This window comes from Pseudomonas sp. QTF5, from assembly GCF_000512695.2.
In the GTDB taxonomy this organism is placed as follows: Bacteria; Pseudomonadota; Gammaproteobacteria; order Pseudomonadales; family Pseudomonadaceae; genus Aquipseudomonas.
Genome location: NZ_AZRW02000010.1, coordinates 1 through 113376, shown reverse-complemented (window position 1 = coordinate 113376; position 113376 = coordinate 1). Strand labels below are relative to the sequence as shown.

At 57.6% G+C, this 113376-nt stretch carries 106 protein-coding genes, 1 tRNA gene and 5 pseudogenes (1 of these 112 only partly in view); 61 read left to right on the top strand and 51 right to left on the bottom strand.

The window, feature by feature from the left end; genetic code table 11:
- Positions 1-708: the 5' portion of an enoyl-CoA hydratase/isomerase family protein gene (locus tag IC37_RS10825; RefSeq protein ID WP_030132671.1), read on the bottom strand. It extends 405 nt beyond the left edge of the window; 708 of the gene's 1113 nt are visible here — the first part of the coding sequence; the start codon lies at positions 706-708; its stop codon lies off the left edge, out of view.
- A 132-nt stretch (positions 709-840) separates the two neighbouring features.
- Between IC37_RS10825 and ung the strand changes: the two genes are divergently transcribed.
- The gene (ung, locus tag IC37_RS10820; RefSeq protein WP_030132670.1) at positions 841-1533 is read left to right on the top strand and encodes a uracil-DNA glycosylase; all 693 of its coding nucleotides are present in this window, start codon (positions 841-843) and stop codon (positions 1531-1533) included.
- A 119-nt stretch (positions 1534-1652) separates the two neighbouring features.
- Here the strand turns inward: ung and IC37_RS10815 are convergent, their stop codons facing one another.
- From IC37_RS10815 to IC37_RS10795, 5 genes are read right to left on the bottom strand one after another with little or no spacing between them, the layout of a single operon-like run.
- Positions 1653-2693 carry an AbrB family transcriptional regulator gene (locus IC37_RS10815; RefSeq protein ID WP_030132669.1) on the bottom strand — a complete coding sequence of 347 codons (1041 nt, stop codon included), beginning with the start codon at positions 2691-2693 and terminating at the stop codon, positions 1653-1655.
- The gene (locus IC37_RS10810) at positions 2686-4200 is read right to left on the bottom strand and encodes a tripartite tricarboxylate transporter permease (RefSeq protein WP_030132668.1); all 1515 of its coding nucleotides are present in this window, start codon (positions 4198-4200) and stop codon (positions 2686-2688) included. Before IC37_RS10810 ends, IC37_RS10815 begins: the two co-directional genes overlap by 8 nt.
- A gap of 1 nt (position 4201) precedes the next feature.
- Positions 4202-4660, bottom strand: a complete 459-nt coding sequence (locus IC37_RS10805) for a tripartite tricarboxylate transporter TctB family protein (protein WP_030132667.1) — start codon at positions 4658-4660, stop codon at positions 4202-4204.
- Between the two features lie 58 nt (positions 4661-4718).
- Positions 4719-5696, bottom strand: a complete 978-nt coding sequence (locus IC37_RS10800; RefSeq protein ID WP_030132666.1) for a tripartite tricarboxylate transporter substrate binding protein — start codon at positions 5694-5696, stop codon at positions 4719-4721.
- Positions 5697-5739: 43 nt separating this feature from the next.
- Entirely contained in the window at positions 5740-7032 is a 1293-nt protein-coding gene (locus IC37_RS10795; protein WP_030132665.1) for an OprD family porin, read from the bottom strand.
- A 234-nt stretch (positions 7033-7266) separates the two neighbouring features.
- On the opposite strand from IC37_RS10795, the gene IC37_RS10790 reads away from it, so the two are divergent.
- Together IC37_RS10790 and IC37_RS10785 are read left to right on the top strand one after the other, a co-directional pair.
- Positions 7267-7938 (top strand): response regulator, encoded by a 672-nt coding sequence (locus tag IC37_RS10790; RefSeq protein WP_007898613.1) that lies wholly within the window; start codon positions 7267-7269, stop codon positions 7936-7938.
- Positions 7931-9316 carry a sensor histidine kinase gene (locus tag IC37_RS10785; RefSeq protein ID WP_030132664.1) on the top strand — a complete coding sequence of 462 codons (1386 nt, stop codon included), beginning with the start codon at positions 7931-7933 and terminating at the stop codon, positions 9314-9316. Before IC37_RS10790 ends, IC37_RS10785 begins: the two co-directional genes overlap by 8 nt.
- Positions 9317-9442: 126 nt before the next feature.
- Here IC37_RS10785 and IC37_RS10780 read toward each other — a convergent pair whose 3' ends face one another.
- The gene (locus IC37_RS10780) at positions 9443-10264 is read right to left on the bottom strand and encodes an HDOD domain-containing protein (RefSeq protein WP_030132663.1); all 822 of its coding nucleotides are present in this window, start codon (positions 10262-10264) and stop codon (positions 9443-9445) included.
- 35 nt (positions 10265-10299) lie between these two features.
- Positions 10300-11241 (bottom strand): folate-binding protein YgfZ, encoded by a 942-nt coding sequence (locus IC37_RS10775; protein ID WP_030132662.1) that lies wholly within the window; start codon positions 11239-11241, stop codon positions 10300-10302.
- A gap of 148 nt (positions 11242-11389) precedes the next feature.
- Here IC37_RS10775 and IC37_RS10770 point away from each other — a divergent pair, with 148 nt between their 5' ends.
- Both IC37_RS10770 and IC37_RS10765 read left to right on the top strand, forming a co-directional pair.
- Entirely contained in the window at positions 11390-11644 is a 255-nt protein-coding gene (locus IC37_RS10770; RefSeq protein WP_030132661.1) for a succinate dehydrogenase assembly factor 2, read from the top strand.
- Entirely contained in the window at positions 11628-12080 is a 453-nt protein-coding gene (locus IC37_RS10765; RefSeq protein ID WP_030132660.1) for a protein YgfX, read from the top strand. Before IC37_RS10770 ends, IC37_RS10765 begins: the two co-directional genes overlap by 17 nt.
- Here IC37_RS10765 and nadB read toward each other — a convergent pair.
- Complete coding sequence (nadB, locus tag IC37_RS10760; protein ID WP_030132659.1) at positions 12049-13665, bottom strand: L-aspartate oxidase; 1617 nt, start codon at positions 13663-13665, stop codon at positions 12049-12051. The two genes, IC37_RS10765 and nadB, sit on opposite strands and share 32 nt — an antisense overlap.
- Positions 13666-14219: 554 nt before the next feature.
- Between nadB and rpoE the strand changes: the two genes are divergently transcribed.
- From rpoE to IC37_RS10735, 4 genes are all read left to right on the top strand, one after another.
- Positions 14220-14801, top strand: a complete 582-nt coding sequence (rpoE, locus tag IC37_RS10755; RefSeq protein WP_003172477.1) for an RNA polymerase sigma factor RpoE — start codon at positions 14220-14222, stop codon at positions 14799-14801.
- A 31-nt stretch (positions 14802-14832) separates the two neighbouring features.
- The gene (locus tag IC37_RS10750; protein ID WP_030132658.1) at positions 14833-15420 is read left to right on the top strand and encodes a sigma-E factor negative regulatory protein; all 588 of its coding nucleotides are present in this window, start codon (positions 14833-14835) and stop codon (positions 15418-15420) included.
- Between the two features lie 8 nt (positions 15421-15428).
- Complete coding sequence (locus IC37_RS10745; protein WP_030132657.1) at positions 15429-16391, top strand: MucB/RseB C-terminal domain-containing protein; 963 nt, start codon at positions 15429-15431, stop codon at positions 16389-16391.
- Between the two features lie 247 nt (positions 16392-16638).
- Positions 16639-18069, top strand: coding sequence for a DegQ family serine endoprotease (locus tag IC37_RS10735; RefSeq protein WP_030132656.1), 1431 nt, complete (start codon positions 16639-16641; stop codon positions 18067-18069).
- 75 nt (positions 18070-18144) lie between these two features.
- On the opposite strand, the gene IC37_RS10730 is transcribed toward IC37_RS10735, so the two are convergent.
- Complete coding sequence (locus IC37_RS10730) at positions 18145-19578, bottom strand: M48 family metalloprotease (protein ID WP_030132655.1); 1434 nt, start codon at positions 19576-19578, stop codon at positions 18145-18147.
- A gap of 98 nt (positions 19579-19676) precedes the next feature.
- Between IC37_RS10730 and IC37_RS10725 the strand changes: the two genes are divergently transcribed.
- Entirely contained in the window at positions 19677-19916 is a 240-nt protein-coding gene (locus tag IC37_RS10725) for a sulfurtransferase TusA family protein (protein ID WP_030132654.1), read from the top strand.
- Between the two features lie 31 nt (positions 19917-19947).
- On the top strand, positions 19948-21018 hold the full coding sequence (locus IC37_RS10720; protein ID WP_030132653.1) for an AI-2E family transporter: 1071 nt from the start codon (positions 19948-19950) through the stop codon (positions 21016-21018).
- Between the two features lie 143 nt (positions 21019-21161).
- On the opposite strand, the gene IC37_RS10715 is transcribed toward IC37_RS10720, so the two are convergent.
- Together IC37_RS10715 and IC37_RS10710 are read right to left on the bottom strand one after the other, a co-directional pair.
- Positions 21162-21635 carry a peroxiredoxin gene (locus IC37_RS10715; protein ID WP_030132652.1) on the bottom strand — a complete coding sequence of 158 codons (474 nt, stop codon included), beginning with the start codon at positions 21633-21635 and terminating at the stop codon, positions 21162-21164.
- 10 nt (positions 21636-21645) lie between these two features.
- A complete protein-coding gene (locus IC37_RS10710) occupies positions 21646-22206 on the bottom strand; it encodes a glycine cleavage system protein R (protein WP_030132651.1) in 561 nt (186 codons plus the stop codon).
- Positions 22207-22531: 325 nt separating this feature from the next.
- Here IC37_RS10710 and dapA point away from each other — a divergent pair, with 325 nt between their 5' ends.
- The 5 genes from dapA (at position 22532) to IC37_RS10680 (ending at position 26221) form a co-directional block, all read left to right on the top strand.
- Positions 22532-23410: a 4-hydroxy-tetrahydrodipicolinate synthase gene (gene dapA / locus IC37_RS10700; RefSeq protein ID WP_030132650.1), complete on the top strand. Its 879-nt coding sequence runs from the start codon at positions 22532-22534 to the stop codon at positions 23408-23410.
- A 17-nt stretch (positions 23411-23427) separates the two neighbouring features.
- Positions 23428-24543: an outer membrane protein assembly factor BamC gene (bamC, locus tag IC37_RS10695; protein ID WP_030132649.1), complete on the top strand. Its 1116-nt coding sequence runs from the start codon at positions 23428-23430 to the stop codon at positions 24541-24543.
- A gap of 4 nt (positions 24544-24547) precedes the next feature.
- Positions 24548-25306, top strand: coding sequence for an MBL fold metallo-hydrolase (locus IC37_RS10690; protein ID WP_030132648.1), 759 nt, complete (start codon positions 24548-24550; stop codon positions 25304-25306).
- 28 nt (positions 25307-25334) lie between these two features.
- The gene (purC, locus tag IC37_RS10685; RefSeq protein WP_007898671.1) at positions 25335-26048 is read left to right on the top strand and encodes a phosphoribosylaminoimidazolesuccinocarboxamide synthase; all 714 of its coding nucleotides are present in this window, start codon (positions 25335-25337) and stop codon (positions 26046-26048) included.
- A gap of 83 nt (positions 26049-26131) precedes the next feature.
- A tRNA-Ser gene (locus IC37_RS10680) sits at positions 26132-26221 on the top strand.
- Positions 26222-26425: 204 nt separating this feature from the next.
- On the opposite strand, the gene IC37_RS10675 is transcribed toward IC37_RS10680, so the two are convergent.
- Positions 26426-27172, bottom strand: a complete 747-nt coding sequence (locus tag IC37_RS10675) for a hypothetical protein (RefSeq protein ID WP_030132647.1) — start codon at positions 27170-27172, stop codon at positions 26426-26428.
- A 435-nt stretch (positions 27173-27607) separates the two neighbouring features.
- Between IC37_RS10675 and IC37_RS10670 the strand changes: the two genes are divergently transcribed.
- The 3 genes and pseudogenes from IC37_RS10670 to IC37_RS10665 all read left to right on the top strand — a co-directional run.
- Entirely contained in the window at positions 27608-27799 is a 192-nt protein-coding gene (locus tag IC37_RS10670) for a DUF1508 domain-containing protein (RefSeq protein ID WP_030132646.1), read from the top strand.
- Between the two features lie 152 nt (positions 27800-27951).
- Positions 27952-28077 (top strand): hypothetical protein, encoded by a 126-nt coding sequence (locus tag IC37_RS30950; protein ID WP_371916323.1) that lies wholly within the window; start codon positions 27952-27954, stop codon positions 28075-28077.
- A pseudogene (locus IC37_RS10665) lies at positions 28053-28446 on the top strand (LysR substrate-binding domain-containing protein); the annotation flags it as partial. The gene IC37_RS30950 and the pseudogene IC37_RS10665, both read left to right, overlap by 25 nt.
- A gap of 39 nt (positions 28447-28485) precedes the next feature.
- Here the strand turns inward: IC37_RS10665 and IC37_RS10660 are convergent.
- The 3 genes from IC37_RS10660 to IC37_RS10650 form a co-directional block, all read right to left on the bottom strand.
- On the bottom strand, positions 28486-29421 hold the full coding sequence (locus tag IC37_RS10660) for a LysR family transcriptional regulator (protein ID WP_030132645.1): 936 nt from the start codon (positions 29419-29421) through the stop codon (positions 28486-28488).
- A 147-nt stretch (positions 29422-29568) separates the two neighbouring features.
- Positions 29569-30516, bottom strand: a complete 948-nt coding sequence (locus tag IC37_RS10655; RefSeq protein WP_030132644.1) for a DMT family transporter — start codon at positions 30514-30516, stop codon at positions 29569-29571.
- Between the two features lie 14 nt (positions 30517-30530).
- Complete coding sequence (locus IC37_RS10650; protein WP_030132643.1) at positions 30531-31715, bottom strand: cyanate transporter; 1185 nt, start codon at positions 31713-31715, stop codon at positions 30531-30533.
- 612 nt (positions 31716-32327) lie between these two features.
- Between IC37_RS10650 and IC37_RS10645 the strand changes: the two genes are divergently transcribed.
- The 8 genes from IC37_RS10645 (at position 32328) to IC37_RS10610 (ending at position 40840) form a co-directional block, all read left to right on the top strand.
- Positions 32328-33635 (top strand): glutamine synthetase family protein, encoded by a 1308-nt coding sequence (locus IC37_RS10645; RefSeq protein WP_371916322.1) that lies wholly within the window; start codon positions 32328-32330, stop codon positions 33633-33635.
- Between the two features lie 160 nt (positions 33636-33795).
- The gene (locus tag IC37_RS10640) at positions 33796-35445 is read left to right on the top strand and encodes a phosphoethanolamine transferase (RefSeq protein ID WP_030132641.1); all 1650 of its coding nucleotides are present in this window, start codon (positions 33796-33798) and stop codon (positions 35443-35445) included.
- Positions 35446-35518: 73 nt separating this feature from the next.
- Entirely contained in the window at positions 35519-36181 is a 663-nt protein-coding gene (locus IC37_RS10635; protein WP_030132640.1) for a class I SAM-dependent methyltransferase, read from the top strand.
- Between the two features lie 123 nt (positions 36182-36304).
- On the top strand, positions 36305-37438 hold the full coding sequence (gene rnd / locus IC37_RS10630; protein WP_030132639.1) for a ribonuclease D: 1134 nt from the start codon (positions 36305-36307) through the stop codon (positions 37436-37438).
- Positions 37435-37728 carry a YcgL domain-containing protein gene (locus IC37_RS10625; protein ID WP_007898694.1) on the top strand — a complete coding sequence of 98 codons (294 nt, stop codon included), beginning with the start codon at positions 37435-37437 and terminating at the stop codon, positions 37726-37728. The genes rnd and IC37_RS10625 overlap by 4 nt, the downstream gene beginning before the upstream one ends.
- Before the next feature lie 120 nt (positions 37729-37848).
- Positions 37849-38781 carry a D-2-hydroxyacid dehydrogenase gene (locus IC37_RS10620; protein WP_030132638.1) on the top strand — a complete coding sequence of 311 codons (933 nt, stop codon included), beginning with the start codon at positions 37849-37851 and terminating at the stop codon, positions 38779-38781.
- Between the two features lie 241 nt (positions 38782-39022).
- Entirely contained in the window at positions 39023-39472 is a 450-nt protein-coding gene (locus tag IC37_RS10615; protein ID WP_030132637.1) for a YcgN family cysteine cluster protein, read from the top strand.
- Between the two features lie 138 nt (positions 39473-39610).
- Positions 39611-40840 (top strand): hypothetical protein, encoded by a 1230-nt coding sequence (locus IC37_RS10610; RefSeq protein ID WP_030132636.1) that lies wholly within the window; start codon positions 39611-39613, stop codon positions 40838-40840.
- Between the two features lie 287 nt (positions 40841-41127).
- On the opposite strand, the gene IC37_RS10605 is transcribed toward IC37_RS10610, so the two are convergent.
- The 4 genes from IC37_RS10605 to IC37_RS10590 form a co-directional block, all read right to left on the bottom strand.
- On the bottom strand, positions 41128-41505 hold the full coding sequence (locus tag IC37_RS10605; protein WP_030132635.1) for a DUF2892 domain-containing protein: 378 nt from the start codon (positions 41503-41505) through the stop codon (positions 41128-41130).
- A gap of 87 nt (positions 41506-41592) precedes the next feature.
- Complete coding sequence (locus tag IC37_RS10600; protein WP_030132634.1) at positions 41593-42063, bottom strand: RNA methyltransferase; 471 nt, start codon at positions 42061-42063, stop codon at positions 41593-41595.
- Positions 42064-42165: 102 nt separating this feature from the next.
- A complete protein-coding gene (locus IC37_RS10595; RefSeq protein WP_030132633.1) occupies positions 42166-42540 on the bottom strand; it encodes a YajD family HNH nuclease in 375 nt (124 codons plus the stop codon).
- A gap of 94 nt (positions 42541-42634) precedes the next feature.
- Entirely contained in the window at positions 42635-43321 is a 687-nt protein-coding gene (locus tag IC37_RS10590; protein WP_030132632.1) for a spermidine synthase, read from the bottom strand.
- 95 nt (positions 43322-43416) lie between these two features.
- Here IC37_RS10590 and IC37_RS10585 point away from each other — a divergent pair, with 95 nt between their 5' ends.
- Positions 43417-43707 (top strand): hypothetical protein, encoded by a 291-nt coding sequence (locus IC37_RS10585; RefSeq protein WP_095920352.1) that lies wholly within the window; start codon positions 43417-43419, stop codon positions 43705-43707.
- 9 nt (positions 43708-43716) lie between these two features.
- On the opposite strand, the gene IC37_RS10580 is transcribed toward IC37_RS10585, so the two are convergent.
- Positions 43717-44190: a cyclic nucleotide-binding domain-containing protein gene (locus IC37_RS10580; protein WP_030132630.1), complete on the bottom strand. Its 474-nt coding sequence runs from the start codon at positions 44188-44190 to the stop codon at positions 43717-43719.
- 214 nt (positions 44191-44404) lie between these two features.
- Positions 44405-46459, bottom strand: a complete 2055-nt coding sequence (locus IC37_RS10575) for a S9 family peptidase (protein WP_030132629.1) — start codon at positions 46457-46459, stop codon at positions 44405-44407.
- Between the two features lie 1353 nt (positions 46460-47812).
- On the opposite strand from IC37_RS10575, the gene ltrA reads away from it, so the two are divergent.
- The 4 genes from ltrA (at position 47813) to IC37_RS10555 (ending at position 51468) form a co-directional block, all read left to right on the top strand.
- Positions 47813-49510 (top strand): group II intron reverse transcriptase/maturase, encoded by a 1698-nt coding sequence (ltrA, locus tag IC37_RS10570; protein WP_095920351.1) that lies wholly within the window; start codon positions 47813-47815, stop codon positions 49508-49510.
- A 95-nt stretch (positions 49511-49605) separates the two neighbouring features.
- Positions 49606-50103 carry a hypothetical protein gene (locus IC37_RS10565; protein ID WP_030132627.1) on the top strand — a complete coding sequence of 166 codons (498 nt, stop codon included), beginning with the start codon at positions 49606-49608 and terminating at the stop codon, positions 50101-50103.
- A 32-nt stretch (positions 50104-50135) separates the two neighbouring features.
- Positions 50136-50912 (top strand): class II glutamine amidotransferase, encoded by a 777-nt coding sequence (locus tag IC37_RS10560; protein WP_030132626.1) that lies wholly within the window; start codon positions 50136-50138, stop codon positions 50910-50912.
- A 13-nt stretch (positions 50913-50925) separates the two neighbouring features.
- Complete coding sequence (locus tag IC37_RS10555) at positions 50926-51468, top strand: DUF2937 family protein (protein WP_030132625.1); 543 nt, start codon at positions 50926-50928, stop codon at positions 51466-51468.
- A gap of 81 nt (positions 51469-51549) precedes the next feature.
- On the opposite strand, the gene IC37_RS10550 is transcribed toward IC37_RS10555, so the two are convergent.
- The 3 genes from IC37_RS10550 to IC37_RS10540 are packed head-to-tail and all read right to left on the bottom strand — an operon-like array spanning position 51550 to position 56799.
- Complete coding sequence (locus IC37_RS10550; protein WP_030132624.1) at positions 51550-53661, bottom strand: TonB-dependent receptor; 2112 nt, start codon at positions 53659-53661, stop codon at positions 51550-51552.
- A 14-nt stretch (positions 53662-53675) separates the two neighbouring features.
- Positions 53676-54887 (bottom strand): MFS transporter, encoded by a 1212-nt coding sequence (locus IC37_RS10545; RefSeq protein ID WP_030132623.1) that lies wholly within the window; start codon positions 54885-54887, stop codon positions 53676-53678.
- Positions 54877-56799, bottom strand: coding sequence for an IucA/IucC family siderophore biosynthesis protein (locus IC37_RS10540; protein ID WP_030132622.1), 1923 nt, complete (start codon positions 56797-56799; stop codon positions 54877-54879). Before IC37_RS10540 ends, IC37_RS10545 begins: the two co-directional genes overlap by 11 nt.
- 280 nt (positions 56800-57079) lie before the next feature.
- On the opposite strand from IC37_RS10540, the gene IC37_RS10535 reads away from it, so the two are divergent.
- The 3 genes from IC37_RS10535 to IC37_RS10525 are packed head-to-tail and all read left to right on the top strand — an operon-like array spanning position 57080 to position 59456.
- Positions 57080-57832: a 5-oxoprolinase subunit PxpA gene (locus tag IC37_RS10535; protein ID WP_030132621.1), complete on the top strand. Its 753-nt coding sequence runs from the start codon at positions 57080-57082 to the stop codon at positions 57830-57832.
- The gene (pxpB, locus tag IC37_RS10530; RefSeq protein WP_030132620.1) at positions 57829-58533 is read left to right on the top strand and encodes a 5-oxoprolinase subunit PxpB; all 705 of its coding nucleotides are present in this window, start codon (positions 57829-57831) and stop codon (positions 58531-58533) included. The genes IC37_RS10535 and pxpB overlap by 4 nt, the downstream gene beginning before the upstream one ends.
- Positions 58530-59456: a biotin-dependent carboxyltransferase family protein gene (locus IC37_RS10525; RefSeq protein WP_030132619.1), complete on the top strand. Its 927-nt coding sequence runs from the start codon at positions 58530-58532 to the stop codon at positions 59454-59456. The genes pxpB and IC37_RS10525 overlap by 4 nt, the downstream gene beginning before the upstream one ends.
- A gap of 123 nt (positions 59457-59579) precedes the next feature.
- Here IC37_RS10525 and IC37_RS10520 read toward each other — a convergent pair whose 3' ends face one another.
- The 3 genes from IC37_RS10520 to IC37_RS10510 all read right to left on the bottom strand — a co-directional run bounded on the left by IC37_RS10520 (position 59580) and on the right by IC37_RS10510 (position 62855).
- Entirely contained in the window at positions 59580-60758 is a 1179-nt protein-coding gene (locus tag IC37_RS10520) for a VWA domain-containing protein (RefSeq protein WP_030132618.1), read from the bottom strand.
- 33 nt (positions 60759-60791) lie between these two features.
- Positions 60792-61637: a MoxR family ATPase gene (locus IC37_RS10515; RefSeq protein ID WP_007898718.1), complete on the bottom strand. Its 846-nt coding sequence runs from the start codon at positions 61635-61637 to the stop codon at positions 60792-60794.
- Positions 61638-61781: 144 nt separating this feature from the next.
- The gene (locus IC37_RS10510; protein ID WP_030132617.1) at positions 61782-62855 is read right to left on the bottom strand and encodes a DUF748 domain-containing protein; all 1074 of its coding nucleotides are present in this window, start codon (positions 62853-62855) and stop codon (positions 61782-61784) included.
- A 126-nt stretch (positions 62856-62981) separates the two neighbouring features.
- Here IC37_RS10510 and cysK point away from each other — a divergent pair, with 126 nt between their 5' ends.
- The 4 genes from cysK to IC37_RS10495 all read left to right on the top strand — a co-directional run bounded on the left by cysK (position 62982) and on the right by IC37_RS10495 (position 66681).
- Entirely contained in the window at positions 62982-63956 is a 975-nt protein-coding gene (cysK, locus tag IC37_RS10505) for a cysteine synthase A (protein ID WP_030132616.1), read from the top strand.
- A 353-nt stretch (positions 63957-64309) separates the two neighbouring features.
- Entirely contained in the window at positions 64310-65248 is a 939-nt protein-coding gene (locus IC37_RS10500; protein WP_030132615.1) for an aspartyl/asparaginyl beta-hydroxylase domain-containing protein, read from the top strand.
- Positions 65249-65545: 297 nt separating this feature from the next.
- The gene (locus IC37_RS30080; RefSeq protein ID WP_177409388.1) at positions 65546-65710 is read left to right on the top strand and encodes a hypothetical protein; all 165 of its coding nucleotides are present in this window, start codon (positions 65546-65548) and stop codon (positions 65708-65710) included.
- 107 nt (positions 65711-65817) lie between these two features.
- A complete protein-coding gene (locus IC37_RS10495; RefSeq protein ID WP_030132614.1) occupies positions 65818-66681 on the top strand; it encodes a DMT family transporter in 864 nt (287 codons plus the stop codon).
- Positions 66682-66792: 111 nt separating this feature from the next.
- Here IC37_RS10495 and IC37_RS10490 read toward each other — a convergent pair whose 3' ends face one another.
- Positions 66793-67701, bottom strand: a complete 909-nt coding sequence (locus IC37_RS10490) for a DMT family transporter (RefSeq protein WP_030132613.1) — start codon at positions 67699-67701, stop codon at positions 66793-66795.
- Positions 67702-67829: 128 nt separating this feature from the next.
- Between IC37_RS10490 and aceK the strand changes: the two genes are divergently transcribed.
- The 7 genes from aceK (at position 67830) to IC37_RS10455 (ending at position 79015) form a co-directional block, all read left to right on the top strand.
- The gene (gene aceK / locus IC37_RS10485; RefSeq protein ID WP_030132612.1) at positions 67830-69551 is read left to right on the top strand and encodes a bifunctional isocitrate dehydrogenase kinase/phosphatase; all 1722 of its coding nucleotides are present in this window, start codon (positions 67830-67832) and stop codon (positions 69549-69551) included.
- A 224-nt stretch (positions 69552-69775) separates the two neighbouring features.
- The gene (gene hrpA, locus IC37_RS10480; protein WP_030132611.1) at positions 69776-73687 is read left to right on the top strand and encodes an ATP-dependent RNA helicase HrpA; all 3912 of its coding nucleotides are present in this window, start codon (positions 69776-69778) and stop codon (positions 73685-73687) included.
- 322 nt (positions 73688-74009) lie between these two features.
- A complete protein-coding gene (locus IC37_RS10475; protein ID WP_030132610.1) occupies positions 74010-75131 on the top strand; it encodes a beta-ketoacyl-ACP synthase III in 1122 nt (373 codons plus the stop codon).
- 190 nt (positions 75132-75321) lie between these two features.
- Entirely contained in the window at positions 75322-75936 is a 615-nt protein-coding gene (locus IC37_RS10470; RefSeq protein ID WP_030132609.1) for an RNA polymerase sigma factor, read from the top strand.
- The gene (locus IC37_RS10465; protein WP_030132608.1) at positions 75930-76166 is read left to right on the top strand and encodes an anti-sigma factor; all 237 of its coding nucleotides are present in this window, start codon (positions 75930-75932) and stop codon (positions 76164-76166) included. Before IC37_RS10470 ends, IC37_RS10465 begins: the two co-directional genes overlap by 7 nt.
- Before the next feature lie 231 nt (positions 76167-76397).
- Complete coding sequence (locus IC37_RS10460; protein ID WP_030132607.1) at positions 76398-77741, top strand: OprO/OprP family phosphate-selective porin; 1344 nt, start codon at positions 76398-76400, stop codon at positions 77739-77741.
- A gap of 149 nt (positions 77742-77890) precedes the next feature.
- On the top strand, positions 77891-79015 hold the full coding sequence (locus tag IC37_RS10455) for a GNAT family N-acetyltransferase (protein ID WP_030132606.1): 1125 nt from the start codon (positions 77891-77893) through the stop codon (positions 79013-79015).
- A 22-nt stretch (positions 79016-79037) separates the two neighbouring features.
- On the opposite strand, the gene aqpZ is transcribed toward IC37_RS10455, so the two are convergent.
- The 7 genes and pseudogenes from aqpZ to IC37_RS30465 all read right to left on the bottom strand — a co-directional run bounded on the left by aqpZ (position 79038) and on the right by IC37_RS30465 (position 84668).
- Entirely contained in the window at positions 79038-79736 is a 699-nt protein-coding gene (aqpZ, locus tag IC37_RS10450) for an aquaporin Z (protein WP_030132605.1), read from the bottom strand.
- Positions 79737-80015: 279 nt separating this feature from the next.
- Positions 80016-80205: pseudogene (locus tag IC37_RS30470) on the bottom strand (pyridoxamine 5'-phosphate oxidase family protein); the annotation flags it as partial.
- Between the two features lie 21 nt (positions 80206-80226).
- Entirely contained in the window at positions 80227-80913 is a 687-nt protein-coding gene (locus IC37_RS10440; RefSeq protein WP_081729437.1) for a thymidylate kinase, read from the bottom strand.
- Positions 80910-82046 carry a radical SAM protein gene (locus tag IC37_RS10435; protein ID WP_030132603.1) on the bottom strand — a complete coding sequence of 379 codons (1137 nt, stop codon included), beginning with the start codon at positions 82044-82046 and terminating at the stop codon, positions 80910-80912. Before IC37_RS10435 ends, IC37_RS10440 begins: the two co-directional genes overlap by 4 nt.
- A gap of 29 nt (positions 82047-82075) precedes the next feature.
- Complete coding sequence (locus IC37_RS10430; RefSeq protein WP_081729436.1) at positions 82076-82912, bottom strand: inositol monophosphatase family protein; 837 nt, start codon at positions 82910-82912, stop codon at positions 82076-82078.
- Positions 82909-83967: a hypothetical protein gene (locus tag IC37_RS10425; protein WP_030132602.1), complete on the bottom strand. Its 1059-nt coding sequence runs from the start codon at positions 83965-83967 to the stop codon at positions 82909-82911. Before IC37_RS10425 ends, IC37_RS10430 begins: the two co-directional genes overlap by 4 nt.
- Positions 83968-84056: 89 nt before the next feature.
- Complete coding sequence (locus IC37_RS30465; protein ID WP_256580706.1) at positions 84057-84668, bottom strand: MATE family efflux transporter; 612 nt, start codon at positions 84666-84668, stop codon at positions 84057-84059.
- Positions 84669-84834: 166 nt separating this feature from the next.
- On the opposite strand from IC37_RS30465, the gene IC37_RS30460 reads away from it, so the two are divergent.
- Positions 84835-85245 carry a hypothetical protein gene (locus tag IC37_RS30460; protein ID WP_256580707.1) on the top strand — a complete coding sequence of 137 codons (411 nt, stop codon included), beginning with the start codon at positions 84835-84837 and terminating at the stop codon, positions 85243-85245.
- A 188-nt stretch (positions 85246-85433) separates the two neighbouring features.
- On the opposite strand, the gene IC37_RS10415 is transcribed toward IC37_RS30460, so the two are convergent.
- The 3 genes from IC37_RS10415 to IC37_RS10405 form a co-directional block, all read right to left on the bottom strand.
- Positions 85434-86492 (bottom strand): hypothetical protein, encoded by a 1059-nt coding sequence (locus tag IC37_RS10415; protein ID WP_030132600.1) that lies wholly within the window; start codon positions 86490-86492, stop codon positions 85434-85436.
- Between the two features lie 314 nt (positions 86493-86806).
- A complete protein-coding gene (locus IC37_RS10410) occupies positions 86807-87412 on the bottom strand; it encodes a pyridoxamine 5'-phosphate oxidase family protein (RefSeq protein ID WP_030132599.1) in 606 nt (201 codons plus the stop codon).
- An 18-nt stretch (positions 87413-87430) separates the two neighbouring features.
- Positions 87431-87916, bottom strand: a complete 486-nt coding sequence (locus IC37_RS10405) for a GNAT family N-acetyltransferase (RefSeq protein WP_030132598.1) — start codon at positions 87914-87916, stop codon at positions 87431-87433.
- Positions 87917-88057: 141 nt separating this feature from the next.
- On the opposite strand from IC37_RS10405, the gene IC37_RS10400 reads away from it, so the two are divergent.
- The 3 genes from IC37_RS10400 (at position 88058) to IC37_RS10390 (ending at position 90148) form a co-directional block, all read left to right on the top strand.
- Positions 88058-88483, top strand: a complete 426-nt coding sequence (locus IC37_RS10400; protein WP_030132597.1) for a nuclear transport factor 2 family protein — start codon at positions 88058-88060, stop codon at positions 88481-88483.
- An 81-nt stretch (positions 88484-88564) separates the two neighbouring features.
- Positions 88565-88909 (top strand): YciI family protein, encoded by a 345-nt coding sequence (locus tag IC37_RS10395; protein ID WP_030132596.1) that lies wholly within the window; start codon positions 88565-88567, stop codon positions 88907-88909.
- A gap of 3 nt (positions 88910-88912) precedes the next feature.
- Positions 88913-90148 carry an RNA polymerase sigma factor gene (locus IC37_RS10390; protein ID WP_030132595.1) on the top strand — a complete coding sequence of 412 codons (1236 nt, stop codon included), beginning with the start codon at positions 88913-88915 and terminating at the stop codon, positions 90146-90148.
- Between the two features lie 134 nt (positions 90149-90282).
- On the opposite strand, the gene IC37_RS10385 is transcribed toward IC37_RS10390, so the two are convergent.
- Positions 90283-91137 (bottom strand): LysR family transcriptional regulator, encoded by an 855-nt coding sequence (locus tag IC37_RS10385; protein ID WP_030132594.1) that lies wholly within the window; start codon positions 91135-91137, stop codon positions 90283-90285.
- Positions 91138-91226: 89 nt separating this feature from the next.
- Between IC37_RS10385 and IC37_RS10380 the strand changes: the two genes are divergently transcribed.
- Positions 91227-91664, top strand: a complete 438-nt coding sequence (locus IC37_RS10380; RefSeq protein WP_030132593.1) for a multidrug/biocide efflux PACE transporter — start codon at positions 91227-91229, stop codon at positions 91662-91664.
- Between the two features lie 173 nt (positions 91665-91837).
- On the opposite strand, the gene IC37_RS10375 is transcribed toward IC37_RS10380, so the two are convergent.
- Positions 91838-92860 carry a transporter gene (locus tag IC37_RS10375; protein WP_030132592.1) on the bottom strand — a complete coding sequence of 341 codons (1023 nt, stop codon included), beginning with the start codon at positions 92858-92860 and terminating at the stop codon, positions 91838-91840.
- A 276-nt stretch (positions 92861-93136) separates the two neighbouring features.
- On the opposite strand from IC37_RS10375, the gene IC37_RS10370 reads away from it, so the two are divergent.
- A complete protein-coding gene (locus IC37_RS10370) occupies positions 93137-94762 on the top strand; it encodes a methyl-accepting chemotaxis protein (protein WP_030132591.1) in 1626 nt (541 codons plus the stop codon).
- 111 nt (positions 94763-94873) lie between these two features.
- On the top strand, positions 94874-95308 hold the full coding sequence (locus IC37_RS10365) for a hypothetical protein (protein WP_030132590.1): 435 nt from the start codon (positions 94874-94876) through the stop codon (positions 95306-95308).
- Here IC37_RS10365 and IC37_RS10360 read toward each other — a convergent pair.
- The 3 genes from IC37_RS10360 to IC37_RS10350 all read right to left on the bottom strand — a co-directional run bounded on the left by IC37_RS10360 (position 95305) and on the right by IC37_RS10350 (position 98288).
- On the bottom strand, positions 95305-96483 hold the full coding sequence (locus tag IC37_RS10360) for a GAF domain-containing sensor histidine kinase (protein WP_030132589.1): 1179 nt from the start codon (positions 96481-96483) through the stop codon (positions 95305-95307). The two genes, IC37_RS10365 and IC37_RS10360, sit on opposite strands and share 4 nt — an antisense overlap.
- Before the next feature lie 159 nt (positions 96484-96642).
- The gene (locus IC37_RS10355; protein ID WP_030132588.1) at positions 96643-96948 is read right to left on the bottom strand and encodes a PepSY domain-containing protein; all 306 of its coding nucleotides are present in this window, start codon (positions 96946-96948) and stop codon (positions 96643-96645) included.
- A gap of 212 nt (positions 96949-97160) precedes the next feature.
- Positions 97161-98288: a glycerophosphodiester phosphodiesterase gene (locus IC37_RS10350; RefSeq protein WP_030132587.1), complete on the bottom strand. Its 1128-nt coding sequence runs from the start codon at positions 98286-98288 to the stop codon at positions 97161-97163.
- A 236-nt stretch (positions 98289-98524) separates the two neighbouring features.
- On the opposite strand from IC37_RS10350, the gene IC37_RS10345 reads away from it, so the two are divergent.
- Positions 98525-98851 carry a DUF2025 family protein gene (locus IC37_RS10345; RefSeq protein WP_030132586.1) on the top strand — a complete coding sequence of 109 codons (327 nt, stop codon included), beginning with the start codon at positions 98525-98527 and terminating at the stop codon, positions 98849-98851.
- Between the two features lie 145 nt (positions 98852-98996).
- On the opposite strand, the pseudogene IC37_RS30455 reads toward IC37_RS10345, so the two are convergent.
- Both IC37_RS30455 and IC37_RS10335 read right to left on the bottom strand, forming a co-directional pair.
- Positions 98997-99131 (bottom strand): annotated as a pseudogene (locus tag IC37_RS30455) (antibiotic biosynthesis monooxygenase); the annotation flags it as partial.
- On the bottom strand, positions 99116-99823 hold the full coding sequence (locus IC37_RS10335; protein WP_030132585.1) for a CTP synthase: 708 nt from the start codon (positions 99821-99823) through the stop codon (positions 99116-99118). The pseudogene IC37_RS30455 and the gene IC37_RS10335, both read right to left, overlap by 16 nt.
- Positions 99824-99838: 15 nt before the next feature.
- Here IC37_RS10335 and IC37_RS10330 point away from each other — a divergent pair, with 15 nt between their 5' ends.
- A complete protein-coding gene (locus IC37_RS10330; protein WP_081729435.1) occupies positions 99839-100819 on the top strand; it encodes a LysR family transcriptional regulator in 981 nt (326 codons plus the stop codon).
- On the opposite strand, the gene IC37_RS10325 is transcribed toward IC37_RS10330, so the two are convergent.
- The gene (locus IC37_RS10325; RefSeq protein ID WP_030132583.1) at positions 100783-101328 is read right to left on the bottom strand and encodes a DUF1003 domain-containing protein; all 546 of its coding nucleotides are present in this window, start codon (positions 101326-101328) and stop codon (positions 100783-100785) included. The genes IC37_RS10330 and IC37_RS10325 overlap by 37 nt on opposite strands.
- A gap of 141 nt (positions 101329-101469) precedes the next feature.
- Positions 101470-102078: a TetR/AcrR family transcriptional regulator gene (locus IC37_RS10320; protein ID WP_030132582.1), complete on the bottom strand. Its 609-nt coding sequence runs from the start codon at positions 102076-102078 to the stop codon at positions 101470-101472.
- A gap of 214 nt (positions 102079-102292) precedes the next feature.
- Between IC37_RS10320 and IC37_RS10315 the strand changes: the two genes are divergently transcribed.
- Entirely contained in the window at positions 102293-103351 is a 1059-nt protein-coding gene (locus tag IC37_RS10315; protein WP_030132581.1) for an MBL fold metallo-hydrolase, read from the top strand.
- Positions 103352-103399: 48 nt separating this feature from the next.
- On the opposite strand, the gene IC37_RS10310 is transcribed toward IC37_RS10315, so the two are convergent.
- Positions 103400-103717: a helix-turn-helix transcriptional regulator gene (locus IC37_RS10310; RefSeq protein WP_030132580.1), complete on the bottom strand. Its 318-nt coding sequence runs from the start codon at positions 103715-103717 to the stop codon at positions 103400-103402.
- Positions 103718-104055: 338 nt separating this feature from the next.
- Between IC37_RS10310 and bglX the strand changes: the two genes are divergently transcribed.
- On the top strand, positions 104056-106284 hold the full coding sequence (gene bglX / locus IC37_RS10305) for a beta-glucosidase BglX (RefSeq protein ID WP_371916321.1): 2229 nt from the start codon (positions 104056-104058) through the stop codon (positions 106282-106284).
- 155 nt (positions 106285-106439) lie between these two features.
- On the opposite strand, the pseudogene IC37_RS10300 reads toward bglX, so the two are convergent.
- Positions 106440-107206, bottom strand: a pseudogene (locus tag IC37_RS10300) (helix-turn-helix transcriptional regulator).
- A 271-nt stretch (positions 107207-107477) separates the two neighbouring features.
- Between IC37_RS10300 and IC37_RS10295 the strand changes: the two are divergent.
- Together IC37_RS10295 and IC37_RS10290 are read left to right on the top strand one after the other, a co-directional pair.
- Positions 107478-108296, top strand: a complete 819-nt coding sequence (locus IC37_RS10295) for a sulfite exporter TauE/SafE family protein (protein ID WP_030132578.1) — start codon at positions 107478-107480, stop codon at positions 108294-108296.
- A 26-nt stretch (positions 108297-108322) separates the two neighbouring features.
- Positions 108323-109012 carry a hypothetical protein gene (locus tag IC37_RS10290; RefSeq protein WP_030132577.1) on the top strand — a complete coding sequence of 230 codons (690 nt, stop codon included), beginning with the start codon at positions 108323-108325 and terminating at the stop codon, positions 109010-109012.
- On the opposite strand, the gene IC37_RS10285 is transcribed toward IC37_RS10290, so the two are convergent.
- Positions 109013-110002, bottom strand: coding sequence for a hypothetical protein (locus IC37_RS10285; RefSeq protein ID WP_030132576.1), 990 nt, complete (start codon positions 110000-110002; stop codon positions 109013-109015).
- A 253-nt stretch (positions 110003-110255) separates the two neighbouring features.
- Between IC37_RS10285 and IC37_RS10280 the strand changes: the two genes are divergently transcribed.
- Together IC37_RS10280 and IC37_RS10275 are read left to right on the top strand one after the other, a co-directional pair.
- Positions 110256-111821 (top strand): McrB family protein, encoded by a 1566-nt coding sequence (locus IC37_RS10280; protein ID WP_030132575.1) that lies wholly within the window; start codon positions 110256-110258, stop codon positions 111819-111821.
- Positions 111818-113127 (top strand): annotated as a pseudogene (locus tag IC37_RS10275) (McrC family protein). The gene IC37_RS10280 and the pseudogene IC37_RS10275 overlap by 4 nt, the downstream one beginning before the upstream one ends.
- The last annotated feature ends 249 nt before the right edge of the window (positions 113128-113376 follow it).

The window sequence follows — 113376 nt, the reverse complement described above, 5'->3', positions numbered from 1 at the left end:
CCACTGCGCTTCGGGCAGCTGCGCGATCGCTTCCTGCTGCAAGGCCTTGAGCAGACTGTTGAGCTGCATGGCTGTCTGTTCCTGCCAGTTCAATTGCAGCAAACCTTCGATCAGCTCACGTTGTTGATCATCGCGCAGGAAGCGGTCGGCGAGGTCCAGATCGATCGCATCACGACCGTTCATCTGGGCGCCGGTGAGGCCGAGAAACAATCCGAGCTTGCCGGGCAACCGCGACAGAAACCAACTGGCGCCGACATCCGGGTACAAGCCGATGCCAATTTCCGGCATCGCCAATCGGCTGCTCGGCGTGACAATCCGAATGCTCGCCCCTTGCAGCAGCCCCATGCCACCGCCCAGCACGTACCCATGACCCCAGCAGATCAGGGGTTTCGGGTAGGTGTGCAGATTGAAGTCGAGGCGATATTCTGCCGCAAAGAAGTGCGCAGCCAAGGGCGGCACTTCGCCGGGATGGTCGCGACAGGCTTCTACCAGACTGCGCACTTCTCCGCCGGCGCAAAAAGCCTTGGGGCCATTGCCGCGCAGCAGCACGCAAACGATCTGTGGCTCCTTGGCCCAGGCGTCCAGTTGATCGCGCAGGGCGTTAATCATCGGCAAGGAGAGGGCGTTGAGGGACTTTTCGGCATCCAGGCTGGCGATGCCGATGCGTGCGCCGTCGGTGCCGGTGAGTTCTTCGAAGTGCAGATTCATCGTGACCTCGATCGGGAAATTGAGCGCTCAGTATGATCGCTCTATAGGAAAGTGCCGGATCTGCGTCAGATCAATTGACAAGCGTGATGGGCTTTCCTAGGGTTCGCCCCATTGTTTTTACCGGATGTAACCATGACTGCTGACGACCGTATCAAACTCGAACCGAGCTGGAAGGAGGCACTGCGTGCCGAATTCGACCAGCCCTACATGGCAGAGTTGCGCACATTCCTGCAACAGGAACGCGCGGCGGGCAAAGAGATCTATCCACCCGGACCGATGATTTTCAACGCGCTCAATTCCACGCCGCTGGACAAGGTCAAAGTGGTCATTCTAGGTCAAGACCCTTACCACGGCCCGGGTCAGGCCCATGGGTTGTGCTTCTCGGTGCAACCGGGCGTGCCGGCACCGCCATCGCTGGTGAACATCTATAAAGAGTTGAAGCGCGACCTGAACATCGACATTCCCAACCATGGCTACCTGCAGAGTTGGGCAGAGCAGGGCGTGTTGATGCTCAACACCACCATGACCGTGGAACGCGCGAATGCCAACGCCCATGCGGGCAAGGGCTGGCAATATTTTACCGACCGGATTATCGAAGTGGTCAGCGAGCACCAGCCACATCTGGTGTTCCTGCTATGGGGCGCGCATGCCCAGAGCAAGCAGAAACTCATCGACGCCACCAAACACCTGGTGCTGACCTCGGTCCACCCGTCGCCGCTGTCCGCCTATCGCGGCTTCCTCGGCTGCGGGCACTTCAGCCGGGCGAACAAGTTTCTGGAGCAGAATGGCGAGATGCCGATCGAGTGGCGATTGCCGTCGGTTTGATGCGTTGACCGGGAGAGCCCCTTCGCGAGCAAGCCCGCTCCCACATTAGACCGAGTTGTCCAGACATACACGGTCTAATGTGGGAGCGGGCTTGCTCGCGAAGAAGGCGACTCGGTCTATCAGACTGAATCCGGCCCCCGGTTCCAATACCGAAACAACGGCTCCGCCAGAAACAATACAAACAACAACCGCATCACCTGCATCGCCGTCACCAGCGGCACCGACAATTGCAGGGTTTCCGCCGTCAGGCTCATCTCGGCAATCCCGCCGGGCATCATGCCCAAGGTCAGCGAACGCAGATCCAGATGGGTCAGCGCGCTCAAACCCAATGCCGCCAAAGTTGCGATCAACATGGTCAACACCGTGCCGAGCAGGGTTCGTCCCATGAACGACGGTGCCCGGCGGAAGAACTGCCGATTGAAGTGACACCCCAACCCGCTGCCAATCAACCACTGGCCGATTTGGCTGCCTCCGTTGGGCAGTCCGATGTGCAGGTCCCAAGCAATGCTCACCGTCGCAGTCACCAGCAACGGTCCGAACAGCCAGGGATTGGGTTGTCGCAGCCGCTCCCAGATCCAGGCGGCAAGGGCGCCCGCCGGGAACAGAATGGCCAGCCACCACCAGTTGACGGTCGTTGGATGCAAGACCGGCGCACCGTCGCCCAACAAATACTTGAACGCTGCTGGCACACACAGCACCACCACCAGCACGCGCAAACTCTGCCCTGCCGCGACACGGCTGAGCACTGCGCCGTTGCGGGCGCCGAGGTTGACCATCTCCCCGGAGCCGCCGGGCATGCTGGAAAAGAATGCGGTGGCGCGATCTTCCCCGGTGCGCCGCATCAACCAGACCCCGACCAGCGCGGAAAGGCTGGTGACCAATGCACCGAAGAAGATCAGACCGAAGTGGCTCAACACCTGCTCCATCACCACCGGAGTGAAGTGCAGGCCGATGCCGATACCGACGATCCACTGGCCGCACTTGCGGCCGCCAGGGATTTCCGCCAATTGCCAAGGCGTCAAACAGCGCACCAGGATGATCGCCAGCAACGAGCCGACCATCCACGGCAATGGCCAGCCGATCTGGCTGGCGAGGTAACCGCCCAGCAGACCGACCAGCGGTGTTCCCCACCAGCTTTTGAAGGGGGCGCGATCAGACATCGGCGAGCGCGCGCCGGGCGACCGAACGTTTGCGCCAGATACGCAGAAGTGGCATCAGCAACATGATTGCAGTCAGCACCCAGCAACCGAACGTGATCGGGCTCGACCAGAGGATTTCCAGCGCACCGTTGGAAATCGACAGTGCGCGACGCAGGTTTTGCTCCATCAGACCGCCAAGGATGAAACCCAGCAGTACCGGCGACAACGGGAAGTCCAGCTTGCGCAGGATGTAGCCGAAGATACCGATGCCGATCATCAGGAACAGGTCGAACGTGGTGGCATGCACCGCGTAGACACCGATCCCGGTGATGATCGCGATCACCGGCACCAGCGCCCAGTTCGGCACGGCGAGGATGCGGGTAAAGATGCGGATCATCGGAATGTTGAGGATCACCAGCATCACGTTGGCGACGAACAACGACGCGATCAGGCCCCAGACAATGTCCGGTTGCTGCTGGAACAACAGCGGGCCCGGAGTGATGTTGTACAGCGACAGTGCGCCGATCATCACCGCCGTGGTACCCGAACCCGGAACGCCGAGGGTCAACATTGGCACCAGTGCACCGCAGGCGGCGCCACCGATGGCTGTTTCCGGAGCCGCGAGACCACGCATGTCGCCTTGTCCGAACGTGCCCTTGGCGCCGGCGATACGTTTCTCGGTCATGTAGGCCACAGCGCTGGCCAGCGTCGCGCCGGCACCCGGCAACACGCCCATGATGAAACCCAGCAAACCGCAACGGATGTTCACCACGAACACCGCCGAAGCTTCCTTGAAGTTGAACATCATGCGCCCGGTGGCTTTCACCGCTTCCTGGCCGCGGTGGGTTTTTTCCAGCAACAGGAGGATTTCGCTGATGGAGAACAGGCCCAACACCAGCACGACGAACTGAATGCCGTCCGTCAGGTGAATATTGTCCCCGGTGAAGCGGTATACGCCGCTATTGGCGTCGATCCCGACGCTCGACAGAAACAGACCGATCAGTGCCGCAATGAAGGTCTTGAGCGGTCGATCACCGGCCATGCCGCCGAGACAGACAATCGCAAACACCATCAGCACGAAATATTCCGCCGGCCCGAAGGCAATCGCCCATTTCGCCAGCAACGGAGCGAACAGCACCATGCCGCACGTTGCGATGAATGCACCGATGAACGAACTCCACGCCGACAGCGACAGCGCTACACCGGCCAGGCCTTTACGGGCCATCGGGTAACCGTCGAGGGTGGTCATGACGGTGGAGGCTTCGCCCGGAATGTTCAGGAGGATCGAGCTGATCCGGCCGCCGTATTCGCAACCCAGGTACACCGCCGCCAGCAGGATCAGCGCCGACTCCGGTGGCAGGCCGAGGGCGAATGCGATCGGAATCAGCAATGCCACGCCGTTGATCGGACCCAGCCCCGGCAATAGCCCGACGACGGTACCGATCAGGGTGCCGCACAGCGCGGTCACCAGGTTGTACGGGCTCAGCGCGACGCCGAAGCCCTGACCCAAATAGCCAAGAGTATCCATGTCAGTTCTCCAGAACGTCGAGCACGCCCAGCGGCAGTGGCACGTCCATCAACTTGTCGAACAGCAGATAAAGACCGATGGCCATCAGGCTGATGATCACCGTACTGGGCAGCCAGCGGCCGCCATACAGGCGTGCCATCGGGATCCCGATCAGAATGCTGGCAACGATGAAACCAAGGGGTTCGAAGGTCCCGGCGAACACCAGCAACAGCAGCACGCAGATGCCGATTTTGATCAGGGTTTCACGGTCCAGTTTCGGGTCATCGTCGCTGTGCACGATCGGCGCCGGTCGAAATACCATGTACAGCAAAGCCAGGCCCATCAGGCCGAGCATCAGCAGAGGGAAGGCCCGAGGCCCGACCGGTTCGTAGGAAAAAGCCGCTTGATACGGCCACGCCATCAGGGCCAGGCCGATACAGGCCAGCAACAGCACCGAAGCGAAAATGCGTTGTATGAGCATGAGGAACTCCTGGGCCACGACCCCGAGAACCGGGGTCGTGGCCGCTAGACAGAGGCGATCACTGAATCAGGCCGAACTCTTTGGCCAGCACTTTGTAGTCCGCGACCTGCTTCTTCACGTACGTGTCCAGCTCCGGACCGGTCATGGCGAACGGGAACAGTTCACGCTGATCGCGCAGCTTGGCGAAGTCCTCGGAGGCCAGCAGTTTGTCGAAGGCGTCTTTCCACCAGGCGTAGTCTTCGTCGCTGACTTTTGGCCCGAGGTAGAAACCGCGAACCACCGGCCAGACGATGTCGTAGCCTTGCTCTTTGGCCGTCGGAATGTCTTTCATTTCCGGCTCGTCCAGACGCTTCTCGGAGAACACCGCGAGCAGGCGCATGTCGCCACTCTGAATGTGTGGCATGGAGTCGGAGATGTCGGTGCTGCCGACCTGGATGTGGCCACCCAGCAGGGCAGTGGCGATTTCACCACCGCCTTCGAGGGCGACATAACGCAGGTCACGCGGGTTGATCCCGGCTGCCTTGGCGATCAGTGCGGTCTGCATCCAGTCCTGGCTGCCGACGGTGCCGCCGGAACCGATGACCACTTTGCTCGGATCTTTCTTCAGCGCCTGAACCAGATCGTCCAGGGTCTTGTAAGGCGAATCGCTTTTCACCGCGATGGCGCCATAGCTTGTGCCGACAGCTGCCAGCCAACGAACGTTGGTTTCATCGAAACGACCGAACTTGCCTTGCGCCAGGTTCAGCAGCGAACCGCTGGACCAAGCCACCAGCGTGCCAGCATCGGCCGGGCGTTGAGCGACCACCGCGTTGTACGCCACCGCGCCGACACCGCCGGGCATGTAGGTCACGCGCATCGGTTTGGTCAGCAGTTTTTCGTTGACCAGCGCGCTTTGCGCCAGTTTGCAGGTCAGGTCGAAACCGCCGCCTGGCGAGGCCGGGGCGATGCATTCCGGGCGTTTCGGTTCGGCCATCAATTGGCCGGCAAACAGCACACAGCTGGCGGCTAGAGCAACTTTACGCAGTGATAAGTTCATTTGAGTCTCCACGGGCATTCATTATTGTTATTGAACGTGATGTTTACCAAAGGGCAACGCTATAGCTCACCAGCAGACGCACTTCATCGGCATCGCGAGCGGAGTAGTTGGAACGGTAGGTGGCATTGCGCAGGCGTACAGCGACGTCTTTCAGGGCGCCGCTTTGTACGACGTATTTGATCTCGGTGTTGCGTTCCCACTCTTTGCCTTCGTCACCGTTCTTGAGCTTGATGTTGTCACCGCTCAGGTAACGGCTCATGAAGCTCAGGCCGGGAATGCCGAGTTTGGCGAAGTCATAGTCGTAGCGTGCCTGCCAGGAACGTTCTTCGGCACCGGCAAAGTCATTGATCTGCACGAAGTTGACCAGGTACGGATCGCTGCCATCGACGTAGGGGAAGGCACTGTCACCGGACATGTGCTGATAACCGGCGCTGAATTTATGCCCGCTCAAGGCATAGCTCACCAGCCCGTTCAGGGATTGGTTGTCGATCTTGCCGCCCCGTGCTGCGCCCTCGTCGTCACTGATGGCCAATCGCAGATCGCTGCCGAACGTGCCGGGGCCGAACGGTTGCGAGGCGACCACGCCTAGGAAATGCTGGTTATAGACTTCATCGAGCTGAGCGAAGTGGTAGCTACCGGTGATCTTGTCGGTGAACTTATAGTCCACGCCGCCAAAATCAAAGTGCTTACCTGCCACGGTGCCGGCGAAACGGCTGTTCTTGTTGTTGAGGGCGATGTCCTCGAAGTCGGTGCTGTCGCGGTCCTTGGCTTTCTCCAGACGCCCGCCGGTGAAGGTCAGGTTCCTGATCTCTTTGGAGGTCAGCAGACCGCCTTCAAAGGTCTGCGGCAAAATGCGCCCGTCGTTGGGCTTGAGGATCGGCAGTTCCGGAATCAGGCTGCCGATTTTCAGTTCCGTGGCGGAGATTTTCACTTTGCCGGTCAGGCCGAGCTTGGAATATTCATCCGCCGCGCGGCCGTCGTCATGGGTCGGCAACAGGCCAGTGCCGGTACGATCCGGACTCGAATCGAGTTTTACCCCGAGCATGCCCAACGCATCGACACCGAACCCCACGGTGCCGTCGGTGTAACCCGATTGCAGATTGAGCATGAACCCCTGGGCCCATTCGTCCCGCTTGGATTGCTGGGCGCTGGTGCCGTCGCGAAAGTCGCGGTTGAAATACATGTTGCGGGTTTCGAAGGTTGCCGTACTGTCTTCGAAGAAGGCAGCCTGGCTCAACGGCGAAAAGCCGGCGAGGGCGGCGGCACTGGCAATGGCGGTGTGGCTGAGGCGGGAAAAGCGCGCAGGCGGGCGAGCCTGAAGCTGCATGGACAGCATGGTGACGTACTCCGTTTATTGTTCTTATTGGCGAAAACGCTTCGAGGCGTTTTTCGTACTGCTATGGGCACTAGCAACGGCAGTCGAAACTGTCCGTGGCTGGACTCTAACCGGCCAACCTTTCGCTAACCTTTCAGCTGACTTTCACGGTTTTCGGGCTTCACAGCGACGGATGCGGCTGTAAACTCCGCGCCAAAGAATGGCGTCGACCATCCATGAATGAGGTAAAGATCCATGCGTGTTCTGCTCGTTGAAGACCATCTGCAGCTTGCCGAAAGTGTCGCTCAGGCGCTCAAGAGCACCGGGCTGACCGTGGATGTGTTGCACGACGGTGTGGCAGCCGACCTGGCTTTGAGCAGCGAGGAATACGCCGTGGCGATCCTCGATGTCGGCCTGCCGCGCATGGATGGCTTCGAAGTGCTGGCGCGCCTGCGAGCGCGGGGCAAGAACCTGCCGGTGCTGATGCTGACCGCCCGTAGCGACGTCAAGGATCGGGTTCACGGCCTGAACCTTGGGGCTGACGATTACCTGGCCAAACCCTTCGAGCTGACAGAGCTCGAAGCCCGAGTCAAAGCCTTGCTGCGTCGCAGTGTGCTCGGCGGTGAACGCCAGCAGCGTTGTGGCGTGCTGGCCTATGACCTGGACACCCGGCGCTTCACCCTCGGCGAAGAGTTGCTGACCCTGACCTCCCGCGAGCAGGCGGTGCTCGAAGCCCTGATCGCCCGTCCCGGTCGGGTGATGAGCAAGGAACAACTGGCCGCCCAGGTGTTCGGTCTGGACGAGGAGGCCAGTCCCGATGCCATCGAAATCTATGTCCACCGCTTGCGCAAGAAACTCGACGGCCAGCCGGTAGCCATCGTGACCTTCCGAGGCCTTGGCTATTTGCTGGAAAGCCGCGATGCATAAGCTCAGCAGCCTGCGCTGGCGGTTGCTGTGGAACCTCGCGCTGTTGTTGGTGGTGTTGATGCTCGCCAGTGGTTTGAGCGCGTACTGGAACGGTCGCGAGGCCGCCGACACCGCGTATGACCGGACCTTGCTGGCCTCGGCGCGGACCATCGCCGCCGGCCTGTCCCAGCGCGATGGCAGTCTCAGCGCCAACGTGCCTTACGTGGCCCTCGATACGTTTGCCTACGACAGCGCCGGGCGAATTTTTTACCTGGTCAACGACATCAATCAGAAGCTGATCTCGGGCTATGAAAACCTGCCGCCACCGCCACCGGGAACGCCGCGTACGGATGACTATCCGGCGCTGGCGCGTTTCTATAACGCCACTTATCAAGGGCAGAACGTGCGAGTGGTCAGCCTGCTCAAAGCGGTCAGCGAGCCGAACATGAACGGCATGGCGGAGATCCGCGTGGCGGAAACCGATGAAGCGCGGGTCCGCATGGCTCGCAGCCTGATGGCCGATACGTTGTTGCGTCTGGGCATGCTGGCGATCGGTGCGCTGCTGCTGGTGTGGTTTGCGGTCAGTGCGGCGCTGCGTCCGCTGGAACGCTTGCGCACGGCGGTGGAAGAGCGTCAGCCCGATGACTTGCGGCCCCTGCCGTTGGTGGAAGTGCAGCACGAGTTGGGGCCGCTGGTGCGTGCGCTCAATCACTTTACGGAGCGTTTACGCGGGCAGTTCGAGCGTCAGGCGCAATTCATTGCCGATGCGGCCCATGAATTGCGTACCCCGTTAGCGGCGCTCAAGGCACGACTCGAGCTGGGCTTGCGGTCGAGCGAACCCGAAACCTGGCGCAATACTTTGGAATCCGCCGCTCAGGGCACGGATCGGCTGACCCATCTGGCCAATCAATTGCTCTCGCTGGCACGGGTCGAGAATGGCGCCCGGGCAATTGCCGAGGGGGGGGCACAGTTGCTCGATCTCAGTCAGTTGGCCCGGGAACTGGGCATGGCCATGGCGCCGCTGGCCCATGCTCGTGGCGTTGCGCTAGCGCTGGAGGCCGACGAGCCGGTATGGCTGCGTGGCGAGCCGACGCTGTTGAACGAATTGTTGAGCAATCTGGTGGACAACGCGCTGGCTCACACGCCGCCGGGCGGCAATGTGATCCTGCGGGTCACGGCACCGGCGGTGCTGGAAGTCGAGGACGATGGCCCGGGAATTCCTCTTGAAGAGCGGGAACGGGTGTTCGAGCGTTTTTATCGGCGTAACCAGCAGGTGGCTGGATCGGGGTTGGGGTTGGCCATCGTCGGCGAGATCTGCCGCGCCCACCTGGCGCAGATCAGCCTGCACGATGGCGAGCAGGCGGGGTTGAAGGTGCGGGTGAGTTTTATTGCGGGGTAGTTTTTTGGTGTCTGGGCTGGCCCCTTCGCGAGCAAGCCCGCTCCCACATTCGATCGCATTTCTCCATGAAGAACTCGGCCAAGTGTGGGAGCGGGCTTGCTCGCGAAGGGGGCGCTGCGGTCTCGACTAATAAAACATCGATCGCGACTCTTCCAGATCCTTGCACATCGCCTTGTTCTCTGGATCGATCCCCAGTTTCTTGAAGGCCGGTACGCTGAAGGGGTCGATACGGGCCAGTGGATGATCGATATCCTTGTGGCAATACAGACTGGCCACTTGCACCAGATCGACATAATCGACCCGCTCCGATTGTCGCTTGAAATCCAGATACAGCCCGGGCAATTGCACCAGCATTTCCGGAAACTCCCAGACCCTGAGCAATTTATCGCCGAGCAGCGGATGAATGCGGTCGATCACATGGTTGAGGCTGACCGGGTCAGACAGCAATTCATAGTGATCTTCGGCGTAGGTCAGGATCGGCAGCACGCCGATCTGGTGCACGAGCCCGCCGAGCGCCGCCTGATCAGGCTTGAGCTGCGTATAACTGCGGCACAACGCGTAACTGACGCCGGCGATTTCCAGGCTTTTGCGCCAGACCTCGCGCATTTTCTGTTCCACCACTTCGGAACGGGCATTGAAGATCTGTTCCATCACCAGGCCAATGGCCAGGTTGCTGCTGTAATTGACACCCAGCCGGGTGATGGCCGTGTGCAGGTCAGTCACTTCCTGGGTCGCGCGCAGCAACGGGCTATTGACCACTTTGATCAGGCGCGCCGACAGCGCGGTATCGCGACCAATCACTTTGCTCAGTGTGCTGACACTGATTTCCGGGTCTTCAGCGGCCTTGCGAATCTGCAGGGCCACTTCCGGTAACGTTGGCAGAACCAGGTCATCGTTATCGATGGCCTCAACCAAATCCTGTTGGACCTTATCCGCCAGCTCGATCATTTCTTTTCTCTAGGGTATTGCGACAAGTGCTGCTGTTAACGCTGGATTTCGCGATCACGATCCAGTTGGTAAGGCAGGTCGAGCAGATGCAGGCCCGGACCTTCGAGTGCGCCAAGGTGCAGGTTGCCATCTTCTGCAGCTTCGGCTTGCAGCACCGCAAGGAGTTCAATGTTTTGCCCGGTGCGGGCGGCCAGCACCACTTCTCCGATCGAACTGCCGTGGGTCGGGGAGAACAGTTGGGTGCCGGGCTCCGGCAATTCGCTGGCTTCCAGCTGCAGGCGATACAGACGGCGTTTGAGTTTGCCAAGGTATTGCATGCGCGCGACGATTTCCTGGCCGGTGTAGCAACCTTTCTTGAAACTCACACCACCGACGGCTTGCAGATTGAGCATCTGCGGGATGAACAGCTCGCGGGTGCTCGGCATGACCTGACCGATCCCGGCGCGGATCTGGCCCAGCAGCCACTGGTTCAATTCACCTTCGGCCAACAGAACGGACAGCTTGCCCTTGATGGTGTCGGCTTGATCGGCGCGAACCCAGAGTTCAGCGCGATCCGGCGAGACGCGAAGGGCGATCAGGCCGTCATTGCGCACCACGCTGTCGGTTTCTACCGGTAGTTCCAGGCCCAGGCTGATCAGTGCCGCATCGCCATGCTCAAGGCCAAAGCGAACCCAGCTGGCACTTTCATCGGTCAGTTTCGATTTGGAGAACACCGCGTACTTTTTCAGGTCCGCCAGTTGCGGCTCCAGCAGTTCGCTGGCCATCGCCATGAGCACATCGTCGCCTTCCAGCAGTATGCGGAAACTCGACTGCATCCGGCCTTTCTGCGTGCAGCGCGCGCCAAGGCTGGCCTGGGTGTCGCTCAGATAATTGAGGTTGCAAGTCAATTGGCCTTGCAGGAATTTGCTGGCATCCGCGCCGCGTACCGCGAGAACGCCTTCGTGAGACAGGGTGCAGAAAAAAGCAGAATCGGCCATGGGTCATCGCAGGGTAAAGAGTCCGAAGGACATCATAAGGGGGCGCCCTTGAAATGGGTAGTTCACAAAGGTTCGTGGAGGGCGACCAAAGCCGACTGTTCGAGCAGGCCCGGGGCTGTATACTTGCCGCCTATTTGAGGAGCGCTCCATGGTCGAACAAGTTGAACTGAATCGCCTCTACTGGCACAGTCGCCGCGGCATGCTTGAGCTTGACGTGTTGCTGGTGCCGTTTGTGAAGGAGGTTTATCCGCACCTCAACCAGGTGGATCGTGATCTGTACGTCCGTCTGCTGACGTGTGAGGATCAGGACATGTTCGGCTGGTTCATGGAGCGCAACGAATCCGAAGATCCAGAGCTTCAGCGTATGGTTCGCATGATCCTGGATCGTGTCCAGCCCAAGTAACGCGTTCGAATGCCGCTGGCATGCCTCTCGGCAGTTGCTGGCGGCCTATCTTCTGGCCCAGCTGTTCGCGCTGGGTTCGTTGTTTCTTCTTTCCATACCGGTCTGGGCCAGTTTGCTCGGCGCTTTTTGCTGTCTGGCTCATGGCGTTTGGGCATTGCCGCGACAGATTTTGCTGACACACCCACAGGCGTTTCGCGGTTTGCGTCGCGATGCCGATGGCTGGCAGTTGTGGAATCAGGCGGTGGGTTGGCAGACCGTGCAACTGCGGCCGGACAGTCTGGCGTTGCCATTGATTGTGGTGCTGCGTTTTCGTCTGCGCGATGAGCGACGGGTCAGGTCGATCTGTGTGCCGCGCGATTCGCAGGCGGCGGATGTGCACCGACGCCTGCGGGTTCGGCTCAAGTTCAGTCGGCGTAGGTGGGCGGCACCAGAATAGTGTCCAGGGCGACCGGCAGCATGTTCGGGTAGTCGAGGGTGTAATGCAGGCCGCGACTTTCCTTGCGTTCCATGGCTGACTGGATCATCAACTCGGCCACCTGCGCCAGGTTACGCAACTCGATCAAATCCCGGCTGACCTTGTAGTTGCTGTAGAACTCGTCGATTTCGTCCAGCAACAGTTGCACCCGGTGCTGGGCTCGTTGCAAGCGCTTGTTGGTACGCACGATGCCGACATAGTCCCACATGAATCGCCGCAGTTCGTCCCAGTTGTGCGCAATGATCACGTCTTCGTCGGAATCGGTGACCTGGCTCGCATCCCAAACGGGCAGGGCGGTCGGAATCGACACGTCTGGCAACTGCTCAAGAATGTCTGCCGCCGCCGAACGGGCGTAAACGAAACATTCCAGCAGGGAGTTGCTGGCCATGCGGTTGGCGCCATGCAGGCCGGTGAAGCTGGTTTCACCAATCGCATACAGGCCCGGCACATCGGTGCGCCCCCGCTGATCGACCATCACGCCGCCGCAGGTGTAGTGCGCCGCCGGCACCACCGGGATCGGTTGTTTGGTGATGTCGATGGAGAATTCCAGGCAGCGTTCATAGACCGTCGGGAAGTGCGTCTTGATGAAATCTTCGGGCTTGTGGCTGATGTCCAGATAGACGCAGTCGATACCCAGGCGCTTCATCTCATGGTCGATGGCGCGGGCGACGATGTCCCGGGGTGCCAGCTCGGCCCTTGGGTCGAAGCGCTGCATGAAGCGTTCGCCATTGGGCAGTTTCAAATGCCCGCCTTCACCGCGCAGGGCTTCGGTGATCAGGAAACTCTTGGCTTGCGGATGATAAAGGCAAGTGGGGTGGAACTGGTTGAACTCCAGGTTCGCCACCCGGCAGCCCGAACGCCAGGCCATGGCGATGCCATCACCGCAGGCGCCGTCGGGGTTGCTGGTATAGAGGTAGACCTTTGCTGCGCCGCCCGATGCAAGGATCACGAAGCGCGCGCCATAGGTGTCGACTTCGCCGGTGCCGCGGTTGAGCACATAGGCGCCGAGGCAACGGTCGCCTTCAAGGCCAAGGCGCTTTTCGGTGATCAGGTCGACCGCGACCCGCTGCTCCAGCAGTTCGATATTGGGACGCTGCTTGGCTTGATCGAGCAGGGTTCTGAAGATCGCGGCGCCCGTCGCATCGGCGGCATGGATGATGCGCCGATGGCTGTGACCGCCTTCGCGGGTCAGATGAAACTCGAAACCACCGTCTTCGGTGCCTGACTGTTCATCGCGGGTAAAGGGCACGCCTTGGTCGATCAGCCATTGAATCGCCTCTCTGCTGTGCTCGACCGTAAAGCGCACAGCGTCTTCATGGCACAGGCCACCGCCGGCGTTGAGGGTGTCATCGACATGGGATTCGACCGTGTCGGTGTCATCCAGAACGGCAGCGACACCGCCCTGGGCCCAGAACGTCGAGCCATTGGCGAGGTCGCCTTTGCTCAATACGGCGATGCGCAAATGACCGGGCAAGGTCAGCGCAAGGCTCAAGCCGGCAGCACCGCTGCCAATTACCAGAACATCGTGTTGAAACTGTTGGCTCATTTCAGGATTCCGCTCAAAGCGACCCGGGACGGGGTTGGCGCAAGACAGCTGGATCGGCGAGTCAAGACAGCCACACAGCCCACTAGTATATAGAGGGGGGGAGCGGCACAATAGCCGGGCCCACATGGCATTGTGAAACTACTGTGGCGGAAAAGACCTCGCTTCGTCGGAAGTTTTTTTGAGGGCTTCGGCGACAAGGCGACTGTATCGTGGATTTAACAGTCTTTTTCGCTTCACGGTTGCACACTATCGGTTTCGGGCGGCTTAAATATGGAACTTTTGCCAAAGGCCCAAGATCAATAGAAGGTCGCCTGAAACAAGGGACAGTATCGGCTTCGGTGCGGGACTTGCGGTTGGGTCCTTAGCTGGCGAATCCGGTGACAAGATTATTCGCGCAGCCGGGTTATCTCGCGCTGCGCTTTTCGTGCGTGCCAAATCAGAGCCCGCAGGAAACTTGCTTGGAGGGGAGAACTTTTGCGAAAAGCCCGAGTCTATGTTTGCAAGTCTGGTCGTTCAGTAATGCAAGCCTCCTTCGAGCTTATCGAGGAGTGTTCATGCTAACCCAGGAAGAGGATCAGCAGTTGGTCGAGCGCGTTCAACGCGGCGACAAGCGAGCTTTCGATCTGCTAGTGCTGAAATACCAGCACAAAATTCTCGGGTTGATCGTGCGTTTCGTGCACGACACCCATGAAGCCCAGGATGTCGCACAGGAAGCCTTTATTAAGGCATACCGTGCACTTGGTAATTTTCGCGGAGACAGCGCGTTTTATACGTGGCTTTACCGCATCGCCATCAACACGGCGAAAAACTATCTGGTTTCACGCGGCCGCCGGCCGCCGGATAGCGATGTCAGTTCCGAGGATGCAGAGTTCTACGATGGCGATCATGGCCTCAAGGATCTCGAGTCGCCAGAGCGTGCTTTGCTGCGGGATGAGATCGAAGGCACCGTCCATCGAACCATTCAGCAACTGCCAGAAGATTTGCGTACGGCTTTAACTTTACGCGAATTCGATGGTCTGAGTTACGAGGACATTGCCAGCGTCATGCAATGTCCGGTGGGTACCGTGCGCTCCCGGATTTTCCGCGCTCGGGAGGCCATCGATAAAGCCCTGCAGCCGTTGTTGCAGGAAAACTAAAGACAGCGGCGACAGCCAAGAGAGGAACGCCATGAGTCGTGAAGCCCTGCAGGAATCGCTGTCCGCAGTGATGGATAACGAGGCGGACGAATTGGAATTGCGTCGGGTATTGAATGCCTTCGACGATGTTGAAACCCGCGAAACCTGGGCTCGTTACCAGATCGCACGGGCAGTCATGCACAAGGACCTGCTGCTCCCTCGTCTGGACATCGCGGCGGCAGTCTCTGCTGCGCTGGCTGACGAAGCCGTACCGGCAAAAGCCTCTCGCGGCCCATGGCGCAGCCTTGGTCGTCTGGCAGTCGCTGCTTCGGTGACGGTTGCCGTGCTGGCGGGTGTTCGTCTGTATAACCAGGACGAGATCGCCGGTGTCGAACTGGCTCAGCAATCCAATCAACCGGGTCTGACCGCTCCTCAGGTCAAGGGTCCCGCTGTATTGGCAGGCTACAATGAGAGTTCGCAAGCCACTGGCCCTATGGTCAACGGCGTATTGCAAGGTCAGCCAGGCTGGCACGATCAGCGTTTGCCAGGTTACTTGCGCCAACATGCTCAACAGGCTGCACTGAAAGGTACTGAGAGCGCTCTGCCTTACGCTCGTGCAGCAAGCCTGGAAAACCGTTAAGGAGGATCATGCGCGCCATCCCTCTACTCACGCTTCTGATCAGTGGCTGGTTTGTTGTTCCAGCCCACGCCGATGAAGCCCAGGACTGGCTGAAGCGTCTGGGACAGGCCGAGCAAACGCAGAGCTTTCACGGTACTTTCGTCTACGAGCGTAACGGTAGTTTCTCTACCCATAACATCTGGCATCGCGTCCAGGATGGCAAGGTCCGCGAGCGTTTACTCCAGCTCGACGGCTCGGCACAGGAAGTCGTACGCATTGATGGGCATACTCAATGCGTGAGCGGCACTCTAATAGCCGGGCTCGGGGACTCACCCAACTCCGCCGCTCGTGCGCTCGATCCCCAAAAGCTAAAGAATTGGTATGAGCTTGCCGTCATCGGCAAGTCGCGTGTGGCCGGGCGTGCGGCTGTGATCGTATCGTTGACGCCTCGCGATCAGCATCGCTATGGTTTTGAGCTGCATCTGGACAAGGAAACCGGTTTGCCGTTGAAGTCATTGTTGCTCAATGACAAAGGGCAACTGCTGGAGCGATTCCAGTTCACCCGACTGGACACCGCCGAGGTGCCTTCCGACAGCGATTTGCAGGCAGGTGCTGATTGCAAACCCATTACCCTCGACAGTGACAAGGCTTCCGCCATCAAAACTGTTCAGGTCTGGCATTCGGACTGGTTACCGCCAGGTTTCGAGCTGACCAGCAGTACTTCTCATAAGGACCCGGAAACCAAGGTTCAGGTCAGCAGTCTGATGTTCGACGATGGTCTGGCCCGATTCTCGGTGTTCCTGGAGCCGTTGAATGGCGCAACAGTCACTGACACACGTACCCAGCTGGGGCCAACCGTTGCTGTCTCCCGACGATTGACTACCCCGCAAGGCGATATGATGGTGACCGTGGTCGGTGAAATTCCCATCGGCACCGCTGAACGGATTGCGCTGTCCATGCGCAACGATGCTGCGGCTACCAGCAAGCAATGAGCTGATCAGCCATGCTCACCAATCGGTGCCAGGAGGGTGCGAGAGGTTGGCAATGGCTGTCCCCGTCGTTGATGTCTCGAAATGTTTTGCCAGCATTTTCATTTGCAAATATCCCGAAAATTTTTTATAGGTCAGAGCCCCTCGGCTCTGGCCTTGTTTGTTGTTCCCGGAACAAAAATACCGGCGTATCGTTTCCGGTGTTCCTTGCTCCATATCGCTTAACCCTGCTCGTCGTAACGGGAGCCGTATGTCGATACCACGCTTGAAGTCTTATCTCTCCATTTTTGCCACCGTGCTGGTGCTCGGTCAGGCGGTCGCTGCGCAAGCGGTCGAGTTGCCTGACTTCACGCAGTTGGTCGAGCAAGCCTCGCCCGCGGTGGTTAACATCAGCACCACCCAAAAGTTGCCGGACCGCCGGGTGTCCAGCGAGCAAATGCCTGACCTTGAAGGATTGCCGCCAATGCTGCGTGAGTTCTTTGAGCGGGGCATGCCGCAGCAACCACGTTCCCCTCGCGGCGATCGTCAGCGTGAGGCTCAATCCCTGGGCTCGGGTTTCATCATTTCGCCTGACGGCTACATCCTGACCAACAACCATGTGATTGCCGATGCCGACGAGATTCTTGTGCGCCTCGCCGATCGCAGTGAGTTGAAAGCCAAGCTAATCGGTACCGATCCGCGCTCTGACGTCGCTTTGCTCAAAATCGAAGGCAAAGACCTGCCGGTGCTCAAGCTTGGCAAGTCGCAGGACCTGAAAGCCGGTCAGTGGGTCGTGGCGATCGGTTCGCCGTTCGGCTTTGATCACACGGTGACCCAAGGTATTGTCAGCGCCATCGGCCGTAGCCTGCCGAACGAAAACTATGTGCCGTTCATCCAGACCGACGTGCCGATCAACCCGGGCAACTCCGGAGGTCCGCTGTTCAACCTGGCCGGTGAAGTGGTCGGCATCAACTCGCAGATCTACACCCGCTCCGGCGGCTTCATGGGCGTATCGTTCGCGATCCCTATCGATGTGGCGATGGACGTTTCCAATCAGCTGAAAAGCGGCGGTAAAGTCAGTCGTGGCTGGTTGGGTGTAGTGATCCAGGAAGTGAACAAGGATCTGGCTGAATCGTTCGGTCTCGAGAAACCCGCCGGAGCACTGGTGGCTCAGATCCAGGATGATGGTCCGGCTGCCAAGGGCGGCCTGCAAGTGGGCGACGTGATCCTCAGCATGGACGGTCAACCGATCGTCATGTCCGCCGATCTGCCGCACCTGGTGGGCGCGCTGAAGGCTGGCTCGAAAGCCGATCTTGAAGTGATCCGCGAAGGCAAGCGCAAGAACGTCGAGCTCACCGTCGGCGCTATTCCCGAAGAAGGCAAAGAATTGGAAGCCCTGCCTAAATCCAGTGTCGAGCGCAGCAGCAATCGCCTGGGTGTTTCCGTGGCCGAGCTGACCGAGGAACAGAAGAAAACCCTCGACCTCAAGGGTGGTGTGGTTATCAAGGAAGTTCAGGACGGTCCTGCTGCCCTGATCGGCTTGCAGCCGGGCGATGTGATCACTCACCTGAATAACCAGGCGATCGGCTCCTCCAAGGAGTTCACGGACATTGCCAAGGCGCTGCCGAAGAACCGCTCGGTGTCGATGCGGGTTCTGCGCCAGGGGCGCGCCAGCTTCATCACCTTCAAACTGGCTGAGTGAACCGGTTGTCGGCTAAATAAAAAACCGCCTCGAAAGAGGCGGTTTTTTTTGTGCGAAATTTTGTTTCTGAAGCAGTCAGCCCATCATGTCCTTGACCATCCGTTCCTGCTCCATCAACTCGCGTTGCCTTGCATCGATCCGCGATGACAGCGGGAAGTTGCTGCCAGCCTTGCGCTTGGCGAAGTCCAGTTGCTGGATCGCCTGGCGATAGTCGCCGACCAGTGCAAAGTACTCCGCGCGAGCCTGGTGCAGGCCGATGATGTTGCCCGACAGACCGCGAGTCTCGGCCACCATGTACCAGACGTCTGGATCATCGGGCCGGCTCTTGAGCAGGTTCTCCAGCGCTTTTTCGGCATCAGCCGCTCGATTCTGTTTGAGCAGCAGGTCGACACGCACTTGATTCAGCGGGTAGTTGCCGGGGTATTGAGTGAGCATCCGGTCGACCCGTGTCTGAGCATCGGGCAGACGGTTATTGGTGATGTCGAGATCGACCTGCGCCAGGTTGTAGATGATCTCGTTCGGCGATTTGGCCAGCAGCAGCTTGAGGTTCTCCCGAGCCTCATTCAATTGACCTCCCTTGATCTGGGCAATCGCCAGGCCATAGCGCGCGACGTCGTTTTTGGGGTTTTCATCGAGTTGGGCCCGAAAGCGTTTGGCGCCCAGGCCTGGAGTTTCTTCATAGATCAGCTGCACACGTGCCCGAATCAGCTGATAACGCATGCTGTCTTCGATACCGCCGGGTTTGGCCTGTTCGGCGCGGTTGCGGGTGTCGGCAATCCGCGATTCGGTCACCGGGTGAGTCAGCAGGAATTCCGGTGGCTTGGCGTCGAAGCGGTACTGGCGCATCAGTCGTTCGAACATGGTCGGCATCGACCGGGGATCGTAACCGGCCTTTTCCAGGTTCATGATGCCGATACGGTCGGCTTCCTGCTCGTTCTGGCGCGAGAAGCGTCGTTGTTCCTGAATCGCCGCTGCCTGAGTGCCGGCAATGGCCGCGATCCCGGCATCGCCTGCGCCGGCCGCGGCAATCACGATGCCGGCCAGCAGCGCAGCCATCATGGGCACTTGCATGCGTTGCGACGCTTCGACGCCACGGGCGAAGTGACGCTGCGACAAGTGAGCCAATTCGTGGGCGAGTACCGAGGCATATTCGCCCTCGGTCTGGGCATTGAGGAACAAGCCACCGTTGACGCCGACGATCCCGCCCGGCGCGGCAAACGCGTTGAGCTGCGGGCTATTGATCAGGATGAACTCCAGGCGCCGGTCATTGACCTGGCTGGTTTCCACCAGCCGGTAGACGCTGGATTCGACGTAATCCTTGAGCTGCGGATCGTTGAGTTGCGACACCTGGCTGCGCAACAGCGCCAGCCATGCACGGCCCAATTGGTGTTCCTGTTGCGGCGAGACGATGGCAGAACTGGCGTCACCGAGTGACGGCAAGTCGTCGGCGAAGCCCGGTGAGGCGAGCAGGCAAGCGAGCGTCAGCAGGGTAGGGCGCAAAAAAGTCATGCACAAAGCCTTAGTCGACAAAGACCTTACTGTAGCCGGACACTAGGCTTGGGACCAGATATTCTAAGCAGCTTAACCCCCTGCCCCGGAGTGATTCGATGACTGACGCTGTAACCCACGACGCCGAACTGGACGCCAGCGGTCTGAATTGCCCGTTGCCGTTGCTCAAGGCCAAAATGGAACTCAACCGGCTGGCCAGTGGTGCGATCCTCAAGGTGATCGCTACCGATGCAGGTTCCCAGCGCGACTTTCGCACCTTTGCCCGATTGGCCGGTCATACGCTGCTTCGTGAAGAAGATGAGGCGGGCGTTTACCGCTATTGGTTGAAAAAAGCCTGAAACCTGCTGCGTTCGTTTCTAAGGATTATTGATGTTCAAGGTGTTACGCGACTGGATTCAGCGCTATTTCTCGGATGAAGAGGCTGTGGTGCTGGCGGTGCTGCTGTTTCTGGCATTTACCGCGGTGCTCACCCTGGGTGGAATGCTCGCGCCAGTACTGGCCGGTATGGTGCTGGCGTATCTGATGCAGGGGCTGGTAGTGACCCTCGAGCGCCTGCGCGTACCGGGTGGCGCGGCGGTGGGGCTGGTCTTCGCGTTATTCATGGGGGTGTCGCTGATATTTATCATCATTGTAGTGCCGTTGCTCTGGCATCAACTGATCACGCTGTTCAACGAATTGCCCGGCATGCTCGCCAAGTGGCAGTCGTTGCTGTTGCTGCTGCCCGAGCGTTATCCGCACCTGGTGTCGGACGAGCAAGTGCTACAGGCGATCGAAGTGGCGCGGGGCGAGATCGGCAAGTTCGGTCAATGGGCTCTGACGTTCTCGCTGTCCAGTCTGCCGCTGCTGGTGAACATCATGATCTACCTGGTGCTGGTGCCGATCCTGGTGTTCTTTTTCCTCAAGGACCGGAAGATGATCGGCCAGTGGGTGCGCGGTTATCTGCCGCGCGAGAGGGCGCTCATCACCCGGGTCGCCCAGGAAATGAACCGGCAGATCGCCAATTACATTCGCGGCAAGGTCATCGAGATCTTCATTTGCGGTGGCGTGACTTACATCGCATTCGTGGCGCTAGGGCTCAACTATTCGGCGCTGCTGGCGTTGCTGGTGGGGGTGTCGGTGGTGGTGCCTTACGTCGGGGCGGTGGTGGTGACCGTGCCAGTGCTGCTGATTGCGCTGTTCCAATGGGGCTGGAGCGATCAGTTCATCTATTTGATGGCGGTCTACGGGATCATCCAGGCGCTGGACGGCAACGTGCTGGTGCCACTGCTGTTCTCGGAAGCGGTCAACCTGCACCCGGTGGCGATCATTTGCGCGGTGCTGTTGTTTGGCGGGTTGTGGGGTTTTTGGGGTGTGTTCTTTGCGATTCCCCTGGCGACGCTGTTCAAAGCCGTGCTGGATGCCTGGCCGCGCAAGGAGCCGATGGTGGCGCCGTTGCTTTAGTTGTCGGTGCGGGTTATGCGGTGGGGCAGAGGGCCTCTTCGCGAGCAAGCCCGCTCCCACAGTTGACCGAGTTGTCCAGGCAAGCGCGGTCTTATGTGGGAGCGGGCTTGCCCGCGAAGGCGCCCGAATAGACGCCCAAATAATCAGGCCTTGTTCAGCGCCTGAGCAGCAGCCAAAACCGCATCCACATGCCCCGGCACCTTCGCACCGCGCCATTCCTGACGCAGCACGCCGTTTTTGTCGATCAGGAACGTGCTGCGATCGACGCCCATATATTCCTTGCCATAGAGCTTTTTCAGCTTGATCACATCGAACAGCTGACACAGCGCTTCTTCTTTGTCACTGATCAGCTCGAAGGTGAACGCCTGCTTGGCCTTGAAGTTTTCGTGGGATTTCAGGCTGTCGCGAGACACGCCGAAAACTTCGGTATTGGCAGCTTTAAAGGCTTCAAGCTGATCACGAAAACCCTGACCCTGGGTGGTGCAGCCCGGCGTGCTGTCCTTCGGATAGAAGTAAATCACCACTTGCTTGCCTTTAAGGCCCGCGAGGCTGACGGATTGCCCGCTGGTGGCGGGTGCTTCGAAGTCGGCAACCGGTTGGTCGATGGCAACGGCCATGAAAGTTTCCTTACATTGGGTTTTGTGGGCGCCACGGTTCAATCAGTGCGTCCAGGTTCATGGCGTCGGCGAAATCCAGGAACTGGTCGCGCAGCCAACTGATCTGGGTGCCGGCCGGCAAGGTCACGGTGAACGTGGCGTTGAGCATGGTGCCGCCGGTCTGCGGGGCCTGATAGGTGTCGCAGGTCAGGTTCTCCAGCTCCACGTTGTGATCCATGAAGAACTGGCACAGCTCGTTGATGATGTCCGGGCGGTAGGCCGAGCTGACATAGGCGACGTACGGCAGGGCTTGAGGACGGTTCTCCAAGGCTGCGCTGCGGATCACATTGACAGTGAATGCATGCCGTTTGGCCAGTACTGGCAGGCTGCCTTCGAGGCGCGCGAGGGCGTCCCAGCTGCCGGAGATTTCGAGGATCAGCGCACTGCATTCACCATGGCGCGTCAGGCGAGAGGTGACCACGGCGCAGCGGTTTTCATGGCTGGCGCGGCACAGGACGTTAGTCAGCTCCATGGGGTTGGCGCCGAGGGCACTGATGACAAGGAATTGTTCGCGAACTGTGGGGGTGGACATGCAGCATTCCTAAAGCGATGAGCGGTCGATACTTTTACGGGCTTTTTTACCGGGACGAGCCTGCGGATGCGAATTCAGAAAACCCGGCCGAAGGTTGCAACGTGCTCCAGTATGGCGAGAGCGAGGAGTGGCAACGCTGGATCGGGGCTTGTGATGCCGAAAATGGAGGCTGGAACGCGGCGTACGAGCTTATCAGTACCGATCAAAGTCTGAAGGGTAGCGAAAAGCAGCGCCAAGGGGAATGGCAGCAGCGCAGTACTTCGCTTGTACAAGCATCTTGGCGCCAGTACCATTACCGCTCTCTTTTTCCGGCAGGAGCGGTTGCATGATTGCGGGCAGTATGGTGGCACTGGTCACACCCATGGATGCACAGGGTCGTCTCGACTGGGACAGCCTGAGCAAACTGGTGGACTTCCACCTGCAAGAGGGCACCAACGCCATCGTTGCAGTCGGCACTACGGGTGAGTCGGCCACGCTTGACGTGAACGAGCACATCGAAGTGATTCGTCGCGTGGTTGCCCAGGTTGCAGGGCGTATTCCGGTGATCGCCGGTACGGGCGCCAACTCGACGCGCGAAGCGATCGAACTGACGACCAACGCGAAGAACGCCGGTGCCGACGCGTGCCTGCTGGTAACCCCTTACTACAACAAGCCGACGCAAGAAGGCCTGTACCTGCACTTCAAGGCAATCGCCGAAGCCGTCGACATCCCGCAGATTCTCTACAACGTGCCAGGCCGTACCGCGTGCGACATGCAAGCCGAGACGGTGATTCGCCTGTCGACCGTGAAGAACATCATCGGCATCAAGGAAGCCACGGGTGACCTGCAGCGCGCCAAGGACATTCTGGCCGGCGTGAGCAGCGACTTCCTGGTTTATTCCGGTGACGACGCGACCGCAGTCGAGCTGATGCTGCTCGGCGGCAAGGGCAATATTTCGGTGACCGCCAACGTCGCACCGCGCGCCATGAGCGAGTTGTGTGCCGCGGCCATGGCCGGCGATGCCGTCAAAGCCCGGGCGATCCACGAAAAGCTGATGCCGCTCAATAAAACCCTGTTTATCGAATCCAACCCTATCCCCGTGAAATGGGCACTGCATGAAATGGGCTTGATGCCGGACGGTATCCGTCTGCCGCTCACCTGGCTCAGCGCTGCCTGTCACGAACCGCTGCGGCAGGCCATGCGCCAGTCCGGCGTCCTGGTTTAATTGAGGAAGTACAACGCATGAAGCGAATGGCCGGACTTTCCGCACTTGCCTTGATTATCTCCAGCACCAGTGGCTGCGGATGGATCTGGGGCCCGGAAGGTTATTTCCGTGACCGTGGTAGCGATTACCTGGAAGCGCAACAGACTGCACCGATGCAACTGCCACCAGAGGTCAGTACCGCCAAGCGTCTGGATCCGCTGTTGCCGATCCCGCGCAATGTGGCCGACGACACCGCCAAGGGCGAATACATCGTGCCTCGTCCGCAGCCGCTGTCGGCAGCGGCTGATGCCAGCGACTACACCCTGCAGAAGAGCGGCGATTCGCGTTGGGTCATGGCCCAGCACCCACCGGCCGAAGTCTGGCCCGTGGCCGTGCAGTTCTTCCAGGACAACGGTTTCCGTCTGGACGAGCAACGCCCGCAAACCGGTGAATTCACCACCACCTGGCAGCATTCCGACGAACTGTCCGCAGCGATGGCCAAGCGCCTGAGCGCAGCGGGTGTCGGTGCTGACAGCGAAACCCGCGTGCGGGTGCGTATCGAACCAGGCGTGCAGCGCAACACCAGTGAAGTCTATGTGGTCAGCGCCGAGCGTCCTGCCGGCAGCACCGCCAACGTGGATTTCACCAATCGCTCGGTCAACACCGGCCTGGACGCAGCACTGGTCGACGACATGCTCGCGAGCATGAGCCGCACCGCGGAGAAGGGCGGTTCGGTTTCCATGCTGGCCTCCCGTGACTTCGATACGCCAAGCCGTGTCAGCCTGACCGAAGATGGTAGCGGCAACCCGGTGCTGAACGTCGGTAATGACCTGGATCGTGCCTGGTCGAGCGTTGGCCGTGCGCTGGAGCAGGGCGAATGGCGTGTTGAAGACATCAACCGCAGCCTGGGCCTGTACTACATCAACCTCGCCGAAAAAGCCGAGAAAAAGGACGAACAGCCAGGTTTCTTCAGCGGCCTGTTCGGCAGCAAGCCGAACAAGGAAGAAGTTGAAGCCCGCGCCGAGCGTTATCAGGTTCGCCTGAGCAAGGTCGGCGAGAACGTACAAGTCACCGTCGAGAAAAACATCAACACCGTGGCGCCAGCAGACGTGGCGCGCAAAGTGTTGAGCGTGATTCAGGACAACCTGGGCTGATCACATGCGTTTTGCCGTTCTCGGCAGCGGTAGCCAAGGGAACGGCACGCTGATAGCCAGCGACGACACGTATGTACTGGTGGATTGTGGTTTCTCCCTGCGAGAAACCGAAAAACGCCTGCTGCGACTGGGTGTGAACCCTGCGCAGCTGAGCGCGATACTCGTGACCCACGAACATGCCGACCACGTGCATGGCGTGGGTTTGCTGTCTCGGCGTTACAATCTGCCTGTCTACCTCAGTCGCGGAACCCTGCGCGGGATGCGCAAACCGATTGAACCCGCAGGCTTTCTGGCTGGCGGCGAGCAACTGCAAATAGGCAATCTGAACATTGGCGTCATTGCCGTGGCCCATGATGCACAGGAGCCAACGCAGTATGTCTTCAGCGACGGTCAGCGGCGTTTCGGCCTGTTGACCGACCTGGGCTCATACTGCAATACAGTGCTGGATGGCTACCGGGACCTCGATGCATTGATGATCGAGTCCAATCATTGCCGTGACATGCTGGCTCGCGGTCACTACCCGTACTTTCTCAAGCAGCGGGTGGGCGGTGAATTGGGACATTTGAACAACCATCAGGCGGCATTCCTGGTGGCCGAGTTGGGCTGGCAAGGCCTGCAACACCTGGTCCTGGCCCATCTGAGCAGCAAGAACAACCTGCCGCAGCTGGCCCGGCAATGTTTTGTCGACACCCTCGGGTGCGACCCGGACTGGCTGCAACTGGCCGATCAAGATTCAGGGCTCGACTGGCGACACATCGCCTAGCCCACCTACTTAGCAAGCGGAGCCCATCATGGAAAAACGTGAAGAACTTTATCGCGGCAAAGCCAAATCGGTTTACAAGACCGATGACGCTGACCGCTTGATCCTGCTGTTTCGCAACGACACCTCGGCGTTCGACGGCAAGCGCATCGAGCAGCTCGACCGCAAAGGCATGGTGAACAACAAGTTCAACGCCTTCATCATGCAGAAACTCGAAGCAGCCGGCGTGCCGACTCAATTCGACAAACTGCTGGGCGACAACGAATGCCTGGTGAAGAAACTCGACATGATTCCGGTCGAGTGCGTCGTGCGTAACTATGCCGCCGGCAGCCTGGTCAAGCGTTTGGGCGTCGAAGAAGGCATGAAGCTCAATCCTTACACCTTCGAACTGTTCCTGAAGGACGACGCCAAGGGCGACCCGTTCATCAACGAATCCCACGTCGTGGCATTCGGTTGGGGCACCGCCGAGCAACTGGTTCGTATGAAAGAACTGTCGCTCAAGGTCAACGAAGTCCTGAGCAAACTGTTCGACGACGCCGGCCTGCTGCTGGTCGACTTCAAACTCGAGTTCGGCGTTTTCTCCGACGGCTCCATCGTCCTGGGCGACGAGTTCAGCCCGGACGGCTGCCGTCTGTGGGACAAGGCCACCGGCAAGAAAATGGACAAGGACCGCTTCCGTCAGGGCCTCGGTGACGTCATCGAAGCCTACGAAGAAGTCGCCAATCGTCTGGGCGTACCGCTGTAATCGACGCAAGCATCTGATAGCACGGAAAAATTTTGCTTAGGGGGTTCGCTTCCGGCAAAAGTGTTGTTATGATGCGCGCCGTTGGAGAGATGCCAGAGTGGCCGAATGGGACGGATTCGAAATCCGTTGTACCTTCACCGGTACCTAGGGTTCGAATCCCTATCTCTCCGCCATTATTGAATAAGATTAAGCCCCTGAAATTGTTAAAGATTTCAGGGGCTTTTTCGTTTCTGCGATTTGATTCAGGGCATTTTTTCAGGGCAGAAAGCTCACTCTACAGATCGCTCAATCCTGTTTGCGCCTCAGGGCTGGCCTCGAGGGCGAGGCTTGTTTCAGTCAAGCAAAAGGGGCTAGTCGTTGAAATGCTCATCGTAGCGTTAAAATGCGAGGCCTAATTTTACGCCGTACTCGTCCCTTGTTTGTTTGTCGAAATCGGTCACCACAAATTGACCATCCAGGTCATATTTGAAGCGGTTGTAGTATAGGGATGCTATAACCGGAATCGCTCCTTGCTGATTGAATAGGACGCTCAGTTCGACAAAAGGATTGAGGGTGTTCTTTAAATCCAGGCTCTCATTGCTGATTCCATTGATCTTCAGCTTCGTATCACCATTGATTGCCTTCCGAATCCCCGCTTCAACACGCAGGGTTGTAGTGCTGAACTGATGATTGTAGCCAGCAGCAACTTTAGCGAAGGGGGTGCGGCTGGTGAGTTCGATGTCGTACTTGTTAAAGTCCGGCTGAAAGCGATTCCATTTGTATCCTCCGCCCAGCAAGACATCTACAAAATTGCGCGCATCCAAAGCAATCCTCCAGCCAAAATCCAGGTCGACTTGACCATCCTCTACTTTCTGATTTTGTTCTTCAGAGTATTGACCACTAATTTCCGCATGATAAACAAGGCCGGTCTGAGCGGTCATCTTGTTGCCGAAATTGAGAAATAATCCTCCTTCCGGCATGTGCTCGGTGGCCGTGCTTCTGCGCCCTGTGAATTCTAGGACGCTGTAGCTTCCCAGCAAGCCAAATGCGAAAACCGGATCTGTAGAAGGTGCAGCGCTACAGATTGTTGATGGGGTTCCCGCGAGAAGGGTGGTAACAATAGCAGCAAGATTGGTTCTTTTCATAAGAACTCCATCAGTGCACTACTGGTCCGGAGTAGACCGATTACTTACAACCATAGTCGTTTTTTCAGGTGTTGGATCGATCATCGAGAGGAGCTGCTTATGAACGTGATAGGTCAGCCTGTCCCGATGTAAGTGAAGGGGCTCAGCCTGTCCACTATAGGAAAAACCGATGGCTGACTCTGTTGAGGGGGGAGGTTTTTAGTGTCGGATAAATCAGCATAGCAGCGTAAGAAAAATATGCCTGTTAACGGGAAAACTGATTCCTTCAAGTCTCTTTAATTACCGCCCCCCCCGTATTTATTGATCGCTTCGTGAATCAGGGTTTTTTCTCGAAATATCCCCTCACATTGAAAGACGTTGCCCCAGAAATTCCTCATCTACTCTGGTTTCGCAGATCACTGATCTGTCGTAATCAGCAATCGCAAGGAGCGATCAATGTATTTTGAGATTTACAGGCAAACCCGTGGTACCGCGCAGACCGGCAAGGGCCAATGGCGCTGGCGTTTGCGGGCGGGGAATCATGAAACGATTGCCAGTGGAGAGGCGTACGTCAACAAGTCTGATTGTGTGCATGCCATCAGTTTGATCAAAGGGACTGAGGATCAGACCCCGGTAAAGGAGATATAGGCTGCAGGCGGTGAAGCTGCTCAGTCAGAGCAGCTTCGTTCTGATCGGGCGGGCTTAGGGTTTGAGTGGCCCCAACTGCTTGAGTCGCATAGACGCCGATTACGACACCTCCCTAAACAGTCACCCAAGTCTTGGGGACCGGGGTGCAAGGGATGAATCGCAACGAACTGCGCAAGGCCGACATCAACCTGATGGTGGTGTTCGAGACATTGATGCTCGAACGCAACGTCACAGGGGTGGCAGAGAAGCTGTTTCAGACGCATCGGACACACCGCTGACCCTCGATGAATATTGCTCGCGGCCGCACGTGCTGGTATCTCACACCGCCAATGGTCAGTGGCTATGCCGATGAGTGGCTGGCGGAAATCGGCCGCACTCGTCATGTAGTGCTCTAGGTGCCGCAATACAGCTCGTTACCGGCCTTGCTCGCCGGCACCGATCTGATCGCCAGCCTGCCGGATTACACGGCCGAAGCGATGGCCGCATCCGGCCAACTGTTCAAGGAGCCGTTTCCGTTCAAGACGCCGACTCTGGACTTGTCCATGGTCTGGCTCAGCCATGTCGACAGCGATCCGGCCGAACGCTGGTTGCGCTCGCGTCTGGAGGCGTTCATGAGTGAGCGTGCGACTTTTCCGCTGTCCCAGTGAATAGAGTCCTACACCAAGACTGCCATTGGCCACTGAGTTTCAGGCCATTTCCTGCTCGACGCAGGCTTTGATCACTTGCTCGCGTAGCCAGGTGTTGGCGCTGTCCTGATCGACACTTTGACTCCACTGCATGTTCAGGGTGAAGCCCGGCAGGCCATTGGGCGCTTCGCAGTGATTGAAAATTGCCTCGTTGGCCAGCAATTGCTGGATGCGTCGAGGCAAGGTCAGGATGAAATCGGTGCCGGTGATCATCTTCAGCGCCGCGCTGTAGCTGTTGGAACGCGCGACTATCTGTCGTTTGTGGGCTTGTTGAGCAAGCCAACCGTCGACCATATTGGTAGTGGATGTCCAGGGCGTCGGGAACACATGCCGGCGTTGAGTGAATGCTTGCAGGCTCAAGCGCGGTTCCAGCGGCGTGGCGCGTTTGTCGAAGACGCAGACCAGGTCATCTTCCAGCAGCATCCTGAAGTTGAAATCGGCGTGGCTGCGATGAAAATTCGGGCCGAAACAGATCACCAGGTCGAGGCTGCCGTCGCGCAGTTCTTCGGCCGGGATGTCGGTTTCGAACTTGTGCATGTTGACCACCACTGGCAGGTCGGCGAAATCGAAGCTCTTCAGCAGGCGCGGCAGGATCAACTGCTCGAAGTACTCCGGCGCGCAGATATTGAAGGTGACCGGTTGCAAGGTCGGGTCGAAGGTCGGTGTCCCGGCGTGACACAGGTTGATGCTTTCGAGAATTTTCAGCACATGGGTATGCATGGTGCTGGCTTTGTAGGTGGGGCGCATACCCATGCGGGTATTGATGAATAACTCGTCTTCGAAACTGGTGCGCAGTTTTTTCAGGCAGTAACTCACAGTGGACTGGCTGACGCAGAGCGCCTCCGACACACCAGTGACGCTGCTTTGCTCATACACGGCGACAAACACCATGAGGTCCTGCATGTCGAGCTTTCTAAGCAAGTTACTGTTCAGCATCCATTCTGTCTCGCTGTGCCCTTTGCGCTGATTGTGCGCAAACGTGTGCGAACGATCCTAACGGAACGATGGTGCCAAGAGAATGCCTTGTAGGATTTTTCATGGTCAGTTGTGGGACAGAAAATGTTACGAACACGACCTATGAATTCAATCTCTTGAAAGCTGGCCAGAGGCCTTTAACGCTGATGGCTGCGCGGGGATCGCGTCGCGGCTGGATATTAGCAGCGCCAGCATGCCTGCGCCTACCAGTAACGCGCCGATGATTTCCTGGGCGAGTGGCGATTGGCGTAGCCAGAACCAGTGGAACAGCGTGATGAATAGAGTGCTCAGGTAGATGTAGGAAATGACCGAGGAGGGTGCGATGACGCCAATGGCTCGATGCAGTAGCCAGAAGGTCGCCAGGGTGGCGAACAGTGCCAGATAGATCAACCACCAAAGATCGCTCACAGTCAGCAACGACGCCGATCGCCAGCCGCCACTGAACCCACAGAACGCCAATAGAAACAGCGCGCCGAACAGCATGTTCCAGAAGGTCATGCCCACCGGGCCGCGCCCCTTGAGGCTTTTGGCCTTGAGCCGTTGACTCAGGGGCGAGTAAAGCGCCATCGCCAGGCAGCCGACCCCATACACCGACACTGCGTACAGCGATGGCAGTTCGCCGGGGCCTGCACCTTTCCACACCAGTAGCACGGCACCGGCTGCGGCAATCAGCATAGGCAATACGCGTTGTTTCAGTCTGTTGTCGGGTATCAGGAAGGCTTCGAACAGCAGCGTCAGTAACGGCACCAGCGCAAACATCGTTCCAGTGCTCACTGCCGAGGTGTAGCGCAGCGCTTCGAACAACGAGCCGAAATACAGCGCCAGCAGCATACCGAGCACCGCATGGCTGAGCAGTCCTTGGATGTTCATGGCGGTGTCGCCCTTGAACAGCAGCAGGGGAAAAAACACCAGGGCGCAAAACAGCAGGCGCAAACCGGTGAGCAGAATCGGGTCGATGGCCTGGCTGACCTGGGCTGCCGCGGAAAACGAGACGGCAATCAACAGTGCCCAGAGCAGCATGCCGACGTGAGCCGCAGCAAAACCTGTGCGTTTCATGATGGGGGGCCGGGTCAGTGAATGTGTTTGGCGTAATGCCGCGGATCGAAGCGCAGAGCGATCAGGATCATCAATGCCATGACGCCGGTCAGTGACCACCAGGCCCATTCGAAACTGCCCAACTGATCGCGAATTATCCCGGCCATCAACGGCGAGAGGCCGGCAATCAGGTAACCGATGCCCTGCACGAAGGCAGTCAACCCGCCCGCGCGTTGGGGATTGTCCAGATGATCCAATGACACAATCAGGCTCATCGGGAACAGCCCGCCGATGCCCAGTCCAAGCAGGCAGGGCCACAACAGGCTCAGGTGTTGCGGGCTCAGAATCAGCCCGCAGAAACCGGCCATGATCAGCGTCAGCAACACCACCAGCACCAGTCTCCGGTCGCGGCTGCGGTTGGCGATGGCGGGTACCAATAGCCCCGACAACACTTCCATGGCGGTCAAAAAGCCCAGCAACAAACCGGCCTGTTGTTCGCTCCAGCCTTTTTCCACGTAGTACGGCGCCAGCCAGGCCAGCACACAGGTGTAGGACGCCGTGCCGAGGCCGAAGAAGATCGCGAGTAACCAGGCGCGGGAATGGGTGAAAAAGGATTCTTTGCCTGATGATTTGGCATCCAGCGTAGGCAACCCCGAGCGGTGGGCGCACCAGAACAGCAACGCCACCAGCGCCAGCGCTGCCCAGATCGCCAAGCCCACTCGCCAACTGTCGGTGCGGGTCATCACCAGCGGCGCAAACGACGCCGCGATTGCCGCGCCGCCCATGATCGACGTCACGTAGAGGCCCATGCACACGGAAACGTTGTCGCTGAAACGGGACTTGATCAGGGCGGGCATCAACGCCTGGATCAACGCAATGCCGATGCCAGCCAACACGGCACTCAAGATCAGTTCCGCCGCCGAATCGAGGAACAGCCGCGACACCGTGGCCAAGCCGATGATCAGCAGTGACAGCACCACGGTGCGTTGCTCGCCCAAACGCTGACTAATACCGATACCGAAGAACATCGCCAGCCCCATGGCCATGACTGGCAGCATCGTCAGGAGTGAGGCCAGGCTGAAACTCAGCGGGATATCACCGCGAATGGCTGATAGCAAAGGACCGACAGCGGCCATGGACGGACGCAGGTTCAGGGCAACAAGAATGATGCCGAACATCAGCCAGAAGGCAGGACGGGAGGTTGCGCGAACGTTTTCCATAATCGGACCTTCAAAAACAAGGAGCCGATTAGGCGCGCGAGCCTCGGAGGCCGCAAATCAGAAAGTCTGGAGCGGTATTTAAAAATTAAATAGCTGTGGTGCAACGCAGATCTAATGTGGGAGCGGGCTTGCTCGCGAAGGGGCCGTCACATCCGACATCTCTGTCGACTGACATTCCGCTTTCGCGAGCAAGCCCGCTCCCACATTAGGCCTGCGGTGGTTGGTAGATTTTGTTCACTTAAGGCATTTAGTGAATGTTTAGCCAATCCACACCCAAGGTTCTTCAAAACCCGATTTAACGACTTAACCGCCCATGTGACGCTGCGGATCATCTGTTTACCGCGGTCTTCTTTATGGACGGTTGTCCGGTCGCACTTCCCTCCGAACTGGCCTTCTGGGCGCTATGGCACTGCCGCCACGCGCGCCCGCCGGATTCTTGCATGTCCCGTTGATTGTTCTGACAGGTCCCGCGCTGTGCGCCGGGATCAACCCGGCGGCGCCTGTGCGTTTGCCTGACGCGGATAGACGAGAATTCCCATGAGTTGTGCCACGACATCCTTCGCCACGAAAGAACAAGCCCTGTCCTTCCTGGAACATAATCCGGATATCGGGATGTTCGAGCTGTTCATCGTCGACAACAACGGTGTGCCACGGGGCAAGTTGCTGCATCGCGATGAACTGCTGGCGGTGTACGAAAGCGGGCGGCCGCTGCCGAGTACCATTCTGGGCCTGACCATCAATGGCGATGATGTAGAGAGTTCCGGGCTGGTCTGGGACGTTGGTGATATCGATTGCCGGGCCTATCCGATCAGCGGCAGTTTGCAGCGTATGCCATGGCGATTGATTCCCACGGCGGCGGTGCAGGTCAGCATGCATCCAAAGGAGGGCATGCCCGCGACCATCGCCGACCCACGGCACCTGCTGGCCAAGGTCATCGAAAGCTTGCAGGCCGACGGTTATTACCCGGTGATGGCGGCGGAGCTGGAGTTCTATCTGCTGGATCAGCAGCGCGACAGCAACGGCCGGCCGCAGCCTGCGCGGGATGTCGATGGCGGGCGGCCACGCGCCACGCAGGTTTACGGCTTGCGGGAACTGGAGCAAATCGAGCCGTTTCTGGCCGACCTTTACAGCGCCTGCAAACTTCAGGGCATTCCGGCGCGCACGGCGATCTCCGAATATGCGCCGGGGCAGGTGGAAATCACCCTTGAACACCGCACCGATGCTTTGCAGGCGATGGACGAAGCGGTGCGTTACAAACGGCTGGTCAAGGGTGTGGCCCACAAACACGGAATGACAGCCTGCTTCATGGCCAAGCCTTTCGATGATATGGCCGGCACCGGGATGCACATGCACGTCAGCCTGGCGGACAAGGACGGCAACAACCTGTTCGCCAGCGAGGCTCCGGACGGCACGCCGCTGCTTAAACAAGCGGTCGGAGGAATGCTCGGCACGTTGCTCGATTCGTTGCTGCTGTTCTGTCCGAACGCCAACTCGTACCGTCGTTTCCAGACCAACAGCTACGCACCATTGGCGGCCACCTGGGGCGTGGACAACCGCACCGTGAGTTTGCGGGTGCCCGGCGGGCCGGCATTCTCCCGGCATATCGAGCACCGCATCTGTGGTGCCGACGCCAATCCGTATCTGGCGGCTGCGGCGATTCTGGCCGGGATTCATCGCGGCATCCGCGAGCAGCTTGACCCGGGCGCTCCGGTGGAGGGCAACGGGTATGCCCAGGCCACGGAATTGTTGCCGACCGACTGGTTGACCACGTTGCGAGCGCTGGAGGCATCGAACTGGGCGCGGGAGGCCTTCGGCGGTGAGTTTCTTGGCGTGTATCTGGCGGTGAAACGTGCCGAATACCGGCAGTTCATGGGCGAAGTCGGTGAGCAGGACTGGCGTTGGTACTTGCATCAGGCCTGAAATTAGTGTTGAAAGTTTGGGCATAATGCCATGAGCCAACTAATCGGTGGCTTATTTTTCACGAAAAATTGAGGGTTGGCTGCTTAAGATTTGTGTTGTCGCGGTAAATGAAATTTTCACATTTACCGCGGGCACTTCTTTTCAGGAACAGCCGATCATCATGTTGAAGTTCAAAGCCGTGCGCCCCGAGTGGGTGGTGTTGATTGCCAGTGCCTTTTTAGTGGCAGGGTTCAATTCAGTTCTCTGGCAACACCTCTTCGATATCACCGCTGCAGACGGTCAAGGCAGCGCCATGCGTATCGCGTTCGGGGTGATGATCCTGGCGGTCTTCAACATTGTGCTGACCTTGCTGGCATTCCGGCCGGTGATGAAACCCGTGTTGACGCTGATCTTTTTGGTCAGTGCCGGCGTGGCCTATTTCATGAGCCAATACGGTGTGTTGATCGACGCCGGTATGTTTCGTAACTTTGCAGAAACCAATGCCACAGAAGTGCGCGATTTACTGTCTGTGAAGTTGTTTGTTTATATTGTATTGCTCGGAATTTTACCGTCGTGGTTGTTGTGGAAAACGCCGGTTAATTATCGTCGTTGGCACCGCGAGTTATTAAGTAAAGTGCTGGTGAGTGTCGCATCGGTTGCGGTGATCGGTGGTGTCGCCCTGGTCAACTATCAAGGCCTGTCGTCGTTGTTTCGCAATCACCATGAATTGCGCCTGATGGTGGTGCCGAGCAACTACATAGGTGCCTCGCTCGGCTATCTGCGCGAGCAAGTAGTGTCTGCCCGCCAGCCCTTCATCAACATCGGCGAAGACGCTCGGAAAAACCCTATCTGGCAGACCCACGGCCGTAAATCCCTGACAGTACTGGTGGTGGGCGAAAGTGCCCGGGCGGAGAATTTTGGCATCCTGGGTTATGACCGCGATACCACACCCAAACTGGATAAAGAGGCTGGCCTGATCGCGTTCACCGATGTGCATTCTTGCGGCACGGAAACAGCCGTTTCGGTGCCCTGCATGTTCTCCAACATGGGCCGCAAGGATTACAACGCCAGCAAGGCGAAGAACGAGGAAGGTCTGCTGGACGTGCTCAAGCACGCTGGTCTCGAGGTGATCTGGCGCGATAACCAGTCGGGCTGTAAAGGCACCTGCGATCGGGTCACTGTCGACGACGTCAGTAACCTGAAAGACCCGGTGCTGTGCGCCAACAGCGAGTGCCGCGATGAAATTCTTCTGCAAGGTTTGCAGCACTTCATCGACACGCTGGATAAAGACACCGTGCTGGTACTGCATCAAATGGGCAGTCACGGTCCGGAATACTTCAAGCGCTACCCGAAAGAATACGAACACTTCACCCCGGTGTGTGAAAGCAATGCACTGAACAATTGCAGCCGCGAAAGTATCGTCAATGGCTACGACAACACATTGGTGTACACCGATCATGTGCTGTCGACCCTGATCGATCTGTTGCGCAGCAACCAGGACAAAGTCGATACCGCGATGCTTTATCTGTCGGATCACGGCGAATCGCTAGGCGAATACAACCTGTTTCTTCATGGCACGCCTTACCTGCTGGCGCCGGAACAACAGAAGCATGTAGCGATGCTGGCGTGGTTCTCCGACAGCTATCAAAAGTCGTTTTCGGTCGACACCCATTGCCTGCAACTGAGTCGCGAAAAGCCCCTGAGTCAGGACAACCTGTTCCATTCCATGCTTGGCCTGCTGGAGGTCAACAGCAAGGTCTATAACCCGGAGCTGGACATGTTTGCCGGATGCCGCGGTGCAGTGATCGACGGTGTGCTGGCCAAAGAATGAGGCCGTCGACCTTTTTTTCACGCGCCAGTCGTTAGTCTGCCCTCAGTCGATATTCCAACAAGAGCCATTGCACATGTCCGCGCAGCCCCCATCCGCCATCGAACTCGAGTTCGCCCGGCGCTACGATCAGGAACACGCCCGCGTCTGCCTTCAGTCGCGACCGCGTGGCCTGGCGGGGCGTTTGACGTTCTGGCGCGATGAGCAACTGGTGCGTAACGCGCTTCAGGTCGCGGGCGAACCGGGATTGATTCTTGATGTGGCCTGCGGTGCCGGGCGCTTCTGGCCGGTACTGGCCGAGCATGCGAATCGGGTGATTCTTGCGACCGATCCATCTCAGGACATGCTCGATCACGCCCGCACTCACCATCCGCAGCATTTGCTGGAGCGGGTCAAGACTTTTCAGAGTTCAGCCTTCACCATCGTTTTGTCGGCGAACGCGGTTGATTGCATTTTTTGCATGCAACTGTTTCAACACATCGCCAGTCCTGAGCATCGGTTGGCCATGCTGGGCGAGTTCCACCGGGTCAGTCGCGATACAGTGATTGTGGCTGTGCGGGTTGATGGGCGTTTCAAGCTGCGCCGATCGGACGTGGAGGGCGCAGAGGTCCAGCCGCAGGCGAGCAAGGCCGAGCTGGAGGCCGAGTTCAGGCAGGCGGGTTTCCACTTGCTCAGCCATCAGGACTTCCTGCCGGGTTGCGCGCGGATGCGGGTCTACGTGTTGCGCAAGGGCAACTAATTTCCACCTGTCAGACAATTCTTGCTGTTCTGCAGGTATTTTCGCTAAAGCTCTTGTTCAGTGGATGCGCGGAAATCGTCGGGGGCGATATATACTGCGCGCCATTCTTCAAGGGAGAGCCGTGTGGCCATCGATATTCACTGGATTCGCGACAACGATAGCCTCGGTCAGTTTTGTGCCGAGTGGCAGCAGCTGCCATTCGTTGCCCTCGACACCGAATTCATGCGGGTCGACACCTTTTACCCGATCGCAGGCCTGCTGCAGATCGGCGATGGCGTACGCGCTTACCTGATTGATCCGCTGACCATCGACAATTGGCAGCCATTGGCCGCGTTGCTGGAAAACCCGGCCGTGGTCAAAGTCGTGCATGCGTGCAGCGAAGACCTCGAAGTATTACTGCGCCTGACCGGCAGCTTACCGGCGCCGCTGTTCGACACCCAACTGGCCGCTGCTTACCTGAACCTCGGTTTCTCGATGGGCTATTCGCGACTGGTGCAGGAGGTGCTCGGCATCGACCTGCCCAAGGGCGAAACCCGTTCCGACTGGCTGCAACGTCCGCTGTCCGACACCCAGATCAGCTACGCCGCCGAAGATGCCTTGCATCTGGCGGAAGTTTTCGTACAGCTGCGTCCGAAGCTTTCTGACGAAAAGTACGCCTGGGTCCTGGAAGACGGTGCCGAGCTGGTGGCCAATCTGCGTCGCGAGGTCGACCCGTATGAGGTCTATCGCGACGCCAAACTGGCCTGGAAACTGTCCCGCGCCCAACTCGCCGTGTTGCGTGAACTTTGCGCCTGGCGTGAGACGCAGGCCCGTGCCCGTGATCTGCCGCGCAACCGCATCGTCCGTGAACATTCCCTGTGGCCATTGGCGCGTACGCAACCGGACAACCTCGGCGCGCTGGCGAAAATCGAAGACATGCACCCGCGTACCGTGCGTCAGGACGGCGAATTTCTGCTTGATCTGATCAAACGCTCTGGCAGTGTGTCGCCTGATCAATGGCCGCCAGCAGTGCCGGAGCCGTTACCGGTGGAAGCCGCCGCGCTGGTCAAACAGCTGCGCGCCATCGGCCAGGCCGAAGCCGAGCGCCTGAACATTGCGCCAGAGCTGATGCTGCGCAAGAAAACCCTGGAAGCGTTGCTCAAAAGCGGCTTCCCCAATGGTCCTTACCAATTGCCTGATTCGCTGCGTGGCTGGCGCCGCGAATTGATGGGCCAGGCGCTGCTCGACAGCCTGGCCACCGCCGGAGAACAGCCTTGAAACGTATTTGCTCCATCTATCGAAGCCTGAAGAAAAACGAGATGTACCTCTATGTGCTCAAAAGCGATGCACTGGAGCGCGTTCCGGAAAGTTTGATGGCTGCCTTCGGCAAACCGCATCACGCTTTCGATCTGGTGCTGACGCCCGAGCGCAAGCTGTCGCGCGAAGACATCACTGTGGTGCTGGAAAACCTCGAGAAGCAGGGCTACCACCTGCAAATGCCGCCGGCCGAAGACGAATACATCGAGCACCTGCCGGAAGAATTGCTGCGACGCAACGATCCGATGTAGTCGACAGACAGGCTCTGTTCAGAGCCTTCATGAAACACTGGAATGATTTTGACGATGGCCAGGGCGATGGAGTGATACTCCGTCGGCGGCCGTCTGCACTGTTTTTGAAAGGTTTGAACCATGCGCGTTCTGATTGCTGAACACGACCATCCTGTGTATGCCCAACTGTTGCGTCAGGCAGCGCCTGATCTGGAAGTACTGACCAGCGGCGACTCCGCCGAACTGGCCCGTCAGGCCGCCGACTGCCCGGTCTGGCTCGGCCAGCCGGACCTGCTGGCGACACTGTTGCGTCAGGGTCACCTGCCTGCATGGCTGCAGTCGACCTGGGCCGGCATCACGCCGTTGCTGGCAGACGGCCTGCCACGGCACTATCGCCTGACTCGCGCGGTAGGGATTTTCGGTCAGGTCATGGCCGAATACGTACTGACTTACATGCTCGGCCACGAGCGCGAAGTGCTGCCGCGGCTGGTCAGCCAGGTCGAGCGCAAATGGGACAATCGCCAGGGCCAAAGCCTGGCCGGACGCAAGGTGTTGATCGTCGGCACCGGTGACATCGGTCAGACGGTGGCGCAGTTTCTGCTGCCGTTTGGCGTCAAGTTGTATGGCATCGCCAGCACCGCCCGGGAGCAGGCACCCTTTGTCGAAGTCGGCGCGCTGAGTGATTTGCCGCGGCTGGTCGGTGAGGCGGATTACGTGATCAATCTGCTGCCGAATACCCCGAATACTCACGACCTGTACGACGCCGCACTGTTCAAGCAGTTCAAGCCGACGGGATTGTTCATCAACGTCGGGCGCGGCGTGGCGGTGGTCGATGCGGATCTGGTGGAAGCCTTGAAGGAAGGGCATCTGGCCGGGGCCGTGATCGACGTCTGCCGTCAGGAACCGCTGCCGCAACGCCATCCGTTCTGGACCGCGTGGGGCCTGTTGTTGACCGGCCACAGTTCGGCACCGACTTCGCCACCCATGATGGTGAAGTTGTTTGTCGAAAACTTGCGGGCGTATCAGGCGGGTGAAGCATTGCGTGGGGAAGTGGATTTCAATCGCGGGTATTGAAACCCCCGCGATCAATGTGGGAGCGGGCTTGCAGGTACTCGGCCAGCGTCGCCTTGCCGCCCAGCTTGCCGATCGCCACTGCGTAAATGGCACGTGGGTAGGGCTCTTTGCGACTGGCAAAGCTACCGGGCGGCGCAAAAACTCACAAGTGCCGTGTACCGACAGTCGCCAATGCTTGGCCCACCGATGCCTTGGCACTAGACTGGCGGCCTTTTCACCACCTGATGTTGATGCTTGAACCATGGCCGCCAAAGTCGAACCGTTCTGGATACGCAAAACCCTCGATCAACTCGATCAAGAGGAATGGGAATCGCTGTGCGACGGCTGTGGCCTGTGTTGCCTGCAAAAACTCGAGGACGAAGACGATAACTCCGTCTACTACACGCGTATCGCCTGCAAACTGCTGGACCTCAAAACCTGTCAGTGCACTGATTACCTCAACCGCCGCGACTTTGTGCCCGATTGCATCCAGCTCACGCCGGGCAAGGCTGATGAGTTCAAATGGCTGCCGCCGACCTGCGGCTATCGACTGGTCAGCGAAGGCAAGGATTTGCCGCTCTGGCATCACCTGGTGTGCGGTGATCGCGAGGCGGTGCATCACGAACGTATTTCCCAGTCCGGGCGCATGCTCGCCGAGGGCAGCGTGGCCGAAGACGATTGGGAAGACCATCTGATTTTTCGCGCGGGTTAATTCCCATTGCTTATGGTGGCGAGGGAGCTTGCTCCCGCTTGAGTGCGTAGCACTCACAAAATAGGAAGAGATGACAAAAATTCGGGGCCGCTACGCAGCCCAGCGCGAGCAAGCTCGCTCGCCACAATAGGAGTGTGTATGGCTGTGGGAGTGCGGCGGGCGTTGGCTGTCGGGCTGCTGGCCCTGAGTTTGCCTGTATGGGCGGCAAAGAAAGTCGATCTGGATTATCACGTGCGCCTGTTGCCGCAAAGCGATCAGGCCGAAGTGCGCCTGACCCTGGCCCAAGGTTCGGCGGTGCGCAGCCTGGATTTCGACTTGGGCGACGGCAGTCACTACAGTGATTTCAAGGCCGATGGCCAATGGCAGCTCACACCCGGCAAACAGGCCCGTGGTGTCTGGCGCCCAACTGCCGACAAGGCCAGCCTGACCTACCGCGTGCGCATCAGCCACGGGCGCAAGAGCGGCAGCTTCGACACTCGCATGACCCCAAACTGGGCGCTGATGCGTGGCGATGACCTGGTGCCGGCGGCCAAATTCGATCAACAGGACGGCATCGAACTGGTTTCACGCCTTGAGTTCGAATTGCCCAGCGGTTGGAAAAGCGTCGAAACCGCCTGGCCGCGGATCGGCAAGAACAAGTTCCGGATCGATAACGTCTCGCGCCTGTTCGACCGTCCCACTGGCTGGTTGGTCGCCGGCCACCTCGGCAGCCGTCGCACGCGACTGGGGGAAACCGAAGTCACCGTCGCCTCGCCTCAGGGGCAGGGTATGCGCCGCATGGACGTGCTGACGCTGCTGACGTTCGTGTGGCCGCAAGTGCAGGCGGTTTTTCCGCGTCATCCCAGCAAGTTGCTGATTGTCGGCGCGAACGACCCGATGTGGCGCGGCAGCTCGGCCGCGCATGAATCGATCTACCTGAACACGCGTCTGCCGCTGGTCAGCGAGAGCGGCAGCAGTGCCTTGGTGCGTGAACTGGTTCAAGCGTTCGGGCGGATCAACGACAGCCAGCGCAGCGACTGGATCAGCGAAGGGTTTGCCGAGTATTACGCCATCGAACTGGTGCGCCGCGCAGGCGGCATGAGTGATGAGCGGTATGAGAGCCTGCACAGCAAGTTGATCAAGGACAGCCAGAAGGTCAGCACTTTGCGCGGTGAGCAGATCAACCCGGCGCAGGTGGCCAAAGCGGTGGTGTTGTTACAGGAACTGGATCGCGAAATTCGCCTGAAAACCCGCAACAAGCGCTCGCTGGATGATGTGCTGCGTGGGGCGATGCATTTGGAAAGTGTGGATACCAAGGAATTCATTCAGCTCGCGGAAAGCGTTATTGGCGAGTCTTCCAAGGTGCTTGATACCGGGTTGCTTCAGTAGCACCGCCATCGCGGGCAAGCCTTAATGCCAGTCAGTTAAGGTGCGAAACCTGTGGGAGCGGGCTTGCTCGCGAAGACGGCGGCATAGTCAACATTGATGTCGCCTGACACACCGCTTTCGCGAGCAAGCCCGCTCCCACATTGAATTGCGCTTAACTGACTGGCATTAGGGCAAGCCTCGCTCCTACAGGATCCACACAATTCCCGTAGGAACGATAGAATTCACAAATTCCTGTAGGAGCGAGGCTTGCCCGCGAAGAGGCCCTGAGCCCCATCGCAACTTTCGGATCAGACTCCAGCCTTCGGCGAGTTCAACGAATCATTACCCGTCACGGTCGCCGTGCTGGTCGCCGCTTCGGCATTGGCTTTCATGCGGCTCAGCTCATCTCCGGCGCGCTCGATTCTCGCGCGTGCGTTTTCCATGTCCTGACGGTTCTTTTCCAACAGTCTTTTCGCCGAGCAATGCCCAGTGATTCCCCGGGCCAGGGCCATGCCGCCGATGGCTATTTCAATCAATCCGAACACGCCGCCGCGTCGCAGGCCCTTGCTCAGCATGACCACGCCACCCGCCAGGGAGCCGGCGCGTTCCCAACCATGAACGTTTTGTACGGAAGGGCTCTGGAACGGGGTGGTTTCGATACGTTCTACAGGATTGAACTCGCGCATGATCTGTCTCCAGGCAGGGAAGGGTTGCTTCAGCATATTTAGCTGACTGTCTGGGCGAGCGGCTTGTTCCATCGAATATGCGGCAATTCAGCGGAATTTCGGCCCGGAGCGGGTGTTGTTGCCCTTGGCCATGCGGTCGTACAGCACAACGTTGACGGTGGCCGCCAGGTTCATGCAGCCGGTGGTCGGGATGTAGACCACGTCTTCGCACCAGTCGCGGATGTCTTTATCCAGCGAACCGTCTTCGGGGCCGAAGATGTAGAGGGCGCGATCCGGGTGCGTGTATTCCGGCAGCGAACGGGCGCCGTCGACCAGTTCGACCGCGACCGGCACACAGCCAAGAGGCAGGATTTTTTTCAGGTCGTCGATGCCGATCAGCGGAATGTCGCAGTGGACCTTCTTGGTGTCGGTGACGAAATCGGCGGCGCGCTCATAGCGCTTGCCAGTGTAAAACACCGACGCCACGCCATAGCAGCCGGCGGCGCGCATCACCGAACCGACGTTCTCCGGTGATTTGGGGTTATACAAACCAATGCAGCTGTACCGTTTATCTGCCACGAGCGGGGTGCCTTCGGGGAAAAAACGGCGATTATACGGGGATTGGGGGAGGGTGGTCAGTGATCGTTCCCACGCAGAGCGTGGGAACGATCAGTAGGTGGGTTACTCGTCTTTCTTCATCAACCCCGCCAACGCCGCAAACGGGTTGTGCGTCGCCTTGGCAATCTTCGGCGTACTCAGCGAGCCTTCATCAAAATACTGCTGATCGGTATACCGCGAGTGTTCATTGTCGTGGCAATACAGGCACAACAGCTCCCAGTTCGAACCGTCCTGAGGGTTGTTGTCGTGGTTGTGGTCGCGGTGATGCACGGTCAGTTCGCTCAGGCGCTTGCCGGAGAACTCACGGGCGCAACGGCCGCACACGTGCGGGTACATCTTCAGGGCCTTGTCGCGGTAACCCATTTCCTTGTCGCGCTGGTTGTCGGCAAGGATGCGGTCCAGCTTCGACGTGTTGGACGGAGGCGTTGACGAACTCATGGGTTCACCTTTGTAAAGACTAATGACGGTTATGAGCCAAGTGTAGGGCTTGCTTATTTCGCGGCCTAGGAAATAAGTGATGACAGGCCCACGCTCAGCCCTTGAGCTTTTCGGCAATCCAGATGGTATGGCGGGTGCCCTTGTTGCCGTGGGCGAAGACTTGCACTTCCTCGGCCTTGAAACCGGCTTTTTTCAGCTTGTCGGAAAACTGCCGGTCGGCGCTGGCCGACCATACCGCCAGCACGCCTTTGGGGCGCAGGGCCTTGGCGCAGGCACTCAGGCCCCCAGCGGAATAGAGCCAGCTGTTGGCCTTCTGGGTCAGGCCTTCGGGGCCGTTGTCGACGTCGAGCATGATCGCATCGAAACCTAGCGGCTCGGCTTGCAGCACTTTGGCCACATCTTCCATACGGATCACGGTGCGCGGGTCGAGCAGCGGGTTGCCGGCTTTCTCGCCCAGCGGGCCGCGGTTCCACTCCACCACGCCGGGCACCAGCTCAGCGACCACCACTTCAGCTGTTTTGCCCAAATGCTTGAGCGCCGAGGCGAGGGTGAAGCCCATACCCAGGCCACCGATCAATACCCGCGAATTCGGCCGGCCGGCGACCTTGCGGCAGGGGATTTCGGCCAGTGCATCTTCGGAGCCGTGCATGCGTGTGTTCATCAACTGCCCGCCGTCACCGCCCTGAATCTTGATGACGAAATCCTCGCCATATTCGAACAGGCACAAGGCACCGCCGTTTTCAGGAATGGGGGTGGTGTCGAGCAGAACGAAACGTTTCATGGGGCTCTCTTGAGGAAAAATTGACAGATGGAAGAAGGCAAACGAGTGCAGTTGGGAGTAGCCTGCAAAAGACCACAAGGCCAATGGAGCCATTGATGAAGCGCACCATTCTAACGGTCATTGCCCTGGCCGCGCTCTCGATAACTGCAGTGCAGGCCCAAGAGCTGCAAACCATCCCCACCAGCCCTGTGCCGATGCCCGGTTCACCCGGCACCGCCACGCCGACGCCGTATCCGCAGATCACCCCGACCAGCGTGCCCAAGGCCGGTTCCGGCAGTGGCGGGCCACCGTTGTTGCCGCCGATCGAAATGCCCAATCCACCCAAGGACCAGACTTTGCCAGGCCTTGAGCCGAGCACGACGAAAATCAAAACACCGGGCGGGTGAGACAGGACACTAGACCTGCTGCGAGAGCAATTGCCCGTCGGCCATGCGCAATCGTTTGGAAAGGGAAACGGCGAGGGCGCGGATGATCTTCGCGGCGATTTTTGGCGCGTCGTTGAGCATCTTTTCCAGCGAGTCCTTGCCCAGGTTGAGCAACTGGCAATTGCTCGCGGCCACGCAACTGGCTGAACGCCGTTCGCCGTCGAGCACGGCCATTTCGCCGAACGCCCGACCGCTGCGCAAGGTAGCCATGGTCACCCGCTGCCCGTCGCTGTTGGTCTTCTGCACCGCGACCTGGCCGGTGTGGATGATGCACATGAAACTGCCGGCATCGCCCTCATGGAAAATCTCTTCGCCTTCGGCGACGGTGCTGATGCTGAAATATCCCGAAGCCGCCACGAAGTCTGCCGGCAGCAGTTGATCGAACATGCCGCAGTCCATCAGCCAGTCGCGAATTTCTTTGTTCAGTAAGGTCGGTTCTGACATGTCGTCACGGTCTTTTTCTTGTGTCTATGTCTGTTCCGGATCGTGGGTAGCCGTTGATCCCCTGTGGGAGCGGGCTTGCTCGCGAAGGGGGCTCACATTCAACATCAATGTTGACTGACACACCGCTTTCGCGAGCAAGCCCGCTCCCACATTGGTTTTATGTTGTATCCGGATCCGGTGTCGGTGTTAAGACCGGTACGCCAGGCCAAGTTCCTCAGGCGATGCCCAAAACCTTGAAAACAAATGCGTATTCGAGGGCTACGTCACGTAATCCCTGATAACGACCGCTCATCCCGCCATGCCCGGCACCCAGTTCAGTCTTGAGCAACAAGGCGTTGGCGTCGGTTTTGGTCGCGCGCAATTTCGCTACCCATTTGGCCGCTTCCCAGTACTGCACACGGCTATCGTTGTAGCCGGCGATCACCAACGTTGCCGGATAGGCTTGCGCGGTGACGTTTTCGTACGGGGCGTAGGCCTTGATCCGATCATAGACGTCCGGCTCTTGTGGATTGCCCCACTCGTCGTATTCCGTGACGGTCAGCGGTAGTTCTGGGTCGAGCATGGTGTTGAGCACGTCGACGAACGGCACTTCGGCAATCGCCGCACCGAACAGCTCCGGCCGCTGATTGAGTACCGCGCCGATCAGCAAGCCACCGGCGCTGCCACCGCTGATCGCCAGCTGCGATGGGGTGGTGAAGCCGTTGGCGATCAGGTGTTCGGCGCAAGCGATGAAGTCGCTGAAAGTGTTGTGCTTGTGTTCCTGCTTGCCGGCGCGGTACCAGGCTTCGCCCAGCTCACCGCCACCGCGTACATGAGCGATGGCAAACGCCATGCCGCGATCCAGCAGGCTCAGGCGCGCGTGGGAGAACCACGGGTCGAGGCTTTCGCCGTAGGCGCCGTAGCCGTACAGATAAAGCGGCGTCGGCTTGCCGAGGAACTCGCGTTTGACCACAACGCTGATCGGCACTTGCGTACCGTCCGGTGCCGTCGCCCAAAGCCGCTGGCTGACGTACGCATCGGCGTCGAACGGGCCGAGCACCGGGGTTTCCTTGAGGACTTGCTGCTCGCCGCTGGTCAGAATCAGTTGGCGGATCTGCGCCGGACGGTTCAAGGCTTCGTAGCGCAGACGGATCCGGTCGCTGACAAATTCCAGGCTGTTCTGCACATGCAGGCTGTAGGCCGCGTCCGGCAATTGCACGCGATAGGGCACCAAGTCCTGTGGGCGGACTTCGATGATCGGCAGGCCACCTTCGCGCAGGCTCAGGGTCATGGCCTCGGCGTTCAGGCTCATGCCTTCGAGCATCACTGTGTCGCTGTGGGGAATCAGGTTCTGCCAGTCGGCTTCGGTCGGCGCGACGCCGGTATCGACGGCCTGGTACAGGGCGAAGTTGATGCCATCGCGGTTGGTGCGGATCAGCCACGTCCACTCGCCATCGAGTTTGCCGTGATCGACATCGTACTCATGTTCTTCGACCCTCGGCGCCAGGCAGGTAAAGGCCTGATGCGGCAGAGAGGCGTCGAGCACCCAGACTTCGCTGGTGGTCTTGCTGCCCAGCGACAACAGCAGTTGCCGTTCGGAACTGGAGCGGTAGCAATGCAGGAAGAATCGACCATCCGGCTCATGGAACACTTCTTCGGCCGCGGTGCCGTCCAGCCGATATCGGAACAGTTTGTGCGGGCGATGGGTCTCGTCGAGTTCGCCGAAGAACAGCGTCAGACTGTCGTTGGCCCAGGTCATGCTGCCGTCGCAGTCCTGGAATTCCAGTTCGCTGACGCGGCCGCTGGATAATTCCTTCACGAACAGCGTGTAAATCTCCTCGCCGCTGGAATCGATGCTGTAGGCCAGACGCTGGTGGTCCGGGCTGATGCTGAACGCGCCCAGGGAAAAGAAGCCCCCCTTGGCCAGCACGTTCGGATCAAGCAGCAGTAGTTCCTGGCTTTCGTCGATCTGCAGGCTGCCATCGACCGGACGCGGGCAGCGGTAGTGACGGGCGTATTCGTCACCGGCGGTAGTGCGCGTGTAATACAGGTACGGGCCCCAAGGCGAGGGCAGCGACAAATCGGTTTCGAGAATCCGCGCTTTGATCTCTTCGAACAGGGTTTCGCGCAGCCCGGCCTGATCGGCGGTTTGCGCCTCTTGATAGCGGTTTTCAGCTTTCAGGTAATCGAGCACCGCGTCGGTGTCGCGCTCCTGCAGCCAGGCATACGGGTCAGAACCGTCGGCCTTGTGGGCAATCGGGGCGCTGTTGACGTTGGCGGATAAGGGCATGAATGACTCTCGAACAATGTACGGAATAGGGGCTTCGCAACCTGTGGGAGCGGGCTTATGGTGAGGGGGCTTTTCTGTGGCGAGGGAGCTTGCTGCCGTTGAACTGCGCAGCAGTTCCTTTTTTGGGGCCGCTTCGCAGCCCAACGGGAGCAAGCACCCTCGCCACAAAAGCTCCCTCGCCATAACCTCCCTCACCACACAAGTTCGCTCCCACAGGGTCTGTTGTCTTGCCCGACTGGTATTGGGACAAGCCTGACGTGCGAAAAGTCGTTACTATAAGCGCCTCTGTGCGACACGCGTAGCGTGTCTTCAAGACTTCAAGGTGTATGGTCATCTTGAAGGGTTTTCGAAAGGAAACCGACAGCTTGGGTAACCAATCCCGAGAAACAAAACCGTTCCAGAAGTCCAATGCCTTCAAGGACTTGCCGCTGCGGCGGTGGCACCCCAAGGTCGACTAGCGCTCGGAGGTTCGACCACAGAACGGGTTTCACTGGTTCTGGAGCGCCCATCAAATCATCGGTTCTTTTTAGAACCCTACCCATGCGGGAGAGAATCCCCGCAGGGGTTTTCTCCTGCTTCTGAAACAGGAGGAAATAATTCTTTGGGCATGCTGCTAGTCAGTTCCTGCCCCCCTCAATGTGAAGACGCGAGCGAAAGCTCTGTCTGTCATTGTCCATCTAGCTTGTCCTCAAGCTAGCAGCGGACTCGTTGTGCGACCAACGATAGCCTAGGAAAACATGCGTCATCGGTAACGGTGAGGTGTGAAGCTTTTCTAACAACGTAGCCCCCAAACGGGTCTGCAATTGCCGCGAGGTGATGCAGAGATGCTCGGAGCAGTACCGGGTTGAGGCGCCAGGCTGGTTGGCATGGGCAACATATGTGAACTGCTGATAAACGTCGTAATTATAAACAAGCCAAAACTGCTAATAGGCTTGAGCCAAAAGGCACGTGGTCGGATACCTCTGTAGAGGCTGGAGGTACGTCGTCATCAAAACCACCGGCGGAAAGGCAGGCCCTAAACCAATCGTGTGACAGGCAGGGAACGTGGTAAGCCCGTATGGCTGCCTTCGGGCAGGCGAGCCGCAAGGTGAGCTGTTGGCTGTGCGGGTATGGGATCGCAGAGAAAGCGAACGCCGAGCTGTAATGGTTCGGATAGGGGTTGAAACATAACCCCACGGGAAACCGGGCAGACTTCTGCGTGGTCTTTCGTCGCATGAGCTCTGATTGAACCTGTCTCAATGATCTTAGAGGCCAGCAGTATTGGTCTCCTACTAATCCAACCCTGACGGGAGCGTCCATTCCCGTCAGGGGATGCGTACGTCTTCCGCTCAGGCGCGTTGAGAGGAAGGCAGCATGAAAGTACATAGCCATACGGCCGTGTCTGCGCCTTCCGGCGCTCCGCAGCAATGGCACGACATCGACTGGTGTCGTGTCCAGCGGAATGTCCGGGCGATGCAGCTACGGATTGCGAAGGCTTGTCGGGAAGGCAATTGGCGCAGGGTTAAATCCTTGCAACGGATGCTGACTCGCTCTCGTTCGGCCAGATACTTGGCTACACGGCGAGTCACTGAAAACCAGGGCAAGCGCACGGCGGGAGTCGACCGCGTGCTTTGGGATACACCCGATGCCAAATGGAAAGCGGCAAACGGGTTGAAGCGCCACGGATACAAGCCACGGCCTCTACGGCGTGTCTTCATTCCGAAGTCAAATGGGACGGAGCGCCCACTGGGCATCCCGACCATGACTGACAGGGCTATGCAGGCGTTATATCTGCTGGCCTTGGCGCCCATTGCGGAAACCACCGGCGATCCGAACAGCTATGGCTTTCGGATCGAGCGTTCAACGGCGGATGCGATGGGTCAGTTATTCGTCTGTTTATCCAAGAGGGTTTCGGCCCAATGGGTATTGGAGGCGGATATCAAAGGTTGCTTTGATCATATCAACCACGACTGGTTGATCGCCCACGTCCCTACGGACAAGGTGGTTCTCCAGAAATGGTTAAAGGCTGGCGTGATTCATAAGGGCCAGCTACAGGCAACGAATGCCGGTACGCCGCAGGGCGGGATTATCTCGCCCACCTTGGCAAACATGGTGCTGGATGGTCTGGAAACACAGCTCAAGCAACATCTGGGCGTGACAAAGGCCAAGAAGCTGAAAATCAACGTGGTGCGCTACGCGGACGATTTTGTGATTACGGGAGGCTCGAAAGAGGTGCTGGAAAACGAGATCAAACCTTGGGTTGAGCAGTTCCTGGCAGTACGGGGACTGCAGCTGTCACTCGAGAAAACCCGTGTCGTTCACATAGATGAGGGGTTCGACTTTCTAGGATGGAATTTCCGCAAGTACGACGGGAAGCTCCTGATCAAGCCAAGCAAAAAGAACGTGAAAGCGTTCTACCGCAAGGTAAAGGAGGTCATCAGCACCAACAAAACGGTAAAGCAGGCGGATCTGGTCCGACTGCTAAACCCGATACTCAGAGGCTGGGCGCTGTATCACCAGCCTGTGGTTGCCAAGAAGGCGTACAGCCGGATGGACAATTCGATCTTCCATGCTCTTTGGCGTTGGGCGAAACGGCGACATCCTAACAAGTCGCTGGAGTGGGTCCGGAGGAGTTATTTTCAGGCTCACGAAGGCAGGAGTTGGGTATTCGCCACCACGGTGTTGAAGGCGGACGGGACGAAAACACTAGCTCCTATGTACTCGTTAGCGAGTATTCCGATTGAGAGGCATCGGAAGGTGAGTGGGGAATACAATCCCTTTGACCCTTCCATGGAGGAAATGGGCGAGAAGCTACGAATGGAACGGATGCTCAAAAAGCTGAAGTACCGGAAGCAAATTGTCAGGCTCTTTCAAGGCCAGCAAGGCCTTTGTCCGCTGTGCAAACAGCCAATCACCAAGGTCAGTGGATGGCACGACCATCACATAATCCAACGCTCCCATGGCGGTGGAGACACCTTGGATAACCGGGTACTATTGCACCCAGTTTGTCATCAACAGCTTCACAGCCGTGGATTGACAGTAAACAAGCCGGCTCCGCAAGGGGCTTTCTAAAGACTTGAGCCGTATGCGTTGAAAGGCGCACGTACGGTTCTTAGGGGGAGGCAGACCAGAAATGGTTTGTCTCTACCCGACTTGCCTGCCTTGCCATGGACACCATGACCGAGAACGACTATCTGATCGCTTGGGGCCTCTACGCCTTTGCCGCTTTAGGCTGCCTGTTGGTGTGGATGCGCATCACCCGCTGGATGTGGCGTTGGCTGCGTGAGCCGCTGCGGCTGCTGGTGGCGGTGTTGCTGTTCAGCCCGACCATCATCGACCCGGTGAAAGAAAAGATCGCCCCGTCCATCGCCATTACTGCCCTCGACTTGCTGTTCAAGGTCGGCAACAACGCCTGGCGCGCGGTTTCCGATCTGTTCATGTACGGCATGATTGCCTTCGGCATTTACCTGGTTTTCGTGGCCATTCGCTTCCCCATCGAGCGCGCTTCCAACGCTCGCAAGGAACAGGCGGCGGCCGCCAAGGCTGCCGCGCGGGCCGACGGGCCTGACGACGATCAGCCTTTCGGCGGGGCCGGCGATGATCGTTACGGCCGGCCACCGGTGCCGAGTAACCCTCAGCGTTTGCGGGTCGAACCGCGTCTGTAACCGTGCCCCTGTACTGAATCGAGAGTCCGAGCATGTGTGAGTTATTGGGCATGAGCGCCAATGTCCCGACCGATATCGTGTTCAGCTTCACCGGGCTGATGCAGCGCGGCGGCCGCACCGGGCCGCACCGTGACGGTTGGGGCATCGCTTTTTATGAAGGCCGTGGTCTGCGGCTGTTCCAGGATCCGGCGGCGAGCAGCGAGTCGGAAGTGGCGAACCTGGTGCAGCGCTATCCAATCAAAAGCGAAGTGGTGATTGGCCACATCCGCCAGGCCAATGTCGGCAAGGTCTGCCTGTCCAACACCCACCCGTTCGTGCGCGAGTTGTGGGGGCGCAACTGGTGTTTCGCCCACAACGGCCAGTTGGCCGACTTCAATCCGATCGCCAGTTTTTACCGCCCCGTTGGCGATACCGACAGTGAAGCGGCATTTTGCGATTTGCTCAATCGGGTACGTGCGGCGTTCCCCGAGCCAGTAGACATCGAAGCGCTGTTACCGGATCTGGTGGCCGCCTGCGCGGAGTACCGCAGCAAAGGCGTGTTCAACTGCTTGCTCAGCGACGGCGACTGGTTGTTCTGCTACTGCTCGAGCAAACTGGCGCAGATCACCCGCCGAGCACCGTTCGGCCCGGCGCGTTTGAAGGACGTCGATGTGATCGTCGACTTCCAGGCCGAAACCACGCCCAATGACGTGGTCACAGTGATTGCCACCGAACCCTTGACCGAAAACGAAACCTGGACCCGCTACGAACCGGGCCAATGGAGCCTTTGGCGACGCGGTGAATGCGTCAGCCAGGGCAAGACCGAATAAGGATCTCTCCCCCATGTTGCTCAGTTATCTTCGGCTGGTGTTGTTCGCGGCGGGCCTGTTGATCGGTGTCCAGGTGCCTGGGTTCATCAGTGATTATGCCAAGCGGGTCGAGGCGCATCTGATCGAGGCGCAGACCGGTTTGAGCGGTTTTCAGGGCACGGCCAATCAGTTTTTCAAGGGTGATATGCAGGCGCTCGTGGCCCATTACCGTGCCAGCGAAGACCCGATCTTTCGCAGCGATGCCGACAGCCTGAGCACCTTGCTCACCCGTCAACTGGCCCTCGACAAGCAATTCCAGGCCATGCAAGGCCCGTGGTACATCCGTTTCCTGCAAGTGGCCCTGGCCGCCGACCCGGATATTCGCAAGGAAACCTGGAATGGCTACAGCTACCAGATCCTGCTGACGCCGGAAGCGATGATTTGGGGCATGAGCGGCGCGTTGCTGCTGTCGTTCGGCATTGAATGCCTGTTCCGTCTGATCGACTGGGTGGTGCTGGGCGGCAAGCGTTTGCGCCAGAGCCGGCCGATCGAAGAGCGGGATTTGCGCGGTTTGTAACCCTGTAGAGCCAGCTTGCCGGCGATTGCCACGACACGGTATGCCTGGCAGATCGCATCGCTGGCAAGCCGGCTCCGGTTTTTACCAATCCACCGAATAGCTCATGCTCAGCGTGCGGCCTTCGGCATTGGCGTATGGCGCTCTGGCGTTGGCCTGGGTGAACAGGTTCTGGTACGTGCGATCAGTCAGGTTATACACCCCGCCTTCAAGACGACCGACCGGCAGTTGCACGGAGCCGAGCAGGTCCACCAGCGTATAGCCTTCGATCTCGCGTCCGTTGTTGTCCTTGGCGGCGGCGTCGTAACTGGACAAATGCATGCCTTGCAGGCGCAGGCTGTAGTCGTCTTCGGTGTAGCCGACGAACAGTGTGGTCTTGGCCGGTGAGATGCGCGTAGCCGGCAGATCGATCCATTTGCCGTTCTGCTCGGTCTCGCCTTTGGCCCAGGCATAAGTGCCACCCACCGACCAGTGATCGGTCGCGCGATAGGTCAGGCTGTTTTCGATGCCGCGAACTCGCTCTTTCTGGTTGATCAGGCGCAATACGCGATCATTGGCATCGTAGAACTGGGTCACGTCCGAGGTGTTTTCGTACACGGTGACATCAGCCTGCCACTGGTCCCAGTTGCCGCGCCAGCCCAGCTCGTAACTGTCGACCTTGATGGCCTGGGCGTTGAGACTCTGAATGTCGAAGGTGCTGCTGACATCGCGCATGAAGCGCTGGATATCCGGCAGCGAAAACCCCTGGCTGTAATTGGCGAAAACGTCCTGGTTTTCACTCAGGTGGTAGACCGCCCCCAGGTTGTACAGGGTGGCATCGTACTTGAGGGTGTCACCGGGCAGCGTTGCGCGTACGCCGGTCTGGACGATCTGACCATAAGCGATGCTGTCGGAGACCTCGCTTTCGATCCATTCACGGCGCACACCGCCACGCAAGGTCCAGTCACCGATGTCCCAGGACATCTGCCCGAACAGCGATTTGGTGGTGGTTTCGATGTCCGGGCCCAGCTCGTAGGTGGTGCCGGTCTTGGTGTAGGTCAGGCCATTGAGCGTGTATTGATCACCTCGTTGGCGGGAGCGCTCATTATTATAGTCGGCGCCCCAGACCAGATTACCCGTGGCACTCCCGATCGCCGGCAGTGGCGTGTCGATGGCCGCGCGCAGGCCGTAGACATCTTGCACACTGTTGTTGTCGGAGATCCCGGCCCTGCCTCGCGACAGGTCCGGAAAGAACAGTGCATCGGCGCGGCGCCAGTAGCTTTCCAGTTGCAGGCCCTGACCGTAGAAATCCTTGTCGGTGTAGTTGAGGTTGACCGCCTGGTTATGGGTATAGGGCTGGTCGTCGAGTTTCAGCCCTTTGACCGCCACGGCTTCCTGCCGGTTTGTCGGGTCTTTTGTGTAGCCAGTGTCCTGCTGGTCCTTGTAGTCCTGCAGCGACAGGCTAAGTTTTTTGTCAGCATCCAGTTCGTAACCGAAACGACCTTGCAGGTCATAGGTTTCGGTATCCATGTTGCTGCCCTGGGAGGTGTCTTGAGGGATGCGGTTGCCGTTGCCATCGAACTGATCGTTACGCTGGGTCAGGTCGGCGGAGACGTACCAGTCAAGGGCATCCTTGCGCCCCGTCGCACTCTGGAAGGCTTCGTAGGCGAAGCCTTTGCGGTTGAGGTTATTGCCGCTGGTCAGGCCCAGTTTGCTGCTGTAGGCAATGTCCTGGCCCTGATTGCGCTTGGTGATGATGTTGATGATGCCGCCTGAAGCACCGGCACCGTAGATGCTGCTGGCGCCGGAGATCACTTCGATGCGTTCGATGCTGGCCGGGGCGATGCTGTTGAGCTGGCGGAAGTTGTCGCGCGTGGCGTTCTGCGATACGCCATCGATCAACACCAGCATGTTACGCCCGCGCAGGGTCTGACCGAAGTTGCTCATCCCGCCGCTGGATGGCGCAAGGCCGGGGACCAATTGCCCGAGGATGTCGGAGACCCGGCGACCCGCGCCGCTCTGCTCACGGACCTGCTGTTCGTCGATCACCTGGACCGAGCCCGGAATTGAAGCAATGCTCGCTTCGCTACGAGTCGCGGAGACGACGGTGGCTTGCATGTTCAAGGTGCCGGGCTGCTGCTCGGTATCCTCGGCCCAGGTCTGGGCGCTGAAGGTACCGAGCAGCGGGATCAGCAGGGAGAGTTTGGTTCGAGTCATGACGTGGTCTTTTTTTAGTTGTGATAAGTGTGGGTTGATAAGGTCGAGCGCTCAGGCGTGGAGTTGAACGAGCGCACCCAGCGAATCCCGATGGCGGCTATGGCGTAGGTCAGCGCCACCAGCCAGAAACTGTGAGCCAGGCCGACCAGGCCCATGCCGATCCCGCCAAGGACGACACCGAGCAGAGCACCAGCCTTTGCCGCGCTGTTGCCGAGGCCGAGCGCGAAGCCTTGCTGGTTTACGGAAATGGTGTTGGCGATCAGTGCATAGGCGACGGGCAGCAGGGCGCCTTGCCAGATGCCCCAGACGAGTCGACTGACGAGAAACCCCAGCCATTCGTTGGCCAATGCCGTGGCCGCCAGCGTCAGCGCACACAGCCAGGCCACGCCTTCGATGACGCGCAAGCTGTGGGCCGGCTGCCAGCGGTCGAACAGGCGTCCCCACAGCGGTGCGGAGATGGCCAGGGTCGCGGCGCTCGCCGCGTAGGTGGCGCCGATCAGCCAGCTTGGGGCGTGCAGAATGTTCGCGACGTACAGCGCGTAGAACGACTGCGGCATCATCTTCGCGGCCTGAATCAACACAATCACCAACAGGATCCCACCGAGCCAGCCTTTGGGCAGCGCCACCGGTTCAACAGGTTTTTTCTTCGAGGTCCGTGCCTTGTCGGCCGGCAGGAAAAAACTCCCCAGTGCGCACAGCAGGCAAATCGCCGTTGCGCCATAACAGAGCAGGGCAAACCCCGAGACATCCATCAGCCAGCCACCCAGCACCGGGCCGATCAATGAGCCGACGGCGGTTGCCGATTGCAGGCGGGCCAGGGTATGACCCCGTCTGGAACTGTCGCAGCAGGCCAGGGCATAGGCTTGCGCGGCAGCGAGGAAACCGGCCAATGCGCCTTGCATCACGCGAATACCCACAAGCAGCCACGGGTCGAGGGTGATGGCCGCCAACCCTTGGCACAGCGCGAGTGCCAGCAACGCCCGAACAATCATCGGTTTGTGTCCGGTGCGATCCCCCAACCGGCCCCACATGGGAGTCAGGAGCATGGCCGCCAGCATCGGACCGGCATAGACCAGCGCCGATAACAGCACGGTGTAGCCAGCGCCCTCCGGACCGAGCAGATGCTGGATCTGCAAGGGCCAGAACGGGCCGCTCATTTCCATGGCGCCCATGGAGACAAACTGGATAACGATCAGCAGTCGCAAGGCGCGACCGTCAGCGAGCATGGGCGTTTGGTCGCAGCGGGTTACTCAGGCGTCCGACGATGTCGGCGTGGCTGTCGAGCAAGCGCATGCGCATGAACGATTTGGCGGGCCAGTCCTGTTCCAGCAAGGCCTGGCGCTCGCTTTCCCAACGTGCCGGTTCAACGCGCTCGCGCAAGGTCTCGAAGCACTGTGCAACGTGCGATGCCAATTTCTCCCAAAGGATAGTTTCCGGCACATTCCAGTGGCGGGCACAGAGCAACGTCAGCTCACCGAGGTGGCACATGAAGGTGGTGTGCAGGAGTTTGTCACGGACAAAGCCGGAGTCGTCATACAGGGTCATTTTCGGATCGTGCAACCGGATATCCAGGCCCTTGGCGTGCAGGGTTTTGCGATCGATACGAACGTCACCGAAATCACGCAATAGCAGCCGATTCAACTGCCCATCAGCGCCCATCACCATGAAACTGTTTTGCTGATGCGCTTCGAACGCCACGCCATACATCAGGTAAATGCCCAACAGACTCGGTACGGCAATCGACAGGTAATCATCGAAGAACGCCAGCATGGACTCGCTGTCGTCACTGCCCTGAGCCAGTCTTACCCAATCACGCAGCAACGGTTGTTCGAATTCGTTGACGGCGAACAGACTGCCGACCGGCACCGCCAACTCGCCTTCTTGCAGTAGGGTCAGCGGGTTGTCGCGATACAGCACGGCAGCATGCCGGGAGCGCTCGTCATCGGCCGGCAGTGGTGCGTAGTGCACGCCGATGCGCTCTGGAACGATGTTCAGCAGACGCTGAATCTGCGGCTCCTGATCGAGAATATTCAGTATCAGTTGGCTGATGCGCGGTCCCATCCGGGCGGAGCGCGGCGACACAGTGCGCTGCACGCTGGTCAGTCGCAAAGCCACCGGCAGTTTGACCATCGGCGCCATGCGACTGGCCTCCGGCAGGACCGTGCGGAAGGACATGGTCGGGTGGCCGGTAAAAGCCACGATGTCAGTGACGATCAGCAGGTTGTCGGCGATCTCGTTGGCGAACGAATGGGGCAGCTCTTCATGGGCTTGCCATGGGTGCGACGGGAGCGGGAGGTAGTCCTTTGCATCCAGGCCCAGCTGCTGCAAATGGCGTTGCAATTGCTCGGCAGCCTGAGGGAAGTGACCTTGCCACCAGTCCCAGTAATCGGTGGTGCCAGCCAGCGCTTCGACGTGGGCGTACTGGCGGTGCAGGGCGCACAGCACAATCGGAAAACTCGCTTCGAATTCTGGCGAGAACGCGATGACCTGAGCGGCGCTCAAGCCCAGTTTGGTCTTGTAGTTCGGGTGCCACGGATGGCCAAGCGTGCCCCATTGTTCGAGCAATGACGTCGGGTTCTGGTGATTGGGGCCGGCTTTGAGCCAAGCGAGCAGATTGTCGTCGTACTCGGTGTCGATCTGCTCTCTCAGGCGCTCGGTCCATCCATGGTGAAACGCCAGGCACAGGGTGTCGTTGCTGAAGCTGTCATCCAGCTCCCGGGCCAGACGTTCCAGTACCTGCGTGGAGGCTGGCGGGTTGAGCCGAGTGCTGAGGTGAGCGAGCAGTTCGCTGGGTAACTGGATTTTTTGGGGCAGTCTGTCGGGGGTGTGCAGGACGATGCTGCCGCGTACGTCCCAGCTGTTCATTCTTCCCCCGGACAAGTGCTCGAAGCAAAGATGCGCGCCATCGCCAAGCGGCAGCCAGCAACGGCTGGTGTCGTCGTATTCGCAGGTGTCGGGGTTGATCAGGTCTTCACGAAACAGCGCCTGGATCAGGCGTTGGAAACAGCGTTGGGCGGCGGGCTCCAGCGCGTTGCTCAAATGATCGAGCGTGATGCGGTGGGACTGGAAAGCCTGAGTGCCAAGCGCTTCGCTCCAGTGAGCGAGCAATTGTTGCTGTTTTTGCGTGTAGCCGCGCATCAGGTCCGACTCCTTCTGGACAATTGATTAGCTGAAAGCGCGCTGAGAATACCGGCTTGAAAAAATAATGCAAATGATAGTGGTTCATATTTAGAGTTTGAGAAATATCCTACAGATTCTGGCATGTGGTTTGCTCCAGACGATGGAGTGCCTGCCCACTTTCTGCGCATCGGCCGGTTGCGCACCCTGCAAAGCAACTCGACGTTCAATAACCGAATGCCCGGAACTGATAATCTAAGGGACATATGCCCTTAAGCTTAAAAAGCCAGGAGCGTTCACCGTGAACCGCCTGCTACTGAACTGCGACATCGGCGAGAGTTTCGGCCACTGGACCATGGGTCTGGACGCCGAGGTCATGCCCTTCATTGATTGCGCCAACATCGCCTGCGGCTTCCACGCCGGCGATCCAAGCATCATGCGCAAGACCGTCAGCCTGGCCCTGAGCCACGGCGTGCAGATTGGCGCACACCCGGCCTATCAGGATCTGGTGGGGTTCGGTCGCCGATCCATGGCTTACACCGCCCAGGAACTGCAGGACCTGTTGCATTACCAGATCGGCGCCCTCGACGGCATCTGTCGGGCGCAGGGCGGGCAGGTGAGTTACGTCAAACCCCACGGCGCGATGTACAACGACATGATGGTCAACCCGGCGCAATTGCGCGCGGTGATTCAGGCTGTGGCAGCCTATGATCGGCGCTTGCCGCTGATGTTGATGGCTACTCGCGACAACGATGCCGCGCAGCGACTCGGCGATGAATATGGCGTGACGTTGTGGTTCGAAGCCTTCGCCGATCGTGCTTACGACAGCGCAGGTAGGCTGGTTTCGCGGCAATTGCCGGGCGCGGTGCATCACGACCCCGAGAAAATCATCGAGCAGGCGCTGATTATTGCTCGTGGTGACAACCTTACGGCCAGCGACGGCAGTGCCTTGCATTTGCAGGCCAACACCCTGTGCGTCCACGGCGACAACGCCAGTTCGGTGGCCGCCGTGCGACGTATTCGTGAAGCACTTGATCAGCAGAGCGCGACATGAAACCTCGGGTAGAAGTGGTAGCGCTGGATTGTTTGATGCTGCGTTTGTTCGATGAGATCAGCGAGGTCAACATGCCGTGGATACTCGCGGCCAGCGAGCGTCTGCGGGAAGCGTTTGGTAAACATCTGATCGACCTGGTGCCGTCCTATACGACGCTGATGGTGCATTACGATCTGACGGCGCTGAATCCGGGCCAAGCGCGGGAGTTGATCGCTGAAGCCTTGATCGATCTGTCGCCCAACGCTCGCACTAGCGGTAAATGTCATGTATTGCCGGTCTGGTATGACCTGAGTGTCGGCCCGGAACTGACGTTGTTGTCTCAGCGCAGTGGATTAGCGGTGGAAGAAGTGATCCGCCGCCACAGCGAGCACGAGTATCAGGTGTTCGCATTGGGCTTCGCACCGGGGTTCGCTTTCATGGGATTGGTGGAGGAAGTATTGGCTGCACCGCGTCTGAGTACTCCGCGCAAAAAAGTCGCCGCCGGCAGTGTCGGCATCGCCGAACGCCAGACCGCGGCTTATCCGGTGGTTTCCCCCGGCGGCTGGAACCTGATCGGCCGCACTCCGGCCAAATTGTTCGACCGCGAGCGCGACGGCTACAGCCTGATGCAACCGGGCGACACCGTGCGTTTCGAAGCGATCAGCCATGCCGAGTTCATCAATCTGGGCGGTGATGACACGCCGTTGGAGGCCCAGGCATGAGCCGACTGACGATTGAAGCAAGTACACCGCTGTGCCTGTTGCAGGACGCCGGGCGGTTTGGCGTGCGGCATCTGGGCGTGACCCAGGGCGGCGCGCTGGATTGGCGGTCGATGTCGTGGGCCAATTGGCTGCTGGGTAATTGCCTGGATGCGCCGGTGATCGAAATCACCCTCGGCGGGTTCAGCGTGGTGGCCGAGGACGATTGCTTGTTGGCATTGGCCGGTGCCGACCTCGGAGCGCAGATCGATGGCCAGACGTTGGCGTCGTGGCGCAGTTTCAAACTGAGCAAAGGTCAACGATTGCAATTCACTCAACCGCTGCTCGGCGCTCGTGCATACCTTGCCGCGCCGGGCGGGTTTGCTGCGCCCAAGGTGTTGGGCAGCACTGCGACGGTGGTGCGTGAGGAACTCGGTGGCCTCGACGGAATGGGCCGGGCTCTGGCCAAAGGTGCTTCGTTGAGTTACTCCGGTGAAGCGCCGCTGCTGGTACGGGAACTGCCTCGTGAGCACGTCCCGAACTTCAAACTCGATGCACCGCTGGAACTGGTGCTCGGTGCGCAGATTGGCGAGTTCAGCGGGCAAAGCCTGTACGACGCGTTCAACAGCGTCTGGACCCTCGACAGCCGGGCTGATCGCATGGGTATTCGTCTATTGGGAACGGCGTTGCAGTATCAGGGCAAGCCGATGATTTCCGAAGGCATCCCGCTGGGCGCGGTTCAGGTGCCACCGGATGGGCAGCCGATTGTGCTGCTCAATGATCGGCAGACCATTGGTGGTTATCCGCGTTTGGGGGCGTTGACGCCGTTGGCATTGGCGCGATTGGCGCAATGTTTGCCGGGGGTGAAGGTGCGGTTGAAGCCGGTGGTGCAGGACGTGGCGCATCGGGAGCACGTCGAGTATTTGCGGCGATTCCTGAATAGCTAAAAACTTCGCGAGCAAGCCCGCTCCCACATTTGATCTCCAGCGGACACAGTGTTTGTGTACGACGAATATCCAATGTGGGAGCGGGCTTGCTCGCGAAGACGGCATCACAGACAACAAAAATCTCTATTTGGAAAGAAACCGCATCCCTTCCTCCAACCCCCGCAACGTCAGCGGATACATCTGGTCATCAATCAAATCCCGCACGATGTTGGTCGACGAGGTATAGCCCCAGGTGTCTTTCGGGTACGGGTTGATCCAGATGAGCTTCTTGTACTTTTCCTTGAAGCGTTGCATCCACACGTAACCGGCTTCTTCGTTCCAGTGCTCGACGCTGCCGCCGGCCTGGGTGATTTCATAGGGCGCCATGGCGGCGTCGCCGATGAAGATCACTTTGTAGTCCGCGCCATACTTGTGCAGCAGGTCCTGGGTGGCGGTGCGCTCGGAGGTGCGGCGCATGTTGTTCTTCCACACCGATTCATAAATGAAGTTGTGAAAGTAGAAGTACTCCAGGTGCTTGAATTCGGTCTTGCAGGCCGAGAACAGTTCTTCACAGATCTTCACGTGGGCGTCCATCGAGCCGCCGATGTCGAACAGCAGCAGCAACTTGACGGTGTTGCGCCGCTCCGGACGCATCTGGATGTTCAGCAACCCGGCATCGCGCGCGGTATGGTCGATGGTGCCGTCGATGTCCAGTTCTTCCGCGGCACCTTGACGAGCGAATTTACGCAGGCGACGCAGGGCGACCTTGATGTTGCGCGTGCCCAGTTCGACCGAATCGTCGAGGTTCTTGTACTCGCGCTGATCCCAGACTTTTACCGCTTTGCCTTGACGCTTGCCGGCATCGCCGACCCGAATGCCTTCCGGGTTGAAGCCGCCGGAGCCGAACGGGCTGGTGCCGCCGGTGCCGATCCACTTGTTGCCACCGGCATGGCGTTCTTTCTGTTCTTCCAGGCGCTTCTTGAACTCTTCGATCAGCTTGTCCAGGCCACCGAGGGACTGGATCGCGGCCCGCTCTTCATCGGTCAGGGAACGCTCGAATTCCTTGCGCAGCCAATCTTCCGGGATCAACGCCTGAAGGTGATCGTCGAGCTTTTCCAGGCCATTGAAGTAGGCACCGAACGCCCGGTCGAACTTGTCGAAATGCTTTTCGTCCTTCACCAGAATCGCCCGCGACAAGTAATAGAACTCGTCCATGTCGGCGAAGGTCACGCGCTGTTTCAGCGCGTTGATCAGGTCCAGCAGCTCACGCACCGAGACCGGCACCTTGGCTGCACGCATTTCATTGAACAGGTTGAGCAGCATGGTTATCGCCCTCTATCTTGTTAAACAGAGGGATCAGCGCGTGCCGCGACGGCTCATGAACGCCAGGCGCTCGAGCAATTGCACGTCTTGTTCATTTTTCACCAACGCGCCGGCCAGTGGCGGAATGGCCTTGGTCGGATCGCGCTCGCGCAGCACCGCTTCGCCAATGTTGTCGGCCATCAGCAACTTCAGCCAGTCCACCAGTTCGGAAGTCGATGGCTTCTTCTTCAGGCCCGGCACTTTGCGCACGTCGAAGAACACGTCCAGCGCTTCGCTGACCAGGTCTTTCTTGATGTTCGGGTAATGCACGTCGACGATCCGTTGCATCGTGACGCGATCCGGGAAGGCGATGTAGTGGAAGAAGCAGCGGCGCAGGAAGGCGTCCGGCAGTTCTTTCTCGTTGTTGGAAGTAATGATGATGATCGGGCGTTTCTTGGCCTTGATGGTCTCGTCGATTTCGTAAACGTAGAACTCCATTTTGTCGAGTTCTTGCAGCAAATCGTTGGGGAACTCGATGTCGGCCTTGTCGATTTCGTCGATCAGCAGAATCACCCGCTCTTCGGACTCGAAAGCCTCCCAGAGCTTGCCCTTTTTCAGGTAGTTGCGAACGTCGTGGACCTTCTCCGTACCCAGCTGCGAGTCCCGCAGGCGGCTGACCGCGTCGTACTCGTACAGGCCCTGATGCGCCTTGGTGGTGGACTTGATGTGCCAGGTAATCAACTTGGCGCCGAAGGACTCGGCCAGTTGCTCGGCGAGCATGGTCTTGCCGGTGCCAGGCTCACCCTTGACCAGCAGTGGCCGTTCCAGAGTGATGGCGGCGTTGACCGCCAGCTTCAGGTCATCGGTGGCGACGTAGGCCTGGGTGCCTTCGAACTTCATCTGCTAATCCTCGAACGGTAACGCCGACCTGAACGAGGCAGGGCGGGGCGCAATAAATTGTCAGGCTCGACTATAACGCGCTGCCCGGTCGACTGTGAACGCAGACGGCTTATTCAGTCTCTGAATGGGGCGTCACATCTTGACTCAGTCTGTATCCGGCTTGGGCCGTTCGTACTGGGCATTGAAAGCCTGGATGAAACCATTACGTAAAATCTGCAAAAACGCCTCGAATGCGCTGATATTTTTCTGATGTACGTTGCCTCTGAGCTGGACGCGAGTGGCAAACTGGTTTTTCGGCTGGTTCTTCAGCACGTTCTCGGTGCCCCCGACGAGCGCTTCCCAGATGGAACGGAAAACCCCTTTGTTTTTGTTTTCCACGTCCTGTTGCCAATCGAACACATCGACGTCCCGCAATAGCGGCTTGATGTAGCCGGTAAGTTGCCCCTTTTTGGCTTCGGCTTCGATGACCACATCACCATGGCCGGCGTTGAAGTCGAACTTGCCGTAGGCCGAGGCGAAGTCGTTCATGCGTTTGAGTTGAATGTTCCTGGCGCGCAGGCGAAATTTGAAGTCTTCGAAATTGCTCAGCGGGTCGAAGGTTGCCGATGTTTCCAGCGGCGCATGCCCCAGCAACAGAGCTTTGCCATCGAAACGGGCGTCGCGTTTGCCTTCGGTGTCGACCACGTTGGTCAGGTTGTAAATGCTGGCATTGACCTGAGTGGCATTCATGTTTACGGGCGGTTTTGAATTGAAGTTTCGAAAGGTGACCCGGCCGTCGTTGATCCGCACTTCGTTCAGGGTGATCGGCAGCAGTTTTTCCAATTGTGCCCGCCAGTCGGTGCCCTGACCGGTCTGGGAGTTTTTCTTGTTGGCACCGTCGACGAAGTTCACCTCGGGTTTATCGAACTGCGCCTCGGCCACCACGGCATGGTCGTACCAGAGCGAGTGCCAGCTGACGGACAGGTCAATCAATGGCGCGTTGACGAAAGGCACGGGGACCTTGCCATTGACCTTGACGATTTTCAGTCCATTGATTTTGTAGGCGCCGCGCCACAGGGCCAGGTCTACGTCGGTAATCTGCCCGCTGTAGTCACCCATGTTCGCCAATCTCTCGTTGAGGTAATCGCGCACCATGTAGGGCAGGGCAATGTGCAGGGCAACCAGCAGCACAACAAGGCCGGCGAGGATCCACAAGGGCCAACTGTATCGACGCTTCATGATGGCAAATCTCTGGCGGTATAAAGCGATTGACTGCGGGGGTAAGCGGACGTTCGACTGACTGGACGACCACGGGTAACAGGCATACCTTGGACAGCTAATTCAACGCTGTATAAGGACCCAGCCATGAGCCGTATCTATGCTGACAACGCCCATTCCATTGGCAATACGCCGCTGGTGCAAATCAACCGTATCGCCCCGCGCGGTGTCACCATCCTGGCCAAGATCGAAGGGCGCAACCCCGGTTATTCGGTCAAGTGCCGGATAGGCGCGAACATGATCTGGGAGGCCGAAAGCAGCGGCAAACTCAAGCCTGGCATGACCATCATCGAACCGACCTCTGGCAATACCGGCATCGGCCTGGCATTCGTTGCCGCCGCCCGCGGTTACCGGCTGGTGCTGACCATGCCGGCGTCCATGAGCATCGAACGACGCAAGGTGCTCAAGGCTCTTGGTGCCGAACTGGTGTTGACGGAGCCGGCCAAAGGCATGAAAGGTGCGATCGAGAAAGCTACCGAAATCCTCGCCAGCGACCCGTCCACTTACTTCATGCCGGCGCAGTTCGAAAACCCGGCCAACCCGGCCATCCACGAAAAAACCACCGGGCCGGAAATCTGGAACGACACCGACGGCGCAGTCGATGTACTGGTCGCGGGCGTCGGAACGGGTGGAACCATTACCGGGGTTTCGCGGTATATCAAGAATACCCAGGGCAAACCGATAATCTCGGTGGCGGTGGAGCCGGTGGTGTCTCCGGTGATTACCCAGGCGATGGCCGGGGAAGAGATCAAACCGAGCCCCCACAAAATCCAGGGCATCGGCGCTGGCTTTGTGCCGAAGAACCTGGATCTGTCGATGGTCGACCGAGTCGAACTGGTCAGCGACGATGAGTCCAAGGCGATGGCCCTGCGCCTGATGCAGGAAGAAGGGATTTTGAGCGGTATCTCGTGCGGCGCCGCCATGGCGGTGGCTGTGCGGCTGGCCGAAACCCCGGAGATGCAGGGCAAGACCATCGTGGTGATCCTGCCCGACTCTGGCGAGCGCTACCTGTCGAGCATGTTGTTCAGTGACTTGTTTACCGAACAGGAAAACCAGCAATAACGTTTTACGGCTACTTCGCAGGCGAACGGGAGCAAGTCCCAATGTCGGTAAGTTAAGAAATTTGAGCGACGAAAGTCCTGTGGGTGCGGGGCTTGCCCGCGAAGAATGCAGCGCGGTTTTTCAGGTATTACGCGTCATCGTTCTTCGCGGGCAAGCCTCGCTCCTACAATAGGGGTTGATTAATGTCAGCCCCCGTTCAGGAACCTTGTGTTAATAGATGTTTATTGCGTAATCCTTAACACTGAATGTTGAGTTATGCGGGTTTTTCCCGAGGCCGGTAGTGTTGATCATGGCCGACTGCCACGTCGGGTAAATGGCGTTGTGCAAAGTTACCTACCATCAGGGAGTTGTAGATGAGCTTTTCCTTTGTCGCGAAGGCTTCGGTGTTGTTGCTGTTCCTCGGCAGCACGCTCTATGTGCACTTGCGTGGCAAGGCGCGTTTGCCGGTTTTGCGTCAGCTCGTCAATCATTCGGCCTTGTTTGCACCCTATAACGCCCTGATGTACCTGTTCTCCGGCGTACCGTCCAAACCCTACCTGGACCGCAGCAAGTTTCCCGAACTGGATGTGCTCAGGAACAATTGGGAAGTTATCCGCGACGAAGCCATGCACTTGTTCGACGAGGGCTACATTCGCGCTGCCGAAAAGAACAACGACGCCGGTTTCGGTTCGTTCTTCAGGAAGGGCTGGAAGCGTTTTTACTTAAAGTGGTACGACAAACCGCTGCCATCGGCCGAAGCCTTGTGCCCGAAAACCGTGGCGTTGGTCAGCAGTATTCCCAACGTCAAAGGCGCCATGTTTGCGCTGCTGCCCGGTGGCAGTCATCTCAATCCGCATCGCGACCCGTTCGCCGGTTCCCTGCGTTATCACCTGGGGCTGTCGACACCGAACTCCGACGATTGCCGCATCTTCGTTGATGGTCAGGTTTACGCCTGGCGTGATGGTGAAGATGTGATGTTCGATGAAACCTACGTGCATTGGGTCAAGAACGAAACCGAGCAAACCCGCGTCATCCTTTTTTGTGACATCGAGCGACCGCTGAGCAATCGCCTCATGACCCATATCAACCGCTCGATCAGCGGCTTGCTGGGGCGCGCCACTGCACCCCAGAACCTTGATGATGAACGCGTTGGCGGGATCAATCAGGCCTATGCCTGGAGCAAGAACTTCAGCGACACATTCAGCGGTGTGGTCAAACAGTGGAAGCGTCGTAACCCCAAGGCCTACCGGGTACTGCGGCCGGTACTGGCGGTGGTGGTGTTGACGTTGTTGGGGTATTGGCTGTTTGGTTGAGGTTGGTTTCTGCACAAAAAAGCCATCCCCAGTCAGTTAAGCCGTAATGCGATCTGTAGCAGCTGGCGAAGCCTGCGTTCGGCTGCGAAGCAGACGTAAAATCAGCCAATGTGGTGTTTCGGGTAAACCAAGGTGATTGGATTGACGACTGCTTCGCAGCCGAACGCAGCCTCGCTGGAGCTCGACAGCTGCTACAGCCCTTTGTCCAAGTCATTGCAATCCATGTCACGCGCTGGTTATAGTCGGCCCTCGGTGGTTTCCTGAACCACTCCTTCACCCATCAAAAAAGATCAGCCCATGCCAGCTTCCCTCATCAACGCGGTAGTCGATTCAGCGGTCAACGCTGGCGTCGTGCCGTGCGGGGATCAGCAGCCTGCGCAGATCAGTCATTACCCTCCACCTGTCAGTAGCACGCCGGTGTGCGCAGTCGTCTCACCGCCGGGCGTTGGCTTCTCGGGCTGATCAGCTTTTTTCTGCTGTTCCCATGCCCGCCTGAAAAAGCGCCTGAAAAAACTACTGAATTTCAGCCTCGGCTGAGTTGGCTTTTTGCCTGACTACAGGTGGTATTCATGTTTGTCCTTTCGAAAAAATCCGCGCTCGCGGCGGCGTCCACAAGCCTGTTCGTTTTGCTGTGGAGCAGCGGGGCGATCTTCTCCAAATGGGGCTTGGCCCATGCGTCACCCTTTGCCTTTCTGCTGATTCGCTTCGCCATTGCCCTGTGCGGGCTGGTGCTGCTGATGCCGTTACTCAAGTTGAAACTGCCCAAAGGCGGCAAGCCGATGTTGTATGCGATGGCCACGGGCATGGTGTTGCTGGGGGCCTATCAGATTTTCTATCTGCTGGCTCTCGACCTCAAAGTCACGCCGGGGATGATGGCAACCATCATGGGCGTTCAACCGATTCTCACCGTAGTGATCATGGAGCGGCACCGATCGATAAGCCGGATGTTCGGTCTGGCGTTGGGCTTGGCCGGGTTGATCATGGTGGTCTATCAGGGCATCGGTCTGGCCGGCATGTCGTTGGCCGGAATGCTCTTCGGTCTGTTGGCGCTGGCGAGCATGACGTTCGGTTCGATCATGCAGAAGCGCATTACCGACAATCCCCTCGGCACGCTGCCGGTGCAGTACCTTGCCGGGTTGTTGCTCTGCGGGATCTTCGTGCCATTCCAGCCGTTTCACGTCGAACACAGCACAGGGTTCATCGTGCCGGTGTTGTGGATGGGGTTGGTGGTATCAGTGCTGGCGACGCTGCTGCTGTATCGACTGATCGCCCGGGGCAATCTGGTGAATGTCACCAGCCTGTTTTACCTGGTGCCGGCGGTAACGGCGGTGATGGACTACCTGATTTTTGGCAACCGCCTGGCAGCATTGAGCATGCTCGGCATGCTGCTGATCATCATTGGTCTGGTATTCGTCTTCCGTAAAACTGCTTGAAACAAAACAAGCCCGGAGCATTACTCCGGGCACCGTTCCCACATTGGATCTTCGTCGTGACACCGATCCATTGTGGGAGCGAGCTTGCTCGCGATGGCATTGTCAGCAGCACTACCGAGCAACCACTTCAACCGGTTTCACCACCGCCCGCTTCAACACCAGCCACAACGCCAGCGCAATCAACACCCCACCATAGAGATGCGCCATCGACAACGGCTCATCCAGCAACAGCGCCCCCCACAACACGCCGAACGGCGGAATCATGAAGGTCACGGTCATCGATTTGACCGGGCCAATCGAGCTGAGCAAACGGAAGTAAATAATGTAGGCAAAGGCCGTGCATACCAAACCCAACCCCAGCAACGACAACCAGACACTCCAGCCGCCCCAGCTCTCCGGTGGCTGGCTGATCACGCTGTAGCCAAACATCGGCAGCAACAACAACGTCGCGCCGAGCATGCTGCCCAGGGCCGAAAGACGACTGTCGAGGCCACCGGCATGGTCGAGCCAGCGCCGGGCGAGGAACCCGGCAAAGCCATAGCAGGTGGTGGCCATCAGGCACGCCAGTGCGCCCATCAGCAGCTCCATGTTGAACGCCACCGGCCCTGCACGGGTGAGAATGCCGACGCCGAACAGTCCGAGAAACACCCCACCCAGCTTGGCGGCGGTGAGCTTTTCATGGAAGAACAGGCCGCCGATCAATACCCCCATCAAAGGCGTGGTGGCGTTGAAAATCGCCGAGTAACCGGCCGGCAGCACTTGAGCCGCCACGGAATAAAGAGTCGCCGGAATCCCGGAGTTGATCACCCCGAGCAGCATCACCGTCTTGAGTTTGCCTTTGAAATCCCAGCTGATGCGCATCAGCCCAAGGATCACCAGCAGCCCGACGGCGGCAATCGACACACGGAAAAAAGCAGTGGGGATTGTGCCAATCACTGGGGCAATAACGCGCATGAACAGAAAGCTCGCCCCCCAAATGGCGGCAAGCGACAACATACGCAGGATATCGACGGGGTTCACAGCGCTTTCCTTCCTTGATTGGCACGCAAGTGTCGCGCCAGTCGGGGCACAAGGCAATGGTTGCGTTGCGTCACACAGGGCCACTAAGCTCAGGCTCCAACGATAAGAACAGCCGCCGAGGTTTCACTATGCCGCAGCATTGGCCAGCCACCGACATCGCCCGAATGATCCTCGATGGCTTTGACGATTACCGCGAGCATTTCCGTCAAATCACCGACGGCGCTCGAGCCCGTTTCGAGCAGGCCCAATGGCAAGAGACGCAAGTTGCGTCGGCGGCGCGAATCAACCTTTACGAAGAAAAGGTCGGCGAAACGGTAGGGCGCTTGCATGAGTCGTTCGCGACCGATGTGCTGATAGATGTCAGCTGCTGGCCGCTGGTCAAAAGCGCTTATATCAGCCTGATCGACCTGCGCTTCGACGATGAACTCTCCGAGACCTGGTACAACTCGATTTTCTGCGGGCTGTTCAGCCACGACCTGATCAGCGACGGCTGCATGTTCATCCACACCACGCGGCCGAGTCTGCACCGGGCCCGGGCGGCACAAACCCGCCTCTACAAGCCGCATGGACAGTTGTCGGGCATGCTCACGAGCATCTTTGCCGACTACCGCTTCAGCGAAGATTACGCCGACCTTTCCGGCGATTTGCGTCGACTCGAAGCGCAATTGCGCGAGAACCTGCCGGACTGGGTCTGCAAGGACCCGGAACTGAGTGTCGAGCTGTTTTCCTCGGTGCTTTATCGCAACAAGGGTGCCTATCTGGTGGGGCGCATTTACACCCAGGATGAGCAATGGCCGCTGGTGATTCCGCTGCTGCACCGCGAAGGCCGAGGCATCCAGATCGATGCGCTGATCACCGACGAGGCGGAAGTGTCGATCATCTTCTCCTTCACCCGATCGTACTTCATGGTCGATGTGCCGGTGCCGGCGGAATTCATAGGCTTTCTCAAACGCATCCTGCCGGGCAAGCACATCGCCGAGCTGTACACCTCGATTGGCTTTTACAAGCATGGCAAGTCCGAGTTCTATCGGGCGCTGATCAATCATCTGGCCAACACTGACGATCAGTTCATCATGGCCCCCGGTGTGCGCGGCATGGTCATGAGCGTGTTTACCCTGCCGGGCTTCAACACCGTTTTCAAAATCATCAAGGACCGCTTCTCACCGTCGAAAAACGTCGACCGCGCCACAGTGATCGAAAAGTATCGTCTGGTGAAAAGCGTCGACCGGGTCGGGCGCATGGCCGACACTCAGGAGTTCGCTGACTTCCGTTTCCCCTTGAGCAAATTCGATCCGGCGTGCCTCGAAGAATTGCTCGAAGTGGCCGCGTCCACCGTCTCGGTGGAGGACGATACGGTGCTGATCCGCCACTGCTGGACCGAGCGCCGGATGACGCCGTTGAACCTCTATCTGGAACACGCCAATGAAGCGCAAGTCCGCGAGGCGCTGGAGGATTACGGTCTGGCGATCAAGCAACTGGCGGCGGCGAACATTTTCCCCGGCGACATGCTGCTGAAAAACTTTGGCGTCACCCGTCACGGTCGTGTGGTGTTTTATGACTACGACGAGATCTGCTTCCTGACCGAAGCCAACTTCCGCCACATCCCGCAACCGCGTACACCGGAAGACGAAATGGCCTCGGAACCGTGGTACTCGATCGGGCCACTGGATGTGTTCCCCGAGGAGTTTCCACCGTTTTTGTTTGCCGATTCGGGGCAACGAAAGTTGTTCGATCAGTTGCACGGAGAGTTGTACAACGCTGATTACTGGAAGAGTTTGCAGGAGGCGATTCGGGCGGGGAAGGTGATTGATGTGTTCCCGTATCGGCGCAAGGGCCTCGACAACGAGTAGCCCACCTGAGTGAACACACTGTGGCGAGGGAGCTTGCTCCCGCTGGGTCGCGAAGCGACCCCAAAACCATCCATCACAGAGATTCAGACACGCAGCGATGGCAGGATTACGACTGCTTCGCAGCCGAGCGGGAGCAAGCTCCCTCGCCACAAAAGCGCGTCACTCCGCGTCCCAAATCTGCGACAATCGGCCCCCTGCGCCACTAGACGACTTTTGCGTACCTGATGACTGACGAATCGCCTTCAATCGACAAACTGCTGAAAAACCTCGATCACGCCATGCTCGCCGACCGCCACCGGCTGCGGCGGCAGTTGCTTGAGCTGCGCAAGAAACCGGACGAGGCCAAACTGGCCCAGTGGGTGACGCGCACGCAGGCGTCCTGCGATCAGGTGTTGGCGCGGCGCGCCAGCCTGCCGGTGATTCGTTACGACGACAGCCTGCCGATCGCCGCCAAGCGCGACGAAATCAAAGAGGCGCTGCAAAAGCATCAGGTGCTGATCATTGCCGGCGAAACAGGGTCGGGTAAAACCACCCAGTTGCCGAAGATCTGCCTGGAAATCGGTCGCGGCCAGCACGGCCTGATCGGCCACACCCAACCCCGTCGAATCGCCGCCCGCAGCGTGGCGAGCCGGGTTGCTGAAGAATTGGCGACGCCGTTGGGCGCGCTGGTCGGTTATCAGGTGCGGTTCGAGGATCAGAGCGATTCCAACACCCTGATCAAACTGATGACCGACGGCATCCTGCTGGCGGAAACCCAGAACGACCGCTACCTCGAACGCTACGACACGATCATCGTCGACGAAGCCCACGAACGCAGCCTGAACATCGACTTCCTGCTGGGTTACCTGAAAACCCTGCTGCCGCGTCGTCCGGACCTGAAAGTCATCATCACTTCGGCGACCATCGACCTGGAGCGTTTTTCCAAGCACTTCGATGATGCACCAATCGTCGAAGTCTCCGGTCGCACCTTCCCGGTAGAAACCTGGTATCGCCCGCTGACCCTGGAGCAGGACGAGGAGGGCAACCGTGTCGAGGATGACTTGACCGTGGATCAGGCGATCCTCGCGACCCTCGACGAAATTGCCGCGTTTGAACGCAGCGAACGTAAGAGCCCCGGCGATGTGCTGGTGTTCCTGCCCGGCGAGCGCGAGATTCGCGACGCCGCCGACATGCTGCGCAAGGCCCAGCTCAAGCACACCGAGATTCTGCCGCTGTACGCACGATTGTCGCCGGCCGAACAGCAGCGGATTTTTCAGTCGCACCCAGGCCGTCGCGTGGTACTGGCCACCAACGTCGCGGAAACCTCGCTGACGGTGCCAGGCATTCGTTATGTGATCGACAGCGGCACCGCACGCATCAGCCGCTACAGCTACCGCGCCAAGGTCCAGCGCCTGCCCATCGAAGCGATTTCCCAGGCCAGCGCCAACCAGCGTAAAGGTCGCTGCGGGCGGGTCGAGCCGGGCATTTGCATCCGCCTCTACAGCGAAGAAGACTTCATCGGCCGCCCGGAATTCACCGACCCGGAAATTCTGCGGACCAACCTCGCGGCGGTGATTTTGCAGATGCTGCATCTGCGCCTCGGCGAGATCACCGATTTCCCGTTTATCGAGCCGCCGGATGGCAAGGCCATCAGTGATGGTTTCAACCTGCTGCAAGAACTCTCGGCGGTGGACCGCAACAGTCAGCTGACGCCGCTTGGTCGCCAATTGGCGCGGCTGCCGGTGGACCCGCGCATGGGCCGCATGCTGCTGGAAGCGGCGAAACTTGGCAGCTTGCAGGAGGTGCTGATCGTCGCCAGTGCCATGTCGATTCAGGACCCGCGCGAACGTCCGCCGGAGCGTCAGCAAGCCGCCGATCAAGCCCACGCGCAGTGGAAAGATGTGGATTCTGACTTCGCCGGGCTGGTCAATCTGTGGCGTGGTTTTGAAGAGCAGCGCCAGGCCCTGACGGCCAGTCCGCTGCGCAACTGGTGCCGCAAGAATTTTCTGAATTACCTGCGCCTGCGCGAGTGGCGCGACTCCCATCGCCAGTTGAGCCTGATCTGCCGCGACATGCAGTTGAGCCTCAACAAGGAGCCGGCGGATTACCCGAAACTGCACAAAGCCGTGCTCTCCGGCTTGCTCAGCCAGATCGGCCAGAAAACCGAAGACGGCGACTATCTCGGCGCCCGTCAGCGGCGCTTCTGGATTCACCCTTCATCCGGGCTTGGTAAAAAACGTCCGCAATGGCTGATGACCGCCGAACTGGTGGAAACCACCAAGCTCTACGCGCGGATGGTCGCCAAGATCGACGCCGACTGGATCGAGCCGCTGGCCGGGCACCTGATCAAGAAAAACCACTTCGAACCCCATTGGGAGAAGAAGCGCGGTCAGGTCGTGGCCTTCGAGCAAATCACCCTGTTCGGGCTGATCGTGGTCGGACGCCGGCCGGTGCATTACGGGCCGGTCGACCCGGTAGTGTCTCGCGAGTTGTTTATCCGTGAGGGTTTGGTGCGTGGCGAGATTCAATCCAAAGCCAAGTGTTTGACGGCCAACCAGCAACTGCTGGAACAGTTGGATGAACTGGAAGCCAAGGCCCGTCGCCGGGACATTCTGGCCGACGAAGAAACCCTGTTCGCTTTCTACGATGCGCGGTTGCCAGCAGAGATCCACCAAACCGCGACCTTCGACAGTTGGTACCGGGTCAACAGCCAGAAAGACCCACAATTGCTGATCATGCGCGAAGAAGACGTGCTGGCCCGCGAAGCCAGCGAAGTCACCGCCGCGCATTACCCGGACACCCTGCACATCGGCGATCTGGAACTGGCGCTGAGTTATCACTTTGAACCCAATCATCCTCGCGACGGCGTGACCTTGCGCGTGCCGGCGCCGCTGTTGCCGATGCTGCCGCCGGAACGTCTGGAATGGCTGGTGCCGGGGGTGATCGAGGCCAAGTGCATTGCGCTGGTGCGCAACCTGCCCAAGGCCCTGCGCAAGAATTTCGTGCCGGTGCCGGACTTCATCAAAGCCGCGTTGCAGCGCATCACGTTTGCCGAGGGCTCGTTGCCTCAGGCGTTGGGCCGCGAGTTGCTGCGCATGACCGGCGCGCGGGTCAGCGATGAAGCCTGGGCCGAAGCCTCGCAGCAGGTCGAAAGCCATTTGCGGATGAACCTGGAAATCGTCGACGGTCAGGGCAAGTTCCTCGGCGAAGGCCGCGACCTGGCCGAGCTGACCGCACGCTTTGCCGAGGCCAGCCAGGCTGCGTTGGCGGTGCCGCAAACGGCGAAGAGCCAACAACCGGTGGAGCCGAAGGTCTTCGCCGCCGTGGCCGAAAAAACCCAGCAGAAAATCGCCGGGCTATCGATGACGGTGTATCCGGCGCTGGTGGAAGAGGGCGGCACGGTCAAGGAAGGTCGATTCTCGACCCCGGCCGAAGCCGAATTCCAGCACCGCCGGGCCTTGCAGCGCTTGCTGATGCAGCAATTGGCGGAACCGGCGAAGTTCTTGCGCGGCAAGTTGCCGGGCCTGACGGAGTTGGGCCTGATGTACCGCGAATTGGGACGCATCGATAGTCTGGTGGAAGACATTCTGCTGGCCAGTCTCGACAGCTGCATTCTCGACGGCGAAGACCCGTTGCCGCGCGATGGCGCCGGTTTGGCGTCGCTGGCCGAGCGCAAACGCGGCGGCTGGACCGAGCACGCCGAACGATTGGCCAAGCTGACCCTGGAGATTCTCAAGCACTGGCACGGCCTGCAAAAACGCTTCAAGGGCAAGATCGACCTGGCGCAAGCCGTGGCCCTGAACGACATCAAGCAGCAGCTCAGCCATCTGGTGTATCCAGGGTTCGTGCGTGAAACGCCGATGCCGTGGCTCAAGGAACTGCCGCGTTACCTCAAGGCTGTCGAGCAACGTTTCGAAAAACTCGGCACTCAGGTGCAGAAAGACCGGGTCTGGAGCGGTGAATTGTCCGGCCTCTGGGCTCAATACCAGACCCGCGCCAACAAACACGCCCAAGAAGGCAAGCGCGATCTGCAGCTGGAACTCTATCGCTGGTGGCTGGAGGAATACCGGGTCTCGCTGTTCGCACAGCAATTGGGAACCAAGGTGCCGATCTCCGACAAACGCCTGAACAAGCAATGGAGCCAGGTCGAGCCATAAACCCTGTGGGAGCGGGCTTGCTCGCGAAGGCGGTAGATCAGTCGACATGTTGGTTGAATGTCAGTCCGCTTTCGCGAGCAAGCCCGCTCCCACAGGTAAGGTGTTGTGTCAGCAGGTATTCGATCCAGCAAAAGGCGCCAAAAGCCAGCGTTTATGGCAAACTTCGCGCCTATAAACGCCAGCCCCGCGGTTTTGAGCCTTCACGGGCCGGGCGGATCGGAATAAAGCGATGCCAGGTTTGCGTCCGGACCTGGAATAGACCCTTTGTGTGTTGGTACGTCGGTGCCAGCGCTTTCTGCCTGAACGGATTAGAGAAACGACCATGCATAACGTCGTCATCAGCGGCACCGGCCTGTACACCCCGGCCAACAGCATTTCCAACGAAGAGCTGGTGCAGTCTTTCAACGCTTACGTCGCGCAGTTCAACGCCGACAACGCCGAAGCCATCGCGCGCGGCGAAGTCCAGGCATTGACCGAATCCAACGCGGCGTTCATCGAAAAAGCGTCTGGCATCAAAAGCCGCTTTGTCATGGACAAGGACGGCATTCTCGACCCGCAGCGCATGGCACCGCGCTTGCCCGAGCGCTCCAATGACGAATGGTCGGTGCTTTGCCAGATGGCCATCGGCGCGGCCGAGCAAGCCTTGCAGCGTGCCGGCAAGACTGCCGCTGACATCGACGGTGTAATCGTCGCCTGCTCCAACCTGCAACGCGCCTACCCGGCCATCGCCATCGAAGTCCAGGAAGCGCTGGGCATCCAGGGTTTCGGTTTCGACATGAACGTTGCCTGCTCCTCGGCGACTTTCGGCATCCAGGCTGCGGCCAACAGCGTGCAACTGGGCCAGGCCCGGGCGATCCTGATGGTCAATCCGGAAGTCTGCACCGGTCACCTGAATTTCCGCGACCGCGACAGCCACTTCATCTTCGGCGACGCCGCCACCGCGGTGATCATCGAACGTGCGGATCTCGCGACGTCCGAATACCAGTTCGACGTGGTCAGCACCAAACTGCTGACCAAGTTCTCCAACAACATCCGCAACAACTTCGGCTTCCTCAACCGCGCCGCGGAAGAGGGCATTGGTGCTCCCGACAAACTGTTCGTCCAGGAAGGCCGCAAGGTATTCCGCGATGTCTGCCCGATGGTTGCCGAGCTGATTGCCACGCACCTGGAAGAAAACCAGCTCAACGTCAGCGACGTGAAGCGCTTCTGGCTGCACCAGGCCAACCTCAGCATGAACCACTTGATCGTCAAGAAGCTGCTGGGCCGCGAAGCCACCGATGTCGAAGCCCCGGTGATTCTCGACACCTACGCCAACACCAGTTCCGCTGGTTCGGTGATTGCGTTTCACAAGAATCAGGACGATCTGGTCAGCGGTTCGCTGGCTGTACTTAGCTCGTTCGGCGCCGGCTACTCGATCGGTAGCGTGATTCTGCGCAAGCGCTAAAGCTGTCGCGAGGTGGCATTGTCCCAATGCCATTCTCAGTTAAGGCGCGGAATCTGTGGGAGCGGGCTTGCTCGCGAAGGCGATGTATCAGGCAACATTCATGTCGACTGACACTCCCTCTTCGCGAGCAAGCCCGCTCCCACAATGTTGTCCGACGCCACAATACCGGTGGTTCTGAAACGAGGTTTGCATGGCTGCCGCTGACGACACCCTATTGATCGAACGCCTGCTGGCGGGCGAGCAGAGGGCTTTCAAGGAACTGGTCAGCACTTACCAGAGCGCCATGCGCGCGGTGGCCTATGCCATCGTCGGCAACCGACACGCCGACGAGGTAGTACAGGATGCCTGGCTGTCGGTGGTGCGTAATCTCGGTGGGTTCGAGGGGCGTTCGAGCCTCAAGACCTGGCTGCTGACCATCACCGCCAACTCGGCCAAGAGCCGCTACAAGCAAAACCGCCGGGAAGTACTGCTCGATGACCTGCCGTCGCCTCACGGCACGCTCGATGACGATCGTTTTTCATCGAGTGATGGTCACTGGCTGGTGGCGCCATACGCCTGGCATCAGGACACCCCAGAGGCCCTGTTGACCGAAAACGAGCTGCGCGAATGTCTGGAGCACACGTTGCTCAGCTTGTCGGAACTGCAAAGCAGTGTTTTGCTGTTGCGTGAGCGACAAGGGCTAGAGCTGGAGGAGATCTGTAATCTTCTGGAGATCTCGCTCTCCAATGTTCGTGTGCTGCTGCATCGGGCACGGTTGAAGGTCTTTGCGACCGTGGAGCATTTTGAGGAAACCGGCGAATGTTGACCTGCAAGGAACAAGTGGCGCGCTCCAGCGATTATCTCGATGGGCAGTTGAGTCTTCGTGAGCGACTGATGATGCGGCATCATTTGATGTTTTGCCCCAATTGCCGCCGTTTCATTCGGCAGATGCGGTTGATGCAGGCCACGCTGAAAGTGATGCCTGAGCCGCCTGTGGCTGATCTGGATGCGCTGGCTGAACGACTTGCCAACGAACATCTGAAGAACAAACCGTAGTTTTCCCGCCCGTACACAACCCTTAAGCCGCTCTAGCTTAAGGCTTGCAGCTCATCTCCTGTGGCTGTTTTTCCGTTATTTCAATTCGAAGTAAAAAAGTTCCCCTGTCATAAAATCTTTATCTATCAGCAACCCGGCTGAAATACCCCGCCTCCAAGATTCCCTCCCAACACAAGCGGGCCAGACCCGCGTGTTTCCAAGCTACAGACCACCAATTAGGGGAACTCTTCGATGATCCGTAAGCACTTCGCCGGTTTTGCCGCCAGCGTATTGGCCATGGCAGTAACCGCCCAGGCTTTCGCTGGCACCGTCACCACTGACGGCGCCGATATCGTAGTCAAAACCAAGGGCGGCCTCGAAGTCGCCACCACCGACAAAGAATTCAGCTTCAAACTGGGCGGTCGCTTGCAGGCTGACTACAGCCAGTTCGACGGTATCTACACCGACAATGGCAACAGAGCCGATGCCGCTTACTTCCGTCGTGCGTTCCTGGAACTGTCCGGTGTGCTGTACACGGATTGGGCCTATACCATCAGCTACGACTTTTCCCACAACACCGGCGACTCCGATAACGGCTACTTCGACGAAGCGTCGTTGGCTTACAACGGCTTCAAACCGGTCTCGATCAAAGTCGGTCGTTTCGACCCGGACTTCGGCCTGGAAAAAGCCACCAGCTCCAAGTGGGTCACTGCGCCAGAGCGCAACATGGCCTACGACATGGTCGATTGGGCCAACGGTCACCAGAATGGTCTGGGCCTGCAAGCCTCCAGTACCTTCGCGGATTCGTTCTACGCCTCTGCCGGCGTATTCAGCAAAGACACCGACGATACCGATGGCGACAGCATCAAACAGGTCAACGGCCGCTTTGTATTCGCCCCAATGCATGACGCCGGTAACGTGCTGCACTTCGGTGTGAACGTGGCTTCGCGTGATGTCTCCGACACGGCCTTCGATTCGCGTTACCGCACCCGTATGGGCATGCGTGGCGTTGAAACCCTGGGTGGCAACGATGCCGGACCCAACGGCAACCGCCCGGTGCTGGGTGGCAGTTCCACTTCGCCTGCCGGCTCCTATGACCGGGACGACGCTTACGGTCTGGAAGCCGCATTCGCCATGGGCCCGGCCTCGATCCAGGGCGAATACGTCGCCCGCAAGACCAAGGCCGATGACAGCAGCCGTCAAGACATCAAAGGTGACGGTTTCTACGTCCAGGGTGCCTACACCCTCACTGGTGAATCCCGTGGCTATAAAGTCGGCAAGTTCGATGCGATCAAGCCAGCCAACAAGTCCATCGGTGCCTGGGAGCTGTTTTATCGTTACGACAGCCTGACCGTCGAAGACGACAACATCACCACCGCCAGCCTGACCCGCGATGTCGGCGATGCCGAAGCTCAGGTGCATACCCTGGGTGTGAACTGGTACGCCAACGAAGCGGTGAAAATCACTGGCGCCTACCTCAAGGCCAAGACTGACAACGTGACCAATGCCACGACTGCCAGCGGTACTACCCCGGCACGTCGTACCGGTGATGACAGCGGTGACGGCTTCGTGGTTCGCGCGCAATACGTGTTCTAAACCGTAGTCAATGCAGTAAGAGCTCTTTCTTCATCCGTTAAAGCTCCTCTCGTTTTAACCCCGCTTCGGCGGGGTTTTTTTATTTCGGGTCAGGCAATCAGATAAGCGATACTCGTCCCATCTGTAGAAAATGATGGTCGGGGATACTGATGCCGCTGCAACGTCTGGAAAGCCTGTCGGAAATCGCGCCGCACACCTGGGATGCGCTGGTACCGGAAACTCAGCCGTTTCTGCGCCATGCCTTTCTGAGCGCGCTGGAAGACAGTGGCTGCCTCGGCCCGCATTCCGGCTGGCAGCCCGAGCATCTGCTGCACATCGAAGGCGATCGCCTGATCGCCGCGCTGCCCAGTTACCGCAAATGGCATTCCTACGGTGAATACGTGTTCGACCATGCCTGGGCCGATGCCTGTGAGCGTGCCGGCATCGACTACTATCCCAAGCTGTTGACGGCAGTGCCATTCAGCCCGGTCAGCGGGCCGCGATTGCTGGCGGCGACGATCGAGGACGGTTTCGAACTCCTGCAGAGCCTGCCGGGTTATCTGGAGATCGAAGAACTTTCCAGCGCCCACATCAACTTCACCGATCCATTCACCGACGCGGCATTGGCCGAACAGCCAGGTTGGTTGCAGCGTATTGGCTGTCAGTACCACTGGCAGAATCGCGGTTATCGGGATTTTCAGGATTTCCTCGACGCCCTCAGTTCGCGCAAGCGCAAGCAAATGCGCAAAGAGCGTGAGCAAGTGGCCGGGCAGGGCATCGATTTCGAATGGCTGGAGGGGCAACAACTGGACCAGGCGCAGTGGGACTTTGTGTATGCCTGCTACGCCAATACCTACGCGGTGCGTCGGCAAGCGCCGTACCTGACGCGGGAATTTTTCAGTCTGCTGGCCGAGCGCATGCCGGAGTCGATTCGTGTAGTGCTGGCCAAGCAAGGCTCACGACCGGTGGCCATGGCCTTCAGTCTGGTCGGTGGCGACAGCTTTTATGGGCGTTACTGGGGTTGCCTCGCGGAGTTCGATCGTCTGCACTTCGAGACCTGTTTCTATCAGGGCATGGATTACGCGATTGCCAACGGCTTCCAGCGTTTCGACGCTGGCGCTCAGGGCGAGCACAAGTTGATTCGCGGGTTCGAACCGGTGATCACCCATTCCTGGCATTACCTGCGTCACCCGGGCTTGAAGTCGGCGGTGAAAGACTTCCTTGAGCGTGAGCGGGTCGGGGTGTTGGGTTATGCCGAAGACGCGAAGACCGCCTTGCCCTACCGACAAGGCTGATCTTCGTTGCTTACAGCGTCGGTTAACTGTCTTCTTTACCTAGCCAGCGATACATCACGCCGCCGATGACCGCACCCAATAGCGGCGCCAACCAGAACAGCCACAGTTGCTGAATCGCCCAACCGCCGACAATCAGCGCCGGGCCCGTACTGCGGGCCGGGTTGACCGAGGTGTTGGTGACCGGAATCGAGATCAGGTGGATCAGAGTCAGCGCCAGGCCGATGGCGATGGGCGCCAGCCCGGCCGGGGCGCGTTTGTCGGTGGCGCCGAGAATGATCAGGATGAACATGGCGGTCATCACCAGTTCACTGACAAAACCTGCCGCCATCGAGTAGCCGCCGGGCGAGTGTTCGCCGTAGCCATTGGATGCAAGGCCGCTGGCCAGTTCGAAGCCGGGTTTGCCGCTGGCGATGAAGTACAACAGAGCCGCTGCGATGATCCCGCCAATCACTTGGGCGATGATGTAGGCGGGCAGTTCTTTGGCTGGGAATCGTCCGCCGACCACCAGCCCGACCGAGACCGCAGGGTTGAGATGACAGCCCGAAATGTGGCCGATGGCGAAGGCCATCGTCAGCACCGTCAAACCGAATGCCAGGGACACCCCCAGCAATCCGATCCCCACATCTGGAAACGCGGCCGCCAGAACCGCACTGCCGCACCCTCCTAACACTAACCAGAACGTCCCCACCAATTCTGTAGCCGAGCGTTTGAACAAAGACATAGCGATTTTCCCTGCAGAGATAACACTGTAGTTGTGCATCCAGCAGATGGACTACAGAACCATCTCCAGTACCCTGGCTGAGTACAGCAGGGTTTTAATGAAATTCCAGTGACCATAAAAAACCGCCAGGGTCGGTGTTCAAAGGGTTGTGGCGGTTCGCAGATCTAATGTGGGAGCGGGCTTGCTCGCGAAGAGGGCCTGGCATCCGGCATTAATGTCGACTGATACTCCGCTTTCGCGAGCAAGCCCGCTCCCACATTGAATGGTGGTGTCAGGGAATCAGTAGAGGCTATCCCGCACTCTCACCGGTGCTTCCCGGTCATACGTCTCGGCATAGAACTGCCCGTCGTTCAGGCGCTTGTGAAACGCCCCCGGCGGTCGGCAGCGCCGAGCGTTCGAGGTATTTCTGCGGGTTCCACAAAGCCGAACGCACGATGACTTTTGAGCAATGGAGGTATGCCGCCTTCATCATCACAAAGTCTGCTGTGTTCTATATTTTTCCGAGTATATTTTGTACTGCGCTCACCGCCCTATCGAGTACAGCTTCCTCACTAAGGTCGGTCGTATCGATCCTCACCCAATTTGCCAAACCACATCGCTCATAGCTGGATCGAACTCGATTTTGATACGCGATGAAACTTTTAAGTCGATCTTCATTGCCGCCATCATAGGCCCCGCTCTCGCTAAGGCGAAAAGACCCTTTTCTTTTCGCTGCAAGAACTGGGTCGACATCCAAAAAAATGACGGCATCAGGTTTTCTAATTGTTGAAAATATTGATATTGCCTCTTCAGCCAAGTATGTGTCTTTAAGTAAAAAACGTGCCAAGTATTTGTAGTACCAACCATCTGCGATGCAACTAACTCCAGAGTTCATTAACGGTCTGATGGCGGCATAATCTGTGGCTTGAAACCACGCGGTGATTAAACTTATCCAATGCCGGTCGCCTAATTGGTCCAGAGGGGCATTGTCCGGGTAATCCCAAAGGATTTCACGTATTCGGGACATATGAAATTCCGTATACCCTGATGATACAGGCGGTCGATTTTTATCTATATAATTCAGTTCGGAATAGGACTCAAAAACCTTGTCATATGTTGCCCTTGCAACTGTAGATTTTCCTGCGCCGTCAGTGCCTTCAAATGCGATAAATATAGCTTGCTTAGCTGGGTGATTCATGCAAATCCCCCCAAATAGGCTTCGGTATCTAACGAGTTTCTACCGCTCCCCTCAATTAATGGTTGAAACCCTTCTCTGCGATATATTTCCGACATTTTTTTTCCAAGCTTTATCAGAAAATCTACTGAGGGGCGCTGCCTGTTAGAATATTGTGAGCCAGCGTCAGGGTGAAATGCAGCAACAGCAGGTACCACTCCCATATCCCCAAAATACTCGATGCCTTCAATAATTGACTCTAGTGGTTCCATGCCAGCGACAAATCCTGCATATACGTTGCCACGACCTAAAACATCCACTGCGGCTTCGAAAGCGGCAAAAAAACGTTCGCGGGTATAATCACGAGCTTTCCCTGGGCAAACTTCTGAAAATAAATCTGGGTTGAATACCTCTAGGCTCATTGACATATTGTTGCCAATTTTTTTGAATCGATCAAAAAGGCGAAAATCCTTAGGAGGCATAGAAATTAAGTGATACTCCAAACTGCTTTGCAGATTTGTATCTTTTACACGTTCTAGTAAATCCATATGTATTGAGTATCCTTTGTCATAGTTTGGAATCGTACCGCCGTTCAATAGCACTCTCTTATATCGACCATCCTCCTCCTTGATGGCCGTAGCTACTGCTTCGCCCGCTACATCGCCCTTTATTCGCATTTTATGATCAGACAGAGTTTCTCTTGCTGATCCCAGAGAGCAGAACTTGCATTCATTGCCATCATTAAAGTAATAACAGTGACCTGGAGAAAAAATTCCGAGTGTCGAATTTCCATAGATGGTTATATGTTGCTCAAATAACTCGCCATTGCTCAAATATTTTCCATAAGATCTAGGCCTACTTGGAAATGTAATTCTCACCGTTCTATTTCCATGCTTGAGCACAGGAGTTTCTTGCTCTAAGGCTATGCGGTAGTCTGAGTACGGATTGTAATTTGCAGCTGCGATAATTTGCCCATCAAGAATGATTTCTTGCGGAGTGCGAGTACTCGAATTAAGAATGATGCTGTCACCTGTCCCATAGGCTCTCCTTTTTTCGATGTGATCTGTTCGAACTTGATAATATTCTAGAAACTCCCTAGTAAAACTTACCCCCTTACACAGTAATTCAAGTTTCAGGCTTACAGCTTCGACTAGCATACGTTATCTCCCGTTAAGTTGGTCCAGCACTACAAGATAAGTTGTATCAGTTTTTCGGAGGACAAGGCAATCAAAGTTCCGTTGTCTGAAAGAGAAGCCGGCGAAGGAGGTAGGGATAGTCTAGGGTGCCCTGTTATATCAAATAGCGCACCTCCTGCTTCTCTCAAAATCAACTCTGCTGCGGCAATGTCGCAACTACGCTCATGTCCTGGTGTGTCGATGTCAATAAAGGCATCAAGAGCCCCGGCAGCAATAAGGCAAATTTCCAATGAGGAACATGAGTAGACGCGGACTTTACTTGCCATCCATATGAGCTTTTCAATTATAATTTTTTCTCTATCCTCTTTTGGGCGGTGGAAAGAGATGCGCATGTCTTCTATACGATTGATTTTACGAGTCTGAAGTCTTTTTACAATAATCGACGACTGAAGGTAGGCTCCCTCACCTAATGCGGCGGTATATACTAAATCTCTTGAAAAATCATAAATCCAACCGAATATATAGACTCCCTCATGGTAAAGTGCCACGCTAGATGTATAAGCAGGAAAGCCTAAAACAGCGTTGTGCGTTCCATCTAGAGGATCTATAAGTAGGTAGAAATCTCCGGTATCACCATATGTGACTGCTGAAGTGTTCTCTTCGGAATATATCGTAATTCGCATGCTGATATTAGAAAGGCAGTCATATAATATCCTCTGGCAATCTAAGTCATACTGGGTTTGCGAGTTATTCCAGTATTTGTTTTCTGTCTTGGAGTCTGGTAAACAAGCCAGGGTTCCCGCCCAATAACGCCGTAATTGTTTTCTAGCCTCGTAGAGGCATTCCTCTAACTCGGGAACATGCTCGCGTCTAAATAATGGTCTCATATCGATTGTTCCATTATTAATTGTATGTGCCAATGGTCCCTGTCTAATCGGGGGGCGTAAGACTTGACTTCAAATAGTTTTCCAGCATAAACAGCGTAATCCGCGCTCATGAAGGCACTGAATGATTTTGGGAATAGCGCTACAGTTTTGACTTCGACGTTATAACCAAATTTTTTTCTAATCATGTTTGCCGCCTGCCTGAGACTACCTCCGGTATAAGCTTTATCTATAATCAACCACGGTCCGTTCGATGAGGTGGGGGTAGGGAAAACATCTTGAAAAGCGTCATCTCTACTCAGCAGGCTAGAGTCGTTTTGCCGGTGAACTTCAGAAAAGAAAATATTATGATCTCCAGTTGCCGCCAAATAGCCAAGGGCAAGCGGTAAACCCGCCGACAGTAAAAATAGTTTGTTTTTTGCTATTTTTTCGATTTTGGACCAAATTGGATGGTCCTCGTAAACATATCTCGTGTTGAGGGCGAAACTGCTATCCCAATGTTCGTGGGATATGTACTTGCTATAGAAGGCGCAGAATTTATTATGAAATTCCATGGTTTCATTACTTGTATTTATAAGTAATCTGCTCTTGGTAATACCTCGAATATCTTCTCTCGTAGGGGCTCGAGATACATCGCGATGAAGGTGTGCAAATGCCTCGCTAATAAGTGAGTTTTTCAAGTTGCCAAGGAACGATTTGGATGGGCCAGAAATAGCTATTTCTGGTGATAGCCCATCTCCTTTAATTCTACGGACCTCTCTGGAATTAATTTTGCTTGTGCTTGAGTTCAAATAATTCCATACACGCACAATGTTCTCACCGGACATACCATTGTAAATTTGCTCGAGGTTGCTCAGATCACAAATCATTTCTTCAGGATGTCGGAGGTCGAAACAGGCTCTTTGAAGATGGCAGCCATTAAGTATGGCGTTTCGATAGGTGTAATAGTCGCTTGTTTGTACGCCACTCAATGTTCGCCAACCATGATGCTCACTAATGATAGTTATAGAGTTGGTACGTTGATTTAGCGAATATGGTGCGGGATTTGCGTGATTCATAGTTACGACCTCACGATGATGCGCAAGATGGAAAAGCTCAGTTTTAGTTATCGAGTTTTATGCGGTGTCCTTTCTAATTTAATGCTCTACTAATTGGTTGCGGTTTGTGTTTTTAAGATGCTTCCTAGGCGCCAAAGTAGAAACAACATCAGAAAAAACGAACAAAATACTAGGGCTAAAAATATGGAGTTAACGCTATAGTCATAAAGTGATAGCAGTCCGACAGAAAGAATTAATCCGAGGATGTTGAGTAGCGATATAGTAAATAGCGTGGGAATCCAGAAGTCTCCCATGCTTCTTAACGTCATTCGAGTCACAACATAAACGTATTCGAATATTAAAAATGGGATTGAGGTCAGGATATTGCCCTCAATCAATCGCCTCGTCAGTGTATCGGACGTATAGATTGCTGATATATCGGCCTTTAAGAAAAAACAAGCTAGCAGAAACGGAGTCAATATAAAAAATCCGAACTTCATCCCTTGAATGTAGGTTGTGCTCAAAGAGTGGAGGTCCATTGCGACATAGTGTCGTGCGACAATTATCCCTGTAGCATTTCCCGCTCCAATTGAGACCATGTATATGATGCTTAAAAAATGGAGCGATGCCTGATACGCTGATAAGCTTATATCGTCTAAGTTTTTTGATATGAGGGAAAGCATAAAAAATAGCAGGCTTTCACCGCCAAAACAAAGTGCCATTGGGAGGCCGCCAGTAAAGTAATGCACATACGCTATAGTCGGGATGTTTCGTGAATGTCTGAATTGGGAGATATATTGATGAATTTTTAGATTAAAAAAAACGAGCGCAAAGCCAGCAAAAAAACACCTTAAGCCACAGTATGCGAACACGAAATGAATTATATTTATGTTTGATTTCGTCGAAACCAAAAAAGTGCAGACTAAAGCAAGGGTGGCAGTGAATAGCCATGTGTATATCAACTCGTATCGAACTTTTTTAATAGCATTGAAAAAATTGAAAATAACTATCTGTAAGTATAAGGCGGGGATGGAGAGTGAAAGCGTTAGTAATACTTTAAGCCCTTCGAGATTGCCGTTGTTCGTAAGCAATCTTGATGCGTTAGTGCTTAATGCGTATATAGAGAAAACAATAATTGTGCCAAGTAAAATTGCAAGCCTAAATGAAATGATTAGATCGAGCTCGATGTCGTTCGCGTTTAAGTCAGTGGATCCAGCAATTTTCACCAACGACGTTGAGAAAAATCCAATACCTACTACTGTTAGAAAGGAAATTAATGCCCATGCGAGTGATGCATGACTAAGTGAGTCGACTATAAAGTGTCCAATAAAAGAAAAGTAAAGTAGCGATGCAATCATCTCCCCTAGTCTGGAAAATATCAGCGGAATGGCTATTCGGGTAACTTCCATGTTTGGTCGCCCGTATTTGTTTAGGTATATAATGGAGGCCTGATAAGTGAAGTTGGCCGTGCTTGCAAGTCGCTCGCCTCAATCCCATTCTTTGAGTAGGCTGATTAAAGATGGAGTTCCTTCCGCAGCGAAATATTTTTTTCTGAAGTGGTATTCACACATCGATATTTTGTGCTTGGTTTGTTTTCGTTTGTTGAATTCTTTATCCAGTGCAGAAAGAGACTTTTGCCTTGATGGGTAAATTTCTGATTTTTTTAGCAGTCCTTCAATTGCCAGAAATACCAAGTCCATATATTTCAGCGTTTCTTGAATGTATGAACGGCACTCAGCCTCTGTGACCGCACCCAGTCTTGCCAAGGCAAAGAATTTATTTTTAATTTCATCAAATCCATTAACTCTGAACATATTTGAATAAACCCACTTGTAGTGCTTGTTGGTTGTGCCTGTTAAGTAGGTAAAGCTCATTGTTGTCTTTAGCATCATATCCCGAGCTATCTCACAACCCATCCAAAGGTTTCCCGACTGCCAACAGCCTTGAACATCCTGAAATGCATAAAATACGGGGAGTTTTTCACGGTGAGCTACATAAATATGCTTCTCCAAAGGTATCTCGGATTTCAATCGATTGAATTTTTTCTCGTTCTCCAATGCGTGACCAATTAATAATCTATGAATGACATTGTTCTCCGTGTTTGATAAAACTGGGCGATAGAGAAAGTGCTGATCATAAGTAATATCATCGAATACTTTCTCAATTTTGTCAGTGATGCCTTCTAATTCGGAAAATGTTATGTAATCAGCATCAATGTGGATGCTGGTGTCACCATAAAAATCTGTTGTGTTATGAACTTCTTCATCTTGGGTGATGTAATGATAGTTTATATCTGTAACTAGTGCGTGTTCGCTAGTTTTAATGTTGTTTGCTTTTGGTCGTTGGTCGCACAGAATAATACAATCGATGTCAGAATGAATTGTTCCAATCCCCTCGATTAAAGAGCCTGAAATAACGAGAATGCTTGTGCTTTCTAAAAAAGCTCTTTCGCGTAGATAGTGTTTTGGAATTGAGATTCTTCCATCTAATATGGATATCTCATTGTCAAAGATTTTTGATTGCGAGGTTTTTATGAGTGTGGTCATTACCTGTTACTCCCTGCGCGATGGTGAGAATATAACTCGAGACATTTTTGTAAGCTGTGAGAGGCCGTGCTCCAAAGAAATAGGCGCCAAGTATTTTACTTGGAATCACTTCACCGCTCGAAGGGATAGCACTCATGTACTGAACCCTAGTTTCGATATGGGCAGATCGTCAATGTTTATACTAAAAATCAGAAGTGTCTTACAGGCGTTGATGTCCAAGTATTCAACATAGGAAAAGAAACTTTTTTCTTTGAAAGATTACTCCTACAGGTAATTGTCCGAGAGGCTGTAGGAATAAAGTTGGGGGCATTGTGTCAATACAGGCTATCCCGCACTCTCACCGGTGCTTCCCGGTCATACGTCTCGACATCGAACTGCCCGTCGTTCAATCGCTTGTGAAATGCGCCCGCCGTCGGCAGCGCCGAGCGTTCGAGGTATTTTTCCGGGTTCCACACATCCGAACGTACCATCGCCTTCGAACAGTGGAAATACGCTGCTTCCACCGTCACCAGCATCACCGTGCGCGCCGGTTTGCCATTGACCGCAAAACTCTCCAGCAACCCGGGCTCGGCGCTGATCTGCGCCGTGCCGTTGACCCGCAGCGTCTCGCCGATCCCGGGGATGATGAACAGCAGCGATACCCGCGAGTCGAGCACGACATTGCGCAGCGTGTCGATGCGGTTGTTGCCCGGTCGATCCGGGATCGCCAGCGTGCGCTCATCGACGATCCGCACGAAACCCGGCGTATCTCCACGCGGCGAACCGTCCATGCCGTCGGGGCCGACCGAGCTGATAATCACCAGTGGCGAGGCGCGGACCATCGCCTGATAGTCCTCGTTCAGAAACGGGATCTGCTTGCGCACCGCGCGGTCATGGGGCAGGCCGTAGATCGCTTCCAGCGCTTCGATTGAATTCAACATCGTTCATCCCTCTACGAATCAGAAAACCAGCCCCATTCGCCGTTCGTAACCGATCCGGCCTTTGTACGCTTCGCCGCTGTCGACATAGCCAAACTTGGCATACAGCGCGATGGCCGACTCATTGTCTGCATCCACCGACAACTCCAGCCCTTTGATTTCCGGCCAGGCCTGGCGCGCAGCTTCGGGCAGGGCTTGCAGGCAGGCTTTGCCATAGCCTTTGCCTTGCGCGCGGCGATCGACTTGTAGGGCGTGCAGGGTGGCGCTGTGTTCGTTGGCCCAGGCCGGCAGCACCGGCGGGCGCTTGAGCAGCAGAAAGGCCACCGGAACATCCTCCACCAGCAGGGCAAAACCTTTGACGCCGGGACCAGGCTTGGACAGCAAGGTGTGCAACGCACCATGAATGTCGCCGGAGAATTTGATTTGTTCGGCGTGGATTTCGATGGCCTCGACCTGTTGGCGCTGCAGGGTGTTCAGGCTTTCGTAAGGCACGAGTCGGGCAGTCACTGGAGGGTCCTTTTTCCAACGGAAATGAGCCTCGGATTCTAGCGAATTTGCACCCATGGATTATTTTTATTTCGGTTGTCGATTTGGCTTTTCGCCAGACGACTAAGGGTGTCTTCAACAAAAAAACACGGAGAAACCATCATGAATGCTCAAACACAAATCCATAACCTGATCGAGAACTATCGCCAGGCGGTAATCGCCAAGGACGTGGAAAAGGTCATGGCCCTGTACGCCGACGACGTTGTCTCCTTCGATGCCGTCAAAGCCCTGCAATTCAAGGGCAAGGCGGCCTACCGTGCGCATTGGCAGGAATGCATGGAGATGTGTCCTGGCCCGCACATTTTCGAGTTCCATGAAATCACCATCGAACCGTCCCAGGAGATCGCTTTCGCGCACTGGCTGGCGCATTGCGGCGGCACCAATGAAAAAGGTGAAACCCAGGCTTGCTGGATGCGCGTCACCGCCTGCTACCGCCAGGAAGCGGGGCTATGGCAGATTGTTCACGAACACTGGTCGGCGCCGTTCGACATGACGAGCGGCGCGATCCTGTTCAATCTGGAACCCTGATTCGTCGGGCTGTTTATCGGGAAGCAGCGCCAAAGCGCCGATCTGCGGCCATAGTTGACTCGTTCGATCCTGGAGAAACTCATGAAATATTTATGCCTGGTCTACAGCAACGAGCACGCGTTGCACTCGCTGCCCGAAAGCCCCGATGACGCCGAGTGCATGGCCTATGCCGAGTCGATCCAGGGCAGCGGCCGGATGATCGCCGCCGAAGCGCTGGAGTCGGTGCAGACCGCGACCACCGTGCGCATGCGCAACGGCAAAATGTCGGTCACCGATGGCCCGTTCGCTGAAACCAAGGAGCAGTTGGCCGGCTTCTACCTGATCGATGCCAAGGACCTCAATGAAGCCATCCAGGTCGCCGGCAACATTCCGGCGGCCCGGGTCGGCTGTGTTGAAGTACGCCCTGTGCGGCAGTTGAATCCCTGAGTGATGGCGGACGCAGCGGTCAAGGCGCGAGTCGAGCAGGTCTACCGCGAAGATTCGCGGCGGATTCTGGCGACCCTGATCCGTCTGCTCGGCGATTTCGACCTCGCCGAAGAAGCGCTGCACGAGGCGTTCTTCGTCGCGGTCGAGCGCTGGCAGCGTGACGGTGTGCCGGACAATCCACGCACCTGGCTGGTGTCCACCGGGCGCTTCAAGGCCATCGATGTAGTGCGTCGGCGCGCGCGCTTTAACGCGTCCCGACCGATGCTGATCGCTCAACTGGAAGAGCTGGAGCAGGCTGACTGGAGTGATGAAGATGTGGAAGACGATCGCTTGCGGCTGATTTTCACCTGTTGTCACCCGGCACTGGCGGCGGACGCCCAAGTGCCGTTGACCCTGCGCGAAGTCTGCGACCTGACCACTGAAGAAATCGCCCGAGCCTTTCTCGCGGCGCCGGCCACCATCGCCCAGCGCATCGTGCGGGCCAAGGCCAAGATTCGTGACGCGAAAATCCCTTATCAGGTGCCCACCCTGACGGAACTGCCCGAGCGTCTCGACAGCGTGCTGCGGGTGATTTACCTGGTGTTCAACGAAGGGTACTCGGCGTCTGTCGGCAACGAATTGACCCGCGAAGACCTGACGCGCGAAGCGATTCGTCTCGGTCGGTTGTTGATGGAATTACTACCCGAACCGGAGGTAATGGGGCTACTGGCGCTGATGCTGTTGCACGAATCCCGGCGCCCGGCCAGAACCTCACCCGACGGCGAGTTGATTGTGCTGGACGAGCAGGATCGCTCGTTGTGGGATGCCGAGCTGATTGCCGAAGGCTGTGCACTGGTTGAGCGGGCGCTGACGACTCGGCGCTTCGGGCCTTATTGCCTGCAAGCGGCGATTGCGGCGGTGCATGCCGAAGCGCCGACGGCGCAGGAGACGGACTGGCTGCAGATTGTCGGCCTGTATGACGTGCTGCTGCGGGCCGTGCCATCGCCGGTGATCGAACTCAACCGCGCGGCGGCGCTGGCCAAGCGCGATGGCCCGTTGACCGGATTGATGTTGATCGAAGGGATTCTGGCGCGGGGCGAGTTGCTGGATTACCACCTGGCGCACTCGGCGCGGGCGGAGTTTTACCGGCAGTTGGGGAGGGTGGAAGAGGCGCGAGCGGCGTATGAGCGGGCGCTGGAATTGACGCAGCAAGTGCCGGAGCGGCGGTTTATCGAGGGGCGGCTCAGGGTGTTGGAGTGATCATGGATGTGCGGTGCAGCAGCGGGCCTCTTCGCGAGCAAGCCCGCTCCCACAGTGGTTTTGTGTCGGACACATATTCTGCGTACACCGACGATCCAATGTGGGAGCGGGCTTGCTCGCGAATGGCAGCACCGCTATTCCAGCATCTTGCTCAATAACCAACTCCCCGCCGGCCCCGGTGGATGCAGGCGCGACCACAGCGCATCGACGCACACCGGTTTCGGCCAGCCGCGCACATTCAGTTCCACCAACGAGCCAGCCCCGAATCGCCCCACCAACCAACGGGGCAACGGCGCCCAGCCGAACCCGCCCTGGGCCATTTCCAGCAGCATCAAATAACTCGGCGCCGACCAGACGCGACCTTTCGCGCGGCTTTCATACGGATTGACGATCGTTGCCAGACGCAGCTCGCGGTGCTGTTGCAGCACGTCCTGATCGATTCCCTTCAGCTTCGCCAACGGGTGAGCGTGGGACACGAACAGGGCGATTTCCGTGCGCTCGTCCACCGTCGAACTGACCAGGTCGGGTGGGTAATTATCCTGCATCTCGGCGAAGGCGACATGCGCTCGGCCGCGCTGCACCAGCGCCACCAGGTCATCGCATTCGGCGATCAGGCATTCAAGTTCCAGGTCTGGATAACGCTGCTCGAAAGCACTGAGCGTCGCTTCGAAACGGTCGGACTGATAGGTGTCGGATATCGCCACGGTCAGCTTCGGTTCGACGCCTTGGGAGAGTTGGCTGGCGGTCATTTCCAGACGGCTGGTGGCGGCCAGAATCTCCTCGGCCCGTTGCAGCATGACGTGCCCGGCCGGGGTCAGGCTCGGCTTGCGACTGCTGCGGTCGAAGAGGGCAAGGTTCAGGTCGATTTCCAGGCTGGCCACTGCGGCGCTGATGGTCGACTGACTGCGACCGAGCTTGCGCGCAGCCGCAGAAAACGAGCCTTGAGTCGCCGCCTGGACAAACGCCAGCAACACTTCGTGGGAAGCCATGAGCTATCGCCTTGATCGATGGTTATTGGTTATGAAGTATCGGTTCGATAACCGATCATGGCAACCACAGTCACTCAGGGAGTCTGGCCATGAACGCCAACAAATCCATCACTGAACGAATTTTCCAGGCCATCGGTTTCGAACTGCTGGCGATATTGATCTGTACTCCGCTGCTGGCCTGGGTCATGGACAAACCCATGCTGGAAATGGGCGCGGTCACCTTGGCCATTGCAGCCCTCGCCCTGGCCTGGAACGTGGTCTTCAACGGCGTATTCGACCGGTTGCTCAAGCGCTTTGCCATTGTGCGTAACGCTTGGGTGCGCGCGGTGCATGCGCTGTTGTTCGAAGGCGGCCTGGTCGCGTTTGGCGTGCCATTGATTGCCTGGTGGCTGAAGGTCAGCCTGTGGCAGGCGTTCTTGCTGGACATCGGCGTACTGCTGTTTTTCCTGCCGTATACCTACGTTTATCACTGGGGTTATGACGTGGTGCGTGAGCGGCTGTTGGTACGCAGGGCTTGCGAGGTTTAAAAGCAAAGATCGCAAAACTTGTAGGAGCGAGGCTTGCCCGCGAAGAACGATAACGCGGTCATTTTGTCAGACCGGGGCGCTCCATTCGCGGGCAAGCTTCGCTCCTACAGGGGTGGGGACGGTGAGAATGGCGGGGACGGTGGTGATGGTCGTGATGGTCGTGATGGTCGTGATCAATAATCCTGCCGCTTGCGAAACGCCCAGCGTCCGGCAATCAGGGTAAACGTCGCGACTAGCGCCACCAGAATCCAGAACCCCTCCGGATCACCGGAAAGCGGCACGCCGCCGACGTTCATGCCGAAAAAACCGGCGATGATGTTGATCGGCAGCGCCAGCACCGTGACCACGGTCAGGGTGAACAGCGTGCGGTTGCTCTGTTCGTTGAGGTTGGCGGCGATTTCTTCCTGCAACAGCTTGATCCGTTCACCGAGGGCCGTGAGGTCGTTGATGATCAGCGCAAACTCCTCGGTGGACTTGCGCAGCTCCTTGACGTCCTCCTTCTGCAACCATTGCGGCGGGCGATTGAGCAGGCGCAGCAACGAGCCCGGCTCCAGCGCCAGCAACCGTTGCAGGCGCACCAGCACCCGGCGGTTGGCGCCCAGCTCAGCCCGGTTGGTCGACAGGCGCGAAGACAGCAACTCATCTTCGATCTGATCGACGCTGAGGCTGGTCTTGCGCACGATCTGCGTCAGCACTTCGCCCTGATCGCGCAGCAAATGCACCAGCAGTTCCAGCGGCGAGCGAAAACATTCACCGGCCTTCACCGAAGAGCGCAGCTTGTCCACCGAGTGCAACGGTTGCAGCCGGGCGCTGACGATCAGCCGACTACGGGCGCAGACCCACAGCGTCGAGACGTCCGATGAAACCATGCTGCTGAGGTTGAACACCACGTCGTTGACCACCGCCAGCAACGCCGAATCGACATGCTCGATGCGCGTCGAGCGAGAACCTTCGTGCAGCGCCTCGAAAAATTCATCAGGCAAGGCCAGATGGCTTTTCATCCAGCGCTCGCACGCGGCATGGGCCAGGTTCAGGTGCAGCCAGAGGAATTCATCACTGTCGTCCGGTTGTTGCAGACAGTGCAGCGCCTTGGCCGAATCGATCTCTCGGCCGCGCTCGCCGGGGCGAAAACTAAAACCGTAAAGCAGGCCGAACAGGTTGGAATCGCGATGGCGCTGGTCGATGCTGTGGTTCATGAGGTCTCGCTGTGAGGGGGACGCCTGTCGCAGGTTTCACAGGTTCACTTGAGCCCCATCATCGCAACGTATTTTGAAGGTTTTGTGACAGTTGAATGGCGCCGGAAATCCGCCTCCTACCAGTGGTCGGGAGGGGCTCAAGAAAGGCTCTGGCCCGCCGATGACGCTAATGTTGATCTTCCGATTCTGGTGGTGAACCAGCGTCGTTGACAGGGATGTCCAGACATCTTGCATGCCACTTTGGCGTGCCTTATCCCTGTCATGAGATATCACTCGATGTTTTTGCAAAAATCCCTGAGAGCGCAAATCCTCGCCCTGTTGAGCGGCAGCCTGTTGGCGATGTTGCTGATCGCTTTGGCTTGCTTTCACTTTTTGTCCAACGGCGTTCAGAACTACGCGAACCTGATCGAAGGCCCGTTGCACACCTCGCAATTGATCGATGAAGCCAACCTGCAATTCAAGGTGCAGGTTCAGGAATGGAAAAACGTCCTGCTGCGCGGCAAGCAGCCAGCGGACCTGGACAAATACTGGAAGCAATTCGAGGATGGCCAGCGCAACGTGCAGGGCATCCTGAGTGAGATGGCCGGGCAGAAAGACATCGAGCCGCAACTCAAGACCCGCATCGAACGCCTGCGTGAAGAGCATCGTGTATTAGGTGCGGCTTATCAGAAGGGCCGTGATGCCTATGTGGCGGCCGGTGCCGACCCAACGGCCGGCGACAGCGCGGTCAAGGGCGTGGACCGTGCCGCCAGCGAACAGATGAATGAACTGGTCAGCGAACTGCGCAAGCAGAGTATCGAGCAATCGAAGTTGATCAGTGCCAGTGCTGATCAGACGGTGTTGTTGGGGCTCGTGGTGATGCTGATGTCGGGGTTGTTGATTGGCCTGTTGAGCCTGTGGCTGGTCAACCGCAACCTGGTGGAGCCGATCCGCGAACTGATCGACTATGTGGCACAACTCAGCCAGGGGCACTTCGCCGAACGCGTGGCCAGCACCCGTCAGGACGAGTTGGGCAACCTGGCCCAGGCCGCCAACACCTTGCGCGATTTTCTTGCTGAAACCTTCAGCCGCTTGCAGCGCAGTGCGTCGGATCTGGACAGCGCCAGCGGCGAGCTGAACTCGATTGCCGGCCTCATGGCCAGCGGCACCAACGAGCAGTTCAACCGCACCGATCAGGTGGCCACGGCGATGAACGAAATGTCCGCCACCGCGCAAGAAGTCGCGCGTCACGCAGCCGATGCGGCACGTGCGGCCGATGATGCCGATCAGTCTGCCCAGCAGGGCGAAAAAGTCATGCAGGGCACCATTCACACCATCACCCAAATGCGCGGCGAAATTGCCAACACCGCCGCGGTCATCCGTCGTCTGGAAGCCGACAGCGGGCGCATCGGTAAAGTGCTGGAAGTGATTCGCGGCATCGCTGAACAGACCAACCTGCTGGCGCTCAACGCCGCAATCGAAGCGGCCCGCGCCGGTGAAGCCGGGCGTGGTTTTGCGGTGGTCGCCGATGAAGTACGCAGCCTGGCCCAGCGCACAGCGGCGTCGATCATCGAGATCAACCAGATCATTCAAACCGTGCAAACCGGCGCAGTGGACGCGGCCCAGGCGATTGAAAGCGGTCAGTCGCGCAGCGAAGAAAGCGTCGAGCAAGTGACCCAGGCCGGCGCCATGCTCGAGCGCATCACCCATGCCGTGGAAGCCATTCGCGACATGAACCGCCAGATCGCCACCGCCGCCGAAGAACAGACTTCAGTGGCCGAAGACATCTCGCGCAACCTCACCGAAATCACCAGCATCGCCAGTACCAACCTGGACAACGTGCAACGCACCGAAGCGGCCAGCCACAATCTGCATGGCTTGTCGGGGCAGTTGAATGAAGTCACGGCGCGGTTGAGCGCCTAGTGAAATGGGCTGTGTACCGGTTTGGTTACCGAATCGGTACACAGTCGCTCTCAAGTTTATGCCGCGCCCGTCGATGACGGATTTACCCAAACTCCACATTGGATAAATCCCATGGTCAGTATCAGCTCCGTTTCGATCAATCAGACCCTGTCGACCTCTTCAAGCAAAGTCGCGATCAACGACAGCAGCGAAGACACCTCAGTCGCAGCGACGACTGAAGCGTCCAGCGACACCGCCAAGGTTGCCGCTGGCGGTGCACCCGCGTCGAGTGACAGCAGTTCCAGTAGCAGCGAATCCGATACGGTGAAACAACTGCGCAAGCAGCTCGCCGAGCTGCAAAAGCAATTGCAGGAACAACAGCAACAACTGCAAGCGGCCCAGGCCAGGCAGGACAGCGCTGAAGCCAAAGCTGCGAACATTGCGGCGGCTCAGTCGCAGGTTGCGGCCACTTCGGCTTCGTTGCAGACGGTGACGGCGGCGTTGTTGCAGGCGTTGCAGGATGAGGGGGGCGGTACGTCGGGTTCGGTGGTCAGCACTACCGCTTAAATCCGTGGGGGCAAGCTGAAGGTAAACGTCGTGCCCTGTTGCTCGGTCGATATCACTTCCAGCTTCCCGCCATGGGACTGCGCAATTTGACTGGCAATGTACAACCCCAACCCGAGGCCGACCTGAGGTGTTCCGCCGGCCGGTCGCGAGTAGGGCTGGAACAGGTGCGGCAGCGCATCCTCGGCAATCAGCCCCTGATTTTTTATGCTCAACACAAAGTGTCCTTCCTTGACCTGCGCACTGACCTCGATCGGGCCGTCGGGAGTTCCGTGAACAACGGCGTTCGCCACCAGATTGGATAGCAATTGCGTGACCCGTTCGCGATCGCAATGAACGTTGCTCAGGTCGCCAATCGATGACTGAATGATGCGTTTGGGATGAATGCTCTGGATCTCGGAAATCACATGCCGCAACGCATCCGCCAGATCCGGGCACGGCTCAATATTCACCGGGATGCCTCGGCCCAGTGAACCCCGCGCGAAGTCCAGCACATCGTCCACCAGTTTGGTCGCACGTCGGGCGCTGGTGAGGATATGCCGGGCCCGTTGCTCATTCGCCGGGTCAGAGACTTTGCGCAGGAGCATTTCGGCGCCGGCGCTGATGGCGAACAAGGGGTTGCGCAGGTCATGGCCGAGTACGGCGATGAATTGTTCGCGCAGTTCGGCGGTTTGGCGCTCCTCGATCAGTGCCGCTTCGGTCCGTTGCAGGTTTTCTTCGGTCTCGATCTGTAGCGCGAGCATCCGGGCGAACGACTCCATGGTGCTCTGGATCGTGCTGGATTTGAGTGGCGCCGGATTGGGATCAAGGGCACAAAGGGTGCCGAAAAAGCGCCCGTCGGTGCGCACTATCGGGACGGCAATGTAGCTTTCGAATGGATAGGTACGGGGCGTGTGGTGATCTCGGTAGAGCGGGTCTTCACTGGCCTTGTCGATCACCACTGAGTGTTGGCCCTGGCGGATTTCGTCGCACAGGGTGGCGACCAGCTCCAGTTCATCGCCTACCTGCACACCGACATCCAGTTGATCGAACACCGCGCAAACGGTCCAGCAGTCTTCGGTAACGCGGGCCACGGCTGCGAACCGCAAGCCGGTCAACTCGCGGATCACCTGAAGAATCGCCGGCACCGCAGTGATCCGGCTGATTGTGGAGATGTCTGCTGCCGCTGTTTGCCCCATATCCGTGGTTCTCTGCTTCAACATGCCGAATGGTTTTGAGGGATTCTAGCGGGCTTGTGAGAAATGGCGCGACTTCGTTCGTCGCTTCAGCGAACGACCTGACGCCGAGCGCAAAAAAGCCGCACGACCGGAAAGTCGTGCGGCTTTTTTGCAGTTGAATCACGTGTCTTGTTTGTTGCTCAGAACCTTGCCGGTGGCGGCATCGAAATCCACGTCCCACTCGGTGCCGTCAGCCATCCGCAGTTCGACTTCATATTCGTAACCGTTGAAGTGGTTATCCAGGTCGGTGTCGGTAATCGTGGCACCCGGATGCAACTTCAGGGCTGCCTGGTTCAGTTCTTCCAGGGGTTTGATCTTGCCGCTTTTAACCAACTCAGGGATCTGGTCGACGCGTACGTCAGCCTGGGCCAGGCCAGCAGTGAGGGTCAGGGCAGCAACGGTGAACAGGGCAGTTAAGGTTTTCATGAAGTTCTTTCCTTGGATGAGCTGTTTAAGTGGGATCAGGTTAGCCAGCGCAACTTAATTCACCCTTAATGACCTGTGGTTTCAGATTAAAAGAATCCTGTAGGAGCGAGCTTGCTCGCGAAAGCGGTATGTCAGGCGACATCAATGTTGACTGTGTCGCCGTCTTCGCGGGCAAGCCCGCTCCTACAGCGAAGCAGGCGCCACGGTCCCGATCAATACCCGTTGTTCTGCAACAACTGCGCAACGCTCGCCGCTGCCGGACGCTTATAGAACTTCAGCAGTTCGCTGGCGCGGTTGGTGAAGATGCCGTCGACGCCGGCATCCGCCACTTTCTGGTAATCCACGGCATCGTCGATGGTGTAGACGTGTACCAGCAGGCCCTGATCGTGGGTGTACTGGTTCATCCACGGTTGCACCAGGTCCGAATAGCTCTGATCGCCACCCTGGGTCAGTGCGGCCGAAGGGCCGGTACCGATAGCGCCCTGGGCCTTGGCGTACTCGACCCATTGCTGGAATTCGGCTTTGTCTTTCGGTTCCTGCCTGGCGTACCAGGTCGCTTTATCTTTGTCACCGGATTCGGCGAACGACACTTTGGATTTCGGCTCGATGCTGCCTTCGCCCACCCACAACAGCAGGATTTTCGGCACTTGCGGCATTTCCTTCTCAAGCAGTTCGAGGCTGTTCTTCTCGAAGGTTTGCAGTACGACTTTGCCTTTGCCCTGACCGACCGCCAGATTGCTCTTCGCCAGTTTTGAACCGGTCGGGCTTAGCCAACCGCGGTCCTGCAATTTATCCTTGAGGTCGCGCTCGATGCCGGGAAACTGCTTTGGCTCCTTGGTTTCGATATACAGGCCCGGCTTGTGCAGCGGATTGCCTTGGGCGATGTCGATGATTTCGTCCAGGGTCAGGATCTTCAGACCCGCGTAGCTCGGGCGTGCGCGATCCGGGTAAGCGCTGTTGAACCAGCTGCCGGCATCCAGGGTTTTGAGTTCGGCGATAGTGAACTCGTTGGCCAGACTGTCCTTACGCTCAGGGAATTTGCTGGCGACGTCGGTGGTGCGTTGCAGGTTGTTGTCATGCAGGGCGAACAGCACGCCATCCTTGCTGCGTTGCAGGTCCATTTCCAGATAGTCGGCACCCAGATCGCGAGCCAGTTTGTAGGCCGCAGCGGTGGATTCCGGTGCATCGAAGGACGCGCCGCGGTGGGCGATCACTGCCGGGTGCGGAATGCCCAGACGGGTCGCCAGTGCGGTGGGGCTTGGCTCGCTGGCGGCCTGTGCCTGGCCGAGGCCGAGCATCAGGCTCAGCAGCAGGGCACGCTTGGTGAAGGTGACAGGCATGGTCGAAGTCCTTTTGCGATGGGTTTTCAAAGACGTATCTTTTAACAACTGAGCGCCGCTTGTGCTATCGCCAGACCGACATAAACATGTTGAAAGAAGAATTTTTTCAGCGCTTTTGTGCGGTTCTTTGCAGTAATCTTGGCCCGGCAGTTTCCCCGACAGAGGGAAACCCGTTCGCTTGCCCTGCGTGTAAACCATCGATCACCGGTCCTTTGCGACCTTTTGTGAGGTTTACCGTGCGCATCACTTCCCAGCTCATTTGCCAGGCCGCCGACCAACTCAAAGGCTTCGTCGGCCTCAATCGCAAGACCGGCCAGTACATCGTGCGCTTCAGCGAAGACTCGTTCGGCATGGACGTGGCTGATGACGGCATCATCCCCACCAGTGAATTCGTCTGGGCACCCGGCCCCGAGCAGACCATGACGCTCAAGCGCGAACTGATCCAGTTGCTGCTGGACCAGAACATCGACGACCGGATCAACATCACCGAACCGTTGCGGGTGTACATGAACCGGCGGGAAGTGCCGCAGATTACGGCGGTGAGGAGTTTGGTGCGGGGTTGAGGGTTTTGTACTAACTGTCAGGGCCTCTTCGCGAGCAAGCCCGCTCCCACATTGGATCTCGGTCGTTCACAGATTTTGGGTACGCAGGAGATCCACTGTGGGAGCGGGCTTGCTCGCGAAGGTGATTTAAAAAACGCCGCAGCAATCACTGCTCAAACAGATACGCCCGCTCAACCCTGCACACCCGCGTATGACACGCCGAATACCAGGTCGATCGCCCGCGCTCGCGAATAGCGCTGTGCTCGGGATGGTGTTTCGGGGCGATCATGATTTTTGCCTCACGCAAGCCTCGATCAACGCACGGACCAACGGCGGCACAATGCCCTTGAGCGCGGCGCGTTCCGGTTGGAACAACGTCGCGACAAAGAACGGATGATCGTTTAGCTCCACCGCCCGCAGATCCCCCGCCGAATCGTGGCCAACCGCGTGTAACTGTTGTTTCAGTAGCTCCCGTTCAAACTCAGGATTCACACCGTAACGGCAGCGATATCCCTCGCGAATCTCAGCGTTTTCATACGCCTTGGCAATCAACGAACCTTCAACCAAATGAATGCTGTCGACGGCTTCCACCAGCGAACAGGTCAACGGCGTGAGTAATGCCCGCGTCGCGTCGGGCGAGGTCTCGCCGTGTTCGGCATCTACCCAGCCCAGAACATGGCGGGCGAATTCGAGTACCGCGTGCTGAAAACCGCCGCAAGTGCCGAGGAAAGGTCGCTGCTGTTCACGGGCAAAACGGATCGCCCGTAATGCGCCGTCCATGTCGCGATAAGGGCTGGCGGGCACGCACCAGAAACCATCGAAGTCATCCAGTGGCGTATCGGCGTTGATGCTGTCGGTGGCCAACCATTGAAACTGTATGTCCCTGCCTGAGTGTTCGGCGGCCATGCCGAGGGCGACGGGAATGGCTTGGTGGGCGGTGACCTGTGGGTCGTAATCGCCAATCAGGGCGATGCGGATGGCGCTGGTTTCCATGAGTGATCTCGACGCTTGTTGATTCCTGGCACCCACTATAGATTGGCGCTCACGCAATCAATATTGGCGTTATTCCAAATGATCAATGCACTGACGCACTATCGACTGGACTACCCGGACCTGTCCCTGATCCTCGCTCTGGTGCGCGGCGGCTCTCTGGCCCGGGCCTCGGCGTTGTTGAAGGTCGATGTGTCGACGGTGTTTCGCGCCGTCCGCCGACTGGAAGCCGCGCTGGGCCAGCAACTGTTCGAAAAGAGCCGCGCCGGTTACCTGCCGACCACGCTGGCGCAGACCCTGGCCGAGCAGGCTGAGCGCGCCGAGCAAGCACTGGAGGCGGCGCGCATTGGCGTGGAGCAGGGCGGTGAAGTCATCAGCGGCACTGTGCGCCTGACCTGCACCGATTCAGTCCTGCAAAGTTTGTTGTTGCCGGCGCTGGCGCGGTTCATGCCGTCTTACCCGGCGATGACCATTGAGCTCTGCACCTCCAACGACTTCGCCAACCTCAGCCGTCGCGATGCCGATATCGCCTTACGGCTGACCCGCACACCGCCCGAGCATCTGGTTGGCCGGCGATTGGCGGATATTTCCTACCGGGTCTGTGCCAGCGCGGCCTATCTGCAATCGGTTGATTCCCACGACCTGGCGGCATTGACCTGGATCGCCCCAGACGACTTCCTGCCCGATCACCCCACCGTCGCCTGGCGACGTCAACAATTGCCTGGCGTAACACCGAGCTATCGCTGCAACAGCATGTTGTCGGTCACCGAGTTGGTACGGGCCGGGTTGGGTGTCGCGGCGTTGCCGGACTTCCTCATCGGTGACGGACTGCAACCGTTGACCGACCCCTTGCACGGTTACGACACCGCACTGTGGTTGCTGACTCGCCCGGACTGCCGCGCATTGCGCTCGGTGGTGACGTTGTTCGATGAGTTGGGGCGGGCGCTGAAGTGGCCTTCGGATCACGCCTTCGGCGGTTCTTTGCCTACAAAGTGTTGATGCATTTGCGACGTCAGGCTTTCGATACGCTCGGTCAGGGTTTTGGTGATTTCGGTAAGCCGGGTGTTTTGCTCCAGCAGCTCCATCAGTTGAGCGGTGTTTCGCGCGGCCTGGGCCTGACGTTCGCTGTTGGCCACGGCCAAGGCTTCACGATGTCGCGCATCAGCGTCTGACTGGGCTTTGTCCCGCGCCGCCTGACGCGTCTGGGCCAGCAGAATCAGCGGTGCGGCATAGGCCGCTTGCAGGCTGAACGCCAGGTTGAGCAGGATGAACGGGTACACATCGAAATCGGTCACGCCGGACAGGTTCAAGCAAATCCAGACCAGCACGATCAGGGTCTGGGCGCCGAGAAAAGTCGGCGTGCCGAAGAACCGCGCAAAGGCCTCGGCGCGCAGGGCAAAACGGTCGGTACCGAAAGTAGGTGCCAGATGAGCGTGAGGGCGATGGAAGCGCAGGTGATCGACGGGGCCGGTGAGTTCGGTTTCGGTTTCGCGGGTCGGGGTGCTCATGGTGCTCTCTGCATGGCCGCTGGGACTGAGGCTCACTATAGCTCCGGCGCCAGTTTCATTCTGAAACACATTTCGGTGTTTCTACTCAGAGCGATCAATCAGCGATAAAGCCGCGGACATTGTCATTTTTTGCAGCTTGATTCAGAGCTCATAACAGGCCAGGAACATGTCTAGTGCCGACTCCACAACGGCGTGCTGCATCTCGGGCGACAAGCCAGGCTGGCCCATGGAGATCTGTGGCCAGAAGGCAAAGGACTTGAGCAATCCCTGGACCTGTTGCGCGGCGAACTCGGGTGCGACAGGTTTCAATAGCCCATCGGCCTGGGCAGCGCGAATCCACACAGTCAGGCCTTCTTCGCGTTCGCCCATTCGGGCGACCATATTCTGTGCGCGCTCTGGAGAGTGGATGGTGGCGGCGATCGCCACCCGCGCCAGGTCGAGGAAATTGTCATCGGCCAGCATCTGCAGTTTCGCCTGCAACATCAGGCGCAACTGATCGCGTAGGGCCAGGTCAGGGCGGTAGGCCGTTTCCTGTTCAGCCGTCACCCGCGCCCACAATTGATTGAGAATTTCGGCGAACAACTCTTCCTTGCTCGGAAAGTGGTTGTACACCGTGCGCTTCGACACGCCAGCGGTAGCGGCGATCTTGTCCATGCTGGTGATGTCGAAACCGTTGGCACGGAATTCGGCAATCGCCGCCTGGATGATGGCTTCGCGTTTACGGTCAGTGAGGCGCTGTGAGGCTGTCATAAATACGCTTAGGCAGGAAGAAGTGGATAACTACACTTGGTAGTTTACTTGTGATCCGCTTTGATGCAACCTTGAAACTACACTGTGCAGTGTAATGTTTTGTTAATCCTGCCCGGTAAAAAATAGAATCTGCGGCTAATGCGTGCATGCCTTGGCCATTTATCGTCCCAAGCAAGAAATCGCTAATGAGCGGTTTTTCTGGAGTCATTCAGTCATGGCCACTTCAACGTCCCCTGCGAATAGCGCCTCAACGCCCGAAGCGTCTCGACAGGCTCAAGGGCAGTACCGAAATCATGTGCCGGTGCAGCGTGAAGGCTTTCGCAAAACCTTGCGCATTATTTGGAACATGATCTTCCACAAACCACGCGACACTCGTCCGTCCACTCCCGTCCCGGTGGAAACTCTGACCCAGGCTGCGTTGATCGCTGCGCCCAACCACAGCGTCTATCGCCTTGGTCATTCCACCGTACTGCTGAAACTGCGGGACAAGTTCTGGATCACCGACCCGGTCTTCGCTGAGCGTGCCTCGCCGGTGCAATGGGCCGGCCCCAAGCGTTTCCACCAGCCGCCGATCAGCCTCGAAGACTTGCCGCCGATTGAAGCGGTGATCCTGTCCCACGATCATTACGACCACCTCGATCATCAGGCCGTCCTGAAACTGGCGGACAAGACCCGCTACTTCCTCACACCGCTGGGTGTGGGCGACACCCTGATCAAATGGGGTATCGATGCCAGCAAAGTGCGCCAACTGGATTGGTGGCAGAGCACCGAGGTCGATGGCGTTCAATTCGTCGCCACACCTTCGCAGCACTTTTCCGGCCGTGGCCTGTTCGACGGCAACAGTACCCTTTGGGCGTCGTGGGTGATGATCGACGGCGACACGCGGATCTTCTTCAGTGGCGACAGCGGCTACTTCGACGGCTTCAAACGCATCGGCGAACAGTACGGTCCGTTCGATCTGACGCTCATGGAAACCGGCGCCTACAACGTCGAGTGGCCGCACGTTCACATGCAGCCCGAGCAAACCTTGCAAGCGCACATAGACCTTAAAGGGCGCTGGTTGCTGCCGATCCACAACGGCACCTTCGACCTGTCGATGCACGCCTGGTACGAACCTTTCGACCGTATTTTGGCGTTGGCCTGGGAGCGGAACGTGTCGATCACCACACCGCAGATGGGCGAAGCATTCAACGTGATGTATCCGCAGCGTGGTCGTACCTGGTGGCTGGGGTTGGAAGGTGTCAGCGATCCGATGGCACCTCAGAACGCTTGATGTTGTGCTGCCGGGCCGCTTGCTATGGAAGCGGCCCGTACTGAACCATCACTCAACCATCGCATAATCCGCCCGCCCCACCGGATCCGGCGTCGACCCTCGCACATTCATCCCTCTGCCCGGTGCAAATCCCGGGAAGAACACCAGACCTTGCGACTCAAACCGATACGCCAACGCCAGCCGGGTGACATCCAGCACATCGCGTTCAGCCTCGAAACGCTGGATAGCGTCAACGGAAACCCCGGATTCCTCGGATAACTCTTCAATACTCCAACCCAGCATCGCTCGGGCCTGGGCGCAGTGGGTGGGGGTGAACTGGAAGAGGGCGATCCGTTCCAGGGTAATTTTCATCGCAAGAGTGGCCATGGTGTTCTCCGGGCTCGAGAGTGCTGATTCAAAATGTACTGTGTTTTTGTACAGTTGTTTTGATCCCGGATCAATCTCATTTTTTTGATTGATTACACTTTTCAGTCAGGCAGGAGCGTGGGAGCGACTACGCTGTTTCTATGCGGGATCCTGAAAGCTCAAGGCGTTCAGCTCCCGTCAGCAGCAATGATTGAACGTCAGCTTTCCGATTTTCAATACAAGGAAAGGTGGCGTTTATGACGCAGTGCGTCACAGCTTTATGCGGGAAGGGAATCATGAAAAGACTACGTCTGCTATGTGCCCTGATCGGTTTTACAAGTCTGCCCGTGGTGGCTGATATGGCATCGTTAAGCAAAGAGGCCTTTGTCAGCAACCTGATAAATCAGATGACCCTGGAGGAAAAAATCGGCCAACTGCGACTGATCGCTATTGATGAAAAGATGACGCCAGAAAAGATACGCGAAGAGATCGCCGCCGGGCGAATCGGTGGTACCTACGGCTCTGTAAGCCGCTACGTAAACCGACCCATGCAGGACGCGGCTCAACAAAGCCGCCTGAAAATACCGATGTTTTTCGGCTGGGACGTGATTCACGGCCATCGAACCATTTTCCCCATTGGCTTGGCATTGGCCTCCAGCTGGGATATTGGCGCTATCGAGTTAAGCGGTCGGATAGCGGCAAAAGAAGCCAGTGCGGACGGTATCGATATGACCTTCGCCCCGATGATAGATATCTCCCGAGATCCTCGTTGGGGACGTACCTCCGAAGGTTTTGGCGAAGACACCTACCTGGTTTCGCGCATTGCCAAAGCGATGGTCCAGGCTTACCAGGGCACAAGCCCGAATGCACCTGACAGCATCATGGCCAGCGCCAAACACTTTGCCTTGTATGGGGCTGTCGAGGGTGGGCGCGACTACAACAGCGTCGACATGGGGCTGGCCAGGATGTACCAGGACTACCTGCCACCTTATCGTTCGGCGATCGAGGGGGGCGCAGGGGCGATGATGGTGGCGCTTAACTCGATCAATGGCGTGCCAGCCGCTTCCAATGCATGGTTGATGCAAGACCTGCTTCGCAAGGCATGGGGCTTCAAGGGATTGGTCATCAGCGACCATAACGGGATCAACGATCTTGTTCAGCATGGTGTTGCGAAGAATCACCGCGAAGCGGCCAGGCTCGCGATCAAGGCCGGCGTTGATATGAGCATGAACGACTTCTCCTATGGTCCGGAGCTACCCGGGCTGCTTGAGTCTGGCGCCGTTTCCCAGAGCAATATCGATAACGCGGTGCGGGAAGTGCTGGGGGCCAAGTACGACATGGGCCTGTTCGAAGACCCTTACCGGCGCATCGGCGTTGCCAGTGAAGACCCCGCTGACAACAATGCCGAACACCGCCTGCACAGAGCGCAGGCCCGTGAGGTGGCACGCAAGACGTTGGTGCTGCTGAAGAATGAAAACGGGCTCTTGCCGCTAAAAAAAGAGGGCGTGATTGCGCTCATCGGTCCGTTGGCAAAAAGTACCGTCGACATCATGGGCAGTTGGTCTGCAAGCGGCGTGGCCGCGCAATCGGTGACGATCTACGACGGGCTGAAAAACGCGATGAACCAGGGCTCGCTGATCTATGCCCGAGGCGCCAATCTCGAGGAGGATCAGGAGGTTGTTAAATACCTGGAGTACCAGGGAGTGTCCAAAATCGAGAATGACGCTCGTCCGGCAGCAGAAATGATTGATGAAGCGGTCAAGGCTGCACAGCAAGCCGATGTCGTGATTGCCGTGGTGGGCGAGCCCCGCAGCATGTCTCATGAAGCGGCCAGTCGAACCAGCCTCGATCTGCCTGGGCGCCAGAGTGAGTTGATCACTGCCCTGGAAGCCACCGGCAAGCCGTTGGTACTGGTATTGATGAACGGCCGGCCACTTTCCATCGGCAAGGAGCATAAACAGGCCGATGCGATTCTGGAAACCTGGTATAGCGGCTCCGAGGGAGGCAATGCCGTTGCCGATGTATTGTTCGGTGACTACAACCCGTCCGGCAAATTACCCATCACCTTTCCACGTTCCGTGGGGCAGATCCCGAATTACTACAGCCACTTGAACACCGGTCGTCCTTACCTGCCGGGTGCGCTTCGCAACTACACGTCGCAATATTTCGATCAATCCCATGGGCCGCTTTATCCCTTCGGCTATGGGCTCAGTTATACCGATTTCAGCCTGACCGACATGGCCCTGTCTTCGACCACACTGAGCAAGACCGACAATCTCGTCGCCAGCGTCATGGTGAAGAACATCGGCCAGCGCGATGGCGAAACGGTGGTTCAGCTGTATATCCGCGATGTCGTTGGATCTGTCAGCCGTCCGGTCAAAGAACTGAAGAACTTTCAAAAAATCATGCTCAAGGCCGGCGAGGAGAAAGCGATCCATTTCAGCATTAATGAGAACGACTTGAAGTTCTTCAACGCCCAGTTGGAACACGTCGCCGAACCGGGCGAGTTCCGGGTGCAGATCGGTCTGGATTCCCAGGATGTGAAGGAGCAGAGTTTTGAGTTGCTGCCAGAACAAGGCAGTGGCTAAGACCGATCAGTAAAGAAAATGAAGTGCCAAGCGCAGAACCTGTGGGAGCGAGGCTTGCCCGCGAAGAATGCACCGCGGTTTTTCAGGTATTACGCGTCATCGTTCTTCGCGGGCAAGCCTCGCTCCTACAGGTTCTGCGTTTAGTCGCGACCTCTCTATTTCGCCCCCTCCAACCAAACGGACGGCGCCTGCCCCAGCACCCGACGAAACATCGTCGAGAACGCCGCTGGGCTGTCATAGCCAAAATCCAGCGCAATCCGCGTCACCGGCGTGCCCACCGCCAGCCGGGCCAAAGCCAGCACCACACAGGCCCGCTGCCGCCATTGGCTGAAACTCAGGCCGGTTTGTTGGCGGAACAAACGATTGAACGTACGCAAACTGATATGCAACTGATCGGCCCATTGTTGCGGCGATTGGTGAGCGTTCGGTTGCCGGAGAAATATCTGACACAACCCAAGCAGCCGCGAATCGACAGGCAACGGAATGTGCAACGGCAAGTGAGCGCTGCGCGCCAGTTCATGCAGCAGCAAATCGATCAGAGCACCGTCACGCCCGGCCTCGTCGTACTCCAGCGCAACCTCCACCGCCTCCATCAACAAATGCCGCATCAACGGCGAAACACTGATCACCTGACAGCGATTGCCCAAATCAACCGCCCCCGGTTCGATGTACAAACTGCGCGTGCTCACCCCCAGCATCAACACCTCATGCGCCACCCCCGGCGGAATCCACACCGCCCGCTGCGGCGGCACCACCCAATTGCGTCGTGCGTACTCACCTGCATCACGCCGGTGGCGCCATACAACAACTGCGCCCGCCGGTGGGTATGGCGCGGCAACGAATGACCGTCGGGGTAATCCGTACCAATGGCCACCACCGGCCGTGGCGTGGCGTCCAGCAGATCAATCGAAACATTGCGCATCTAGCGGCATCCAGCGGTTGGCGTAAACGCAAACATTATTGGCTGACTTGCTGAAGCAGGCCATGCCCTTATGCCAGTAAGTTAAGAGCAATCCATGTGGGAGCGGGCTTGCTCGCGAAAGCGGTGTGTCAGACGACATCAATGTTGACTGTGCCGCCGTCTTCGCGAGCAAGCCCGCTCCCACATGGATTGCTCTTACTTAACTTACCGGCAATAGGCCAGGCCTCATCGCTCTATCGTCGGGCCACTCTCAACCAACGGACGATGCGCGATGTTCTTCTACCTCTTGCTGGCACTCTTCGGCTGCATGACCGGCGTCACCGCCGTGCTGTTCGGCTTCGGCGGCGGATTCGTCGTCGTGCCCTTGCTGTACCGCATGCTCACGGCCAGCCACGGCGCCGACGATCCCATCAGCCAATCGGCGATGCACATCGCCGTGGCCACCTCGACCTGCGTGATGATCGTCAACGCCCTGATCGCCACCGGAAAACATCACCGCGCCGGTCATCTCATTCGCCATTACGTGTGGCCGCTGGGCGGGTTCATCGGCCTGGGCGCTATCGTCGGAGCCATTGCCGCGATGTGGGCAAGTGGCGAGCTGATCCGTTTTGCTTTCATCGCCTACCTCGGCGTGACGATTCTGGACTGCTTGTTCAGACGCGGTTTTCTCACACAATCTGACGCCGTAATCCCACGGCGATTGGGCAGGGCAGAAGTGTCTGGCGGCGGTATAGGCATCGGCACCATCGCCACTTTTCTCGGCGTGGGCGGCAGTGTCATGACCGTGCCGTTACTGCGGCGTTGTGGGCTGAGCATGTCTCGGGCTACATCGATGGCCAATCCGTTGAGTCTGCCGGTTGCGGTGGCCGGGACGCTGACTTACATGGCGATGGCGGGGTTTGCCGAGTTTGATCTGGGGCCGTGGTTTATCGGTTATGTGGATGTGCTGGCGTTTGCGGTGCTGACGGCTGGGTCGCTGGTGGGGATTCGCCTGGCGACACCGTGGATCGGGCGGATACCGGATCGGGTGCATGCGCGGGTTTATATTGGTTTGCTGCTTTTAGTGATGCTTGGTATATGCCTTAAATAACGGCACAGACCTCTCGAGAACCCAGGATGTTGATCTTCAACTGCACCGAAGCAGCCAGCACCTTCTTCAGCCGCGTCCACAAGGGTAAAAAAATCAGCCCAGTGGAGAAACCGCCATCGCCCGCTATCGAGGACGATGAACAAGGTGGAACCATCGAGCAGTGGCTGGTCCACGCCATCACCGTCCAACGCAAGCACGTGTTGTTCGTCATCCATGTGCAAACCCGTTACTGCATGATTTTCGCGGACGCGAAAAAGGCCGATGTCGCAGGTTTTGTTCAACGTTTTTCCGAGCGTTGGATAAACGGCCTGATCCATCATGCGGGGCAGCACGACATCCTTCGCTGGGTCGAAGATGAGCCGATGATGGAGCGTTTTGAGGAAAGCAATCGCGAGTACCGGCTGTACAAACGCCGACATCGCGGTGCGCAAAAGCACATCGACGATATCGCCTGGTTCTTCCAGGATTGCGCTGCGGAGTGGGGCACCTTACCGCCGGATGAGTATGCGGCCGGCCGTTTCGACGCGCAGATGAACGACTTCCTCAGAGGCAGTAAAGGTCATAAAGACTATTACTACCCGAGCGAGGAAATGATGGCGCACTGGTTACGCACCTACTGCGGGCGGGATGAGCAAGTTATTCAGGCTGCACGTGATCGGCGTAAAGAGGTGAAGCAGGAAATCAGAGATCTGGAGAGTCGTCTTCAGCAAGGCTGATTACTTCTCCGCCAACCCCGGCGCTTCACGAATAATAAAGTGATCGAGGTTCTCGATATTCGCACTGAAAACCCCGAACGTCTGTTCGGGGTTTTTCTTGCTCGGCACCTGCTTCAACTCCGGCGTCACCCCATAAAAGAAACAATACAACTCCGCTTCACTGTCGACGGCGTGCTTGATCTCTTCCAGAAACGCTTTGCGCTTGCGGTAGTTGTCGATCAGCTTCTTGCTCAAGTAAACATTGACCGAGTAAGGCTTCTTCTTCGCCTCGTCCGGTTGTTTGAACCAGACTTTCTGTTCGAAATCGATGCGAAAGCTCTGCGTGTAATCCTTGATCTCCTTGATCTTGCCCCAGTAAATCAGCCCCTTGTTGTCCTGCAGGTATTCGATCTTCTTGAAGAACGACCCATAAGGCGCCGAGTGCTCGCCAATCTTCAGCGGCATGCGCTTGAGTAGCTCCTTGTCCTCGAAGTTCGACACAAAACACTCAACCGGATGGGCGAAGACACTGGTCTTGTCCGGCGCCGACTCCCGGCTCGGATGCTCAACGTTACTGGCCGCTGAAGTTGGTTTTGGGTCATCCCGCATGGCATCCGCCGCCACGGTTGGGTTCGACGGCTTACGCACATACTCACGCCGAATCAGCAACAACTCCGACGGGAAATGCTCCTCCCGACTGTCATCCGATTCCGCACCATCCGCCTCCAGGCCCGACGCTGGCGTCTTCAGACTGACATAAGGACAACCCTCGACATGCCGCGTGCTGGGAATGTTCTTGAAGTGCGGCGTGCGCACGTAATTCACGTTCTTGGCGTTGAACGTTCCCAGCACGTTGGCTGCAGCGAATGCCAAACGGCAAGCATCGTTGGGGCACTGGAAATGCTCCTTGGCGGAGTCGAAATCCATGGTTTCGTCGAAATTCAAATCGCGCACGTCATAGATCGACAGCTTGTCGTCGAGGCTGAGGCAGTAGGCGAGGTCGAATTTCATGGGCTATCGGGCTCTTTGAGGGGATCGTTTTTATAGTCGCTAAGCGCTCGTCCTGCACAGCTTTTTCCACAGCGCGATCTACTTCTCTGTGCGGCTTTACCAGTGATGGCAATGTAGCTACCGTTGTAGGATAAATTTCCTGCGGCTGTGCGCTGTTTCCTACGTCGAGTTTCGGTTTCTGCAACCCGTGTCGACCGTGATCGAGCCGCACCCCGCGATGACCATTTGCTCACGTAGCAAGGATAGCGACTCGATGACTTCGCCTGCACTTAACCAAATCTTGTTTGGCCCACCGGGAACCGGTAAGACATTCGCCACTATCGAGGCCGCGCTGGAAATTCTTGCTCCTGAGTTTCTTCGGGCCAACAAAAACGATCGGGCAGCTTTGAAGACGCGTTTTGATGAGCTAGCAGAAGATAGGCATATCGAGTTCGTCACGTTTCATCAAAGCTTCAGCTACGAGGACTTTGTCGAAGGTCTGTGTGCAAAAAGTGGAGAAGACGGGCAACTGCGCTATGACGTTGTCGATGGTGTGTTCAAAAAAATGTGCACCTCTGCCATCGCCGAGATAAAGAGCCTAGGGTCCTTATTTACGAAGGGCGAGTCATTCGGTAAGGGTAAGGGATACGTGGTCACAAGTGCATCCGATGAGTTGCTCAATTTGATAAAGCCAAACGGAAAAGAGCTTCCGATTGGAATGAGTATGCTCAGAACACTTGCTGAATATGTACGTTCAGAGCAGTTAACTGTGGACGATATCCGCAACAAGCACGTTTTTGACAAGATGCCAGAGACTAAGCTGGAAAAAAATCTCATCAATGGTTACTGCAATATTTTGCCTGTTTTGGTGGAGCGGATATTGGATGCACCATCCAAGCGTGCAGAGGTCAAAGCGACAACTCAGCCCTGTAATGCACGCGTACTCATCATCGACGAAATAAATCGCGGCAATATTTCCCGGATTTTTGGTGAACTGATCACGTTAATCGAGCCATCCAAGCGTGCGGGAGCCGATGAGGCTTTGAAAGTGACGCTGCCGTACTCTAAAAAGCATTTCAGCGTACCGAGCAACGTCTATCTCATTGGCACCATGAACACCGCTGACCGTTCATTGGCCAGTCTAGATATCGCTTTGCGTCGTCGTTTCACTTTCCGCGAAATGCCGCCTAAGCCTGAGCTGTTGGAACACATTGCCGTGGGCAAACTCAATATTGCCCAGCTCCTGATAGTGATGAATCAGCGAATTGAAATGCTGCTAGATCGAGATCATTGCCTCGGACACGCGTATTTTATGCCGCTAGACAGCGACCGTACGCTGGAGCGATTGGGGCAAATCTTTCGCGAGCAAGTTCTCCCGCTGCTGCAAGAGTACTTTTTTGAAGATTGGGAGCGGATTCAGTGGGTGCTCAACGATCATCGCAAAGCCCCGGAAAATTGCTTTATCGAACAGCCGCCATTCAAGCCCGATTCGTTGTTTGGCGATCAAGTGATGCTCAACAACCAAAATAATCAATGGCTGATCAATGAAGAGGCCTTTTCCCGGATCGAGTCCTATTGGGGTGTCATCGATCACCAAACAGTGCTTCCAAAGCTGCAAGACGCTATCGAGGCTGAAAAAGGCGACATCCAGGTCCGTCAGCTTGAAAGCGGTTCAATCGAGGTTTTACAGGCGGGGAAGATCGTCCGGCCCTCTAAACCCATATTGCGAGATCTTGCCGCAATGCATGGCCTGACAACACATCATGCCAGTGGGCGTGAATTTAATACTCGTCATCTCGGTATGGCAGTTATCAGTGCATTGAATGGTGTGACGGTGTGAAACCCGTCATTACGGTTCGCGAATACGCGAGGCTGACGACAGATAACGTCGCTGTGCCGACGCTAGATCTTGCTCAAATATCGGTTTCAGCTTTTGACTGGTTGTGCAAATCAAATGCTTTTTTCAGCAAAGCTGGGGCAGAGCTGATTCAGCTCGAGAACCGTTGTTTACTCAAGCTCGACAACTACGTCGGCGTACTGGAAACACCTTGTGGCACGCGCCTTGAAATTCTCCCAAAGCATTTCGAACGCGAAGACTGCATCAAGCAGAGCAGGGCTTTACTGAGGCGCATGATCCAAGCCTCTCTAAATTTACCCACCCGTGAAGTCGGCGCGGCAGATCTTCAAAATTTCGATGCACCGCTGAGCGAATGGGTCATGGGCCGATTCCTACTGGCTCTGGATCACTTGATCAAGCGAGGTCTACGCTTTGACTACCAGCGCGTAGAGGAGGAACAACGGTTCCTACGTGGTCAATTGGATGTGGTTAAGCAAATGCGCCAACCCCCTGGGCGCCAGCACCATTTCCAGATTCGACACGATATCTATTTGCCCGACCGACCAGAAAACCGCTTACTCAAATTCGCGCTAGATGAGGTCTGCAAAGCAACAAAAGATGCTGGTAACTGGCGTCTAGCTCACGAGTTAAGAAGTGTGTTGTTAGAGGTTCCTACAAGCCGCAATGTGCAGCAGGATTTCAAACAATGGAGTAGCGAGCGACTGATGGCGCACTATGTGCCGGTGAAACCCTGGTGCGAGCTGATTATTAAGCAACAGATGCCTTTGGCGGTCGCCGGGGAGTGGCATGGTATGAGCTTGTTGTTTCCTATGGAGAAGCTGTTTGAGCGCTATGTAGCTGCGAGTCTAGACAGGGATCTGCTGCAAGACGCTCGACTTCAAACTCAAGCCCACACTGAATATTTGTGTCAGCACAAAGGCAAAAACTTCTTTCAATTGCGGCCGGATTTGATGGTTCACCATCAGAATAAGCGCTGGGTGCTAGACACAAAATGGAAGCGGTTGAACTCATCTGGTGAGGATAAGAGCTACGGTTTGAAGCAGTCCGATTTCTATCAGTTGTTCGCCTATGGCCACAAATACCTAGCGGGCGGCGTTTTTCAAGGGAGTTGGTGCTGATTTATCCAAGACGATCTGCGTTTGATGCACCGTTGCAGGTATTCGATTTTGCACCGCAGCTCAAGCTTTGGGTGCTGCCGTTTGATATGGAACGTGGCGTATTATTTGGCGCTCCTGAAGGGTTCCCGCTTCACTCTCAGCAGCTGCAATCGAGTGAACAGTCGGCGTGATGCTCAACGCCCCCAATCAAATGGGTGCAAAAAGCTGCACCCATCTTTAGCGGCTTTCTAAAATAGAAACAGTCGTGAAGCTTTCCTCCACCAAGATGTGTGCTGTTGGGTCAGCAGGATGCAAGGCATGTCCCGCATCCGAATCCATGGTTCATTCTGCCAATGCAGCAAACTCAGTTGCACGTTCCAACGACAAACCACCAAAGGGTGAATTGCGAATCTGTGTGATTGACTGCGGATTCCATGACC

Bases quoted from the DNA above. Each gene is read 5' to 3' on its own strand.
- ung (WP_030132670.1), top strand. From the start codon at position 841: ATGACTGCTGACGACCGTATCAAACTCGAACCGAGCTGGAAGGAGGCA.
- IC37_RS10815 (WP_030132669.1), bottom strand. From the start codon at position 2,693: ATGTCTGATCGCGCCCCCTTCAAAAGCTGGTGGGGAACACCGCTGGTC.
- IC37_RS10810 (WP_030132668.1), bottom strand. From the start codon at position 4,200: ATGGATACTCTTGGCTATTTGGGTCAGGGCTTCGGCGTCGCGCTGAGC.
- IC37_RS10805 (WP_030132667.1), bottom strand. From the start codon at position 4,660: ATGCTCATACAACGCATTTTCGCTTCGGTGCTGTTGCTGGCCTGTATC.
- IC37_RS10800 (WP_030132666.1), bottom strand. From the start codon at position 5,696: ATGAACTTATCACTGCGTAAAGTTGCTCTAGCCGCCAGCTGTGTGCTG.
- IC37_RS10795 (WP_030132665.1), bottom strand. From the start codon at position 7,032: ATGCTGTCCATGCAGCTTCAGGCTCGCCCGCCTGCGCGCTTTTCCCGC.
- IC37_RS10790 (WP_007898613.1), top strand. From the start codon at position 7,267: ATGCGTGTTCTGCTCGTTGAAGACCATCTGCAGCTTGCCGAAAGTGTC.
- IC37_RS10785 (WP_030132664.1), top strand. From the start codon at position 7,931: ATGCATAAGCTCAGCAGCCTGCGCTGGCGGTTGCTGTGGAACCTCGCG.
- IC37_RS10780 (WP_030132663.1), bottom strand. From the start codon at position 10,264: ATGATCGAGCTGGCGGATAAGGTCCAACAGGATTTGGTTGAGGCCATC.
- IC37_RS10775 (WP_030132662.1), bottom strand. From the start codon at position 11,241: ATGGCCGATTCTGCTTTTTTCTGCACCCTGTCTCACGAAGGCGTTCTC.
- IC37_RS10770 (WP_030132661.1), top strand. From the start codon at position 11,390: ATGGTCGAACAAGTTGAACTGAATCGCCTCTACTGGCACAGTCGCCGC.
- nadB (WP_030132659.1), bottom strand. From the start codon at position 13,665: ATGAGCCAACAGTTTCAACACGATGTTCTGGTAATTGGCAGCGGTGCT.
- rpoE (WP_003172477.1), top strand. From the start codon at position 14,220: ATGCTAACCCAGGAAGAGGATCAGCAGTTGGTCGAGCGCGTTCAACGC.
- IC37_RS10750 (WP_030132658.1), top strand. From the start codon at position 14,833: ATGAGTCGTGAAGCCCTGCAGGAATCGCTGTCCGCAGTGATGGATAAC.
- IC37_RS10745 (WP_030132657.1), top strand. From the start codon at position 15,429: ATGCGCGCCATCCCTCTACTCACGCTTCTGATCAGTGGCTGGTTTGTT.
- IC37_RS10735 (WP_030132656.1), top strand. From the start codon at position 16,639: ATGTCGATACCACGCTTGAAGTCTTATCTCTCCATTTTTGCCACCGTG.
- IC37_RS10730 (WP_030132655.1), bottom strand. From the start codon at position 19,578: ATGACTTTTTTGCGCCCTACCCTGCTGACGCTCGCTTGCCTGCTCGCC.
- IC37_RS10725 (WP_030132654.1), top strand. From the start codon at position 19,677: ATGACTGACGCTGTAACCCACGACGCCGAACTGGACGCCAGCGGTCTG.
- IC37_RS10720 (WP_030132653.1), top strand. From the start codon at position 19,948: ATGTTCAAGGTGTTACGCGACTGGATTCAGCGCTATTTCTCGGATGAA.
- IC37_RS10715 (WP_030132652.1), bottom strand. From the start codon at position 21,635: ATGGCCGTTGCCATCGACCAACCGGTTGCCGACTTCGAAGCACCCGCC.
- IC37_RS10710 (WP_030132651.1), bottom strand. From the start codon at position 22,206: ATGTCCACCCCCACAGTTCGCGAACAATTCCTTGTCATCAGTGCCCTC.
- dapA (WP_030132650.1), top strand. From the start codon at position 22,532: ATGATTGCGGGCAGTATGGTGGCACTGGTCACACCCATGGATGCACAG.
- bamC (WP_030132649.1), top strand. From the start codon at position 23,428: ATGAAGCGAATGGCCGGACTTTCCGCACTTGCCTTGATTATCTCCAGC.
- IC37_RS10690 (WP_030132648.1), top strand. From the start codon at position 24,548: ATGCGTTTTGCCGTTCTCGGCAGCGGTAGCCAAGGGAACGGCACGCTG.
- purC (WP_007898671.1), top strand. From the start codon at position 25,335: ATGGAAAAACGTGAAGAACTTTATCGCGGCAAAGCCAAATCGGTTTAC.
- IC37_RS10675 (WP_030132647.1), bottom strand. From the start codon at position 27,172: ATGAAAAGAACCAATCTTGCTGCTATTGTTACCACCCTTCTCGCGGGA.
- IC37_RS10670 (WP_030132646.1), top strand. From the start codon at position 27,608: ATGTATTTTGAGATTTACAGGCAAACCCGTGGTACCGCGCAGACCGGC.
- IC37_RS30950 (WP_371916323.1), top strand. From the start codon at position 27,952: ATGAATCGCAACGAACTGCGCAAGGCCGACATCAACCTGATGGTGGTG.
- IC37_RS10660 (WP_030132645.1), bottom strand. From the start codon at position 29,421: ATGCTGAACAGTAACTTGCTTAGAAAGCTCGACATGCAGGACCTCATG.
- IC37_RS10655 (WP_030132644.1), bottom strand. From the start codon at position 30,516: ATGAAACGCACAGGTTTTGCTGCGGCTCACGTCGGCATGCTGCTCTGG.
- IC37_RS10650 (WP_030132643.1), bottom strand. From the start codon at position 31,715: ATGGAAAACGTTCGCGCAACCTCCCGTCCTGCCTTCTGGCTGATGTTC.
- IC37_RS10645 (WP_371916322.1), top strand. From the start codon at position 32,328: ATGTTCGAGCTGTTCATCGTCGACAACAACGGTGTGCCACGGGGCAAG.
- IC37_RS10640 (WP_030132641.1), top strand. From the start codon at position 33,796: ATGTTGAAGTTCAAAGCCGTGCGCCCCGAGTGGGTGGTGTTGATTGCC.
- IC37_RS10635 (WP_030132640.1), top strand. From the start codon at position 35,519: ATGTCCGCGCAGCCCCCATCCGCCATCGAACTCGAGTTCGCCCGGCGC.
- IC37_RS10620 (WP_030132638.1), top strand. From the start codon at position 37,849: ATGCGCGTTCTGATTGCTGAACACGACCATCCTGTGTATGCCCAACTG.
- IC37_RS10615 (WP_030132637.1), top strand. From the start codon at position 39,023: ATGGCCGCCAAAGTCGAACCGTTCTGGATACGCAAAACCCTCGATCAA.
- IC37_RS10610 (WP_030132636.1), top strand. From the start codon at position 39,611: ATGGCTGTGGGAGTGCGGCGGGCGTTGGCTGTCGGGCTGCTGGCCCTG.
- IC37_RS10605 (WP_030132635.1), bottom strand. From the start codon at position 41,505: ATGCGCGAGTTCAATCCTGTAGAACGTATCGAAACCACCCCGTTCCAG.
- IC37_RS10595 (WP_030132633.1), bottom strand. From the start codon at position 42,540: ATGAGTTCGTCAACGCCTCCGTCCAACACGTCGAAGCTGGACCGCATC.
- IC37_RS10590 (WP_030132632.1), bottom strand. From the start codon at position 43,321: ATGAAACGTTTCGTTCTGCTCGACACCACCCCCATTCCTGAAAACGGC.
- IC37_RS10585 (WP_095920352.1), top strand. From the start codon at position 43,417: ATGAAGCGCACCATTCTAACGGTCATTGCCCTGGCCGCGCTCTCGATA.
- IC37_RS10580 (WP_030132630.1), bottom strand. From the start codon at position 44,190: ATGTCAGAACCGACCTTACTGAACAAAGAAATTCGCGACTGGCTGATG.
- IC37_RS10575 (WP_030132629.1), bottom strand. From the start codon at position 46,459: ATGCCCTTATCCGCCAACGTCAACAGCGCCCCGATTGCCCACAAGGCC.
- ltrA (WP_095920351.1), top strand. From the start codon at position 47,813: ATGAAAGTACATAGCCATACGGCCGTGTCTGCGCCTTCCGGCGCTCCG.
- IC37_RS10565 (WP_030132627.1), top strand. From the start codon at position 49,606: ATGGACACCATGACCGAGAACGACTATCTGATCGCTTGGGGCCTCTAC.
- IC37_RS10560 (WP_030132626.1), top strand. From the start codon at position 50,136: ATGTGTGAGTTATTGGGCATGAGCGCCAATGTCCCGACCGATATCGTG.
- IC37_RS10555 (WP_030132625.1), top strand. From the start codon at position 50,926: ATGTTGCTCAGTTATCTTCGGCTGGTGTTGTTCGCGGCGGGCCTGTTG.
- IC37_RS10550 (WP_030132624.1), bottom strand. From the start codon at position 53,661: ATGACTCGAACCAAACTCTCCCTGCTGATCCCGCTGCTCGGTACCTTC.
- IC37_RS10545 (WP_030132623.1), bottom strand. From the start codon at position 54,887: ATGCTCGCTGACGGTCGCGCCTTGCGACTGCTGATCGTTATCCAGTTT.
- IC37_RS10540 (WP_030132622.1), bottom strand. From the start codon at position 56,799: ATGCGCGGCTACACGCAAAAACAGCAACAATTGCTCGCTCACTGGAGC.
- pxpB (WP_030132620.1), top strand. From the start codon at position 57,829: ATGAAACCTCGGGTAGAAGTGGTAGCGCTGGATTGTTTGATGCTGCGT.
- IC37_RS10525 (WP_030132619.1), top strand. From the start codon at position 58,530: ATGAGCCGACTGACGATTGAAGCAAGTACACCGCTGTGCCTGTTGCAG.
- IC37_RS10520 (WP_030132618.1), bottom strand. From the start codon at position 60,758: ATGCTGCTCAACCTGTTCAATGAAATGCGTGCAGCCAAGGTGCCGGTC.
- IC37_RS10515 (WP_007898718.1), bottom strand. From the start codon at position 61,637: ATGAAGTTCGAAGGCACCCAGGCCTACGTCGCCACCGATGACCTGAAG.
- IC37_RS10510 (WP_030132617.1), bottom strand. From the start codon at position 62,855: ATGAAGCGTCGATACAGTTGGCCCTTGTGGATCCTCGCCGGCCTTGTT.
- cysK (WP_030132616.1), top strand. From the start codon at position 62,982: ATGAGCCGTATCTATGCTGACAACGCCCATTCCATTGGCAATACGCCG.
- IC37_RS10500 (WP_030132615.1), top strand. From the start codon at position 64,310: ATGAGCTTTTCCTTTGTCGCGAAGGCTTCGGTGTTGTTGCTGTTCCTC.
- IC37_RS30080 (WP_177409388.1), top strand. From the start codon at position 65,546: ATGCCAGCTTCCCTCATCAACGCGGTAGTCGATTCAGCGGTCAACGCT.
- IC37_RS10495 (WP_030132614.1), top strand. From the start codon at position 65,818: ATGTTTGTCCTTTCGAAAAAATCCGCGCTCGCGGCGGCGTCCACAAGC.
- aceK (WP_030132612.1), top strand. From the start codon at position 67,830: ATGCCGCAGCATTGGCCAGCCACCGACATCGCCCGAATGATCCTCGAT.
- hrpA (WP_030132611.1), top strand. From the start codon at position 69,776: ATGACTGACGAATCGCCTTCAATCGACAAACTGCTGAAAAACCTCGAT.
- IC37_RS10475 (WP_030132610.1), top strand. From the start codon at position 74,010: ATGCATAACGTCGTCATCAGCGGCACCGGCCTGTACACCCCGGCCAAC.
- IC37_RS10470 (WP_030132609.1), top strand. From the start codon at position 75,322: ATGGCTGCCGCTGACGACACCCTATTGATCGAACGCCTGCTGGCGGGC.
- IC37_RS10465 (WP_030132608.1), top strand. From the start codon at position 75,930: ATGTTGACCTGCAAGGAACAAGTGGCGCGCTCCAGCGATTATCTCGAT.
- IC37_RS10460 (WP_030132607.1), top strand. From the start codon at position 76,398: ATGATCCGTAAGCACTTCGCCGGTTTTGCCGCCAGCGTATTGGCCATG.
- IC37_RS10455 (WP_030132606.1), top strand. From the start codon at position 77,891: ATGCCGCTGCAACGTCTGGAAAGCCTGTCGGAAATCGCGCCGCACACC.
- aqpZ (WP_030132605.1), bottom strand. From the start codon at position 79,736: ATGTCTTTGTTCAAACGCTCGGCTACAGAATTGGTGGGGACGTTCTGG.
- IC37_RS10440 (WP_081729437.1), bottom strand. From the start codon at position 80,913: ATGAATCACCCAGCTAAGCAAGCTATATTTATCGCATTTGAAGGCACT.
- IC37_RS10435 (WP_030132603.1), bottom strand. From the start codon at position 82,046: ATGCTAGTCGAAGCTGTAAGCCTGAAACTTGAATTACTGTGTAAGGGG.
- IC37_RS10430 (WP_081729436.1), bottom strand. From the start codon at position 82,912: ATGAGACCATTATTTAGACGCGAGCATGTTCCCGAGTTAGAGGAATGC.
- IC37_RS10425 (WP_030132602.1), bottom strand. From the start codon at position 83,967: ATGAATCACGCAAATCCCGCACCATATTCGCTAAATCAACGTACCAAC.
- IC37_RS30465 (WP_256580706.1), bottom strand. From the start codon at position 84,668: ATGGCACTTTGTTTTGGCGGTGAAAGCCTGCTATTTTTTATGCTTTCC.
- IC37_RS30460 (WP_256580707.1), top strand. From the start codon at position 84,835: ATGTTTGATTTCGTCGAAACCAAAAAAGTGCAGACTAAAGCAAGGGTG.
- IC37_RS10415 (WP_030132600.1), bottom strand. From the start codon at position 86,492: ATGACCACACTCATAAAAACCTCGCAATCAAAAATCTTTGACAATGAG.
- IC37_RS10410 (WP_030132599.1), bottom strand. From the start codon at position 87,412: ATGTTGAATTCAATCGAAGCGCTGGAAGCGATCTACGGCCTGCCCCAT.
- IC37_RS10400 (WP_030132597.1), top strand. From the start codon at position 88,058: ATGAATGCTCAAACACAAATCCATAACCTGATCGAGAACTATCGCCAG.
- IC37_RS10395 (WP_030132596.1), top strand. From the start codon at position 88,565: ATGAAATATTTATGCCTGGTCTACAGCAACGAGCACGCGTTGCACTCG.
- IC37_RS10390 (WP_030132595.1), top strand. From the start codon at position 88,913: ATGGCGGACGCAGCGGTCAAGGCGCGAGTCGAGCAGGTCTACCGCGAA.
- IC37_RS10385 (WP_030132594.1), bottom strand. From the start codon at position 91,137: ATGGCTTCCCACGAAGTGTTGCTGGCGTTTGTCCAGGCGGCGACTCAA.
- IC37_RS10380 (WP_030132593.1), top strand. From the start codon at position 91,227: ATGAACGCCAACAAATCCATCACTGAACGAATTTTCCAGGCCATCGGT.
- IC37_RS10375 (WP_030132592.1), bottom strand. From the start codon at position 92,860: ATGAACCACAGCATCGACCAGCGCCATCGCGATTCCAACCTGTTCGGC.
- IC37_RS10370 (WP_030132591.1), top strand. From the start codon at position 93,137: ATGTTTTTGCAAAAATCCCTGAGAGCGCAAATCCTCGCCCTGTTGAGC.
- IC37_RS10365 (WP_030132590.1), top strand. From the start codon at position 94,874: ATGGTCAGTATCAGCTCCGTTTCGATCAATCAGACCCTGTCGACCTCT.
- IC37_RS10360 (WP_030132589.1), bottom strand. From the start codon at position 96,483: ATGGGGCAAACAGCGGCAGCAGACATCTCCACAATCAGCCGGATCACT.
- IC37_RS10355 (WP_030132588.1), bottom strand. From the start codon at position 96,948: ATGAAAACCTTAACTGCCCTGTTCACCGTTGCTGCCCTGACCCTCACT.
- IC37_RS10350 (WP_030132587.1), bottom strand. From the start codon at position 98,288: ATGCCTGTCACCTTCACCAAGCGTGCCCTGCTGCTGAGCCTGATGCTC.
- IC37_RS10335 (WP_030132585.1), bottom strand. From the start codon at position 99,823: ATGGAAACCAGCGCCATCCGCATCGCCCTGATTGGCGATTACGACCCA.
- IC37_RS10325 (WP_030132583.1), bottom strand. From the start codon at position 101,328: ATGAGCACCCCGACCCGCGAAACCGAAACCGAACTCACCGGCCCCGTC.
- IC37_RS10320 (WP_030132582.1), bottom strand. From the start codon at position 102,078: ATGACAGCCTCACAGCGCCTCACTGACCGTAAACGCGAAGCCATCATC.
- IC37_RS10315 (WP_030132581.1), top strand. From the start codon at position 102,293: ATGGCCACTTCAACGTCCCCTGCGAATAGCGCCTCAACGCCCGAAGCG.
- IC37_RS10310 (WP_030132580.1), bottom strand. From the start codon at position 103,717: ATGGCCACTCTTGCGATGAAAATTACCCTGGAACGGATCGCCCTCTTC.
- bglX (WP_371916321.1), top strand. From the start codon at position 104,056: ATGGCATCGTTAAGCAAAGAGGCCTTTGTCAGCAACCTGATAAATCAG.
- IC37_RS10295 (WP_030132578.1), top strand. From the start codon at position 107,478: ATGTTCTTCTACCTCTTGCTGGCACTCTTCGGCTGCATGACCGGCGTC.
- IC37_RS10290 (WP_030132577.1), top strand. From the start codon at position 108,323: ATGTTGATCTTCAACTGCACCGAAGCAGCCAGCACCTTCTTCAGCCGC.
- IC37_RS10285 (WP_030132576.1), bottom strand. From the start codon at position 110,002: ATGAAATTCGACCTCGCCTACTGCCTCAGCCTCGACGACAAGCTGTCG.
- IC37_RS10280 (WP_030132575.1), top strand. From the start codon at position 110,256: ATGACTTCGCCTGCACTTAACCAAATCTTGTTTGGCCCACCGGGAACC.